The sequence below is a fragment of the Paenibacillus sp. LT-B23 genome, assembly GCF_059417685.1.
The window spans coordinates 115,344-230,686 of the sequence record NZ_JBSQBM010000006.1 but is presented as its reverse complement, the minus strand read 5'-3'; the positions used below and the strand labels follow the sequence as shown (position 1 = coordinate 230,686).

Annotated in this window: 98 protein-coding genes and 1 pseudogene (2 of these 99 cut by a window edge); 73 read left to right on the top strand and 26 right to left on the bottom strand. The window is 47.2% G+C overall.

The features are described from left to right. Positions 1-221: the final stretch of a carbohydrate ABC transporter permease gene (locus tag ACWXW9_RS10370; RefSeq protein ID WP_025723176.1), read on the top strand. The gene continues 607 nt to the left of window position 1, outside the view; only the last 221 of its 828 coding nucleotides appear in the window; its start codon lies beyond the left edge, outside the window; it ends in the stop codon at positions 219-221. 83 nt (positions 222-304) lie between these two features. Then, complete coding sequence (locus ACWXW9_RS10365) at positions 305-1,720, top strand: glycoside hydrolase family 32 protein (RefSeq protein WP_494929335.1); 1,416 nt, start codon at positions 305-307, stop codon at positions 1,718-1,720. Positions 1,721-1,795: 75 nt separating this feature from the next. Here the strand turns inward: ACWXW9_RS10365 and ACWXW9_RS10360 are convergent, their stop codons facing one another. After that, the gene (locus ACWXW9_RS10360) at positions 1,796-2,983 is read right to left on the bottom strand and encodes a macrolide family glycosyltransferase (RefSeq protein WP_075154800.1); all 1,188 of its coding nucleotides are present in this window, start codon (positions 2,981-2,983) and stop codon (positions 1,796-1,798) included. A 199-nt stretch (positions 2,984-3,182) separates the two neighbouring features. Here ACWXW9_RS10360 and ACWXW9_RS10355 point away from each other — a divergent pair, with 199 nt between their 5' ends. The 13 genes from ACWXW9_RS10355 to ACWXW9_RS10295 all read left to right on the top strand — a co-directional run bounded on the left by ACWXW9_RS10355 (position 3,183) and on the right by ACWXW9_RS10295 (position 15,540). Next, positions 3,183-3,377, top strand: coding sequence for an H-type small acid-soluble spore protein (locus ACWXW9_RS10355; protein ID WP_279835103.1), 195 nt, complete (start codon positions 3,183-3,185; stop codon positions 3,375-3,377). 19 nt (positions 3,378-3,396) lie between these two features. Then, complete coding sequence (locus ACWXW9_RS10350; RefSeq protein WP_007432293.1) at positions 3,397-3,567, top strand: hypothetical protein; 171 nt, start codon at positions 3,397-3,399, stop codon at positions 3,565-3,567. A gap of 244 nt (positions 3,568-3,811) precedes the next feature. Continuing rightward, positions 3,812-4,537: a FadR/GntR family transcriptional regulator gene (locus ACWXW9_RS10345; RefSeq protein ID WP_494929334.1), complete on the top strand. Its 726-nt coding sequence runs from the start codon at positions 3,812-3,814 to the stop codon at positions 4,535-4,537. A gap of 50 nt (positions 4,538-4,587) precedes the next feature. Next, on the top strand, positions 4,588-5,772 hold the full coding sequence (locus tag ACWXW9_RS10340) for a M20 metallopeptidase family protein (protein WP_494929333.1): 1,185 nt from the start codon (positions 4,588-4,590) through the stop codon (positions 5,770-5,772). A gap of 70 nt (positions 5,773-5,842) precedes the next feature. Beyond that, positions 5,843-7,396: an ABC transporter substrate-binding protein gene (locus ACWXW9_RS10335; protein WP_494929332.1), complete on the top strand. Its 1,554-nt coding sequence runs from the start codon at positions 5,843-5,845 to the stop codon at positions 7,394-7,396. A gap of 85 nt (positions 7,397-7,481) precedes the next feature. Beyond that, complete coding sequence (locus ACWXW9_RS10330; RefSeq protein WP_494929331.1) at positions 7,482-8,399, top strand: ABC transporter permease; 918 nt, start codon at positions 7,482-7,484, stop codon at positions 8,397-8,399. Positions 8,400-8,416: 17 nt separating this feature from the next. After that, a complete protein-coding gene (locus ACWXW9_RS10325; RefSeq protein ID WP_494929330.1) occupies positions 8,417-9,349 on the top strand; it encodes an ABC transporter permease in 933 nt (310 codons plus the stop codon). 22 nt (positions 9,350-9,371) lie between these two features. Beyond that, entirely contained in the window at positions 9,372-10,349 is a 978-nt protein-coding gene (locus tag ACWXW9_RS10320; protein WP_494929329.1) for an ABC transporter ATP-binding protein, read from the top strand. Continuing rightward, a complete protein-coding gene (locus ACWXW9_RS10315; RefSeq protein WP_494929328.1) occupies positions 10,346-11,350 on the top strand; it encodes an ABC transporter ATP-binding protein in 1,005 nt (334 codons plus the stop codon). The genes ACWXW9_RS10320 and ACWXW9_RS10315 overlap by 4 nt, the downstream gene beginning before the upstream one ends. Before the next feature lie 45 nt (positions 11,351-11,395). Then, complete coding sequence (locus tag ACWXW9_RS10310; RefSeq protein ID WP_494929327.1) at positions 11,396-13,420, top strand: S9 family peptidase; 2,025 nt, start codon at positions 11,396-11,398, stop codon at positions 13,418-13,420. Further along, positions 13,413-13,880 carry a hypothetical protein gene (locus tag ACWXW9_RS10305; protein ID WP_494929326.1) on the top strand — a complete coding sequence of 156 codons (468 nt, stop codon included), beginning with the start codon at positions 13,413-13,415 and terminating at the stop codon, positions 13,878-13,880. The genes ACWXW9_RS10310 and ACWXW9_RS10305 overlap by 8 nt, the downstream gene beginning before the upstream one ends. Before the next feature lie 207 nt (positions 13,881-14,087). Continuing rightward, positions 14,088-14,516, top strand: a complete 429-nt coding sequence (locus ACWXW9_RS10300) for a MarR family winged helix-turn-helix transcriptional regulator (protein ID WP_494929325.1) — start codon at positions 14,088-14,090, stop codon at positions 14,514-14,516. Next, complete coding sequence (locus ACWXW9_RS10295) at positions 14,503-15,540, top strand: threonine aldolase family protein (RefSeq protein ID WP_494929324.1); 1,038 nt, start codon at positions 14,503-14,505, stop codon at positions 15,538-15,540. Before ACWXW9_RS10300 ends, ACWXW9_RS10295 begins: the two co-directional genes overlap by 14 nt. A 232-nt stretch (positions 15,541-15,772) precedes the next feature. Here ACWXW9_RS10295 and ACWXW9_RS10290 read toward each other — a convergent pair whose 3' ends face one another. Further along, complete coding sequence (locus ACWXW9_RS10290) at positions 15,773-16,612, bottom strand: helix-turn-helix transcriptional regulator (protein WP_494929323.1); 840 nt, start codon at positions 16,610-16,612, stop codon at positions 15,773-15,775. 233 nt (positions 16,613-16,845) lie between these two features. Between ACWXW9_RS10290 and ACWXW9_RS10285 the strand changes: the two genes are divergently transcribed. Together ACWXW9_RS10285 and ACWXW9_RS10280 are read left to right on the top strand one after the other, a co-directional pair. Then, on the top strand, positions 16,846-20,172 hold the full coding sequence (locus ACWXW9_RS10285; protein ID WP_494929322.1) for a pectinesterase family protein: 3,327 nt from the start codon (positions 16,846-16,848) through the stop codon (positions 20,170-20,172). 222 nt (positions 20,173-20,394) lie between these two features. Next, positions 20,395-21,612 (top strand): macrolide family glycosyltransferase, encoded by a 1,218-nt coding sequence (locus tag ACWXW9_RS10280; RefSeq protein ID WP_494929321.1) that lies wholly within the window; start codon positions 20,395-20,397, stop codon positions 21,610-21,612. 9 nt (positions 21,613-21,621) lie between these two features. Here the strand turns inward: ACWXW9_RS10280 and ACWXW9_RS10275 are convergent, their stop codons facing one another. The 3 genes from ACWXW9_RS10275 to ACWXW9_RS10265 form a co-directional block, all read right to left on the bottom strand. Then, entirely contained in the window at positions 21,622-22,848 is a 1,227-nt protein-coding gene (locus ACWXW9_RS10275) for a sugar efflux transporter (RefSeq protein WP_494929320.1), read from the bottom strand. A 96-nt stretch (positions 22,849-22,944) separates the two neighbouring features. Then, positions 22,945-23,715 carry an alpha/beta fold hydrolase gene (locus ACWXW9_RS10270; protein ID WP_494929319.1) on the bottom strand — a complete coding sequence of 257 codons (771 nt, stop codon included), beginning with the start codon at positions 23,713-23,715 and terminating at the stop codon, positions 22,945-22,947. Between the two features lie 445 nt (positions 23,716-24,160). After that, the gene (locus tag ACWXW9_RS10265) at positions 24,161-24,715 is read right to left on the bottom strand and encodes a helix-turn-helix domain-containing protein (RefSeq protein WP_494929318.1); all 555 of its coding nucleotides are present in this window, start codon (positions 24,713-24,715) and stop codon (positions 24,161-24,163) included. Between the two features lie 112 nt (positions 24,716-24,827). Between ACWXW9_RS10265 and ACWXW9_RS10260 the strand changes: the two genes are divergently transcribed. Further along, positions 24,828-25,412 (top strand): LysE family transporter, encoded by a 585-nt coding sequence (locus tag ACWXW9_RS10260; RefSeq protein ID WP_494929317.1) that lies wholly within the window; start codon positions 24,828-24,830, stop codon positions 25,410-25,412. 111 nt (positions 25,413-25,523) lie between these two features. On the opposite strand, the gene ACWXW9_RS10255 is transcribed toward ACWXW9_RS10260, so the two are convergent. Then, positions 25,524-28,271, bottom strand: a complete 2,748-nt coding sequence (locus ACWXW9_RS10255) for an endo-beta-N-acetylglucosaminidase (protein ID WP_494929316.1) — start codon at positions 28,269-28,271, stop codon at positions 25,524-25,526. A gap of 190 nt (positions 28,272-28,461) precedes the next feature. Here ACWXW9_RS10255 and ACWXW9_RS10250 point away from each other — a divergent pair, with 190 nt between their 5' ends. The 10 genes from ACWXW9_RS10250 (at position 28,462) to ACWXW9_RS10205 (ending at position 48,326) form a co-directional block, all read left to right on the top strand. Further along, on the top strand, positions 28,462-30,306 hold the full coding sequence (locus ACWXW9_RS10250) for a sensor histidine kinase (RefSeq protein WP_494929315.1): 1,845 nt from the start codon (positions 28,462-28,464) through the stop codon (positions 30,304-30,306). Next, positions 30,299-31,822 carry a response regulator gene (locus ACWXW9_RS10245; RefSeq protein ID WP_494929314.1) on the top strand — a complete coding sequence of 508 codons (1,524 nt, stop codon included), beginning with the start codon at positions 30,299-30,301 and terminating at the stop codon, positions 31,820-31,822. The genes ACWXW9_RS10250 and ACWXW9_RS10245 overlap by 8 nt, the downstream gene beginning before the upstream one ends. Before the next feature lie 285 nt (positions 31,823-32,107). Continuing rightward, the gene (locus tag ACWXW9_RS10240) at positions 32,108-33,586 is read left to right on the top strand and encodes an ABC transporter substrate-binding protein (protein WP_494929313.1); all 1,479 of its coding nucleotides are present in this window, start codon (positions 32,108-32,110) and stop codon (positions 33,584-33,586) included. 103 nt (positions 33,587-33,689) lie between these two features. Continuing rightward, complete coding sequence (locus ACWXW9_RS10235; protein ID WP_014278236.1) at positions 33,690-34,619, top strand: ABC transporter permease; 930 nt, start codon at positions 33,690-33,692, stop codon at positions 34,617-34,619. Positions 34,620-34,643: 24 nt separating this feature from the next. Next, a complete protein-coding gene (locus ACWXW9_RS10230) occupies positions 34,644-35,564 on the top strand; it encodes a carbohydrate ABC transporter permease (RefSeq protein ID WP_494929312.1) in 921 nt (306 codons plus the stop codon). Positions 35,565-35,586: 22 nt separating this feature from the next. Next, positions 35,587-37,890 carry a glycoside hydrolase family 3 N-terminal domain-containing protein gene (locus ACWXW9_RS10225; protein WP_494929311.1) on the top strand — a complete coding sequence of 768 codons (2,304 nt, stop codon included), beginning with the start codon at positions 35,587-35,589 and terminating at the stop codon, positions 37,888-37,890. Continuing rightward, positions 37,890-41,060 carry an alpha-mannosidase gene (locus ACWXW9_RS10220; RefSeq protein WP_494929359.1) on the top strand — a complete coding sequence of 1,057 codons (3,171 nt, stop codon included), beginning with the start codon at positions 37,890-37,892 and terminating at the stop codon, positions 41,058-41,060. The genes ACWXW9_RS10225 and ACWXW9_RS10220 overlap by 1 nt, the downstream gene beginning before the upstream one ends. After that, complete coding sequence (locus tag ACWXW9_RS10215; RefSeq protein ID WP_494929310.1) at positions 41,017-42,336, top strand: glycoside hydrolase family 125 protein; 1,320 nt, start codon at positions 41,017-41,019, stop codon at positions 42,334-42,336. The genes ACWXW9_RS10220 and ACWXW9_RS10215 overlap by 44 nt, the downstream gene beginning before the upstream one ends. Further along, positions 42,333-45,488: a beta-galactosidase gene (locus ACWXW9_RS10210; protein WP_494929309.1), complete on the top strand. Its 3,156-nt coding sequence runs from the start codon at positions 42,333-42,335 to the stop codon at positions 45,486-45,488. Before ACWXW9_RS10215 ends, ACWXW9_RS10210 begins: the two co-directional genes overlap by 4 nt. A gap of 39 nt (positions 45,489-45,527) precedes the next feature. Further along, entirely contained in the window at positions 45,528-48,326 is a 2,799-nt protein-coding gene (locus tag ACWXW9_RS10205) for an alpha-mannosidase (protein WP_494929308.1), read from the top strand. A gap of 19 nt (positions 48,327-48,345) precedes the next feature. Here ACWXW9_RS10205 and ACWXW9_RS10200 read toward each other — a convergent pair whose 3' ends face one another. Continuing rightward, entirely contained in the window at positions 48,346-48,777 is a 432-nt protein-coding gene (locus tag ACWXW9_RS10200; RefSeq protein ID WP_494929307.1) for a winged helix-turn-helix transcriptional regulator, read from the bottom strand. Positions 48,778-48,940: 163 nt separating this feature from the next. Here ACWXW9_RS10200 and ACWXW9_RS10195 point away from each other — a divergent pair, with 163 nt between their 5' ends. Next, positions 48,941-49,501: an NAD(P)H oxidoreductase gene (locus tag ACWXW9_RS10195; protein ID WP_430043860.1), complete on the top strand. Its 561-nt coding sequence runs from the start codon at positions 48,941-48,943 to the stop codon at positions 49,499-49,501. A gap of 89 nt (positions 49,502-49,590) precedes the next feature. Here the strand turns inward: ACWXW9_RS10195 and ACWXW9_RS10190 are convergent, their stop codons facing one another. From ACWXW9_RS10190 to ACWXW9_RS10180, 3 genes are all read right to left on the bottom strand, one after another. Further along, positions 49,591-50,838 carry an ABC transporter permease gene (locus tag ACWXW9_RS10190; RefSeq protein ID WP_494929306.1) on the bottom strand — a complete coding sequence of 416 codons (1,248 nt, stop codon included), beginning with the start codon at positions 50,836-50,838 and terminating at the stop codon, positions 49,591-49,593. Beyond that, positions 50,822-52,141 (bottom strand): HlyD family secretion protein, encoded by a 1,320-nt coding sequence (locus ACWXW9_RS10185; protein ID WP_494929305.1) that lies wholly within the window; start codon positions 52,139-52,141, stop codon positions 50,822-50,824. The genes ACWXW9_RS10190 and ACWXW9_RS10185 overlap by 17 nt, the downstream gene beginning before the upstream one ends. Positions 52,142-52,381: 240 nt before the next feature. Next, entirely contained in the window at positions 52,382-52,927 is a 546-nt protein-coding gene (locus ACWXW9_RS10180) for a MarR family winged helix-turn-helix transcriptional regulator (protein WP_494929304.1), read from the bottom strand. Positions 52,928-53,223: 296 nt separating this feature from the next. Between ACWXW9_RS10180 and ACWXW9_RS10175 the strand changes: the two genes are divergently transcribed. From ACWXW9_RS10175 to ACWXW9_RS10165, 3 genes and pseudogenes are all read left to right on the top strand, one after another. Then, positions 53,224-53,346 (top strand): helix-turn-helix domain-containing protein, encoded by a 123-nt coding sequence (locus ACWXW9_RS10175; RefSeq protein WP_494929358.1) that lies wholly within the window; start codon positions 53,224-53,226, stop codon positions 53,344-53,346. A gap of 20 nt (positions 53,347-53,366) precedes the next feature. Beyond that, positions 53,367-53,887, top strand: a pseudogene (locus ACWXW9_RS10170) (LysR family transcriptional regulator substrate-binding protein). 23 nt (positions 53,888-53,910) lie between these two features. Further along, positions 53,911-55,086: an alanyl-tRNA editing protein gene (locus ACWXW9_RS10165; protein WP_494929303.1), complete on the top strand. Its 1,176-nt coding sequence runs from the start codon at positions 53,911-53,913 to the stop codon at positions 55,084-55,086. A 7-nt stretch (positions 55,087-55,093) separates the two neighbouring features. Here the strand turns inward: ACWXW9_RS10165 and ACWXW9_RS10160 are convergent, their stop codons facing one another. Beyond that, positions 55,094-55,798: a YoaK family protein gene (locus ACWXW9_RS10160; RefSeq protein ID WP_404581192.1), complete on the bottom strand. Its 705-nt coding sequence runs from the start codon at positions 55,796-55,798 to the stop codon at positions 55,094-55,096. A gap of 115 nt (positions 55,799-55,913) precedes the next feature. Between ACWXW9_RS10160 and ACWXW9_RS10155 the strand changes: the two genes are divergently transcribed. After that, positions 55,914-56,972 (top strand): DUF1835 domain-containing protein, encoded by a 1,059-nt coding sequence (locus tag ACWXW9_RS10155; protein ID WP_494929302.1) that lies wholly within the window; start codon positions 55,914-55,916, stop codon positions 56,970-56,972. A 34-nt stretch (positions 56,973-57,006) separates the two neighbouring features. Here ACWXW9_RS10155 and ACWXW9_RS10150 read toward each other — a convergent pair whose 3' ends face one another. Continuing rightward, on the bottom strand, positions 57,007-57,525 hold the full coding sequence (locus ACWXW9_RS10150; RefSeq protein WP_494929301.1) for a DJ-1/PfpI family protein: 519 nt from the start codon (positions 57,523-57,525) through the stop codon (positions 57,007-57,009). A gap of 160 nt (positions 57,526-57,685) precedes the next feature. On the opposite strand from ACWXW9_RS10150, the gene ACWXW9_RS10145 reads away from it, so the two are divergent. Next, positions 57,686-58,030 (top strand): winged helix-turn-helix transcriptional regulator, encoded by a 345-nt coding sequence (locus ACWXW9_RS10145; protein WP_494929300.1) that lies wholly within the window; start codon positions 57,686-57,688, stop codon positions 58,028-58,030. Positions 58,031-58,123: 93 nt separating this feature from the next. Here ACWXW9_RS10145 and ACWXW9_RS10140 read toward each other — a convergent pair whose 3' ends face one another. Next, entirely contained in the window at positions 58,124-58,456 is a 333-nt protein-coding gene (locus tag ACWXW9_RS10140) for a winged helix-turn-helix transcriptional regulator (protein WP_044644569.1), read from the bottom strand. A 350-nt stretch (positions 58,457-58,806) separates the two neighbouring features. Here ACWXW9_RS10140 and ACWXW9_RS10135 point away from each other — a divergent pair, with 350 nt between their 5' ends. The 4 genes from ACWXW9_RS10135 (at position 58,807) to ACWXW9_RS10120 (ending at position 64,115) form a co-directional block, all read left to right on the top strand. Beyond that, positions 58,807-59,910 (top strand): FAD-dependent monooxygenase, encoded by a 1,104-nt coding sequence (locus ACWXW9_RS10135; protein WP_494929299.1) that lies wholly within the window; start codon positions 58,807-58,809, stop codon positions 59,908-59,910. A 32-nt stretch (positions 59,911-59,942) separates the two neighbouring features. Then, positions 59,943-60,707 (top strand): GTP cyclohydrolase II, encoded by a 765-nt coding sequence (locus tag ACWXW9_RS10130; protein WP_494929298.1) that lies wholly within the window; start codon positions 59,943-59,945, stop codon positions 60,705-60,707. Further along, positions 60,704-61,804 (top strand): bifunctional diaminohydroxyphosphoribosylaminopyrimidine deaminase/5-amino-6-(5-phosphoribosylamino)uracil reductase RibD, encoded by a 1,101-nt coding sequence (gene ribD, locus ACWXW9_RS10125; protein WP_494929297.1) that lies wholly within the window; start codon positions 60,704-60,706, stop codon positions 61,802-61,804. Before ACWXW9_RS10130 ends, ribD begins: the two co-directional genes overlap by 4 nt. Positions 61,805-62,996: 1,192 nt before the next feature. Next, positions 62,997-64,115, top strand: a complete 1,119-nt coding sequence (locus tag ACWXW9_RS10120) for a slipin family protein (RefSeq protein WP_494929296.1) — start codon at positions 62,997-62,999, stop codon at positions 64,113-64,115. A 99-nt stretch (positions 64,116-64,214) separates the two neighbouring features. Here ACWXW9_RS10120 and ACWXW9_RS10115 read toward each other — a convergent pair whose 3' ends face one another. Further along, positions 64,215-64,628 (bottom strand): chemotaxis protein CheW, encoded by a 414-nt coding sequence (locus ACWXW9_RS10115; RefSeq protein WP_494929295.1) that lies wholly within the window; start codon positions 64,626-64,628, stop codon positions 64,215-64,217. A gap of 266 nt (positions 64,629-64,894) precedes the next feature. On the opposite strand from ACWXW9_RS10115, the gene deoR reads away from it, so the two are divergent. The 14 genes from deoR to ACWXW9_RS10045 all read left to right on the top strand — a co-directional run bounded on the left by deoR (position 64,895) and on the right by ACWXW9_RS10045 (position 78,202). Then, positions 64,895-65,830, top strand: coding sequence for a DNA-binding transcriptional repressor DeoR (gene deoR / locus ACWXW9_RS10110; RefSeq protein WP_494929294.1), 936 nt, complete (start codon positions 64,895-64,897; stop codon positions 65,828-65,830). A 210-nt stretch (positions 65,831-66,040) separates the two neighbouring features. After that, the gene (gene deoC, locus ACWXW9_RS10105) at positions 66,041-66,703 is read left to right on the top strand and encodes a deoxyribose-phosphate aldolase (protein ID WP_494929293.1); all 663 of its coding nucleotides are present in this window, start codon (positions 66,041-66,043) and stop codon (positions 66,701-66,703) included. A gap of 30 nt (positions 66,704-66,733) precedes the next feature. Beyond that, a complete protein-coding gene (locus tag ACWXW9_RS10100; RefSeq protein ID WP_044644559.1) occupies positions 66,734-67,129 on the top strand; it encodes a cytidine deaminase in 396 nt (131 codons plus the stop codon). Between the two features lie 76 nt (positions 67,130-67,205). Continuing rightward, positions 67,206-68,384 carry a NupC/NupG family nucleoside CNT transporter gene (locus tag ACWXW9_RS10095; protein ID WP_494929292.1) on the top strand — a complete coding sequence of 393 codons (1,179 nt, stop codon included), beginning with the start codon at positions 67,206-67,208 and terminating at the stop codon, positions 68,382-68,384. 32 nt (positions 68,385-68,416) lie between these two features. Beyond that, positions 68,417-69,598, top strand: a complete 1,182-nt coding sequence (deoB, locus tag ACWXW9_RS10090; RefSeq protein WP_494929291.1) for a phosphopentomutase — start codon at positions 68,417-68,419, stop codon at positions 69,596-69,598. Between the two features lie 65 nt (positions 69,599-69,663). Continuing rightward, a complete protein-coding gene (gene deoD, locus ACWXW9_RS10085; RefSeq protein WP_494929290.1) occupies positions 69,664-70,371 on the top strand; it encodes a purine-nucleoside phosphorylase in 708 nt (235 codons plus the stop codon). Between the two features lie 32 nt (positions 70,372-70,403). After that, entirely contained in the window at positions 70,404-71,705 is a 1,302-nt protein-coding gene (locus ACWXW9_RS10080) for a pyrimidine-nucleoside phosphorylase (RefSeq protein ID WP_494929289.1), read from the top strand. A gap of 206 nt (positions 71,706-71,911) precedes the next feature. Beyond that, positions 71,912-72,298, top strand: a complete 387-nt coding sequence (locus ACWXW9_RS10075; RefSeq protein WP_494929288.1) for a leucine-rich repeat domain-containing protein — start codon at positions 71,912-71,914, stop codon at positions 72,296-72,298. A gap of 63 nt (positions 72,299-72,361) precedes the next feature. Continuing rightward, entirely contained in the window at positions 72,362-72,856 is a 495-nt protein-coding gene (locus ACWXW9_RS10070) for a hypothetical protein (protein WP_494929287.1), read from the top strand. A 121-nt stretch (positions 72,857-72,977) separates the two neighbouring features. Further along, entirely contained in the window at positions 72,978-73,661 is a 684-nt protein-coding gene (locus tag ACWXW9_RS10065; RefSeq protein ID WP_494929286.1) for a hypothetical protein, read from the top strand. A 374-nt stretch (positions 73,662-74,035) separates the two neighbouring features. Beyond that, positions 74,036-75,097, top strand: a complete 1,062-nt coding sequence (locus ACWXW9_RS10060; protein ID WP_494929285.1) for a sulfate ABC transporter substrate-binding protein — start codon at positions 74,036-74,038, stop codon at positions 75,095-75,097. Positions 75,098-75,124: 27 nt separating this feature from the next. After that, positions 75,125-75,958 carry a sulfate ABC transporter permease subunit CysT gene (cysT, locus tag ACWXW9_RS10055; RefSeq protein WP_494929284.1) on the top strand — a complete coding sequence of 278 codons (834 nt, stop codon included), beginning with the start codon at positions 75,125-75,127 and terminating at the stop codon, positions 75,956-75,958. A 75-nt stretch (positions 75,959-76,033) separates the two neighbouring features. Continuing rightward, positions 76,034-76,909, top strand: coding sequence for a sulfate ABC transporter permease subunit CysW (gene cysW, locus ACWXW9_RS10050; protein ID WP_494929283.1), 876 nt, complete (start codon positions 76,034-76,036; stop codon positions 76,907-76,909). A gap of 165 nt (positions 76,910-77,074) precedes the next feature. After that, positions 77,075-78,202, top strand: coding sequence for an aminotransferase class V-fold PLP-dependent enzyme (locus ACWXW9_RS10045; RefSeq protein WP_494929282.1), 1,128 nt, complete (start codon positions 77,075-77,077; stop codon positions 78,200-78,202). Between the two features lie 90 nt (positions 78,203-78,292). On the opposite strand, the gene phnE (ACWXW9_RS10040) is transcribed toward ACWXW9_RS10045, so the two are convergent. The 4 genes from phnE (ACWXW9_RS10040) to ACWXW9_RS10025 all read right to left on the bottom strand — a co-directional run bounded on the left by phnE (ACWXW9_RS10040) (position 78,293) and on the right by ACWXW9_RS10025 (position 81,817). Then, positions 78,293-79,090, bottom strand: coding sequence for a phosphonate ABC transporter, permease protein PhnE (phnE, locus tag ACWXW9_RS10040; RefSeq protein WP_025686134.1), 798 nt, complete (start codon positions 79,088-79,090; stop codon positions 78,293-78,295). Continuing rightward, complete coding sequence (gene phnE / locus ACWXW9_RS10035; protein WP_494929281.1) at positions 79,087-79,947, bottom strand: phosphonate ABC transporter, permease protein PhnE; 861 nt, start codon at positions 79,945-79,947, stop codon at positions 79,087-79,089. The genes phnE (ACWXW9_RS10040) and phnE (ACWXW9_RS10035) overlap by 4 nt, the downstream gene beginning before the upstream one ends. Beyond that, entirely contained in the window at positions 79,944-80,714 is a 771-nt protein-coding gene (gene phnC / locus ACWXW9_RS10030; RefSeq protein ID WP_044644544.1) for a phosphonate ABC transporter ATP-binding protein, read from the bottom strand. The genes phnE (ACWXW9_RS10035) and phnC overlap by 4 nt, the downstream gene beginning before the upstream one ends. Positions 80,715-80,848: 134 nt before the next feature. Next, a complete protein-coding gene (locus tag ACWXW9_RS10025; protein ID WP_044644543.1) occupies positions 80,849-81,817 on the bottom strand; it encodes a phosphate/phosphite/phosphonate ABC transporter substrate-binding protein in 969 nt (322 codons plus the stop codon). 236 nt (positions 81,818-82,053) lie between these two features. On the opposite strand from ACWXW9_RS10025, the gene ACWXW9_RS10020 reads away from it, so the two are divergent. Beyond that, positions 82,054-84,015 (top strand): bifunctional 2',3'-cyclic-nucleotide 2'-phosphodiesterase/3'-nucleotidase, encoded by a 1,962-nt coding sequence (locus ACWXW9_RS10020; RefSeq protein ID WP_494929280.1) that lies wholly within the window; start codon positions 82,054-82,056, stop codon positions 84,013-84,015. A gap of 264 nt (positions 84,016-84,279) precedes the next feature. On the opposite strand, the gene ACWXW9_RS10015 is transcribed toward ACWXW9_RS10020, so the two are convergent. Beyond that, positions 84,280-84,591, bottom strand: coding sequence for a hypothetical protein (locus ACWXW9_RS10015; protein WP_494929279.1), 312 nt, complete (start codon positions 84,589-84,591; stop codon positions 84,280-84,282). Positions 84,592-84,604: 13 nt separating this feature from the next. Between ACWXW9_RS10015 and ACWXW9_RS10010 the strand changes: the two genes are divergently transcribed. The 4 genes from ACWXW9_RS10010 to ACWXW9_RS09995 all read left to right on the top strand — a co-directional run bounded on the left by ACWXW9_RS10010 (position 84,605) and on the right by ACWXW9_RS09995 (position 89,626). After that, positions 84,605-84,937, top strand: a complete 333-nt coding sequence (locus tag ACWXW9_RS10010) for a copper amine oxidase N-terminal domain-containing protein (protein WP_494929278.1) — start codon at positions 84,605-84,607, stop codon at positions 84,935-84,937. 267 nt (positions 84,938-85,204) lie between these two features. Beyond that, the gene (locus ACWXW9_RS10005) at positions 85,205-86,611 is read left to right on the top strand and encodes a DNA-binding protein (protein ID WP_494929277.1); all 1,407 of its coding nucleotides are present in this window, start codon (positions 85,205-85,207) and stop codon (positions 86,609-86,611) included. Between the two features lie 187 nt (positions 86,612-86,798). Beyond that, on the top strand, positions 86,799-87,608 hold the full coding sequence (gene thiD / locus ACWXW9_RS10000; protein ID WP_494929276.1) for a bifunctional hydroxymethylpyrimidine kinase/phosphomethylpyrimidine kinase: 810 nt from the start codon (positions 86,799-86,801) through the stop codon (positions 87,606-87,608). A gap of 320 nt (positions 87,609-87,928) precedes the next feature. After that, positions 87,929-89,626: a M3 family oligoendopeptidase gene (locus tag ACWXW9_RS09995; protein ID WP_494929275.1), complete on the top strand. Its 1,698-nt coding sequence runs from the start codon at positions 87,929-87,931 to the stop codon at positions 89,624-89,626. A 160-nt stretch (positions 89,627-89,786) separates the two neighbouring features. Here the strand turns inward: ACWXW9_RS09995 and ACWXW9_RS09990 are convergent, their stop codons facing one another. Next, on the bottom strand, positions 89,787-90,758 hold the full coding sequence (locus ACWXW9_RS09990; RefSeq protein WP_494929274.1) for a ring-cleaving dioxygenase: 972 nt from the start codon (positions 90,756-90,758) through the stop codon (positions 89,787-89,789). 238 nt (positions 90,759-90,996) lie between these two features. Between ACWXW9_RS09990 and ACWXW9_RS09985 the strand changes: the two genes are divergently transcribed. Continuing rightward, positions 90,997-91,527, top strand: a complete 531-nt coding sequence (locus ACWXW9_RS09985; RefSeq protein WP_494929273.1) for a GNAT family N-acetyltransferase — start codon at positions 90,997-90,999, stop codon at positions 91,525-91,527. A gap of 104 nt (positions 91,528-91,631) precedes the next feature. On the opposite strand, the gene ACWXW9_RS09980 is transcribed toward ACWXW9_RS09985, so the two are convergent. The 4 genes from ACWXW9_RS09980 to ACWXW9_RS09965 all read right to left on the bottom strand — a co-directional run bounded on the left by ACWXW9_RS09980 (position 91,632) and on the right by ACWXW9_RS09965 (position 96,553). After that, positions 91,632-94,175: an ABC transporter permease gene (locus ACWXW9_RS09980; protein WP_494929272.1), complete on the bottom strand. Its 2,544-nt coding sequence runs from the start codon at positions 94,173-94,175 to the stop codon at positions 91,632-91,634. Then, positions 94,172-94,849 carry an ABC transporter ATP-binding protein gene (locus tag ACWXW9_RS09975; protein WP_494929271.1) on the bottom strand — a complete coding sequence of 226 codons (678 nt, stop codon included), beginning with the start codon at positions 94,847-94,849 and terminating at the stop codon, positions 94,172-94,174. The genes ACWXW9_RS09980 and ACWXW9_RS09975 overlap by 4 nt, the downstream gene beginning before the upstream one ends. A 107-nt stretch (positions 94,850-94,956) precedes the next feature. After that, entirely contained in the window at positions 94,957-95,874 is a 918-nt protein-coding gene (locus tag ACWXW9_RS09970; protein ID WP_494929270.1) for a sensor histidine kinase, read from the bottom strand. Position 95,875: 1 nt separating this feature from the next. After that, positions 95,876-96,553 carry a response regulator transcription factor gene (locus tag ACWXW9_RS09965; RefSeq protein ID WP_494929357.1) on the bottom strand — a complete coding sequence of 226 codons (678 nt, stop codon included), beginning with the start codon at positions 96,551-96,553 and terminating at the stop codon, positions 95,876-95,878. 325 nt (positions 96,554-96,878) lie between these two features. On the opposite strand from ACWXW9_RS09965, the gene ACWXW9_RS09960 reads away from it, so the two are divergent. The 7 genes from ACWXW9_RS09960 (at position 96,879) to ACWXW9_RS09930 (ending at position 102,890) form a co-directional block, all read left to right on the top strand. Next, positions 96,879-97,832 carry an ABC transporter permease gene (locus tag ACWXW9_RS09960; protein ID WP_014278186.1) on the top strand — a complete coding sequence of 318 codons (954 nt, stop codon included), beginning with the start codon at positions 96,879-96,881 and terminating at the stop codon, positions 97,830-97,832. Beyond that, positions 97,822-98,772, top strand: coding sequence for an iron chelate uptake ABC transporter family permease subunit (locus ACWXW9_RS09955; RefSeq protein WP_494929269.1), 951 nt, complete (start codon positions 97,822-97,824; stop codon positions 98,770-98,772). The genes ACWXW9_RS09960 and ACWXW9_RS09955 overlap by 11 nt, the downstream gene beginning before the upstream one ends. After that, positions 98,766-99,524: an iron ABC transporter ATP-binding protein gene (locus ACWXW9_RS09950; RefSeq protein ID WP_494929268.1), complete on the top strand. Its 759-nt coding sequence runs from the start codon at positions 98,766-98,768 to the stop codon at positions 99,522-99,524. The genes ACWXW9_RS09955 and ACWXW9_RS09950 overlap by 7 nt, the downstream gene beginning before the upstream one ends. A gap of 12 nt (positions 99,525-99,536) precedes the next feature. Next, positions 99,537-100,520 carry a siderophore ABC transporter substrate-binding protein gene (locus ACWXW9_RS09945; RefSeq protein ID WP_494929267.1) on the top strand — a complete coding sequence of 328 codons (984 nt, stop codon included), beginning with the start codon at positions 99,537-99,539 and terminating at the stop codon, positions 100,518-100,520. Positions 100,521-100,554: 34 nt separating this feature from the next. Continuing rightward, complete coding sequence (locus ACWXW9_RS09940; protein WP_494929266.1) at positions 100,555-101,298, top strand: alpha/beta hydrolase; 744 nt, start codon at positions 100,555-100,557, stop codon at positions 101,296-101,298. Positions 101,299-101,444: 146 nt separating this feature from the next. Continuing rightward, positions 101,445-102,356, top strand: coding sequence for an aldo/keto reductase (locus tag ACWXW9_RS09935; RefSeq protein ID WP_494929265.1), 912 nt, complete (start codon positions 101,445-101,447; stop codon positions 102,354-102,356). A gap of 207 nt (positions 102,357-102,563) precedes the next feature. Next, on the top strand, positions 102,564-102,890 hold the full coding sequence (locus tag ACWXW9_RS09930; RefSeq protein WP_044644532.1) for a thioredoxin family protein: 327 nt from the start codon (positions 102,564-102,566) through the stop codon (positions 102,888-102,890). A gap of 140 nt (positions 102,891-103,030) precedes the next feature. Here the strand turns inward: ACWXW9_RS09930 and bacA are convergent, their stop codons facing one another. Together bacA and ACWXW9_RS09920 are read right to left on the bottom strand one after the other, a co-directional pair. After that, positions 103,031-103,828 (bottom strand): undecaprenyl-diphosphate phosphatase, encoded by a 798-nt coding sequence (gene bacA / locus ACWXW9_RS09925; protein ID WP_082067091.1) that lies wholly within the window; start codon positions 103,826-103,828, stop codon positions 103,031-103,033. Between the two features lie 128 nt (positions 103,829-103,956). Next, entirely contained in the window at positions 103,957-105,327 is a 1,371-nt protein-coding gene (locus tag ACWXW9_RS09920) for a hemolysin family protein (protein WP_494929264.1), read from the bottom strand. A gap of 223 nt (positions 105,328-105,550) precedes the next feature. Between ACWXW9_RS09920 and ACWXW9_RS09915 the strand changes: the two genes are divergently transcribed. The 8 genes from ACWXW9_RS09915 to ACWXW9_RS09880 all read left to right on the top strand — a co-directional run. After that, positions 105,551-106,351 carry a DUF1836 domain-containing protein gene (locus ACWXW9_RS09915; RefSeq protein WP_494929263.1) on the top strand — a complete coding sequence of 267 codons (801 nt, stop codon included), beginning with the start codon at positions 105,551-105,553 and terminating at the stop codon, positions 106,349-106,351. 204 nt (positions 106,352-106,555) lie between these two features. Then, the gene (locus ACWXW9_RS09910) at positions 106,556-107,497 is read left to right on the top strand and encodes a glycosyltransferase family 2 protein (protein WP_494929262.1); all 942 of its coding nucleotides are present in this window, start codon (positions 106,556-106,558) and stop codon (positions 107,495-107,497) included. A gap of 83 nt (positions 107,498-107,580) precedes the next feature. Beyond that, positions 107,581-108,534, top strand: a complete 954-nt coding sequence (locus ACWXW9_RS09905) for a glycosyltransferase family 2 protein (protein ID WP_494929356.1) — start codon at positions 107,581-107,583, stop codon at positions 108,532-108,534. Between the two features lie 72 nt (positions 108,535-108,606). Next, the gene (locus tag ACWXW9_RS09900) at positions 108,607-109,986 is read left to right on the top strand and encodes a lipopolysaccharide biosynthesis protein (RefSeq protein ID WP_494929261.1); all 1,380 of its coding nucleotides are present in this window, start codon (positions 108,607-108,609) and stop codon (positions 109,984-109,986) included. After that, complete coding sequence (locus tag ACWXW9_RS09895) at positions 109,961-110,935, top strand: polysaccharide pyruvyl transferase family protein (RefSeq protein ID WP_044644526.1); 975 nt, start codon at positions 109,961-109,963, stop codon at positions 110,933-110,935. The genes ACWXW9_RS09900 and ACWXW9_RS09895 overlap by 26 nt, the downstream gene beginning before the upstream one ends. A 567-nt stretch (positions 110,936-111,502) precedes the next feature. Next, positions 111,503-112,084: a peptide deformylase gene (def, locus tag ACWXW9_RS09890; RefSeq protein WP_494929260.1), complete on the top strand. Its 582-nt coding sequence runs from the start codon at positions 111,503-111,505 to the stop codon at positions 112,082-112,084. A gap of 164 nt (positions 112,085-112,248) precedes the next feature. After that, entirely contained in the window at positions 112,249-114,039 is a 1,791-nt protein-coding gene (locus ACWXW9_RS09885) for a sensor histidine kinase (protein WP_494929259.1), read from the top strand. Further along, positions 114,032-115,343, top strand: the 5' portion of a protein-coding gene (locus ACWXW9_RS09880; RefSeq protein ID WP_494929258.1) for a response regulator. 257 nt of this gene lie beyond the right edge of the window; the window shows 1,312 of its 1,569 coding nt (coding positions 1-1,312); the start codon lies at positions 114,032-114,034; its stop codon lies off the right edge, out of view. Before ACWXW9_RS09885 ends, ACWXW9_RS09880 begins: the two co-directional genes overlap by 8 nt.

Sequence of the window (115,343 nt, the reverse complement as noted above, 5' to 3'; positions counted from 1 at the left end):
TGCTGTGGATCTGGAATGATTTTCTGCTGCCTTCCCTCATTCTGGTCGATCCGGAGCAAAGGACACTTCCATTGTCCACGTACAACTTTTATGGAACCTATACAGTGGATTATGGTCCATTGATGGCAAGTTTGGTACTGACGATATTTCCGATCATTATCATCTATCTGTTCGCCCAGAAGTATATTATTCAGGGTGTTATGCAAGGTTCGATTAAATAACTGCAGGGGAAGGATGCTTTATCAAACAGACTAAAGCGTATACGAGAGAGCGTGCAGATCAATTTATTTCCCAATCGAAGCATATGCTTCGGCCGGATTATCGCCTGAACTACCACTTAATGGCTGAATTCGGCTGGATGAACGATCCGAACGGCTTCATTCAATATAACGGGCAGTATCACTTGTTCTATCAGCATTACCCGTATAAATCAGTATGGGGACCGATGCACTGGGGACATGCAGTCAGCCGCGATCTTATGAAGTGGGATTATCTGCCGATTGCTTTGGCACCGGACGGTGAGTTCGACCAGGATGGCTGCTTCTCCGGCAGTGCGATTGAGCAGGACGGGAAGCTTGTCCTGATGTATACCGGACATGTTGTAACCGGGCCTGACAAAGATCAGGATTACAAGCAGTCGCAGGGAATCGCAGTATCAGAAGACGGAGTAACGTTCGAAAAGTGGGAGGGCAACCCGGTCATCGGTTATGACGCCATACCGGACACGATCAGCCGTAAAGACTTCCGTGACCCTAAGGTGTTCAGACACGAAGGTCAATATTACGCCGTTCTCGGTTCTAATGATGCGAAAGGGAACGGACTTGTACTGCTTTACCGTTCTGAAGACCTGAAAAGCTGGACGTATGTCAATGTACTAGCCGTGAGTGACGGACGCTTTGGCGATAATTGGGAATGCCCGGATCTGTTCCCGCTCGGTGGTCGGCACGTATTTATGCTGTCCCCGCAGCGCATGCCTGCACAGGGGGAGGCTTACCGCAATCTGCATTCCACCATGTACGGTATAGGTGATTTCAATTCCGTTGAAGGAACATTTACGGCAGAGCGGTATGCTCAGGTGGATCACGGATTCGATTTCTATGCCCCACAGTCAACCTTGGATGATAAAGGGCGGCGTATCGTCATCGGATGGATGGATATGTGGGAGTCGGAGATGCCGACCCAGCAGGGGCACCATTGGGCTGGTGCGATGAGTCTTCCGCGGGAAGTGGTTATCGACGGCGCCAGGCTGCTGTTCCGTCCACTTGAAGAGGTAAAGAATTACCGATGCAATCTGTTCGAGCAGCGGAATATCTTACTGACAGGTGAGCAGATTATGGACACGCGCGGAGATAGCTACGAACTGAAGGTCGTATTTGAGTTTGAGGCCAGTAACACCGATGAATTCGGTTTGAAACTGCGGGTGGGTAGTGAAGAGGAGACTGTACTGTCGTACCGTCCCGATGACGGTCTGTTCCGTTTCAACCGAGAACGTGCCGGTATAGGCCCAGGCGGGGAGAGAAGAGTGCCTGTGGGCTTAAACGAGGGCCGTCTGGAGCTTCGGGTTTTTGTCGATAAAAGCTCGGTGGAAATATTCATCGGCGATGGTGAATACGTCCTCACAGGAAGAGTGTATCCGGGAGTGGAATCTACGGGCATTCGAGCGTTCGCGAGCGGAAAGTGTACGATTGCTTCGTTTCAGAAGTGGGATATATCCACATAGGAAATGCATGACAAACAGGAACCCGACCATTGATGGTCAGGGCTCCTGTTTTTTGTAGAATTGTAATCGTGTGATTTACACAAGCTTATTTTGAAGATAGGCATCAATTTTTGCGAGGGCTTCTTCTGTACCGCCAGATTGCTGGAAGCTATCATTTATTTTTTGTACGCCCTCTTTATACGCCGCGTTCGACATTACCTCATCTACGGCACCTCTTAACGATTGGACATTGATTTGGTCTTTGGTTATTCGATAGCCAGCCTGAAGTTCTGTTAACCGCTGCGCGACCATGGGCTGATCCTTGTCCTGAGGCAGTACAACCAAGGGTACATTAAAGTGAATCCCTTCATTCACACTGTTCATTCCACCATGAGTAATAAATACATCTGAATGACGTAGTACCTCCAATTGGGGAACATAGGGCGAGATGATAAAGTGCTCTGGGGCTGGATTGATTTTCGTAAAGTCAGCTTTCTCGCCAGCTGCAATCACGACGATACCTTCAAAATCGGAAAAAGCTTCAATACAGGTGTTGAAAAAGTCCTCAACATGATCCAAAACCGTTCCCATCGAAATATACAGAACTTTTTTATCTTGTAGTGCGTCCAAAGGAAATGAATTTTCCCCTTTGCGTTCTGGGAAGCTGGGACCAATAAAGAGATTCTCTTCACCAAAGCTGTCAGCGTCTGGTTGAAAATATCGGCTGGTGTATACAACGTTTAGAGCCCCTGTATTGTTCATAAATTGAACCATATCTTTGGGAGCAACACCGAATCTTTCTTTCATGAGATGTAGTGAGGTCGTGGCCTGTTCATCAAGTTGAAATGGCTCTTTTCCATTAGAGCGAAAGAGATTGGTAGCCATCCGATTCTTTGAAATCAGAAAAGATGGGGATGAAGCAATACCAGGGATTTTCAAATAGTCTCTAACTAACTCGCCAGCTCCGAATCTATCATAGAATACAAAGTCAAAATCAGTGCTTTCAGACAGTTGCTTAGTGATTGCTAATATGTCCATCGAAGTCTGAATATGAATATTCATAAATGCACTCAACCCAGCCGGAGTACTGGAATCAATAGAAGCAGTCCTGATCAGATCGGTATGCAGGTGAACCGTTGCTCCAACGGCTTCGAGTCTGTCCTTGTATTTCTCAGTTGTAATGTAATGTACTTGGTCCCCTCGTGCTGCAAAGGCTTGCGTCATCCCGATCGTAGGGTTTACATGTCCTTCTGCCGGAAAGTTAACCATTAATATGTTTAACATTCATCATTACTCCTTTTCTCTACAATTAAGATCGCAGTTTTCACTGAATCTCTCAATCAATAATAACAATAATATTTATTTTTTCAAATGATATCCTTTCATGATCATAAAACACATGTTGGCATGAAATGTGTATAACAAATATTTACCTCGTGCATAGTAAGGGGGAGCTCTACTTAGCAAGGGAGGTTTTTTCTAAATGAATGTTCAAAGAGCGCAAGAAATAGCGTCCTCTTCCATAATGGCGAATGTGTTGTGTGATGGGTTACCCATTTATATTCAGCATGTGAACGAGCAGAGTGAGACGGCACGCATTTATGCGCTGAGCAATCCAGAAGAGGAACGGGAAGTACCTTTGTACACGTTAACAGAACGAGATCAGGTACTGGAATAAGAAAGGAGCGATATGAAAAATGAAACCAAATCAACAGAAAGTAGTCGAGGCAGACCGTTTGAATTTTCGTGACCAGACGGATGATGTGGTTAGAGAAGTGCCGGCCACGACGGATGCCAGCGAAGCAGTTGCAGCAATGACCTCACATATCAATAAATACGATGTACCGGATGAGTTGGAGGAGAAATAGAGAATGACCGAGCGCGCACAGGATAACCTGTTGCGTGCTTTTTATATGATGCATAAGGATAACCAAAGATTTAGCAGCTCTGTAAGGGGCTGCTTCTTTTTATTGTTTCGAAAGCATCATAAATATTTTTAAAAAAGTATTGCATATAGGTTTACTAGGTATTATGATAATAACAGATTATTTTTTTGTTCTTGAAAAAGGTATAAGGTTTAGACCTTAAAGATTTATGGATCGGAGTGTTGATATGTTAATTCCATCTCCTCTGCGCTTTGAAAAAGTATCAGCTAAAAAAGTGAGTGATTTTATAAGAGAGCAGTTGGAAGAGGCTATTATTCTAAAAGAGTTGCTTAGCGAGGAGCAACTACCGACAGAGCGGGAACTCGCAGAAATATTTAATGCCAGCAGAATTACAGTCCGTGAGGCGTTATCTCAATTGGAGTCCAAGGGGCTCATTGAGAAGAGGGTAGGTGCCAAGGGAGGGACCTTTGTTCTTCCCGTGACAGCAAACTCTCATAAACGTACTCGGGTAGAAATCGCAAAAGATTGGGAGCATATGCTGAAGGTCTTTGAATATCGGATGATTGTGGAACCAGAGGGGGCTTTTTTAGCGGCTACGCGGATCACTACAGATGAACTGGATTTGCTTCAGCATTATCTGGATCAGAGTATTGAAGCGGACTGCACCCGAGAATGGTTTCGGGCCTTGGATGTCAAGTTTCATTTGGCCATTGCCAAGGCATCGGGCAACCCATTTTGTGAAGCTGCTGTTAGACAGATTCGAACCAAAATTAATCCAGCACTTGATCTCATGCCCTATGATGATCAGATTCGGACGGTGAACTACGACGTCCATACAGAAATTCTGAGTACACTTCGGGCACGGGATGCTGAGAAGTCGCGGGAAGTGATGAAGCACCATATCGGACATTCTGCAGATGCCATTTATGCAAGATTGGTTGCAAAAGGCTAGACGGTGTCCTACAGGAAAAAGAACACGATTTGAGCAGGGATGGTGAAAACATGAATATACATGAGCTTTTGGCTTTATCTAGACCGCTTCAGGAGCAATTGATCACTTGGCGTAGGGATTTTCATCTCCATCCTGAAACGGGTTATGAAGAGATTCGTACGTCGGGCATTGTAGCTGAGCACTTACGTAGCCTTGGATTGGAGGTAACAACCCAGGTAGGGAAAACCGGGGTTGTGGGTCTGTTACGAGGAAAAAGCCCGGGTCCTACCATCGGTCTAAGGGCAGATATGGATGCTTTGCCGATTCAGGATGAAAAAGCGGTTCCCTATCGGTCACAGACTCCGGGAAAGGCACATTTATGTGGGCATGATGCCCATACCGCAATACTTATGGGAGCCGCGCAGTTACTTACAGAGCTGGAACGGCCTGAAAGAGGAAATATCAAATTTGTCTTTCAACCGGCTGAAGAAGGTTTGGCCGGGGCCAAGGCTATGATCGATGACGGTGTGTTGGAAAATCCAAAAGTAGATGCGATGGCAGGACTACATATGTTCCCGGGTTTGAAGACAGGAACACTTGGGGTCAGCAAAGGGGTGGCTTTTGCATCCGCAGATGGCTTAACGATTAAAATTATAGGCAAAGGTGGCCATGCTGCTCGTCCACATGAGGGGATAGACGCAATTGTCGTGTCCGCGCAGGTTATTTCTGCTCTGCAAAATATTCCAAGCCGTCTGGTTGATCCACTTGAGCCCATTGTCATTACGATTGGTAAAATTAGTGGCGGTTATATGGGAGCTGCCATTGCACCTGAAGTAGAGATGATCGGTACCGTTCGAACTTTATCTGCGGAACTGCGCAGTCGAATGCCTGAGCTAATTGAACAGGTGGTTCGTGGGGTATGTGAGTCATTCGGGGCCGGGTATGAATTAAATTATCAGCATGGCTACCCGGTTGTGCAGAACGATTCGGATATGGTCGATTTGATGACCGAAACGAGTGAGCAACTGTTTGGCTCCAAGGAGTGGAACTACATCAAACCATCAACAGGCGGGGAAGATTTCGCTTTTTATTGTGAGCAGGTACCCGGTGTTTTCTTCCGGTTGGGCTCGGGGAGAGGAGATGAAGATACAAGCTATCCATTGCATCATCCCAAGTTTGATTTGGATGAATCGGTACTGCCTTATGGAGTAGCCATGATGTCGGCCATAGCGCTGAATTTTTTGAAGACAAAATAAAAATCGGGTTTGAGACGCTCAGAAGCAGCTGTGTGGCAATATACAACCTCAATGGACTGGAGTGGACAAGATGAATAGACATAAGTGGTTTACAAGCGGGATTACGTTACTGATTGCTGTGATGATCCTGGCAGGCTGCGGTGCCCCATCCACAGGCGGTAGTAAAGACACCGCAACATCGACATCGACCGGCAGTAAAGTACTGACGATAGCGAATGCTACGGATATTGAGAGCTTTGATCCTCATAACAATAACAATACGGCGAGTGAAGCCGTTCTGGTTAACGTATTTGACTACTTGTTGAAAAATGATAGTCAGCAGAAGAAAGTTCCTGGACTCGCAACTTCTTGGGAAAAGGTAAATGATACGACTTGGCGTTTTCACTTGCGCGAAGGGGTTACCTTCCATAACGGTGATCCATTCACGGCGGAAGATGTGAAGTATACGATAGAAAGAGTTGCAAAGGATAACACGCTCAAACAAAATTCCTACTTTAAAAATATTAAAGAAGTGAAAGTGGTGGATGAACATACAGCAGACATCATAACCGACGGGCCAGATCCGCTGCTGCTGAATCGTTTATCCAAAATGGGAGCAGGGATCTTACCTTCCAAGTATATTGAGAAAAATGGGATAGAGGCATTCCTTAAAAATCCAATCGGTACAGGCCCTTATAAATTTAGCCAATGGATTAAGGATGATCGTGTAGTACTCGTTAAAAACGATAAGTATTATGAAGGTCAGCCGAAATGGGATCAAGTTGTTTTTCGTTCCATCCCGGAAGCCTCTACGCGTGTATCTGAGCTGCTCGCAGGCTCGATTGACATTGCTTCTGGAATCCCATCCACCGATATAGAACGTATTCAAGGCGAAGAGGGCAAAAAAATCGTCAAGGCTCCGATACAGCGAGTCTTGCAATTGATTTTACGTCAAAGCCAAGGCAGTGTTACGGCTGACTCCAAAGTGAGAGAAGCGATAGATCTCGCGATTGATAAAAAGGGAATCGTGGATAGCATCGCAGGCGGTGCCGGGATTGTAACCCGTACTTCCGTTACACCAGGCAACTTTGGTGCTGATCCTTCCCTGTATGAGAAAACATTATATGATCCGACTAAAGCCAAAGAACTGTTGAAGCAGGCCGGATACACTGGTAAAGGTCCAGCATTAACTCTTTCAGTATCCTCAATATACAAGGAGTATGCTGAAGTCGTAGCTGCCATGTTAAATAAAGAAGGATTCAACATTAAATTGGACGTGCTGGAGCCAAGTGCTTTCAGTGAGCGTTACAGTTCCAAATCCTTCAAAGAAATGTTTATGATCGGGATTGGAAATTCCCTGTTTGACGCTTCCAACAACTATAACCGCTATCTGTTAGAAGAGGCTAAAGGAGAAACGGATTATAACAATCCGAAGGTAGAGAAGCTGTTGCAGCATGCACTGACGAATCTGGATACAGCTTCGCGTGAAAAAGAGTATCAGCAAGTGCAACAGATATTGGCGGAAGATCGTCCAGCCGTATATCTGTTCCAAATGGAAGGGATTTATGGCACTGGTAACGGCGTGAATTTCCAACCGAGAAGCGATGAGATGTTCTACGCAGAGGATATTACACCTGCAAAATAAAGAAGAGAAGTGAACGGGCGGGGACCTCAATGAAGGTTCCTGCCCGTCCTTTTAAAAAAAGCCTGCTGGTTATGGAGGTGACGGATTGAAAACTTATATCGCCAAATCACTGCTGCAGGTTATTCCTGTACTGCTGATTGTCTCCCTTATTGTATTCATCCTGGTGAGGGTAACCGGAGACCCGGTAGCTCTTATGCTGCCGGAGACCGCTACAGCTGAGGATCGTGCGATATTGACACAAGCGCTCGGGCTAGATCAGCCCTTATATACGCAATACATTAAATTTATGGGCAGTGCCTTACAAGGAGATTTTGGCACCTCGTTTCGCTATGGTGAATCGGCTTTGCCATTAGTGTTGGAACGGCTGCCTGCTAGTTTTGAATTGGCAGTAGCTGCCATGATTTTTGCGGTCATCATTGCAGTGCCGTTGGGCGTCATCTCAGCAGTCAAACGTAATACCTTTACCGATTTAATCATTTCCAGTTTATCCGTAGTCGGAAAGGCCATGCCTAACTTTTGGATGGGGATTATGCTCATTTTATTATTCTCCGTCATGTTGGGAGTGCTTCCGGTGTCCGGCCGGGGCGGAATGGATCATTTAATGCTTCCGGCCTTTACACTGGGTGTCGGCCTTTCTGCACAGATGACCCGACTCATTCGCTCCAGTATGCTGGACATTTTGAATCAGGACTATATTCGAACAGCCCGAAGTAAAGGGATTCTCGAAATCGTAGTGATCGGAAAACACGCTTTTCGCAATGGATTGATTCCGGTCGTCACGATTATGAGCTTGCAATTTACGAGCTTGATCGGCGGCACTCTGATTACAGAGACGGTATTTGCATGGCCGGGTTTGGGGCAGCTACTTGTCGTCGCTGTGAATACGCACGACATGGCTATCGTCCAGGCCGCTGTATTTGTGATTGCCTTTATTGTGGTCATCAGCAATATTTTAACCGATGTCGTTTACCGACTGCTTGATCCAAGAATTAAATACAACTAGAGAGGAGAGGAGGAAGTGTGGCAGGCATTCATGATGTACAAGCCCTTGGCCCAGACCTAGACCTGGATGGCAAAAAGAAAACACAACCGTCCGGTATCGGGCGCGTATGGAAGCAACTGTTTCGAAGTAAAACTGGGATGGTCGGTGCAGTAATCATACTGCTCGTTAGCTTAACGGCACTATGTGCCCCTCTGCTGGCCAGTCATAATCCTGCGGATATTGACCCGCTTAACCGTTTGAAGCCGCCCATGTGGCTGGCGGGCGGGTTGCGGGAACATTGGCTTGGTACAGATAACCTGGGACGGGATATGTGGAGCCGTATCGTATACGGAGCGAGAGTTTCGCTTATCGTCGGTGTCGGTGCAGTTCTGGTCTCAGGCACCATTGGCGCAATTCTCGGACTCCTCGCCGGGTTTTATGGTAAATGGGTGGATGCCGTCATTATGAGAGTTGCCGATGCGTTTTTGGCCATTCCCGCCATTCTGCTGATGCTGGTCGTATTGGCTGTGGTGGGTCCTGGAATGACTACGCTCATTTTTGTCATTGGCGTTACGAATTGGGTTTCTTATACGAGGGTTGTCCGGGGCGAGGTATTGAGTATCAAGGAACGAGACTTTGTCAAAGCAGCCAAGGCGATCGGCTCTAAAAATAGTAGGATTCTGTTGAAGCACATTTTACCCAATGTCTTGTCTTCGTTTATTGTGATTTCCGGCATGAACGTGGCGACAACGATTATTATGGAAGCTTCTCTTAGTTTTCTCGGATTAGGGATCACACCACCGGCAGTGTCCTGGGGTGGCATGCTGAGCGATGGGAGACAGTATATAGCCACGAGCTGGTGGGTGGCAACGTTTCCCGGTCTGGCGATTACCATCACAGTCCTGGGCGTCATTTTCCTCGGTGACTGGCTTCGCGACGTGTTAGATCCCCACATGAAGGCGAAAGAATAACAGAAACGGGGGATCGGAAAAGATGACCACGAAATTACTTGAAGTGAAGCATTTGAAAACCTACTTTAAAACGGAGGATGGCATTGTTCCTTCGGTCAATGGTGTCAGCTTCACTGTAAACCCAGGCGAAACATTAGCTATTGTTGGAGAGTCCGGTTCCGGTAAAAGTGTAACCTCCTTGTCTATTATGGGTTTAGTGGCTGCACCGGGTAAAGTCGTGGACGGGGAGATTCTGCTTGAAGGCCGAGACTTACTCAAACTGTCCAGGGGGGAAATGCGCAAATATCGGGGAAACGAGGTATCCATGATTTTTCAGGAGCCGATGAGTTCACTGAATCCAGTATTTACAATTGGTAACCAAATCAGTGAGGTCATCCGGCAGCACCAGAAACTGAGCAAATCGGAAGCACGGCAGAAAAGTATAGAGATGCTGGAGAGGGTAGGCATACCTGGTGCGTCGAAAGTGGTGAGTTATTTTCCGCATCAGTTATCTGGAGGAATGCGTCAGCGGGTCATGATCGCCATGGCCTTGGCCTGCCAGCCGAAACTGCTCATCGCCGATGAGCCGACGACGGCACTGGACGTTACGATTCAGGCTCAAATTTTGAATTTGATCCACAAGCTAAGCAAGGAAGAGAACACAGGCATCATTCTCATTACCCACGATTTAGGTGTCGTCGCGGAAATGGCCGATCGGGTGGTTGTGATGTATGCCGGGGAAGTAGTTGAGGAAGCAAACGTATTTGATTTGTTCGAAAAGCCGGGTCATCCCTATACGATCGGGTTATTAGGATCACTCCCTAAGCTTACGGAACAGAGAGAATGGCTGGATTCCATTCCCGGTACCGTTCCTAATATGATGCAGATGCCGAGCGGCTGTCCATTTCATCCCCGCTGTCCTTATGCCCAAGAACAGTGCACAACGGTTCATCCTGAAATACAGGCCAAGGATCAAGGACACTATGTCAGATGTTTGCGGATGGAGGAGGTGTCAGTATGAGCGAGATAGCACAGGAAATACCGCTTCTCGAAGTGAATGGTCTCAAAAAGTACTATCCAGTGAAAAAGGGCTGGTTTTCCAAAAAAAGCAGTTATGTACGGGCGGTTGATGGTTTGAGCTTTAAGGTGATGCCTGGCGAAACCTTAGGTATTGTAGGTGAATCGGGTTGCGGCAAATCAACAACGGGACAAATGATTACGCAGCTGCTGGAACCCACGGCAGGCGAAATCCGTTTTCAGGGGCAAAGCCTGTCTGATTTAACGGACGAAGAAGTCCGCAAAGTCAGACGAGATTTACAATTTGTATTTCAAGATCCGTACTCTTCTTTGAATCCGAGGATGAAGGTCTTTGATATCGTCGCTGAACCGCTGCAGGTACACGGGATTGCTAAAGGGAAAGAGCTTAAAGCTGAAGTTTTTCGACTGTTGCAGACGGTAGGGTTAGGCGCTCATTTAGCGGATCGGCATCCCCATGAGTTCAGTGGTGGACAGCGGCAGAGGATTGGCATTGCCAGAGCGCTTGCCATGAAACCGAAGCTCATCGTTTGTGACGAGCCCGTGTCCGCGCTGGATGTTTCGATTCAGGCTCAGATTTTGAATTTGTTAAAAGAGCTTCAGCAGCAGTTCCAGCTCACCTACATTTTTATCGCTCACGGCCTACCCTCCGTCAAGCATATTAGCGATCGCATCGCGGTGATGTACTTGGGCAAAATCGTGGAGCTTGCAGATCGTGATGAGTTGTTCGCGAGGCCGCAGCATCCGTATACAAAAGCGCTGCTTGAGGCAGTGCCCGTTCCAGATCCGAGGCTGCGTAAAGAACGGATAACACTGACGGGTGAGATCCCCAATCCCGCTAATCCGCCTTCAGGCTGTACTTTTCACACGCGTTGCCCATATGCACAAGAGATATGCCACCAACAGAGTCCACTGCTCGAAGAGCATACTCCAGGGCATAATGCGGCCTGTCATTTTCCCCTGCATAAGCAGATGGCTTATGAATAGATAAACCTTTGGAAGTAGGATTTAACCGAAAAAGGAGGGCTACTCATGAATAAACGACAGATTGTACCGGAGGATTTATACGGATATCAGTGGGTCAGTGATCCGGCAATAAGCCCCGATGGAACGATTGCCTACGTCCACAAAAGCATAGATCGTTCAAAGAATGATTACCATACGCACATCCGTGTCGTATCGCATCTTGGGAACGACGATAAGCTGTTGACTAATGGCAATAAGGATTCAGTTCCTGCTTGGTCACCCGATGGATCGCAGCTAGCTTTTTTACGACTGGCGGATGGAAGCAAACAGCTATGGACGGTTCCGGCTGAAGGTGGAGAGGGACAGCGACTGACGGAGGTGAAGCGGGGAGTGGGTGCATTCGTCTGGTCACCGGACGGGAAGTATATTGTATTCACAAGTATGGTTAGTATAAACGCCGAACGGGAAGTCATGGCGCTTGAGGAATATAGCAAACAATCGGGTGAGCGGGGGCGTATCGTGGATCGTACGACTCCCAAAGCTGAGGGATCGGGCTGGTGGAACGGTCTATTTAGTCATTTATTTGTACTGGAGCTTGAAAACGGCCGGGTAACTCCAGTCACCTCCGGGCCTTGGAATGCATCTTACCCTGTATGGTCCATAGACAGCAAGCGAATTTCATTTTTGTCCAAACGTGTAGAAGATGACAAGCTGGACGCAGATCTGCTTTCGTTTTCGGATGTGTATACGATTGATTTCGACGGCAGTGATCTGGTGAAAGTTACGGATTCCAGCTTGGCGATTAGCCAATTTTCGTACGCCCCGGACGGTAAATCATTGACTCTGATCGCCAGCGATCGCATTTATGGAAGTGGTAGCCAGAATCGACTGTATACCGTGCCTGTTACGGGGGGAGCCCCGGAACTATTGTTTCCTGAATTCGATATGCAAATCGGCAACTTCGCCTTAAGTGATATGAAATCATTTGGTACGTCTTCATCTCCGTTATATGCTCCTGCGAGGTTGAAGCAAGAAATGTATGTGCTTGGGACGCTGAAGGGTGCTGTCCATATATACCGATTCACAATGGACGGCAGTATTCAAGCAGTAACTGACGGAAGCGATAGAGATATCTATCAGTACACGTTATCTGCTGACGGTTGCTATCTGGTCTTTGCTGCACTTGATGCGGATCGGCCTGGAGAGCTGTATCACATGAATCTGGAGACAGGGGAAGAGAAACGGCTTACGCACCATAACGACGATTACATGGCTTCCTTGCAAGTGAGTTCACCAGAGACATTTTGGTTTGAGGCTTCGGATGGCTTCAAGGTACAAGGATGGATCTTCAAGCCAGCGGAACTAGGCTCCGGGGATCAGGTCCCTTTGATTTTACAAATTCACGGGGGACCCCATGCGATGTATACCGGCGCATACAGCCATGAGATGCAGACGCTCCTTGCACAGGGGTATGCCGTGCTCATGACCAATCCACGCGGCAGCTTCGGTTATGGTCAGGATTTCGCACAAGCCTGTCGGGGAGACTTTGGAGGAGGAGATTATCAGGATGTACTGAACGCCTTGGACTTTGCGCTGAACCAGTTTGATTATATAGACGAAACCCGGCTCGGCGTGGCTGGTGGCAGCTATGGAGGCTTGATGACCAACTGGATCATTTCTCATACGAACCGATTCCGCGCCGCCGTTACGGAGCGCTGCATCTCCAACTGGCTATCCTTCTATGGTTTGAGCGATATCGGTATTTCCTACACGGAGGGAATTGTTGGAGCTAACCCGTGGGAAGACCCTGAGTTGCTCTGGTCCAAGTCCCCACTGGCACATGTAAATAACATCGAAACTCCGCTGCTGATTTTACACGGCGAGGAAGACCTGCGCTGCCCGGTTGGGCAAGGGGATGAGTTGTATACAGCCCTGAAGCGGCTGGGTAAAACAACACGCCTTATTCGCTATCCCGGTTCCAATCATTCTTTGCTGAAGAGCGGTAAACCGTCCCTTCGTGTAGATAACTTTGAGCAAGTGGTGTCCTGGTTTAATTCCTACTTGAGTAAAGGAGTTGACTCTGATGAGTAAAGTGCAATTGTCGATGCCAGTGGCCTTTCTGATCGAGAACTTACTTACAAGTGGTGAGCAGAAAGACGTCATCATTGAGTGTCTTAAAAAACAGGACTTTTCTCCTTTACTCGGCAAAGTTAAAGAAAAAACAATGGATTTCAAAGAACGTTGTCAAACTGCAGAAGATATAGGGGACGAGTGGGAAGAAGCGATCCACAGCGGTTATGAATTTAAGTTTTTACACATCAATGGACTGAAAAGACTGCTTCATTTTCGTTTTGATCGAATCATAGATCGAGATTATGAGCAGGACGGAATCACGTTGAAGGGGCTGTACCTTGATCCTATCGAAATTGATACTTTGCAAGGGCTGATTGGCAGACAGTGGCAGGTGATTGGGGAGGACAATGGAGAAGTAGGCAGCGTGCAGAGCATCGTAAGTATTAAGCTTTTATATCGAAATGATGACAGTTTTTAAAGGGAAGATCAGTTACCATAGCTACGCCCAACAGTCCTGATGAGCATTTTTGATCGGGACTGTTTTTTTCTTTTATGTGCTAATTGATAAATTGAATTGCATCATATTTCGTTGACACAGTCCACAAATAACATTAATATAATTGTTGCATAAATCCACTAAATAGGGGGAGTTATAATCAATATAGATGCTAAGATCATAGCAGATATGAGACGTTTCAATCGATTTTATACCAATATACTGGGTTTATTAGATAGACATGTGCTGGATAGCGGATATTCCTTTACCGAGGCACGTGTCATTGTAGAAATCGGTATGATCGAGCCATGTATAGCTAATACTTTAGTCGATTCTCTTAAAATTGACCGCAGTTATATGAGTAGAATCATAGCTAAACTTTGCAAAGAGGGCTTCCTTGTTAAGGAAAATTCTACGGTGGATAATAGAACAAATCTGATTCGTTTGACACCTAAAGGAAAAGCGTTCTATCACCAACTGAATGAAAGGTCTGATGAACAAATTCTAAAATTAGTTCAAGGACTCTCAGAAGAAGAGATTAAAGAATTACATGCTTCTATGTTGTTGATTCAGAAGAAACTGGATAATTTGGAGAGGATACAGAATGATTCGATTTGAATGCGACTATACCGAAGGTGCCCATGAGCGCATATTAAAGCGACTATTGGAGACTAATGATGAACAAACCCCAGGCTATGGTGTGGACGAGCATTGTGAAAAAGCCAGAGCTTATATTAAAAAAGCATGTGACTCCGAAAATGCAGAGGTACACTTTTTAGTTGGGGGTACACAAACCAATACAACGGTTATCTCTTCTATTGTGCGTCCGCATCAAGGTGTTGTTGCTGCAGTTTCTGGACATATTGCCGTACATGAGACTGGGGCGATTGAAGCTACTGGACATAAAATACTTACTTTGCCAAGTGATGATGGGAAAATCCGGGCCGAACAGGTAAAGGGTCTGTATGATGCTCATTGGAATGATGCCGCTCCCGAGCATAGCGTACAGCCCGGTATGGTCTATATTTCTCACCCTACCGAGAATGGGACGATCTATACTAAATTCGAGTTGGAAGCGTTAAGTCGAGTCTGTCGGGAATGTAGTTTACCGCTTTTTATTGATGGAGCCCGATTGGGTTATGGCTTGGTTGCAGAGGATAGCGATGTAACTTTAGCAGATATAGCAAAACTATGCGATGTATTTTATATTGGCGGGACAAAAGTTGGAGCATTGATGGGAGAAGCAGTAGTCATTATAAATGATACATTGAAAAAAGATTTCCGATACATGATCAAGCAAAAGGGAGGACTGCTGGCTAAGGGGCGAATGCTGGGCATTCAGTTTGAAACTTTGTTTGAAGACGGTTTATATTTTGAAATTTCCAAACACGCTATAGATATGGCAATGTTGCTTCAAAACGGATTATCTGAGCAAGGCTTTTCTTTTCAGTACCACTCTACAACCAATCAGCAGTTTCCGATTTTACCAGATCGTATATTAAAGGCATTGAGCGAAAATTATACTTACTCCTTTTGGGAAAAGGTTGATGATACACATAGTGCTGTTCGATTCTGTACCAGTTGGGCTACGAAGGAAGAAAATGTTGAAATGCTGATTCAGGATATTAAAGCATTACGATAAAGGTAATGGATGGAAAAGGCGATTTATACAATCTTAAAAATGTAGAACGACTATGTAAGAGGCTATACTTCGTTGCATGTATTGCAGCGAAGTATGGTTTTTTTGTTGTGTATTTTACTTAATCCAAAGCGGCTTGTCTTTAGTTCCATGAAAGAGCAAGTGGATATAAAAATGGAAAAACAAGACAAGAGCGGATGTATAAAATCGGCGTCTGATTCTTTACACTGAATATCTACCGAACCTGCTTGCGGTACTGAAGAGGGGAGAGCCCAGTTATTTTTTTAAAGATTTTATTAAAGTGGGAAGCATGACCGAACCCGACATCCTCTGCAATATGCTGGATTTTATCTTTGGTGGTTCGCAGTCTTGTTTGGGCCGCCCTGACCCTCACTATGCGGATGTATTCGCTGAAATGGAAGCCAGTCAATTTTAAAAATATGCGGCTTAGGTAAGCTGGACTAATGAAGAAGCAGGCGGCCACTTGTTCGAGGGTTAACGGTTCATTGTAATGTTCCTGAATAAAAGAAGAAATTTCTGTGATTTTCTGATGCATGGGATGAGAGGAAACAGGTTCACTACGCTCGACTGCTTCCGATCTGTGCACCAAAATAAGCATTTCCAGCAGCAAATGCTGTACGCAACGGTCATGCAGAGGCTGCTTATTCCTGCATTCGGTATTCATCTGCAGGAATAAACGTTCAACCTCCACTTGCTCTCTCGCCGGTAGGCGAAGCAACGCGGATTGCTGATACGGCGGCAGATCAAGAATGTCATGATCCTGTAGTGGGAGAAATGTCGGGGAAAAATGAATCAAAATGCGCTCTGTTTCCTCCAATTGCGTACAGGCGGTAGAGTGCAAGTCATGAGGGAGGATGAATATCAGATCACCCTTGCGAGCGATGTATACCTTGCCGTTCATAAAATAGATGCGTTCGCCCCGCAGCAAAAAATACAGCTCGTAGCTCTCGTGAACATGAGGTCTTGGCATAACTGTGAAACCGGTACGGTAAATGTGATGAATGGAGAATTGCTGTTCTCCAATGACATATTTGTCGTCTTTCGTTTCATTCATGTGCTTCTTCCTTTGCAAGTTAAGATAAGTAAGCGCATTCATATATCAACAGTATATATGACGCCTGCCAACGGCGAAAGCAGAAAAGATTGATGAGCCAAACAGCTATCGTTGCGCTGTGAATACAGCTTGTTACAACATGGAAATCGGTGGATTTGTCTGTTTGGCAAGGAAAGGAGGTGAAAAGCACTGCCGGCTGGTGTGAAAGGGAATCTGAGGGGAGGAAATAGGATATGAGCAAGCATCGTATATGGAAAAAGGTGTTATGTAATGTGGTTGTGGGTTCATTGTTATTGACCTTATGCCCGCCACTGATCCAAGCGGAGGCTGGTGTCGGGAGTCAGGCGGCAGTTGGGACAGAGATGGCACAGGTGGCAAAAGTGGCTATGGATATTCCGGCGTTTCCCGGTGCTGAGGGTGGCGGTAAATATGTTACTGGAGGGCGTGGAGGGGAAGTATACGAGGTTACCACGCTGGCGGACTACGGCAAAGGTGAACAGACCATACCCGGTTCGCTTCGTGCAGCGGTCAGTTCCGGTAACCGGACGGTAGTTTTTCGGGTTGGTGGAACTATTCATCTTAAGGAGCCACTTAAAATCAAGGGGAACAACCTGACGATTGCTGGTCAGACAGCCCCTGGCGATGGAATTACTGTAAGCGATTACACGACCGGAATTGATACGGATAATGTTATTCTCCGTTACCTGCGTTTCCGATTGACCGACCGTTACCCCAGTGAGGATGACGCGTTGGGGGCCAGATACCATAAAAATATCATGATTGATCACTGTTCCTTTAGCTGGTCGGTGGATGAGGTACTTAGCCTGTATGACAACGTAAATACGACTGTACAGTGGTCCATTGCGTCCGAAAGTATGCTAATGACCACACACCAGAAAGGTCGCCATGGCTATGGCGGCATATGGGGCGGGCGGAATTCCACCTATCATCATAACTTGTTAGCCCACAATGCAAGCCGTAACCCGCGTTTTCCAACGGATAAAAAAGAAATTGACACTGTGGAAATGACCAATAATGTAATTTATAACTGGGGATTTTTCTCTTCATACGGTGGCGGTGAAGGATCGTATAATGTGCTGAATAACTATTACAAGTATGGTCCCAACACATATCGGGACGTTCGCAGTCAAATCTTTGTGGACGTGGGTAGTGAAAAATATAAAACACGTATGTTTATTGGTGGTAATTACATGTACGGCAACGAATCGGTTACTAAAGACAACTGGCAGCTTGGAACATCCATTGGGTCGATTATTGACCCTTCCACCCGCCTGGCGGAGCCGATTGAAGTCAGAGGGGAATACGACAACGGAATTTCACCGGATACGTATGGTCCATACCAAGCGACAGATGCACAGACTGCATATGCTGAGGTGCTTGCCAGGTCGGGAGCCACGCTGCCAAGAAGAGATGCGGTGGACGCCCGAATTATGAATGATGTGAAGAATGGAACGGGTGCATTTATCAACTCCCCGCGTGAAGCAGGGTGGATTTACGATGATTATAACGTAACCACGAAGGAGCTTTCTGACAGCGATCAAGATGGAATGCCGGATGAATGGGAACGTGCCAACGGGCTAGACCCCTATAATGCAGATGACCGTAACGGTCAGGAGCTGGCTGGTACAGGGGCGTATGCTCATTTTGCCAAGGGATACACCAATCTGGAGGTCTATTTAAATGATCTAATCGAGAAGCTGTCGGATGGAAATGAGGTAGATAACCCGGAGGCCGCTGTTCAGGTGTCGGATGCAAGCGGGCGTTCACTAAAGCATAACGATATTTTGGAAGCAGGACGTGATGCCAGATTAACAGCAACGGCCAAAGACAAAGATGGTATTGCTTACGTTGAATTTATCATTGACGGCGAACTTGCTGGTAAAGTAGAGACTGCGCCTTATCATCTCGATTGGAACCGTGTCACGGACGGTACGCATTATATTATTGCACGGGTGACAGACCGCAAGGGGACGGCTGCATTTTCCAATCCTGTTACCGTTCACGTCAACACGACTGCACCATCGGGAAGCTGGCTGAGTGAAGACATTGGCTCTGAGGGCCTCAGCGGGTATATCAAAGGACATACTCAAGTATTAAAGGATGACGAGAGCGGCAGCAGCATACGACTGAAATCGGCAGGAGACGTTGACGGCAAGGCTGATTTTTTCCATTATGCTTATCAGAAATGGGAGGGAGACGCCGAGATTACAGCCCGCGTGGAGCAGATTACACCTGTGGATGATCATGCCGAAGCGGGTGTAATGATTCGTGAATCGCTGAAGCCTGGATCAAAAATGGCTTTTATGTCTTTAGCATTTGTTAAATATGGTAAACAGGGTATTCTTATCAGTCGTGGTCAAACGGATGGTAACACCAATCGTGCGTCCATGAAGACTTTTATTACAGCGCCATATTCGGTTCGTCTTGTACGACAAGGACAAAAGGTTACCGGCTGGGTATCCTCGGATGGTGTGACGAACTGGGAGAAGGTTGGTGAAACTGTTATAGATGTGCCGAATAATCAGCCGCTATTGTTCGGGTTAGCTACTGATGCATCCAAACAACAAAACGATGTATGGAATTACAATACGTCGGAATTCAGCAATGTAGCCATCCGCAACCTGACAGACTCAGGAGGAACTCATCCCACTAGTGTGGTTGTATCGACCTATGGCCCTGCTGACTTTACATCTCTCCAGGCGGCTATTGACGCAGTCGCTGACGACAGCAATACAAGGACAGTTATCCATCTCAAAAACGGTACGTATCGTGAAAAAATAAAGGTGAATTCCTCCAAAAAAAATCTGAGCATTATCGGAGAAGATCGGGACAAAACGATCATTTCTTTTGATGATACGGCCAAAACCGTGGTGGACGGAAAAGAATTAGGAACAAGCAACAGCTACACGATGCGTGTGCAAAGTCCCGATTTTGTGTTGGAGAATGTGACGGTTGCCAATACAGAAGGAACCGGGCAGGTGCAGGCTGTAGCGTTATATGCCGAAGGTGATCGTGGTAAGTATCACAATGTCAAAATTACCGGCCTACAGGATACGTTGTTGGTGAACCGTGGCAGACAGTATTTTAAGGACAGCTACATCAGTGGCAGTGTAGATTTTATATTTGGCAATGCACCTGCCGTGTTTGATAATTCGATCATACACAGCCTGCGTGCCGGATATGTGACAGCAGCTTCAACAGAAGAGAACAAGCCGGGCTTGGTATTTATTCAATGTCGTCTGACAACAGAAAATGGCTTGACAGGCAAGGTGGATCTCGGACGGCCATGGCGCCCTTACGCTCATGTTACTTTTTTGAAGACCTATATGGATGACCATATCAAGCCGGGCGGCTGGAACAATTGGGGCAAGGAATCCAATGAGCAGACCGCAAGATTTGGAGAGTTTGACAACTTTGGGCCAGGTGCAGGAAGTAGCGGGCGTGTACCTTGGGCCAAACAGCTTACTGCCGATGAAGCAAGCCAGTACACCGTTGAAGCTGTTCTGAGCGGGACAGATCATTGGGATTGGCGTCTTTAAATTTGATGTTCAATGTTTAAGCGGGACACACGCTTCTAGCGTTCTGCCTCGCTTATTTGTGTGTTTTGCAATTATGCTGTTGATCGCTCTATTTCTCTCGATATTTAAAATATTTGTTTTTATGGTAAACACTAGCTATATTAAGTGAGAGATGTATTTTTATCTTTCTAGCCTTACATTTATTGCGAATTAAAATCTATTATTATGTTGGAGGTGTAAGGTATGGCACGTGTGTTGGTAGTGATCACACCTGCTGAAGGCCATGTTAATCCGTCATTAGGATTAGTTAAGCAGTTGGTCGACAGTGGGGAGGAAGTGGATTATGTGTGTACGGAGGAATACCGTACGAGAATTCAACAGACAGGAGCACAGATGATAACTTACCCTTTTGTGGATGATGCTTTTTCCAAAGACTCTGATTTAAAGCCAGCAGAATACAAACATCATTATCAATTTGTGTACATGATGGTTAAAGGTATGATTCTTCCGATTATTCCAGAGGTTTTGAGAGTTATAGAAAACAGGACTTATGATTATTTAATTTTTGACTCTTTGATGGGCTGGGGAGGCACGATTATTGCTGAGAAGCTGGGGATTCCTGCTATATGCTCTATCGCTTCTTTTGCTTTCGTAGAGCCTCTGGGGTCGGGGCAAGGCATGGATGAGAATGATCCGGAGGTGAAAAAGTTGTACACGGCTACGATGCAAATAACGCATCAATTGGCTAATGAGCTTCAGGTAGCCGCCCCGGCTATGGACGAGATCGCTCCTCATGCCGGAAGTTTAAAAATAGTTTACACAAGCCGCTACTTTCAACCGCAAGCCGAAAATCTGGATCACAGTTTTATTTTTACAGGTCCTTCTATTGTACCACGTAAAGACGCTCCATCTTTCCCGTTCGAACAACTTCATGTTCTGCATCCACAGGCGGTTTACATTTCGATGGGCACTATTTTGAATAAAGACTTGGAGTTTTATAAGCTTTGTTTTGCAGCATTTCACGATTTACCTGTGCAGTTTGTGCTGTCTTCAGGAAATTATACAGATATGGAGCCATTGGCAAAATGTATCCCTGACAATTTTATGATCAAGCCCTATATTCCGCAACTGGAAATGCTGCAGCATGTAGACGCTTTTATTACACATGCGGGGATGAACAGTACAAGTGAAGCCCTGTATTACAATGTGCCGCAGGTCATGATTCCTTTAACATCAGATCAGCCCATCGTCGCTAATCGGGTGCAGGAGCTGGGAGCGGGTGTTGTTGTGGATAAAAAAGAGCTTACACCCGCTACTTTGAGAGCTGCCTTATTAGAGGTTTTGAATCATTCAACCTATAAACAGCAGGCCTATGTGATTGGCGAATCATTACGTCAGGCTGGCGGGTACAGACATGCGGCAGATACCATTATGAGTCATTTCTCCACAATAGAAAAATAAGGTGCCAGACTATAGACTGTGATTCCTTTCTTGTAGAGCAGCCGATTTTTCAAACTCTAATTTTTTTGAAATCGCCAGAAGACCAAGGGAGCAGAGGATTAGGGCCAAACACACCCAATAGGTGTTTCGGTAACCCATCCATTGAGCGGTTAATCCGCCCATCAAGCTGCCCACCAGTCTCCCGATGGTTGTCGCATTGGAATACAGCGTCGAGGCGTACCCAGGAAGAGATGGCAACAAATCCTGCATGTAGCTGATGCCAATGGCCGAAATCACTGCAACAAAGAAGGCTAGAAGAAGCTGCCCCACTAATAACTGCCACATCTCCGTAGACATAAGGACGAGGAGATAATAGACGACCCCTGTTAAAGCCCCCCAAAATACAAGCAGACGGTTGGAGTATTTAGCAGCAAGTACGCCCAACATGATCATTAAAGGTATTTCTATAACTGCACAAATACTGGATACTAGAGCAACGTCATTCGTGTCCCCTTTTAAATTATGAATGATAAACAAGGAAATATTTAAACTGTTCATCCAGTGAGACACATAGAGCAGAGTAAGAACTGAAAACGGTATTAGAATTTCAATATTTTTATGTAATGTAATGTGATGAAGTGAAAGCTGGTCCTTACTTTTGAGCTGAGATGGAGGTTGCTTAATAAAACAGAATAGAAGAACAGCTATAAGTATAAAAATAGAAGTCGTCCCTACAAAAATACCTTTAAAACCGGTATGTGCAATCAGGAAAGACCCAAAGAGTGGCCCCGTGATAAAACCAAGGGAAAACATAGAACGAAGTGTTGAATTGGCAAAGGAATGATCTGCTGCTTCACTGCGATCAACCGCTTCACGTGCACTAGCAAATAACTGCGGCATTCCAGGTGCTCCCATGGCTGTGAAGACAGTCATATATACAAAAAGTACATAAAAATTTTGTATGACAAGATATCCTGCAAATGCTATCGCATTAAATAACGTACAAATCACTAAAATTTGTTTACGATCTAATCCAGTATCAGAACGTTTGGCAATAAGAGAGCTTAACCATATACCACAAATCAAAGTCACAGCTGTAAAAACACCAAAGGTTCCAACAGATACGCCAAGTGTAGTTGTAAAATATACAGCCAAAAAAGGTGCGCTTATTGATATGGCCATACCTTGCAATAGCATACAGATCATGAATAGCGGGTAGTTAGGGATAAAGAAAAGATTTTTAATACGCTTCATCATTTCATTTTTACACCCTTTCAGATTTAGAAGCAGAACCATAGTATCTAAACTATATATGACTTTAGTATAATATGTATATTTACATTGTATAAAACATTATTTGAAGCGGTAAACGAACTGCTTGATCAGTTCGTTTAATGGTCCGGCGGCCTTCGTAGGAAGGCGGTGATCGACTTTTTTAATAAAAACAAGTTCACTATTTGGTAATTGTCGGTGTAATATGTTGGCATATGGATGAAAGAGCTTATCATCTTCCCCATAAACGAGCAGGACAGGAAGATGGATTTCCCCAAGCCGCGAGGTACAGTTGTACTTCAAGCTGTATCGGTAATATTGTTCGACATTTCTGGAATTTCCCTGTTTCGCATCGTTGAATAATTCACGGAACAAAGAGAACTGTTTCGTTTGCGACCAAGCATTAGAAAGCGCAATCGTGCCGACTGCTCCGAGTTTGGAGAGTGCAATGCCCAAAGCAATTTTGTTTCTTAGCCGCCATTCGTTTACTTCCGACATTCCACTGATCACGATCCCTCCCCATGCCCGCTCCGGATAAGTCAGGAGAAATTCAAGCACGATCGAGCCTCCGGTAGAATATCCACACAAAAAAACTTTATCAATGCTCAACCGGTCCATCAACTGTTTAATATCCTGGGCGATTAGAGGGTAAGTAATCGTTTGTTCGGAAGGCTGACTCTTACCGTGTCCTCTGATGTCAAAAGCAATAGTTCGAAAATGAGGCGATAGCCCTTGGATTTGGCATGTGAAATTTAAGCTTGTGAGCACCGGGGGATGAATGAAGAGGATGGCGATTCCTTTTCCAGAATCAATATAATGCATCGAGTATCCGTTAATGTTTGTAGTAGTCATCGTTATACTCCCCGTCCTTTTAATGATTTTGGTCTTACTGTAAAAATAACTCATGATATAAAAACATTAGAGATAATTTGGCCTATTAGATCAAAAAAATTCATGAAATTATAACTTGATTTTCATGGGATCACCTTTTTTGTTTTTAACGCATATGGTTCGTCATGGGTAACAGTGAGCAAAGTGCGGTTTATGATGATCAACAGGAAGCAACTGTTGAGATAAGATAAATAACGGATTAAGTATGGAATATATCCTGATGTTTTGGCGAGGTTATACGGGGCAATGTATTTCTTGTCTCATTAATTATTTTCGGAACGAATACACGGCCAAAAACACTGCGAATTGTTGATATCAAAGACTGGATTCTGCAATTGGTGAATTTAAACTGAACAGGCACTAATAAATACCGAAGCAAAGCCCCGTTCTTATAGAACGAGGCTTTTTACATTGGATAGTATATGACCAAACTTAATCGAGTTAATGTTTCACCTGAATTATGATAGGTATGGGGTCTGTCCGCTTTGAAACGGATGGAATCACCACTTTTTATTGTATATTCAAGGTTATTTACACGGACGGTTAATTCTCCATCAAAGACAGTTAAGAACTCCTCTGTTCCCTCTCCGTGCGAATCAGAACTTAGGAAGCCGTTTTGTTCTATCTCGATTGAATAAACTTCAAAGCGTCTATCATCTTCAAAGGGGAAGTGGGGATAGACTCGATATTTTCCGTTGTCTTCCGTTAATATTTGAATTTCACTTCCTAAAATCACTTTTGTATCTGGCTGTGGATTATTTATTAATGAAGTAAAAGAAATCTTTAATCCATGGGCTATTTTCCAAATCGTTGTAATCGTAGGACTGGATTCGCCTCTTTCAATTTGACCGATCATCGTTTTACTTACTCCAGTGAGTTCTGCGACCCTTTCCAGACTTAATTTCTTATTCTCTCTAAAGGCTTTTAAGTTTTTGGCAATGATCAGATTGATCGTCTCCATAAATACCTCCTGTACCCGTGTACAATATAACGTCTGTATTGTACAATAAAACGTAAAACGTTATATTGTTCTTTTTGGACATTATAGCATACATCAAAGAGGGGGTTCCAAAGTGCCTTTATTATCGTTTTTGTTATATGTGTTTGTTACCAGCTTTACGCCAGGCCCCAATAACATTATGGCCATGCTCTTTGCTAATAAATACGGGTTTAAAAAGACAATTCGATTTTGTTCAGGAGTAGGTGCAGGTTTCTTTGTAATCATGTTATTGTGTAGTTATTTTAATCTTTTACTTGAAAATTTCATTCCCAAAATTCAATTTGTGATGACGATTCTGGGTGCAGCCTATATGTTATATCTGGCTGTAAAAATAATTACGAGTAAAAATAATGATAAAGACAATGATGGGGGCAAGAATAACAGTTTTCTAACAGGTATGCTTTTGCAATTTATCAATCCGAAAGGGATTTTATATGGTATCACTGCTATATCAACCTTCATCCTTCCATATCACCATTCAAATTTCAGCTTGATGATGTATTCGTTATTTCTAGCTTTTGTTGGTTTTATGAGTACATTCTGTTGGAGTGTGTTTGGCTCCGTTTTTCAAAAGTTCTTATCTAAGTATAGAAGTCAGTTTAATATATTAATGGCTTTGTTATTAGTGTATAGTGCAGTTTCGATCCTTGTAGAATGAGGGCATGCAAGTAATACAAACAGCCCCATTGAAGGAACTCTTCATTGGGACTGTTTTGTATTTAGGCAGATAGCCAATAAACAATGAGAACCCTGGAAATCCTGCACAAAGCTATCTTACATATGTTGTGGCCTGATTGCCGGCATAATCTTCAATCACGATCTTTAGCGAACTGGTACGTGAAGTGGGGGTAAAGGTTAGTTCACTTAATTTCGTTCTTCCCCGGACAATGTAAGGGAACTTTTTCGACACATAAGTCACGCCAAATTGCTTGGGCACATCGTTTTCGTATACATATAAATAATGCCAATCCTTCAAGGTTGGTAGAGCAAGCGTATACGTTGATCCGGTGACCGTTACATTCTCTTTTGCGTAAGGCTCTATCGTCGTGTCTGCGAGATGCCCGGTGTATGCTACAGGTGTATGATTGCCAATGGCGATACGTAGTGTGTAGCTATCACCGTTTGTGGGCAGATCGGTAAACGTAGCCGTTTCAGCGCCATTGTCCGCCGTAATGGTTTTATGAAATGCGGTGTCCGTATAATCGGTGGTCAAGGTTAATTGGACCGTTCCGTCCGCTTCAGAAGAGTTTTCCCACGTTACCGTAGCTTCACCGTTTTCTTTGGTTTCCACCTTAATCTGACTGACGGCGGCATTCAGATCATAGCTTAATCGAGCCGGTTCGCTTTCTGTTCCATCTGCCCCGACTGCGGTGAGCGTTAATTCACCAGATTGATCATTAAGGGACTTAATATAATAGGTTGAGTCGTAAATTCCCCCGATGTAGGAGCCGTTCTCATACAGATTGTATTGTTTGACTTTGGAGTAGTCCTCCAGTTTCCAGGCTACGATCATTTCGTTCGTATTGGTCAGTGCCTTGCTGATTTTGAATCCTGTCGGTGCGGCTGGTTTTCGGGCAGAACTGTCTGTTATTTTGATTTGGCCGATATTCATCTGATAGTTTTTGATTGTTGTATTCGCGTTATCAAAAGATAAACCGAAAGCTGCAATCGTTTTTCCTTTATAGGCGCTCAAATCCAAATTGCGGCTAACCCAGCCCATGGTTTGTTTACCAGAGTTAGGGATGCTGACTTTTACGACTTGGCCGGGGTTATCCTTGAATATAAGTCCGATACTCAGCACCGAGCTGTCATCGGAGGAAGGCTTATTGTACGTGATGGACAAGTTTGAATTCTTGTTTACCGACAGATCCGTTTTATACAGGCGTAAAAAGTTATCTGAATCCAGCTCTCCGTTAACGACGAGGGAACTGCCGCCCTGATAAGCGCCCACAGGCTGATAGGTAAACCGAGTGCCTTTGGTATAATTCGGGCCATAGTCATAGTCAACCGAGAGCGGTTTACCTTTGGTATCGAGCCACCATTGCCAAGTCACCGGGATATCTTGAATATTGATGTTGGACCATTCCTTGGGATTGGAGACGGCTCCATTCACCACATACTGCAAGCCATGTCCGGTATTGAAGCTGGTGTTAAAATGGGAACCACGGATGACAGAACGTTCGGCGATATATGCCGCGATACCGTCCCAGTTTGCGCCCGAAGCTTTTACATCAGACAAATCTACACTTGGGTTTCTTTGTGCACGGACGGGATTCTGATTCGGACCGGACCACCAGACACGGTCGCGGATAAAGGTCATCCATTGATACGCATTGTCAGCTCTGCGATTGGTGTCCTGTCCGCCAAACTCTTCATCCAGCGCATTATGTGTGAAATCTGCTCCCAACGTTGCGATACTGTTCATCGGCTGCCCGTTATCACCGATATTCAGACGAAGATCGTATTTTTGCTTCCATCTGCCGAAGTCACCGTTCCCGCCCTCAATACCGGCAAAAACGGTTTTAAGAGGGTTCAGGACCAATTGCTTGGCATGGTCGCGGGAGCTTTTCAGCTTCGCCTTGTCCCACCAATAATTCAGAAAAATAGAATCGGACACCTGTCCGTATTGCTTGTCTTTGACAAACGGGCTGTTCACGGCATTAAACTCATTTTGATAAGCAATTTTCCCGGTTTCGTTTACGGTGGAGTCGTACCATTGCATATACATGCCCTGATCCCGCAAGTATTTCATAAACTGTTTGTAACGGGGGATGTCCTCCGTAGCTACGCCTTTTGAAGCTTCCTCCTGGTTGATGAAGTAGCCGTCATAACCATAATATTTCGCCATTTCGATCAATTTTTTGGCTACTGGAAATCCACCCTGAGCATCCTGCACGAGCATTTGCTTATACGTTTGCGGTCCACGGTCATTATCCGAGAAAAAAATGCAGGCAATGGAGAGAACGCCGTTCTTGTGCGCCGCATTCGTATAGCCTGGATTGGGAATGTTCAGAATGCCGAACTCGAACCATTTTTCCGTCCAATCTTTTTGGGGATCGTATAGCTCTTCGGGTACATGGGCGGTAGGCATGCCATGCCAGTAGCCGTAATAGTCGGTATACTGCCAATAGTTAAACAAGTATTGACTGAATTTATTGGTATAGGAATAGCTATCAAAAAAAGCGTTTCCATAATCGCCGCTGAGTGTAAACATTTGCGTGTCAGGGCTTAAAGCAGGGTGAGCCTGTGTGGCTGCAAAAGAGCTGTTTCGTTGTTGCAGTGGGACACGGGCGCGAAGCATATCTCCATAGACATCATTGGTAGGAGTCCAGTCCAAAATATGTGAGCTGGCGTATCCATGCTGATAAGGCTGATTCGGCCCTTTGGCGCTTTCTCCTTCATACGGGAGGGTATCGCCTGCATAAACGGATGGAGAGAGTGTTTGGCTTAACAGGACGGAAGTCAAAACCAGAGCAGTCCATTTTAAAGCGAACTTGTACACCTTGTTGCGTTTCATAGCTCATCCCCCTAACGAGTATTTATCCCCCTAAAGATAATCAATAAAATTGTTTTTAAATAGAGGCTAAATTAAAGATATGACGTTTAAATTAAAGAAAATCATGCTTTTTATGAATGCGCTTACTTATTGCCTGCGAAGGACATGGTATACTCTATTTACGCATGAACGATTCTGGAGGGTTTATAGCATGAAAAGGGGCAAGAGATACATAGCTTATTTTAAAAATAACATGTTCCTGAGGATACTACTTTTGTTCTCCTGCATTGCCATTTTGTCGATTATTACGATTGCATATGTCACGTATGTATCCATTTCGCAATCCATTGTTCGACGGGAACTGGATACCCAGAAAGCAGCGATGGAAAGCGTTGATCGCTATATCCATCTCCGGCATGAATCCGTCCAGAACATGGTGCGAGACATGTACCGGAATGAGGCGCTCTCGATGAATGTTTCCTTTTTTATGGATCACGCGTATTCCGAATATGTACAGCACCGCATGGACGAAACGTACATGGAGAATCATGATTATTCAACAGATGTACTCACCTATTTTAAAAATTGGCTGGATGAAAATAGCGATATCAGCAATTTGATATTGTACAGTGCCGACCAGCAATATTTGTCCACCTTCAATGAGAACAAGCAATTCAAGCAATTCCCGGTGCATGCGGCGCGTTCCTTTGTACCGGATGTGATGGCTGCCGAAAGCAAAAGCGTTTCTGCTCCGAATTACTGGATTCGGAAGGCGGTCGATCAGTGGAGCCCCTCGTTATATTCGTTACAAGTCCCCATTAACAATAAGCAAACACTCAAAAATACCGGTCAGCTTCAGGTGTTTCTAAATTCCAAAAGTATCTCCAATGCACTTGCCAGCTACGGGAACAACCTGAAGGGGGAAATTATCGTTCTGTCCACCCATGGAACGGTTCTGTTCGATTCAAGGAATAACTATTACGGGAAAACGTATCCTTATGTCGAAGTGACCCGATCATTATATGACGATGTGGATTCCGATGCCGGGATCATTCAGGCGAAGCAAAATATGTACATCAACAAGCTGATTTCTCCGGACGAAGGATATGTCGTGATTGGGGCAGTCCCCAATGAGGAAATGGCTCAATCGTACCGGGGTATCCGTAATACGATTTTGACAATCAGTGCCATTTGTATTCTGTTTGCTGTGCTGTTCCCTGCCTTTTTCGTCATTAACTTTGCTAAACGAACGAATCGGATTATTAAATTCACCCGTCAGGTGAAAAATGGTGACCTCACAGCTCGTATCCAAGACCCCCAAGAGGATGAGCTGGGACAAATCTCTCGAAGCTTCAACGATATGCTGGACGAACTTAATCTATATATTGAACGGGTGTATAAAGCAGAGATCAAGCAAAAGCAAACGGAGCTTGTTGCCTTGCAGGCACGTATTCATCCACATTTTTTGTATAACACGCTTGAAGTGATACGTATGAGGGCGATTTCCCAGGGAGCCAAGGATGTAGGAGAAATGATTTATAGCTTATCGGTGTTGTTCAAAAGCCTGGTTCAGCAGAAAAAAATATACACGCTTAAAGATGAATTGGAGGCTTGCAGATTATATCTTGAGTTGTTCAGAATACGCTACAAGGAAAGGTTCAATTACACGATTACGGTCGACCCCGAGTTGTATACCCGTTCTGTCATGAAGCTGATGCTTCAACCCATCATTGAGAATTATATTGTTCACGGTATCCAAAGCGACCGGAATGATAATGTGCTGACCATTGATGTGCGGGAAACGGGGGAGGTTCTGCTGGTTGAGATCCGTGACAATGGGAAGGGCATTGAAGGGGAGCGTTTGAAAGAGATTCTGGAGGAACTGGAACGCCAGGAGGAAAACGGACAAATGTTTGGACTACGCAGTGTGCACACCCGACTTCGGTTTTTACATGGAGCCGATTACGGGATTGAACTGGAGAGCCGCAGCGGTGAGGGAACGACGATTCGGGTACGATGCCCCAACAGGGAAGGGATGGATGCCATATATGTATAAAGTATTTATTGTAGACGATGAGCCTTTTATCATTGAGGGATTATACGATATTGTGGATTGGACCTCTTTTGGGCTAGAAATTGTCGGACATGCGGAAAATGGATCTTTGGCGCTGGAAGCGCTGGCCTCCAGACCCGTGGACGTACTGATTACGGACATTTCCATGCCAACGATGAATGGTCTCAGGCTGATTCATGAGGCGAGAAAGCTGCATCCTGACTTGAAGGCGATTGTTTTGAGCGGATTTAATGAATTTGATTACTTGAAGGAAGGCATGAAGCTGGGCATCGAAAATTATCTTCTGAAGCCGATTAATGTGGAGGAACTGGAATCCACTTTATGCAATACAACGGAGAAGCTGGACAGGTCCCGGTTGGATCAACGATATGAGACGTTCGGGGTGCAGGTTCTCAAGGAAAATACGTTGTATCGTTGGCTGACAGGACAGATTGCGCCTACAGAATTTCAGGAACGTGCTGAATTGATAGGTTTTTCGTTAAATATCCCTTTCATGGAGGTAGCCGTGTTACGGACGGAGGGGGATTCGGCAGGAATGCATCAACTGTTAAGGCAGTACATTCAACACCAGCCCGATTTAACATTGTTTCGCGATGTTGATGCGGATAGTGTAATCATTGCCGCACTACCGAATTATGATGAGGACAGACAGGACTTGATAACGCTGCTGGAGGATTTTTCTGTTCAGTGGTCGACGGACGGGGAAGAAACAGTGTATATCGGGATAGGCAGCGCCGGTTCGCTTGCTGCAGCTCCACGCAGCTATAATGAAGCTAAAAAATCTCTGGAATATTTTATGATATATGATGACCGCCGGATCATTGACTATACGATGCTGGAGGAGGGCGAGGGCAACGCTGGCGAGACTTGTTCCATCGACTGGAAGGATTATGCGAAGCTGATTATAGCAAGAGACCTAGATGCGCTTACCGCACGGATTCAGAGTGATTTTGAGCAAATCCAGCATCTTGAAAGTGTTACCCCGGATGAATTGCGGAATATGGCGCTGGAGCTGGTGATCCGGTTCAAGATGGAACTGGAGAGCATCAAGCATTCCAATGAGTCGGAACGGTTTCAGCAGGGGCTTCACCAGATAAAATGCTGTACGACATTGGCAGAGCTGGTGAGTGCGCTTCAGCATGTGGCGACAGAGACGGTGAATTCACTGCTGCAAGATATGAAAAACCCTATCGTAAGTCAGGTGCTGTCCTATATCCATGTTCATTATGCCAAGGAGCTATCCTTAAAAATATTAGGATTCCAGTACCACCTTCATCCCGTTTATCTCGGTCAGTTGTTTCATAAGGAAACGGGCGAAACCTTTGCTGAATATATCAATCAATACCGGATTAAAAAAGCCAAGGAGCAGCTTAAAAACACCAATCTCAAGGTACACGAAATTGCGCGGAACGTGGGGTATTGGGAGACGGGATATTTTTATAAGCAGTTCAGAAAATATGTGGGCATTTCCCCGACAGACTATAAAGGATTGGGATAATAAATACCAGGTGTACATGGATTTCTTTAATTTGTACCTTGGTTTATTAAGTTTATCTTCTTTATGAAAGTGCTTACATTAGTTAAGGTTAACGTAGTTGCTTCATAAATGAGGATTTTGCAAAAATCCCATAAGCGACTTCCAATGAACAAGATATAGATCGAAATGGTTTAGTTCGTCTATATCTTGCACTTCGGAGCGACTGGAATCGAATTTTGCAAAATCCTGAAACAGAAATGAATGAAACGACAAGGTCAAATTCCATTTCATAAGGGAGGATCATACATGGGTAAAAGCAAAAGGAGCTACTCGTTTGTTCTGGTGATGTGTATGGTGTTGACGCTCATTCTCAGTGCTTGTGGAGGAAGCAGCGGTGGCGGTGAAACGACGAATGGAGGAGCGGAAAAGCCGGTAGAGCTGATCTGGTACACCATTGGTACACCTCAAAAAGATGTAGATCGGGTGATGGAAGAGGTTAGCAAGTATACCCAAAAGAAAATATACGCCACGATCAAAATGAAAATGGTCGATTGGGGCGACTACCCGCAAAAAATGCAGGTGAATGTGGCTTCGGGAGAGCCAATGGATATTGTATTTACGGCTTCCGGTGGCTTTGATTATGTGCAAAATGCCAGAAAGGGCGCATTCATGGAACTGGACGACTTGCTTGACAAGTACGGTCAGGATCTTAAAAAGACGATTGATCCTGCGTTTCTGGAAGGCTCCAAGGTGGATGGACATCATTATGGTATTCCTGCCAACAAGGAGCTTCCACAGCAAGAGGTATGGCGGTTCAACAAAAAATTGCTGACCCAATACAAGCTGGACCTTCCAAATGTCCGTTCGCTGGATAGTCTGGAGCCTCTGCTCAAAACCATTAAAGAAAACGAGCCCGGCGTAACAGCGTTTGGCATGGACAAAAACTATGTTCCCTACGTTCCATATGACTATATCATTCAAAACCTGCCGATGGCTGTCAAAATGGATAGCACGGATTATAAGATCGTAAACATTTTGGAAACGCCTGAAATGAAGCAGGCGCTGACGACGATGCATAAGTACTACAAGGCCGGGTATGTATCACCGGAAGCGGCAACCACAGGCTCCACCAATGATTTAACAACGTCTGGAAACTGGTTTCTGGATCGTGCGCAAACTCAACCGCTGGCCGATAATCTATGGTCTGCAAGCTACGGCTATCCGGTTATATCCACCCCTGCGAGCGATCCGATGGTGACTAATACGTCTGTACAGGGCTCCATTATGGCGATCTCGGCTAACTCGGCAAACCCCGAAAAGGCGATGCAGTTCCTGAACCTGCTGAATACAGATCCGGTATTACGTAATATGGTTGATTCCGGTATTAAGGGAGTGCATTACAAAAAAACAGATGGCCAGTATATCGAAAATCTGGCTGATTCCAAAAACTATGACATGCCTTCGTATTCGCTAGGCAACAATATGCTACTGTATCTGAATCCGAATGATCCGGCTGACAAATGGGAGCAATTCAAGAAGTTCAACTCGGAGGGGAAAAATTCTCCAATCCTAAGCTTCAACTTTGACAGCAGTAAAGTATCTACGGAGATGGCAGCGATTCAGAACGTCAAAGAGCAATTTTGGGCTTCACTGATGACAGGCACGCTGGACCCGGAAACGAATCTCCCGAAAGTGACTGAGAAATTCAAGCAGGCTGGTCTGGATAAGGTGATGGCGGAAGCGCAGTCCCAGCTTGATGCCTGGAAGGCACAAAACAGCAAATAATGCTTTAGGTCGTGAAATATAAGAGAGGATCGGGCGGGTGTAAGTTACGCCCGGTCTTTTTTCAATAGCTATTTTAGCTATTACAGATTGGGAGGGGATACCTATGGCCGCATTTTTCAGAAATGTGATTAAAAATAAAGTTATGCTGTTCATGGTGCTGCCCGGCGCTATCTGGTTCTTCTTCTTTTCGTATCTGCCGCTGGTCGGTACAGTGACTGCCTTCAAGCAATATCGTTTTAACAGGGAAGGATTCTGGGCCAGTATTTATACGAGCAAGTGGGTGGGCTGGGATAACTTCAAGTTTCTGTTCAATAACAACGATGCCTATGTCATCACGCGAAATACCCTTTTGTATAACCTGGTCTTTATTATTCTCGGACTTGTTTTTTCGGTAGCTATGGCTATTCTGCTCTCCGAGCTGATTAATAAACGATTAGCGAAGCTGTACCAGACAGGCATGTTTCTCCCGTATTTCCTGTCATGGGTCATCGTGGGCTACTTTGCATTCAGCTTTCTGAGCATGGATCGGGGGATGCTGAATCAAATTCTCGCAGGGTTTGGCATCGAGCCGATTCAGTGGTATTCGGAGGCCGCCTATTGGCCGTACATCTTGATTTTAGTCAGTCTATGGAAGGCGATCGGCTATAACAGTGTCGTTTATCTGGCTTCGATTTTGGGCATCGACAAATCCTTGTATGAAGCAGCCATGATAGATGGAGCCAGCAAGTGGCAGCAAATTCGTAATGTGACGCTCCCTTTGCTCTCGCCGATCATTATCATTATGACGCTGCTTGCAGTCGGACGGATTTTTTACGCGGATTTTGGTTTGTTCTATCAGGTTCCGAGAGATTCGGGCACCTTGTATTCGGTAACGAACGTCATCGATACCTATGTATACCGCGGGTTGAAAACGACAGGGGAAATCGGGATGAGCACAGCCGCAGGTTTGTATCAGTCGGTGGTTGGCTTCGTTCTCGTCATTCTATCCAATTATGTTGTGCGAAAAATAGATAAAGACAGCGCTTTGTTCTAAAAAAAGAGGAGAGGGGTGTGGACTGTGGCTTCTGGAAAAGAAAGAAAAAGACGGGATTTCCATCATATTTCACGGGGCTGGAATGCTGTTCTGAATGTGATAGCAGGGGTGTTCGCGTTCCTGTGTGTATTTCCCTTTTTGTTCGTCGTCATTATTTCCCTAACCGATGAGAAAACGCTGGCGCGTGACGGATATCGGCTGCTCCCGGCTCAATGGAGTCTGGAGGCTTATCGCTTCATATTTCGCACCAGTGATACGCTACTGCGCTCTTATGGGGTGACGATTGCCGTAACGGTCATCGGTACGGTGATCAGTCTCATTCTCATTTCGTTATATGCGTACGCCATTTCACGAAAGAGCTTTCGTTACCGGAGATTCTTTTCCATTTTTGCGATTTTAACCATGCTTTTTAATGGTGGAATGATTCCGACCTATATGGTCGTTTCCCAATTGCTCGGGCTCAAGGATACGATTTGGGCTTTGATATTGCCGCTGGCCATGAATGCCTTTTATATTATGATCCTGCGCACATTCTATAGCACCAGCGTGCCAGATGCCATCGTTGAATCAGCCAAAATAGATGGGGCAGGCGAGTTTTACACATTTTTAAAAATCGTGCTTCCGCTCTCTCTGCCCGGACTTGCGACTATTGGTTTATTTAGCACGCTTGGTTACTGGAATGACTGGTTTAATGCCCTGTTGTATATTGACAATCCCAATCTGGTGCCACTTCAGTCCATGCTGATGCGGATTGAATCCAGCATTCAGTTCATCCAGCAAAATTCGCAAAACAGCTCTATGAGTCTGGCTGCGCTTCAATCGATTCCGCAGGATACTTCGCGTATGGCGATGGTGGTACTGGCGACGCTGCCTATTATATTCGCTTATCCCTTCTTCCAGCGTTACTTTGTGCAGGGACTTACGGTTGGGGCTGTGAAGGAATAACAGGGAAGGAGAGGGCATGAACATGTTGATTTATAAGGATAAAAGCAAACCGATCGAAGAACGGGTAAAGCACTTAATCGGTTTGATGACGATAGAGGAAAAGGTGGGTCAGCTTGTGCAGCCCTTCGGATGGCAAGTGTATGAGCACACAGACGGGAAATTGTCCCTGCATCATGCTTTCAAGCAGCAGGTGCAAAATGGGGGAGTCGGCTCCTTATACGGGGTGCTTCGCGCTGATCCGTGGACCGGGGTGACCTTGGAGAATGGCTTGTCTGCCAAGCAGGGGGCGGAGGCCGTGAACCTGATCCAGCGATATGCAGTGGAGCATTCCCGGCTAGGCATCCCGATTCTGATCGGCGAGGAATGCTCTCATGGTCATATGGCGATTGACGGCACTGTATTTCCGGTTCCGCTGTCCATCGGCAGCACGTGGAATGTCGATCTGTACCGTGACATGTGCCGCGCGGTTGCGAGCGAAACCCGCGCTCAGGGCGGGGCGGTCACGTACTCGCCCGTGCTTGATGTGGTGCGTGATCCGCGCTGGGGACGCACGGAGGAATGCTTTGGCGAAGACCCTTATCTCATCGGCGAATTTGCTGTTGCCGCCGTGGAGGGGCTTCAGGGGGAAAGCTTACTCAGCGAACATAGCGTGGCTGCCACATTAAAGCATTTTGCAGGCTATGGCAGCTCGGAGGGCGGACGTAATGCCGGACCTGTGCATATGGGCTGGCGCGAGCTTTTGGAGGTCGATCTGTATCCATTCCAAAAAGCGGTGGAAGCAGGGGTGCAATCTATTATGCCAGCCTATAACGAAATCGACGGGGTCCCGTGTACAGTGAATGCTGAGCTATTGGACGATATTCTTCGTCAGGCGTGGGGATTTGACGGTCTGATCATTACGGATTGTGGCGCGATTGAAATGTTGGCGAGTGGACACGATGTAGCCGAGAATGGATCGGATGCCGCTGTGCAGGCGATTCGCGCAGGGATTGATATGGAAATGTCCGGTGAAATGTTCGGAAGTCATCTGGTCGAGGCGGTTCACGCTGGCAAGCTGGAGACGAGTGTGCTGGATCGGGCGGTTCGCAGGGTGCTCACGCTAAAATTCAGGCTGGGTCTGTTTGACAAACCGTATGTGAATGCGGAACGAGCGGAGCAGGTGATTGGTCGGGCGGAGCATATTCGGTTGGCTCGTCAGCTTGCGACTGAAGGGATTGTGCTGCTCAAAAACGTCGATAGAACGCTTCCCCTGCCGAAAACCTCCAAGCGTATTGCGGTCATCGGCCCGAATGCAGATCAGGTCTACAACCAACTGGGCGATTATACATCACCGCAGCCGAGAGCCCGTGTGGTAACTGTACTTGATGGCATCCGTAGCAAGCTGGGGAAGGATCAGGATAGCGTTCTGTACGCACCTGGCTGCCGGATCAAGGGAGAATCTCGGGAAGGCTTTGAAAATGCACTGGCATGTGCGGCTGAGGCCGATACAGTGGTGATGGTGGTCGGAGGATCCAGTGCCCGCGATTTCGGGGAAGGAACGATTGATCTGAAAACCGGCGCCTCGAAGGTATCGGATCACGATTGGAACGACATGGAATGCGGCGAAGGCATCGACCGGATGACGTTGGGGCTTGCGGGGGTACAGCTTCAACTCATGCAGGAAGTCTACAGGCTGGGAAAGGAACTGGTCGTCGTTTATATTAACGGGCGACCGATTGCTGAGCCGTGGGTGGAGGAGCATGCGCACGCTATTTTGGAAGCATGGTATCCCGGTCAGGAGGGGGGACATGCAATCGCGGATATTTTATTTGGGGATGTAAATCCTTCCGGACGATTAACCCTCTCCATCCCTAAGCATGTCGGGCAGTTGCCGGTATATTACAACGGCAAGCGTTCCCGTGGCAAGAGGTATCTGGAGAACGATGCCGAGCCGCGCTATCCGTTTGGCTATGGTCTCAGCTACACGACGTTTAGCTATGAAAGGCTTACATTAAGCGCCAATTCGATCCGAGCGGGCGAATCCGTTACGGCTACAGTCGATGTAACCAACACAGGCGAACGGGAAGGGGCTGAGGTGGTTCAGTTGTATATCTCGGACACGGTGAGCTCGTTAACCCGGCCAGTCAGGGAACTCAAGGGCTTCTGCAAGGTTGTATTAAAGCCCGGGGAAACACGCACAGTGGAGTTTGTTATAGGCTCCGACAAGCTGCAATATATAGGGCGTGATCTACAGCCAGTCGTTGAGGCAGGGCAGTTTTCTATTCAAGTAGGCAGGCACTCCAAAGATACCCTGTGTGCCGAGTTGATCGTACGGGAGGACGAATGATGGAGCGTATCAGACGCTTGACTCGGGAATTGTCGGAATGCCAATGGCTGGAGAAGCTGGATTTGCGGAGTTGGAACATTACACGCTCCACTTACCAAACACCAGGTCAATACGAAGACACCACACCTTTATCGGAAGGACTGGACCTCAGGCGATTCCCCAGCAGTCAGGGGACAACTTATTTTTTTCGAACGCAGTTGGATGTACCGACAGCGTGGTTGAGAGAGCCTTTTGGATTGGTGTTTGAGTCCGGGGGAGAAGGATTGCTGCGGGTCAATGGTGCTTCCTATCACGGGCTTGACCGCAATCATACCTATGTCACGCTTAATCCGCAGGTCATCGGGCCTTCACCGGAATTGGACATAGAACTATTTGATCCTGTACCCGAACCCGTTGATCCACTTAATCGGCAGGCTGTCATTCAACCTCCGATTTCTTCTATTACAAGCTATCTTGTACGGCCAAACAAGCCCGTGCAGAGCCTGATGTATACCGTTACCGTTATTAGCGAAGCCGCTCTACTGCTGCCTGAGGGCGATATCCGCAGAATACGCCTGCTGAAAGCTCTGTATGGGGTGATGGATTGCTTTGCGAATCTGGAGGAAGACGCCATTCGAGAAGGGGGAGCGATCTCAGCCACAGAAAAGGAACTCATTCGGCAGGTTCAGGAGATCGGTGGAAATGCGCAAGGTTTGGAGCATATGGTAGGACAGTCGCACATTGACATTGCTTGGCTGTGGCCGATGCGCGAGACCGTACGGAAAACAAGCCGAACCTTCTCAACGGTGGATGCGCTGATGGATGAATACCCGGCCTATCAATATGCACAGAGCCAGCCGCTGCTGTTCTCTTTTGTAAAGGAAAATGATCCAGAGCTGTATGAACGGGTCAAAGCGAGAGTCGCCGAAGGACGGTGGGAGCTGGTTGGGGGGATGTGGGTTGAGCCTGATTTGAACCTGCCCAATGGCGAATCACTCATCCGCCAAATGCTGTATGGTCAGCGTTTTTACCAACAGGAATTCGGCAAAACCTCTCATATCGAATGGCTGCCGGATACGTTCGGCTACTGTGCGTCCCTGCCGCAGATTTTAAAGCATGGGAAGATGGACTATTTTATGACGACCAAGCTGGGCTGGAATGATACGAATGTGTTTCCTTACGATTTGTTTCACTGGGTGGGCATTGATGGCACTTCGATGTTGTCCTATCTCAATCATGGCGTGAATGAAAATACACGGCCGCAGGACATTCATGACCATTGGCAGTCCTATCGTGAAAAATCGGCGCATCCTGAGCACATGTTGCTCTACGGACATGGAGACGGCGGCGGTGGGGTTACGCGCGAAATGCTGGAATATATAGAGCGTTCTCCGCTGATGGTGGGACAGCCTGCGAGTCGGTACAGCACGGCGGAACAATTTTTTGCAGGTATAGATCAGGCGCATCCGAAGCTTCCCAAATGGCATGGTGACTTGTACCTTGAGCTGCACCGGGGAACCTACACGACCCACGCCCGCAACAAACGTAATAACCGGAAAGCGGAGGGAGTCTACCGCGAGGCAGAGCTGTGGAGCACACTGGCATTAACGAATCTGGAGCTGGAGCAGGCACAGGACATCCGTTCGGCATTGCATGAGGGCTGGAAGCTGATTTTGTTGAATCAGTTCCACGATATTATTCCCGGCTCGGCGATTACCGAGGTTTACGGCACTTCGGATAAGGAGTATCAGCAAATTTTCGAATGGGGACATGTCGGGCTTCAACAGGGGATTACGACGCTGGCGGCTCAAGTGAACACGGAAGGCTCGAGAACAGGAATGCCGTATCTTGTGTTTAACAGCCTGGGCTGGAGCCGTAGTGCCGTGATCCATATTGCTGCGGAATCGACAAAGGGATTGTATGCCTACCACTACGCTAAAGATGAAGCCGAGCGGCTGGACACCGATGTGGAGGAGGGCGGCATTTCGGTGCGTATTCCAGACATTCCTGCACTGGGCTACAAAACGATTTGGCTGGAGCGAGAACAGGCCGGAACAAGTGGACAGTCCGAAAAAACTGTGAATTCTGGATCGCTGGAGGATCGCTGGGAGACGGCATTGTATAAGGTGCAATTTAATGAGCAGGGCGAAATCATTCGTCTGCTGGATAAAGCGGCAAACCGTGAAATTGTGAAGCCGGGGGAACGGGCAAATCGTTTTCATTTATTCCATGATCGTCCGACGCTGTGGGATGCATGGGATTTGGATGACCGCTATGAGGAACAGGTAGCAGGAGAAGCCGAGTTGCTTGAAAAACGCTTAGTGCTCAAGGGAAAAACGAAGGATGTGCTGCGCTTTCGATGGCGAATCCATCAATCTGAAATGACGCAGGATATGATCTTTTATCATCATGAGCGACGAATTGATTTCAAGACGCATGTGAGCTGGAATGAAGCGCACAAGCTGCTAAAGGTAGGCTTTCCTGTAGATGTGGTTACGGACAAGGCGACCTATGAAATTCCTTTCGGTGCTTTGGAGCGGCCGACCCATCGGAATACAAGCTGGGAGCAGGCGCAGTATGAAGTGTGTGGACACCGATTTGCGGATGTTTCCGAGCACGGCTATGGCGTGAGTCTGCTCAATGATTGCAAATATGGCTACGACATTCAAGACAGCACCATCCGTCTGTCTCTGCTGCGTGCACCCAAATGGCCGGATAAAGATGCCGATCTGGGCGAGCACGATTTTACGTATTCGCTATATCCGCATGTGGCAGACTGGCGCAGCGCCCATACCTTGCGTCATGCGGCTGAGCTGAACCATGATATGCCTGTTGTGCAACAGCAAAAGCACAGCACCGGAGTGCTGCCGAGCAGCGGATCGTTCATTAACTTTGATAGCCGTCACGTTGTGCTGGATACGATCAAGCCGGCCGAAGATGGGCTGGGGACGGTTCTTCGTTTGTACGAATCTTCTGGGGGACGGGAGACGATCAAGCTGACCTGGCCTTACACGTTCAACGCAGCCTACGTGTCGAATGCGCTGGAGGAACCCGTGCAGCCGCTTGAGCTGGAAGGTAGCTGTCTCACGTTGTCTTTTATACCTTATGAAATTAAAACGATACGTTTGCAAAGGAGCGAAAAAGCTATTGGAACAATTCAGGCTTCCCAAAATACCGATGCCCGACCTTGACATGCCGCAGGCTGTTCAGGATGTACTCAAGGAAGCGGAGCAAGCACTGGCTCACAGGCCGAAGCTGCTGAAGCTGTTTAAAAACTGTTTTCCGAATTCGCTGGAGACGACGACCAAACTAATGGATGATGGGACAACGTTTCTCATTACAGGTGATATTCCGGCTCTTTGGTTGCGGGATTCCGTAGAGCAGGTTATTCATTATGTGCCGTTAGCCAGGGAGGATGCTGATTTACAGCGTATCATTGGTGGTCTGATCAAGCGCCATATTCATTATGTCCTCATAGACCCGTATGCGAATGCGTTCAATGAGACGGCGAATGACTGGCACTGGAATGCGGCTGATGAGACGGAAATGTCGCCATGGGTGTGGGAACGAAAATTTGAGATCGACTCGCTTTGCTTTGTCATTCGGCTGGCTTATATGTACTGGAAGGAAACGGAGCTTACCGATATTTTTGATTCAAAATTCAAGACGGCTCTGCGTAAAATGGTGGATGTGTTCAAAACGGAGCAGCGTCACCAAGAGCAATCTGCGTATCGGTTTACGCGTAATAACGGCATTTCCACCGATTCCTTGCGCAATCAGGGACTCGGTATGCCTATAAATTATACGGGGATGATTTGGTCGGGCTTCCGTTCCAGTGATGATGCTTGCGATTTCCACTACAATATACCCGGCAATATGTTTGCGGTGGTTGCTTTGCGGCAGATGCAGGAGTTTGCGGAGTGGGTATTCCGTGATCTGGACTTCCTGAACGAGCTGAAGGAGCTGGAGGCTGAGGTGGAGCACGGTATTCACTTGTACGGCATTTACCGCCACCCGGTATTCGGGCCTATATATGCTTATGAAACGGACGGATTTGGCAACTACTGCCTGATGGATGACGCAGGTACGCCGGGATTAATGTCCATTCCGTATTTGGGCTATACGACGGCGGACGATCCTATCTATCAAAATACGAGACGCTTCGCTTTAAGCCAGGAGAATCCGTTTTACTTTGAAGGCAAGGCGGCCAAAGGCATCGGAAGTCCGCACACCCTACCGGGTTACATCTGGCATATGGCCCTGTCTATGCAAGGATTAACGGCCCAGACCGCAGAAGAGAGGCTGGAAATGATCCGGATGCTGGAAGCGACAGATGGGGACACCGGATATATGCATGAAGGCTTTCATGCCGATGATCCCACGGTTTTTACAAGGAAATGGTTCGCCTGGTCCAACAGTCTGTTTGCCCAGCTTGTGTATAAGGCCATGAAGGATGGCTTGTTATGAATGAATCCATAGTAAACCCATCCATCGTTGTTTTCAGTGAGCAAGGCTTTCCCGCTATAGGGAGCCTGTTGCCAGACGGGGCATTTCAGGGAGTTGCAGACGTGGTGGTCGTACGAGCCGATGAACTGGCTGAAACGCTAAAGCATATGGACAACGGCTGCTTTGTCAATCTGCATGCACCGTACTTCCCCAAGTCCGCCTGGACCGAAATCGTGGCATTTCTCCACAGGGGAGGGGGGCTGCTTAACGTCGGGGGAGCACCCTTTAAGCATCCGATCCGCGATCCTGCTGATGAGTATGGAGACTGGGTAATTGAGACTGAGCAGACTGCGTATCATCAGGAACTGCATATTCATGAGGTGCTGAGAGTGGACGCGTCGAAGGTGGCTTCCCTGGTCGCATCAGAGGATATTCCTGTGCTGTGTGGTCAGGAGTCTCTGTTCCAGGTGGCGGATACGTGGAATCTCGTTCCACATACGACCAAAAGCAGCGATCTGCCGCACCAAATGGGCTCTGCCGGGCCGATAAATACGCGAATTTATCCTTTGCTCAAGGGAGTAAGTAAGGACGGAAGGGACATTGCCGCCCCGGTGGTGCTATGGGAGCATGCCCGAGGTCTATTTGCAGGAGCACGCTGGATGTTTGCTCATTTGCCATTGACGGATACCTTTTGGGAAAAGGATGGTGAACGGTTGCTTGCCCAATGGGCGAATTTCTGCGCCAAGGGGACGACGGAGCTATCTCTCAAGCCGAACTATGCGGCCTATGAGCCTGGAGAACGCGCTATACTGACGCTTCAAACCCAAAGGTTGCAACGAGACAAAGCCACGCACAGGGATCAGGAAGTATGGAGTTTTGACCTGACGGTGGAACAAGTGTTGGATGACGGCGGCCAGCAGGTATGGAGCCAGCGTTTGCAGATTGAGGTTAGCAGGGAGCAAGGCTTTGTACGTATTCCCCTTACCTTTTCCATCCAAAGCGGGTTGTATCGAGTTATTTGCCGGGCCGAATCACCGGATGGAGAAGTGCGCATGTTGAGGCAGGGGTTTTGGGGGCAGGATGCCGGGCTGCTGGCCGAAGGACAGAACATGACGCGCAGCCGGGATTATTTTATAAAGGATGGGCGCCCGTTGCCTGTTGTCGGCATGACCTATATGACCTCAGATGTAGCACGGAAATTTCTGTTTTTGCCCAATGCAGCCGTATGGGACCGGGATATGGCCCAGATGGCCAAAGCGGGTATCAACTGGATTCGTACAGGGGTATGGACGGCTTATCGCAATATGATGCAGATAGACGGGCACGCCTCGGAAGAGGCGCTTCGCGCGATTGATGCTTTTTTGCTGACAGCCAAAAGGCATGGATTGCAGGTGACGTTCACGTTCTTTTCTTTTACACCGGAAACATGGGAAGGGGTTAACCCTTATCTCGATCCGCAAAGCGTGGAAGCACAAAAGCGGTTCATTCGCAGTATTGTCAGCCGGCACACGGCTACAACCCATGTGGATTGGGATCTGATTAACGAGCCTTCCATGTTTGATCCGTCGCGCATTTTCGCGGATGGTCCGCGTTCTGCGAGGGACTCATGGGAACAGGAGGCGTTCAGCACGTGGTTGAAGCAACGGCACGGCAGTATTGAGGCTTTGCAGGAAGCGTGGAACATGACGCCACAGCAGCTTCACCGTTTTGCTTCTGCCACGATTCCTGAGCCGGAGGAGATCAACTTCGGTGTTCAGGATATGCATCAGGCCAAAAAGGGGGCCAAATGGCTGGACTACTGCCTGTTTTCGATGGATATGCACAATCTGTGGGCCGAGCAATTGGCGACTACAATCCGGGAGCTTTGTCCCGGGCATTTGGTAACTGTAGGTCAGGACGAGGCACTGGGCGCGCAGCGGCCATCTCCGTTTTTTTATGAGGCTGTGGTGGATTATACGACGGTGCATTCATGGTGGCTGAATGATCATTTGGTGTGGGACGGTATTTTTGCCAAAACACCAGACAAACCGAATCTCGTGCAGGAAACCGGAATTATGTATGTCGAAACGCCGGATGGTCGAGCCAAGCGTTCAGAGGCGGAGCTGCGTGACATGCTGGAGCGCAAGTATGCGTATGCCTTTTCGACTGGTGGAGCGGGTGCGATTCACTGGATCTGGAATACGAATTTTTACATGGATAATGCCAATGAATCGCACATCGGGGCGCTACGTGCGGATGGGACCGAGAAGCCGGAGGCAGAGGTGTCTTACGATTTTGGGTGTTTTATGAATGATATTCGTGATCTGTTTACGGACCGGGAGCTGGAGGAAACGGTTGTCGTGTTTCCGTATTCCAATGATTTTTCCAACCGATCACTTGCTTTTGGTGCCACAACGCGGCTTACCCGGGTGATGTCCTATGATCTCAAGCAGCCGTTTCGTTCTGTCTCCGAGTATCATCTGGACTCGCTCAAGCGGCAGTTACCGAAACTGATTATGATCCCTAGTGCGCACAATTTCGACAGTACATCGCTGGAACATCTTCTGGAAATGGTGCGATCCTGCGGTGTGACTTTACTAGTCACCGGACCGTTGGGCCTTGATCCTTACTGGAAAGTGAGCGACCGGGTCGATGATATTATTGGGCAGCGTACGCTGGGCAATGTCCAACGGGAGGAAGTGCTGAGTCTGGAGGGTCAAACCTTCCCTGTCTCATTCGGTCAGCGACGAATCGCTGAGGTGGCTAAGGAGGAACAACTGTCACTGGAAGCGGCTGGAGCGATGGGTGATGAAGTCGTGAACCTGCGGCTTGGCAAGGGGCTCTTGATCTGGAGTCCGCTTCCACTGGAGTTGAATGGCAGGGATGAGCCGATTGCTGAGCTATATCGCTACGCCCTCACTGCCGCCGGGGTGGAGCGAGAGCTGGAGTGGATAGACGGTGGCGATCAGCCGGGACTATACGGACGTAAACTCAACTTCGAGAACGGGGGCCTGTATATTTTCGTATCGGAGTTTTCCAGGGATACCCCGGTGCGTATTCGGGATAAGGAGACTGGAATATCCTACGCTTTTCTGCTGCCAAGGAGCCGTTCTGTCCTGTTTGCTGTGGATCGCGAAGGACGGTTGCTTGCGGTATATCGTCCCGAGGACGTGAATATTAAAGTGATGCAGTGAACAAATGTCAGGTCATGACATACGGTGGGGAGATATACGATGAGCGAGCACAGGGATGAACCAATCAACAATCAAGCCGGAAGCAGGGAAGCGGGCACATACACAGACAGCAAGACGACAGCACATATTATTTCTCATACCCACTGGGATCGAGAGTGGTATTTGCCTTATGAGAAGCACCATATGCGCCTGATTAGCCTGATGGATTCTCTGTTGGACAAACTGGAGCAGGACCCGGATTATAGAAGTTTTTACCTGGACGGGCAGACGATCATTCTGGAGGATTATCTACAGGTTCGCCCCGAGCATAAGGAACGGCTGGAGCAGCATATTCGCAATGGTCGTATTTTTATCGGACCCTGGTACATCTTGCAGGATGCTTTTCTGACCAGTGGCGAAGCCAATGTACGGAATATGCAGATCGGACACCGCGATGCCGAACGTTACGGCAATCCGTCCAAGATCGGATACTTCCCCGATACGTTTGGTCTGGTTGGGCAGACTCCGCAGTTAATGCTACAGTCGGGGATTACGAATGTTTTCTTCGGAAGGGGCGTAAAGCCGACAGGGTTTAACAATACAGTGTCGGATAGAGGCTACGAGTCCTCCTTTTCGGAACTGTTATGGACGGGGCCAGACGGATCGGAGGTACTCGGTATTTTATTCGCCAACTGGTATTCCAACGGCAATGAGGTCCCGGTAGATGAGGCGGAAGCCAAGGTTTATTGGAAGCGTAAACTGGATGATGCGCAAAAATATGCTTCAACTGGCGAGCTGCTGTTCATGAACGGATGCGATCATCAGCCTTTACAGCTTGATTTACCGGAAGCGATCCGTACGGCACAGAAGCTTTATCCGGATATCGAGTTTGTTCATTCCAGTTTCAACGATTATCTGACCTCTCTGAAACAGGCTTCCCAAAGGCAACTCTCGTCTGTGAAGGGAGAGTTTCGCAGTCAGCGCACGGACGGCTGGGGAACGCTGGTGAATACGGCTTCTGCCCGGGTGTATTTGAAACAGATGAACCAGTTGGGACAAGTGATGCTGGAAAAAGTGGCTGAGCCGCTTGCGACCTGCGCGCATCTGTTGGGGCAGGCTTATCCTCACCATTTGTTCACCTATGCCTGGAAAACACTGATGCAGAACCATCCGCATGACAGTATTTGCGGCTGTAGTGTGGACGAGGTGCACCGTGAGATGGTGACCCGGTTTGATAAGAGCCGTCATGTAGCCGAGAGCATTGTGGATGAAAGCATAGAGGTCATTGCGCAAGCAGTGGATACGACGGGCTTCAGTTGCTTGGGAGAAGATGCGTTGCCACTCGTGATTTTTAATACGTCAGGCTGGGAACGCAGTGGGATGGTGTCGGCAGAACTGGAAGTGGTGCGTCTGTACTTCCGTGAAGGATACACGCTTGAGGAGGCCGCCCATCGAGCGAAGAAAATGGATCTTTCCGGGCGCGTACTGGTGGACGGTGAAGGGCGTCCGGTGGCATGCAAGATGGAGGATCTCGGGCTACAGTTCGGTTATGATCTGCCGGATGACCGATTCCGCCAGCCTTACATGTCTCGTCGGGTTCGCCTTACCTTTGAGGTTGAACGTGTGCCCCTGCTAGGCTTAAAAACCTATGCTTGGCTGAGAAGCAATGTCGAGACTGACACCTCTTCACTTTTTCATGGCAGTCGAAGTATGGAAAATGATCTGCTTCACGTCGAAATTGCGGATAACGGCTCTTTTATCCTGACGGATAAGCGTACAGGCCGCAGCTACAAAGACCTTGGCGTATATGAAAATGTTGGTGATATCGGCAACGAGTATATGTTCAGGCAGCCCGAGGGAGAGCAGGCGCTGACCACCGAAGATTTGATTGCTGACATTCGCGTGCTTGAAGATACACCTTATCAGGCATCCGTGGAGATTATCCAACATTGGGAAATACCGGCCTCTGCGGATGAAACGCTGGAGCAGGAGCAGCGAGAGCTGGTTTATTATCCGCACCGTCAGGCTCAGCGCCCCCGACAGACCGTTCCGCTGACGATACGGACCGTCATTTCTTTATCTCGGAACAGCAGGGGTGTTTCCATGGAAACCATCTTCAACAACCAGGCCAAGGATCACCGACTTCGCGCTCTGTTTCCGACAGATATAGACTCTGCTGAGCATCGGGTGGACTCCATGTTTGAAATTGCAATCCGGGATAATGAACCCGCACCTGAGTGGGAAAACCCAAGCAACACACAGCATCAGCAGGCGTTTGTGGATGTAAGCGGGGAACAAGCCGGTCTGACCGTAGCCAATCTCGGGTTGAATGAATATGAAATGCTGCGTGATGGACGTAACACGATTGCAGTAACGCTGCTTCGCTCAGTTGGCGAGCTGGGTGATTGGGGATGGTTCCCGACGCCAGAAGCGCAATGCCCAGGTGAGCATATCGCCCGTCTGGAGATCATTCCACATGATGGCGACGGTATTCAGTCCGGCGCATATACAGAAGCCTATCAATACCAAATTCCTTGGATTGTAAAACAAACGGGGATTCATGCGGGTACAGTTGCTCCAGATTATGCGCCGTTTGATTGGAAAAGCGCAGAGCTTTCCTTCTCCTCAATGAAAATGAATGAGCTGTCGGGGGACGTGCTATTACGCTGGTACAATATGAGTCATAGTATAGCCAAATTAACTATCAAGCCCGAGCCGCAGCAGTACGATTTTTATAAAAGTAATATCCTCGAAGAACAGGGAGAAGGCATCGTAATGGATTCTTCTGATGAGTTACATCAGGCTGTAAAGCCGCATGAAATTATCACGCTAGGCTTCAAATTGAAGCCTCAAAAGTAAATGGGAGCAGCATGCACGTTTAGCCTCGATGATGAGTTACTTCATCGGGGCTTTTTACGATATTGCTACTTTTTTCCACACAAGGCTCTTCCATAGAATATTCCTCCAGCACCGTTGTTTTATCACCATAAACCCTGTCTAAGTGTTCTTCTCCCCATAAGCAAAAACGATCGAGCAGATCTTTAAAATCCCATCCGTATTCACTAAGCTCATACTCTACTTTGGGTGGGACCTGGTTATAGATAATGCGGTGGATGATTTCGTCCTTTTCCAGCTCTCTAAGCTGCTGTGTGAGCACTTTTTGGGTGATTTTTGGAATGAGCTGACGGAGCTCATATGTACGTTTTCTGCCGCTGGTTAAATGATACAGGATAATGGCTTTCCATTTCCCGCCGATGACCTCAAAGGTTGCTTCAGTCCCTAGCATATATGTTTTGGTATTATCTTTCATTTGCTTTTCTCCTCTCGGATCTGTAGTGCAAAAAAGCACTAAGGAACCTTAAAGTACCTACGGTACATTGAAGTGCGTACTTCACACTTTCATATATATCAACCATAATAGCATCTGTAGACAGGGTACACCAATCACGAGGAGAAAGAAGGTTACGGATAACATGAAAGTTCTATTGGTCGTTACGCATCCTAGAGAAGATTCACTTACCCTTGCAGCTATGAATCGTTTTGTAGAGGGATTGAAGGAGAATAAGCACGAGGTAGATATTTTGGACTTGTATCGGGATGGGTTTAATCCGGTATATAGCGCGGCAGATGAGCTGGATTGGAATACGCCTCATAAACAATATGCTCCTGAAACACGGAGAGAGATGGACAGAATTGCTGCTGCGGATGCTCTGGTCTTTGTATTTCCTCTATGGTGGTACAGTGTTCCTTCCATGCTAAAAGGGTACCTGGATAAAGTGTGGAACATAGGTTTACTTGAGGAGTTCAAGACAAAACAGGTCTTGTGGCTGTGCTTGGCGGGAGGAACGAAAGAACACTTGATCAAGTATGAATACCACGATATAGTTACTAATTATTTGAACAAAGTGATTGCTGTCTACGCGAGAGTAAGAGAGTCCAGGGTTGAGTTCTTCTACGATACCTTGTCCGAATCGAAAGAATACATTGAAGGTTTGCTGGAGCACGCTTATCAATTAGGTCTGGCATATAAGTAAACCTGAGGTAGCTATCCCAAAGCACCTGAAAAACCACTTTTATAGTGATTTCAAAGGTGCTTTTTATTTTAAGTATGAACTGGGGATAGCTATCCTTTTATTGGCTCGTGTATAGGCGCTGGCGGTCCTCCTTGTACAGATATCCCGCCAGGCGTGCTAGTTGGACCAACGGAATGAGCTACCCCCATTCCAGGAGCATCGCCTGTAGCATTTTTGGCCAGCTTTTGCTTTTCCCACAGTGCTCTGGCTATAACCAGCATGGAGAGTACACCGACATATAGTAACAGTGATCCAAGCTCGGGAAGCATTTCTTGTAAAGGCGCACCACGCAGTCCCATCGAGCGCACAAATTTGTACAGCCATGCAAATGGGAAGAAATCACCGATTTGGATTGCTAAAGGCGGAAATAACGATCTTGAGAGAACAGCTCCCGAGAGAACAAAAGCAGGCATGAGTACAATAACCATTCTGCCGATGGCTACTCCCGGATGTGCGGCTCCCCATGCTACCAGAATATTGAGACAAACCGTACCGAATACGTACAGAACAACCGGAATGATAAAGAGAACCGGATTGGCCTCGAAACGGCTGCCCCCAAACATTTTAAGTACTCCGAGAGAGAAGATTAAACCTGCCGTCGAAAACAGCGTGTAAGGAAGAATACGCAGCAATATATTGAACGGATTCTGAAGTTCTGCAGCCAGCCTTCGGGAAACCCTTAGTCTGGCGATCAGAGGCAAGCTGTTAATATTAAGCATCATAAAAGAGAACATACAGGTAAATGCAAGCACTGATGTATTCTGATAATCATTGGTTGGATTAAAGAGAGAACGTACTTCCAGAGCAATACCATTAAGGGCTCCCTGGGCCTGTTCCGCGTTCATTCCGGTTTTCATGATAGCTGGAACGGACAGTTCCATATTCTCGGATACGCTAATTTCCTGCATGGCCGTGCGAATCAAAGTAATAGATTGCGCATTGGTATTATCCAGAATCAGCCCCACACGACTGGAAAGGGAGCGATTGTGATTGGCCTCCAAACCCTTCGGCAGAGAAATAACAGCCAAAAATTTCTCGTGATAAAAATATTGTTCAGGGTTGTCAGTGTATGAAACAACCTCAGCCACGTTCATATTAGGGGAGGTATCTATTTTCTGGATGAACTCACGGCTATAGGCTGTGTTATCCTGATCCACCACGACTACGTTAGCTTCGTTAATTTGGCTGCTTGGGAGTAGCAGTGAATATCCCAGCACTGCAATCAGCGGGAAAATGATAGCTATGATCGGATACTTGGAATGAACCAGGTACGTCCATTCATCACGAAGAGATTTCATCAGTATTCACCTCAACTGTCATACCCGGTAGCAAAGTAGAATCTTTTGGTACATATACACGTACTTGGAATGTGGCGGTATCCGCCTCACCTTTTTCACGAGACATTTTTACATTGGCGAATTGTGGTGCAGATGTAACATAGCGTACAACACCTTGCAAATCCTTATTTAGAGCCGAGATGTGGGTTTTAACTTCTTTATTGGCTTTAAATTTCCCCACTTGATCCTCGTTCACGTAGAGATCGTAATATAACTCGTTGGTTTCTAAAGTAATAACGGGAACCCCTTGTCCCACATTTTCGCCCACTTTGGTACTGATAGCAGTGATCTTGCCATCCTGCGGTGCTTTCAACACCAGACGTTCTTTTTTGAGTAATAGCGTTTTAAGCTGAACTTCCTGGGTTTCCTTTTGTTGCTGTAGAAGATCAACGGCCAGCTTCTGATCGGCTAGCTGTTGACGACTTTGCTGAATGGTTTCCAGTTGTGTTTTGGAACGATCCACGGACAATTGGGCACCACGAATTTCTTCCGCTGCTTGTTTTACAGCAACAGATGCTTGTGTTGTTTGCTCTTTGGCTTGCATTCGTTCTTCTGTGGTTGCGCCATTGAGCAGCTTTTGCAGAGACTCTTGTTGCTGACTCAACTGATTTTTAGCTAAAGTCAATGATGACTCGGCATCATCCAATGCAGCTTTGGATACACTGCCTGCATCATATAGTGCTTTGTTACGATTATAGTTAGTTTGGGCCGTCTGAACGCTTTTGGTTGCGGAGGCTACTGCAATTCGCTGTTGCTGAATATCCTCATGTCGAGCACCATCATTGACATGCTTTTCCGCTGCTGTGGCTTGACGCTCAGCCGCTTCCGCCCGTTGCAATGCCGCGTGACTCTTACTTTGAGTTACTTGAGATTGCGCAATATCAAGCTGTGCCTGCTTTTCTTGAGTTACAGCTCGTGCATAACCTAAGTCAATTGATTTTTGCTGTTGGCTAATCTGTGTATTGAACTGGGCAATTTGCGTTCGCAGTTGTTCAATTTGCAAATCAACATCTTTGGCGTCCAGCGTCATAAGGATAGTACCTTTTTTTACAGGAGTTTCCTCTTTTACTGGAATGCTAAGGACTTTTCCGCCTACTTGTTCAAAGGATACATGAATGCTGTCCGAATTCAGGGTTGTACCTTTAACAGATCGTGAAGCATTGACTTGGTCTTGTCCGTTGGTTTGACTGAGAAAACCTCCGCCGATCAGACAGGCAATAGAAATTAGAGGAATAATGAGACTGGTGACTTGTGTGCGATTCATTGAGTAATTACGCTCCTTTAAGTTAATCAATTGGCTTAGGCATGGAAATAGAATAAATAATAGGGTATGTAAATATTATTTATTTTAAAATTAAAAAGTAACCCGGCTAACTAAAATGTAAATTTTAGAGTTATTATGGTTGAATCAATTTCATAATACCCTCAGTAGCTTTAATGAAGAGTACATATAGATCAAAATGGTTTAATTTGTCTATATGTAGTATACATTTCGTTGGCTTAATCATTTATGAAATTGATTCGGTTTCGCTTTTTTATATATTTCTTGTGCTTGGGGAATGCCGAGTTCTATTTTTTGCAGTAACGTCAGCAATAACTCTTTTTCATCGGTGGATAGGTGGCTCATCAGCTTGGAGGTGCTTGTAAAATGTACAGGCAGCAGCCACTCCATCAATTCTGTCCCTTGGTCAGTCAGTTTGACGATACTCATACGGCGGTCAGAAGGGTGACTTTGTCTAATGACAAAACCATCGCGCTCTAAGCGGTCAATGAGTCCGGTAACAGTAGGTTTGCTTATTCCCACTTTCTCCGCAAGCTCTGTTGCCATCAGTCCTGTATTCGTGTTTCGGTACAAGAGAATTAATATTGAAAATTTTCCATGAGATATACCGAATTGTTCAAAGCCCTCAAAGCTAACTTTAAAAGTACTGGAGGATACGCGCATAAAGAATAGCATGGCTTCTGTGGCTTTGATATCAATCTCGGGAATACGTTTGGAAAATTCTTGAAGTGTTTCACGAGTGGGCAAATCCCGTAAATCAAAATCCATAGGGTTCTCCTTTCGACTGGAAGTTATTACAATTCTAAATTTTGTTAGCTGGCTAATCATAATACAATAATATTTTAATTACAAGCTAAATTTTAATGAGATTCTTAGTTTACGGAGTTTATAAAATTTTATCGGAAAGCGGAAGTTTAGATTTGTTCCCTATTTTTTTGCCCGCACCACCATCATCATACATATGATCAAAGCCAGTATGAACCCATTTATTCCTGCAGCGAGCAAGAAAAACGTATGATGAACGAACATGCGCAGGAACGTGGCTATGAGGATCAACAGCATAGCTGCATTTTTCCGAGGCCGCCTACAAGCTGGGGATTTCGCAACCCACGCTGAGCCAGCAAATACGGGTATTAGAGGATGAGGTGGGAATCCCTTTGTTTGACCGTATCGGCAATCTGATCTGACCCATCTCCATACCGGTCATTTGCGTGTTGCGGTTCTGCCCTCTGATCTGGATTATCGTCTGATTCCTATACTGATCAGCTTTCACAAGGAGTTTCCTCATACGAAGGTTCAGGTCATTCCCTCGATTGATATTTACAATGAAGTGCTTGATAATAAAGTGGATATTGGAGTAGGCTTGGGGATTCATTCGGATCATCGTTTGCACCGGAAGATTTGGCCAAAGTGCCTTTACTGATGTTTCCCAAAGGATTTGTCGGGCGTGATCTGGTGGATCGTTGGTGTGAAGATCAGGGGATTTTAATCCATCCTTTGATGGAAACAGGCTCAGCAACGTCTCTGTTTCAACTGGTGAAAGAAGGCATAGGAGCTACGATTCAGCCGAGCCAATTGATTGAAAGCTTCGGGTCACTAGGGATTCGCGCGATTCCGATCAAGCATGCACCTACCCGACATTTGGAAATGTTTTATCGCGTAGATAAATATGTAGGTCCAGCCGCAAAAGCCTTTATTCGAAAAATGGAGACATTTTTTAAAAATTGAAATCCAAAGTGAGGAATCTTTGAATGACGACAAAACTATATTACTCTTCTCCGACCCTTACGGAGTGGGAGACTCATATTACACGCAGCATGGAAAGAGAAGGCGGATATTTTGTTATGCTGGAGGAAACGGCTTTTTATCCGCATGGAGGGGGTCAGCCATGTGATACGGGAACGATTCAGGGCGTTCCGGTGGTGGATGTTTTTCTGGAAGAGGGCGATATTTGGCATCAGGTCGAACGTTTGCCGGAGGGTGAAAAGGTAGCTTGTACGTTGGATTGGGAGCGCAGATTTGATCATATGCAGCAGCATAGTGGACAGCATTTGTTGTCGGCGATTTGTCGGGAGCTGCTGGGAGCGCGGACGGAAAGCTTTCATCTGGGACAAGAGTACGCCACAATAGATGTAAACTGTTCTGAACTGACACCTGCGCAGTTATCCGCCATCGAGCAGGAAGTGAATCGGCAAATCTATAGTAACCGCAGCATCCAAAGTTATATAGTGACGAACGAGCAATTGAAGGACATTCCACTTGTAAAAATGCCTAAAGTAACGGAGAATATCCGCATTGTCGAGATTGAAGGTATTGAATACAATGCTTGCGGCGGTACACATGTTGGCCGAACCGGGGAAATTGGAATGATCAAATGTCTGAAATGGGAGAAGCAAAAGGGGCTGGCGAGAATCCATTTTAAATGCGGCCTTCGCGCGCTTCAGGACTTTAACGAAAGTCTTCGGATTTTGGACGTGCTGTCTGCGAGGTTTAATACCGGGCGCAAGGATATTTTGACCCGCTTTGAAAAGTGGGAGCAGGAGCACAAGCAGCTCAAGGCACAAGTGGACATCCTGCAAGAGGAAAATACTTCGTATCAGGCAGCAGAGCTGCTTTCTGCTGTTCAGGGGCAGGTTCTGGCTCATATTTTTGAACAAAAAACCTTTCAGGAAATACAGCAAATGGCTGCCAAGCTGACATCTGAACATGATTTACTTGTATTATTAGCCACAACAGCAGAAAACAAAATCATTCTGACGCATAACGGCACACAGCATGTTGCCTGCGGAGCATACTTTAAAGAGCATCTGGGCGCGTTTCAGGGTAAGGGTGGTGGTGGCAACCAATCGGCTCAGGCAGCATTCTCGTCCCGTGAAGACCTTTTGAGCTTTTTTGAAACCGCCCAGCGACAGTTTATTCAGGGCTAATGCAGGATTAGTGGCTCAGGGGTAGCTTCCACTTATGTTCTTTTTCCGTAAATAAAATAAAAGAAAAAATGAGTGCCACGACAGCGCCCCAGATGGCTTTATCCCCAATAGCTAACGTCAAAAAACCTCCCAGAAAAGCCCCGACCAGAAAGGTGATCAGGATGACACCGTAACGCATGGCGCGAATGGCAGCATTCGTGTCCTTGGTCGTAATGGCGATATACACCGCCTCTGTGGCAGATCTGAGGTTCCCGGTGCTGACGGTGGAAGTGTACGGCGCATCAATGAGCTTGCGGAAGGAAGTCATTTGAACGGAAGCAACGAATGAGACGATCACCGTCACCACCGTATTGGGAACCCCCTGCGGAATCAGACCCACGATGAAAAAAATGAAAATTTCCAGCAGTAGAATGGCACGGGCCCAGTCCGGTGTCAGGCGGTGGGTAGATTTTCTCTTAATCCCCTCAGCTACAAAAACACCCAGCGAAAAGGCGATCAGGGGCGGGATATGGGCTAACGCCTGACCCCAGTTTCCCTGAATGGCTTTGACAGCCAGTAATACGATATTGCCTGTCTGAGCATTGGCGAACACGCCATCTCTTCCGACAAACGTATATGTGTCCAGAAAACCCCCTACTAATGAAAGTAAAGCGCCCAGTCGTAACGATTCGGACGTTACTTGATGTAAATGGATTTTGCCTTTCATATTCACGGCATAAGCCTCCTATGCTACAACGTCGATTCCTCTAACATAGCACGACTATTCTGATTCGACAATTCCATTGGACACTGCGGCACGAAAAACAGGTGTAAAAGGAGAAAAAGTCATGGAGAATAAAGGATTTGTGGAGGCAATTCGCAGCATGACTGCGGGCGAACAAAGATTATGGCTGATAGACATCATACAAGTGACAGAAGCTGTGAAACGGAACAAAGCTTCTAAAGATGATTTGTATGAGCAAGTGTCAGAGTTATATGATTACTTGCTTGAGACTCAAAACAGACGCTCCTGGTGGGAGCCTGACGAGGGTAACACGCAGGTGCATATCGTGATTGGCGATTCTTTTGCAGGGAGTATGAAAATAGCACTCAAACAACTGGGATGGGAAGATACACATCGGGTTATTTCTTTTCGGGATAACTATGCCATCGGCCCATTGTGGCAGCTTCAGCAGGAAATGGGGCGTAGGCAACGGCGGGAATGGTTCAGAGATCATATTTATGATGAGGATGCTGAAAGGGATGATTTTCTGTTGCTGGAGCAGTTTGCTGCTATTCCAGCGCAGGCGGATATTACGATCTGGACGGGGAGTAATACTCCTGAGCAAGTGGGGCTTCGTTTGAGCATGTACCTGCTGAGGAATATGTCTAACGATATTCGGATTAAAAATGCGGCAGATGCTTACAGCCTCGTATTTAAACGTCCGGATGCTACAGGCTTAAGATCAGGCGAGATACCTGCCGACAAACTACAAGCTATTCTAAGTCGAGAGGACAAGGGTATTTCTTTAACACCAGAAGAAAGAGAACGAATGGCGGAAGAATGGTGTGAGCTGGCGATGAAGCCTGAGGTGCTACGTATATGGAAGGATGGAAGCATCGTTAATGTAGAAGAAAACTATTATGATGCCTATATTTTGAGTAAGGTGGATAAGTTGCACAAGCAGCAAGCACAGCCTGATTTTATCAAGTCTGCACGGGTGATTGGAGAGGCTATGGGGCATCTGGATCAACAGATTGGAGATGGATTTTTCGAATATCGCCTCCGAGCCTTGGTTTATAATGGAACGTTGGAAATTAAAGGCGTCCCAGGAGCCATGAGACGGTATAGTATTAGAAAGAAAGCATCTCCAAGTCCAATAAAAAAAGGGCTTGAAAATGCTTGATCGTATTACCTATAATGTTGGGCTCGGCTCGAACCTACTGCAAGGCATAGACGAGGGCTTCGCCAAATTCCTGTGCGCCGTCTGGACCATCACCAGTGATGATGTCGCTATGGGCAACCACATGCTGAGTCACATATTCGACTTGATGTGTCTGGAGCTGATCCTTTTGCACATCCACCGGATAGCATGCTGCCGTTCTGCCGGAGAGCAGCCCGGTTTGAGCCACGGCTACAGAGCCTGCGCAAATGCCGGACAACAGAATTTTTTGCTCATGCGTTTGTTTCAGCAGGGCTTGGAGATCCGCGTTGTTCCACAGATGATCATTCGTGCCTGATCCGCCGATTACAGCGACTACGTCATAATCAGCAGGGACCGCGTCTGTAATAACCAGATTCGCGGTTGCTTTCCCATTGTAGTCACCGGTAATTTCGCCTGTTTGGGTACTGGCCAGCGTCACAGTAACGCCTGCTTGCTCCAGCGCTTCCTTCGGTTTAAACAATTCATCTTCATTAAAGCGTTCCGGGGGTATAATAAAAAGAGCCTTTTTACTCATACTTCATTCCTCCTTGAATGTGAAACGATATCTATTATTGTAGAATGGCTTCGTCAGGCTGTGAAGAATGCACTTTCAAGTGCGGAGGTTACCTGCAGGTTACTATTATGAAGCAAGTACGGTGCAAGATCATGATGGAATAGAAGGAGTTAACCGATATATGTCTGATACGCTGAGAGAAGAAATACGGGAGAAAATCGTCAACGGAGACTATAACTGTGAAAAGGAACTGACCCTGTCGGTGTTAAGCGGCAAGTGGAAGGTTGTTATTTTGTGGCATCTGGGGGTGGAAGGGCCGCACCGGTTCAGTGACTTACAAAGGCTGTTTCCAAAGCTGTCTCATAAAGTGCTGACCAATCAACTGCGAGAATTGATGGAGGATGGTATTGTACACCGGGAAGTGTATCCCGAGGTGCCCCCAAAGGTGGAATATTCAATGACCGAGCTGGGGATGACAATTTTACCGATTGTAGAGATGAAGGACAATCCGTCATATGAAAAATAGAACGCCTTGCGTCATGAGTACGAATTGTGCTCGGGGCAAAGGCGTTCTTTGGCATGTTAGCAGTCTGAGTTCGTGTTGGTTTAACGCAGGTTATTACTGCTCAATTGCTGGCAAAACTTCAACCCAGCGGGTAGCCCAAGTGCCGATATGATCAAACAATGGAGCTAGATCGCGTCCCTTATCCGTAAGGGAGTATTCGATCCGAACAGGCTTTTCGGGATAGACCATACGTAGTATAATGCCTTCTTCCTCAAGCTCTTTCAAGCGATCGGAAAGGACCTTCCCGCTTAAATTGGGAATTGAATTCTCAATAGCGACGAAACGTTGCGGACCGTTAGTTAGCTGAAATACGATTAACACCGTCCAACGCTTGCTCAGTAACTCCATAGCTTTTTCAAACCGTGGGCACATTTGCGGTATGTTCATGTGATCACCTCATGCTCCTATTATTAACGATCCACTGTTAAAAGTAAATGATTTTACTTTACATAAATTTATTACTTGACGAAATAGAATGATATAAATATACTTTGTTACATAAAGTAACTTAATGGATTAGATACGGACGTATATACAGCATTTTGCATCATTCGATTCCCAACGCTCAAAAGTACAATAGATAGACGAACTAAACCGTTTCGATCTATATATTGCTGATTGAAATCGCTCTTGGGATTTATGCAAAATGCTTAAAATTTGATATTATAACGATGCAATTAAATTGGCAGGTACGGACTAATTGTTTAGGTCATGGTTTAGTTGTAGGAGGAAGTCAGATGAAGCTGGAATGTGAAGTGTGCGTAGTTGGAGGGGGACCAGCCGGGGCCTTGTTATCCTGTTTGTTGGCGGAGCAAGGTGTTTCGACGATATTGGTTGAGCGGCAGAGCGTGGTGGGAAAGGCTTTTCGCGGCGAAATTTTAAATGATGAGGGTCTGCAAGTGATCCAAAAGCATAAGCTGCTCGAACAAATTCATGAGGAGTACGTCCTCGCTTCGACGAGAATCGAATATTGGGAGCATCAGCAGCAGGTGAAGACGATTGAGCCAGCGGAAGGTAATGTGGGGATTCACATTCCACAGCCTCGTTTTTTGGAGGCTCTGCTCAAGCAGGCGGCTACGTATGAGTCCTTCCGTTATTTGGCGGGTACGACGGTGACTGCACTGGAAGGCAACAACGAGCATGGCTACACAGGCTTGACCGCCCGCGATAAGAACGGCGATGAGGTTACGATTCGCAGCTCTGTTATTGTCGGGGCAGATGGTCGCTATTCGACCATGCGCAAGCTGGCGCAAATGCCAGTGACGAATATCAGACACGGCTATGATCTGCTGTGGGCCAAAATTAAGGCACCTGCCGGATGGGAGCCTGTCACACGTCTGGCATTGGTCAACGGGCGGCAATTGTCTTTATTTTCGCAGGCTGAGGGCTATATTCAGATTGGCTGGAATGTAGAGGAAGGCAGCTTTCCTACCTTGTTTAAGCAGTCATTTGAACCATTCATTCAGTTGTTGGCGGAGGCATTTCCCGATCTGGAGCATAACGTGCATGATCACATTCGTTCGTGGAAGGACTTCGTACCGTTGGATATTTTCAGCAGCCGCAGTGATACGTGGTCGCAGAACGGACTGGTCCTTATTGGAGATGCTGCGCATACCATGACACCTACCGGAGCTTTTGGCTTGAATGCAGCCTTGAAGGATGCCGATGTACTGGCGAGTGAGCTTCTTCGTTTGCGTCAGGAGGGTGGATATACCGCAGCGGGTCTAAAGGCGTTCGAAGACGGGCGGCGGCAGGCTGTCACCGAGCTTCAGGAACGACAGCTTACGATGGAATCCACGTTTCATGAACATTTTTTACAAGCAGAACATCAAATCATATAGAAGTAAGCTTATATAAAGGATGGTGCAGAGAGATGAACCAAAAAGACGTAGCTACGCTACTTAATGATAAAATTCAAACGATTCGCGGAGAGCAATCTTCGACAATTTTGGTAGGACCGATCAAGCTGCCAGTTAATTTGGAAGGGGAAACAGTTGTTTTCCAATGGTACTGCTGGTTGCCTGTACGGGATGAGGTAGATCGTCAGGACCTACTGAATGCCACCACTGACACGATTGTGAAACGCTTGTCCACGCTGGATTTGGCAGAAGGACAACAATCGAGCGTATTGGTGTATGGCGATCTTCAACAGTCGGAAAATGCGCTTGTTCGTATGCATAGCATTTGCCATACTGGAGACATTTTTGGCAGCAAGCGTTGTGATTGCGGATTTCAGCTTCACCAGTCCATGAAAATGATTGTGGAGCACGGAACGGGTGCGTTGTTCTATCTGGCAAACCATGAGGGACGCGGGATCGGCTTGTTCAGCAAAGCGATGGCTTACATTTTGCAGGAGGAAGGCATGGATACCGTTGAAGCCAACCACCAATTGGGCTTTGAAGATGATACTCGCAATTATGCGGATGCGATTAGTGTGCTCCGTCATCTGAGACAAAAACCGGTAACCTTAATTACAAATAACCCTAAAAAGCTGGAAGCTTTGAAGCAATCCGGTATGAATGTGGCAGGACGTATGCCGCTGTGGGGCGATGTGTCGCAATATAATGAACGGTATTTGAATACGAAGGTGGAACGGTCCGGCCATTTGCGGGATTTCGATTTCAGGGAGGTTCTATGACCACTCACGAGAAATATATGCGTCTGGCGCTGGAAAATGCCAAAAGTGCCAAGGGACAAACAGAACCGAATCCGCTCGTCGGTTCGGTCATTGTGAACAACGGTCGCATCGTAGGGATCGGCGCTCATCTGAAGCCCGGCGAGCCACATGCCGAGATTCATGCTTTGCGTATGGCGGGTGAACATGCTCAGGGAGCGACGATTTATGTGACGCTGGAGCCGTGTTCCCACCATGGACGGACAGGCCCTTGCGCGGAAGCGATTGTGAAGGCTGGCATTCGTCGGGTCGTTATTGCGGCGCTGGATCCGAACCCGCTGGTTTCGGGCAGAGGGGTACAAATCCTGAAGGATGCGGGTATTGAGGTCATCGTCGGGGTATGTGAGCAGGAATCTGTCCGCATGAATGAAGTGTTTAACCAATATATCGTGAGCAAGCGTCCTTTTATCACGATCAAATCAGCGGTGACGCTGGATGGCAAAATCGCCACCCGGACCTCGGAAAGCAAATGGATTACGTCCGAAGTGGCACGGGAAGATGTGCATCGCCTTCGTAACGAGCATGTAGGGATACTGGTCGGTGTACAGACAGTCATTCACGATAATCCGCAGCTTACTACTCGTCTGCCGGAAGGCCGGAATCCGATTCGCATCATTCTGGACAGCACGCTACGTATTCCTTTGGATGCTCGTGTCATAACAGATGGCGAGGCACCTACCTGGATATTTACAGGACGTGCTTATGATGAAGTCAAGCGGGATCAGCTGGAACAGTTGGGTGTAAAGGTATATCCGACACAAGATGAAAACAGTGATCGGGTCAACCTGCCGCAAATGCTGGATATTTTGGGCGCAGCGGAGGTATCTTCGGTGTTCGTGGAGGGCGGAGCCGAGGTGAATGCTTCGTTCGTGCAGCAAGGACTGGCTGACAAGCTCGTACTGTACATTGCGCCGAAGCTGGTTGGAGGGCGTGCAGCACCGGGCTTTCTCGGGGGAGAAGGGGTGTCCGCCATGAGCGATGCGGTGACGTTACAAGATTTGAGCGTAACGCAGGTTGGCGTGGACTGGAGAATAGAAGGGTATTTTGGGCGGGAAAAATGAGTGGGGTTGTGGTGGGAGAAAGCGCTCCGCGAAGGGGTTGATCTTCCGATCGCTGTTGCAGTGGGATTCTTCGGATTGTATAAGACATGTAGAGGTAAGAATCCCACTGCAAAGGCGAACGCTCACGCTTCTCCAGATTCAACCCCTCCGCTCCGCTACTACCCGCCACAAAGTAACTCATTTTTCCGAAATGGTGTGAAGCAATGGGGGAAGGGCAAAAGGACTTAGAGACTTAAAGATTGAGGATCTGAAGGGCTAAAAAACCTGGAAGATTCTTTTTTTTGTATACTTAACGTTTATTAGGGTGAATGGTTAATGGGATGAATAACTCATAGGGTGAACACCTAATGGTGTGAATGGTTTAGGGAATGAAGAAGTTTACATATATTGCAATATGACAAAAGACACGAGGGAAGCGAATGTGCTTCTCAGGTGTCTTTTTTGTTTTATTTAGGGGTCGTAATACTTTCGCCATGTTCGTGAGTGCGGGTGTGCGTGATAATGATAAAGGCTGATACAGAAAGATATTACCGAGGTGAGGATTTCAAATGGTCCCACAGTGCCTGCCTGATCGGGTGAGGTATCCTGTAAATCTGATGTATCCACCAAATTAGGGTTCGAATCCCAATCGCCTTCCACGCGACTCATGGTAGAGTATTTAAAAAATCGAAAAAAACCAATGGAAAGACCCGGATGAGAGTATTCCGTTTCTGGTTCACATGACAGAAGACGGGGAGGTGGCTATGCGGTCAGCGGATACCGGGGAGAGCAAGCGCCGACAGGCTCCGAAGCTTCGGGAGATATGAGTTTACAGTCGAGGGTGGACTGATGGACTCCATCTTTGGAACACGGAAACAGGCGGTAACTTCTTTTCTCCTCAAGCTTGGCCCCGCCCGCCACCCCGAAGGGATGCTCTGCAAGGGTCACTAACCCTGCTACAACGAATAAAAATGAAGAATCCTCATTTTAAAAATGTGTTTTGACTATATTGTGCGAACAGCGGAGCGGTCCATTTGAATCTGAAGAAGCGAAGCGTTCGCCTTTGCAGTGGAATTCCTACCTTTGAATGTTTTATACAATCCTAGGAATTCCACAGCAACAGCGATCGGAAGATCACATGGATCGTGGAGCCGCCACACATAGAAAGAAGCACACTTTTAAGCTGAGGATTTTAACTATTAGGAGTGATACAATGTTTAAGAAAATAACGATTAAATCGGATGAGCGCGGGCTGCTGTTTAAAAAGGGAAGCTATCACAAATTGCTGCTGCCGGGGACTTATGTATTGAAGACATTTCAGCAGGAAACGGTTGAGATTTTGAATGTTGCTGAACCATTTTTTGTACCAGATCACGATATTCGTTTGTTTTTGACGGATTCCGTTCTACTGGAGCAATTGACTGTCGTCGATGTAGAGGATTATGAGTATGTGTTGCATTATGAGGATAATCGGTTCGTGGAGCTGCTGCCCGCTGGTAAATATGCTTTTTGGAACGTGCTCAAGGAGCATCGTTTTGTTCATGCGGATACACGGCAGCCTGCGATTGATAAGGCGCTGGGGCAAGCCTTTTTGGCCAAGACACAGGGCTTCTGGAAGGCGCTTCAGGTGGCAAGCTATGAGCAGGGCTTCCTGTATTATGATAACGTGCTGCAAGGCGAGCTGAAGCCGGGTAAATATTATTTCTGGATGTCGACGGTGAACACGGAGATCAGAACGATAGATTTGCGTCAGCAGCAGATGGATTTGATGGGGCAGGAAATTATGACTGAGGACAAAATCACACTGCGCCTGAACTTCGTCTGTCAGTACCGCATTGTTGACCCGCTGCGGGCGCTGGAATTTCGGGCATTCGAGGAGCAAATGTACATTATGCTACAACTGGTGCTGCGTGAGTATGTCGGAACGATGAAGCTGGATGATTTGCTGAAAATGAAGCAGGAAATTGCGGAATATGTCTTGACCCGTCTGAATGAGCAAAGCGGCGAGTATGGGGTGACTTTTACGTCGGCAGGGGTGAAGGATATCATTTTGCCGGGGGATATCAAGGATATTTTGAACACGGTGCTGCTGGCAGAGAAAAAAGCGCAAGCCAATCTCATCACACGGCGCGAAGAGACAGCATCTACTCGCAGTTTGCTGAATACCGCCAAGCTGATGGACGAAAATGCCACCCTCTACCGTCTCAAAGAACTGGAGTTTCTGGAAAAAATCTGTGAGAAGATTGGTACGATTTCACTGACTGGCGGGAATACGCTGCTGGAACAGTTGAACACGCTGGTTCACATGAAGGACGGACAGGGGACCGTATAGAGGGATAGAGGTAGGTTTCACGCCCCTTAACGCAAAATACCACCCAAAAGATGAGCGCGAGACGGCTCAAGCTTTGGGTGGTATTTTACATCAATACGCTTATTTCGTCTTGGTCGAAGCGAGAAAAGCGTCCATATCGATCACCGGAACGAGAGCACCCTGATGCTCCAGAACAGTAGGAAACAGTTCACGCTGCCACTCTTCCTCATTGCTTTTCAACTGGTTGTCTTCCACGGAAGCGGTATCCTCCACCTGATCGACAAGCAGAGCAATTTTTGCCCGGCTGAGCAAAATCATTTTGTCCTCGGAGGACTCGCTTGAAGCAGGGAGCAGCAGTTTTTTGCGCAAATTCAGGATCGTAAAGACGTCACCTCGAATAGTGACCATTCCTTCATGCCATGACTCGGAAAAAGGAAGTGGTGTTCCTTTCTTGGCATTCATGACTTCTTCCACTTCTACAAAGTTTAAAGCGAACGTTTTGCTCGCCAGTCTGCACACAATAAATTCGGACATAGGCCAATTCTCCTTACATTTCAGATAAGACTACCACAGGTTGTGAAGTGACGGTAAAATGGGGTAACTATTGCGTTTTAACAAATGGAAAGATAAAGTTGAAGGTGCTATGTAGGCAGGTTCTATTCACAGAATATCACAAAATAGCAGTTAAATCTTCCAAATGGTCAAGGCATGGCGCTCAATTTCTCCTAATATGTGATGCTTTAGGAGATTGAGGCTGTGTCCGGTGGCACTACATTTTAAGATAAGCGGGTTGAGGTAGAATGGATCATGAAAAGCAGCGACTAAGTATCGAGGCAGCCAGATTATACTATCTGAACGACTATAGCCAGCAAGAAATTGCAGTCAGACTCGGGGTATCGCGTCCCACGGTATCGCGGTTGCTTCAAGCTGCCAAGGAACAGGGCTATGTGAGAATCAGTATTGTTGATCCGATGGAGGATATGGATGCGCTCGGAGAGCAGGTCAAGAAGAAATACGGGCTGGATACCGCTCTGGTCTGCTATTCGCCGTTAAATGAATATCAGGAGATCAAGAAGCATATTAGCAAAAAAGCTGCCGATTATTTGCATGAAATGGTGCAAGATGCGGATATTATTGGAGTGACGTGGGGAACGACGATGCATGCGGTGGCGCTCCATCTCCAGCAAAAGCAGGTGAAGGGCGTCGAGGTCGTTCAGCTCAAAGGAGGCGTAAGCCATTCACATGTCAACACGTATGCCGTGGAGACGGTGAATTTGTTCGCAGAAGCCTTTCACACGATTGCACGGTATTTGCCGTTGCCTGTGATTTTTGACAGTCAAGCCGTCAAGAAAATGGTCGAGGAGGATCGGCATATCCAGCGTATCATTGAGCTTGGCAAGCAGGCGAACATTGCCGTGTTTACGGTGGGTACGGTCAAGGAGGATGCGCTGCTGTTCAGATTGGGCTATTTTAACCATGAGGAGCAGAAGCTGTTACAAAAAATCGGCAAGGGCGATATTTGCTCACGCTTTTTTGATGATGAGGGCAATATATGCAGTCAGGAAATTAACAGCCGCACCGTTGGCATTGATCTGCCTGATTTGCGTAAGAAGGAGAAGTCCATTCTTGTAGCCGGAGGGCAGCGCAAAGTAGAGGCTATCCGGGCATCGCTCCGTGGTAAGTATGCCAATATTTTGGTGACAGATCAGTTTACGGCACAGGCACTTTTACAGTAGATCATTTTGCATTAATCAGACTAAACATACAGTTTTGGCGTGCGCCTATGGGGTAATTTGAACTGTAGGTGAACGTCTTATGCGGAGGCTTGAACATAATTTCAAAATGTGTTTTACATATGTTCAATGCCGTGCTATGATGGTCTTATCACAGAGAAGTAAAGGACATAAGTCCTCATACTATCTTTCCAATGAAGGAGCGTTTAAAGAATGAACATTGCAGGATTGATCGATCATACATTGTTGCGCGCAGACGCGACGAAGGATGAAATTACGAAATTGACCGCTGAGGCGAAGAAATATCAGTTTGCTTCCGTATGTGTGAACCCGGCCTGGGTAGCTTACTCCGCAGAGCAACTGGCAGGAACAGGCGTGAACATTTGCACCGTTATCGGTTTCCCGCTGGGAGCCAATACGTCGGCAACGAAAGCGTTCGAAACAAAGGATGCTGTTGCTAACGGTGCGACTGAGGTTGATATGGTTATTAATATAGGCGCTTTGAAGGCACGTGATTTACAGCTCGTTGAGCAGGACATCCGTGCAGTCGTGGAAGCAGCCGCGGGTACACTGGTAAAAGTAATTATTGAAGCATGCTTGCTGACAGACGAAGAAAAGGTACTGGCTTGCGAGCTGTCCGTCAAAGCAGGAGCTAATTTCGTGAAAACTTCGACAGGCTTCTCTACAGGCGGAGCTACTGCGGAAGACGTGGCTTTGATGCGCAAAACCGTAGGACCTGAGATTGGTGTTAAGGCTTCCGGCGGCGTACGCAGTCTGGAAGACGTACAGAAATTAGTAGAAGCGGGCGCAAGCCGTATCGGTGCAAGTTCCGGTGTGACAATCATCGAGGGCCAGCAGTCTACATCTTCCTACTAAGTTCATTTTAAAGTCATGGAGGGATTCGCGATGAAGGATCAATTGATTCAGGAAGCGCTTGAGGCGCGTAAACAGGCATATATTCCGTACTCGAATTTTCAGGTCGGTGCTGCGGTTCTCGGAAGCGATGGCACGATTTATCGAGGATGTAATGTGGAAAATGCCTCCTACGGCTTATGCAATTGTGCGGAACGGACAGCGATTTTTAAAATGGTATCCGAAGGCTGCCGTAAAATTGATGCCATTGCGATTGTAGCAGATACGGAAGGGCCTGTGTCTCCATGCGGAGCCTGTCGTCAGGTGATTTCCGAATTTGCTCAACCAGATACCAAAGTCTATCTGACCAACCTTCATGGCAACACGGAAGAGTGGACGGTGGATCAACTGCTGCCGGGTGCTTTCCGACCTGCCGATCTGGGGAAATAAAAAAAGAATGCCTCGTTTGGGGCGCATTCTTTTTATGGGTAATGTAAGCGCTTAATGTAATGAGGGGGAAAATAAAATGAAATATGTAATCGCTCTGGTGGGACTGCTTGTTGTATTTGCCCTTACTTACGTTGCCAGCAGTGACAAACGTAAAATCAGGTATCGTCCGTTGGTGGTAATGGTTGTATTGCAGGCGGCACTTGCTTTTGTATTGCTGAATACAGAGATTGGTGAAATTCTGGTCAAAGGTTTTGCAAAAGGGTTTAACAGTCTGATTGGGTACGCTATGGAAGGGATTAACTTTGTATTCGGCGGGATTGCGAATGAAGGGGCGGCGCCGTTCTTTATCGGTGTATTGCTGCCAATCGTGTTCATATCCGCGCTGATTGGGATTTTGCAATATGTCAAAGTGTTGCCTTTTATTATTAAATATATCGGGCTTGTCTTGAGCAAAGTAAACGGAATGGGTAAACTGGAATCCTACAACGCTGTAGCTTCGGCTATTCTGGGTCAATCCGAGGTGTTTATTTCCGTTAAAAAGCAAATTGGTCTCCTGCCGAAGCATCGACTGTATACGCTGTGTGCGTCTGCGATGTCTACAGTGTCTATGTCGATTGTGGGAGCCTACATGCAAATGTTGAACCCCAAATATGTGGTTACTGCTTTGGTATTGAACCTGTTCGGCGGCTTTATTATCTCTTCGATTATTAATCCGTACAAGATTGAGAAGGAAGATGATTTGCTGGAGGTTCAGGAGGAAGAGAAGCAGTCCTTCTTCGAAATGCTCGGGGAGTATATTATGGACGGTTTCAAAGTCGCCATTACGGTAGCTGCGATGCTGATCGGTTTTGTGGCGCTGATTGCCATGGTTAACGGGATTTTCTCCTGGGCGCTTGGAATAAGTTTCCAATCGTTGCTTGGTTATGTGTTTGCGCCTATCGCTTTTGTCATGGGGATTCCATGGAGCGAAGCGGTTCAGGCGGGCAGCATTATGGCCACCAAGCTCGTGTCTAACGAATTTGTGGCGATGCTGGATCTGACCAAGCAAACGGGCTTGTCGGATCGCACAATCGGGATCGTATCGGTGTTCCTCGTATCTTTTGCAAACTTCTCTTCCATCGGTATCATTTCCGGGGCTGTGAAGGGTCTGCATGAGAAGCAGGGGAATGTGGTGGCCCGCTTTGGTCTGAAGCTGTTGTACGGCGCGACGTTGGTTAGCGTGCTGTCGGCAACGATTGCAGGGTTGTTTTTGTAAAAAAAACAGCGAGTTAGGAAAGGAATTTCATCATGTCTAAATTCAAACGGATTCACTTGGTTGTTATGGACTCTGTGGGGATCGGCGAAGCGCCGGATGCTGCCCAGTTTGATGATTACGATGTAGATACACTGGGTCATATTGCCCGCGAACGTAGCGGTCTAAACATGCCGAATATGGGTAAGCTCGGTCTGTCCAATATTCGTTCTATTGAAGGGGTGCAAGCCGCTGAGAAACCTTTGGCGTATTACACCAAAATGCAGGAAGCGTCCAACGGTAAGGATACCATGACCGGACACTGGGAAATCATGGGCTTGAATATTGCGGTTCCTTTCCGCGTATTCCCCGATGGTTTTCCGGATGAGCTGATTCAGCGCATTGAGGAGCATACGGGCCGCAAAGTCATTGGCAACAAGCCTGCCAGCGGAACGGAAATCATTGACGAGCTGGGCGAGGAACATGTGAAAACAGGAGCGCTCATCATCTATACATCGGCGGATTCGGTGCTGCAAATTGCGGCGCATGAGGAAGTTGTACCTTTGAAGGAGCTTTATGAGATTTGTGAGTTCTGCCGTAAAATCACGCTGGAAGACCCGTACATGCTGGGCCGGATTATTGCTCGTCCGTTCGTAGGTGAGGCAGGGAACTTCTCCCGCACCTCCAATCGCCATGATTATGCGCTCAAGCCGTTTGGTCGTACCACAATGAACGAGCTGAAGGATGCAGGTCTGGATGTGATTGCATTGGGTAAAATCTCCGACATTTATGACGGCGAGGGTGTGACGAAAGCTGTGCGCACCGTGTCCAACATGGACGGTATGGATAAGCTGGTGGCTACGCTGGATGAAGATTTTACCGGATTAAGCTTCTTGAATCTGGTCGATTTTGACGCCGTATACGGTCATCGCCGTGATCCGCAGGGATATGGTCAGGCTTTGGACGATTATGATGCCCGTCTGCCGGAGGTATTCGATAAAATGACGGATGAAGATTTGCTGATTATCACCGCAGACCACGGGAATGACCCGACGTATCGGGGAACGGATCATACACGTGAATATGTGCCTCTGTTGGTGTACTCCCCACGTTTTGCAGCTGGAGGCAAGGAGCTTGCGGTACGTAAAACGTTTGCGGATATCGGAGCGACAGTAGCAGATAACTTTGGTGTGAAGCTGCCTGAACACGGAACAAGCTTTTTGGCAGAACTTCAATAATCGAGACTAAACCTGGATATAAGTTAGAGTGTAAGCACGGACAAATGGAACGGAGGAATAAAAATATGAGTGTACACATTGGAGCCAAGCCTGGAGAGATTGCAGAAACAATTCTGCTGCCAGGAGACCCGCTGCGGGCGAAATTTATAGCTGAAACGTATCTGGAAGACGTGACCTGCTACAACGAGGTGCGCGGAATGCTCGGATTTACGGGAACGTATCAGGGCAAACGCCTGTCTGTACAGGGAACCGGAATGGGACTACCGTCTATCAGTATTTATGTCAATGAGCTGATTAGCGAGTACGGTGTGAAAAACTTGTTCCGTGTAGGTACGTGCGGCGGGATGAAGGAGCATGTGCATGTACGTGACGTTATTTTAGCACAGGCATCCTGTACGGATTCCGGCATGAACCGCCATATCTTTGGCGGCTATGATTTTTCACCGATTGCCAGCTTCCCTTTGTTGAAGGGCGCTTATGATCGCGGTCTTGCCAAGGGCTTAAAAATGCATGTCGGCAACGTGTTCAGCTCGGACAGCTTTTATCGTGATGACAAATCAATTACACAAAAGCTGATGGAATACGGCGTACTGGGTGTCGAGATGGAGACTTCGGCATTGTACACGCTGGCGGCCAAATTTGGCGTAAATGCGTTGACGATTCTGACGGTAAGCGATCATTTGCTGACAGGTGAGGAAACGACAGCAGAAGAACGGCAAACGACCTTTAAAGAAATGATGGAAGTTGCACTGGATACAGCAATATCCCTGTAAGCGACCATACGTACAGTGAGGAGAAATGACATATGAGAATGGTAGACTTGATCGAGAAAAAGCGTGATGGAAAAGAACTGACCACCGAGGAAATTAATTTTATTATCCAGGGCTACACGCAAGGGGAAATTCCTGACTATCAGGTAAGTGCGTTGGCGATGTCCATTTTCTTCAAAGATATGACTGAGCGCGAACGCGCGGATCTGACGATGGCAATGGTTCATTCAGGTGACACAATTGATCTGTCCGCGATTGAAGGCGTGAAGGTCGATAAGCATTCTACTGGCGGTGTGGGTGATACGACAACGCTGGTGCTGGCTCCGCTCGTAGCGGCTTTGGATATTCCGGTAGCGAAAATGTCAGGTCGCGGCCTCGGACATACCGGAGGAACCATTGATAAGCTGGAGGCTATTGCAGGCTTCCACGTAGAAATCAGCAAGGACGAATTCGTAGATCTGGTGAATCGCAGCAAAATTGCGGTCATCGGACAAAGTGGCAACCTGACACCTGCGGACAAAAAACTGTATGCGCTGCGTGATGTTACCGCTACGGTGAACTCGATTCCGCTGATTGCCAGTTCGATTATGAGTAAAAAAATCGCGGCAGGTTCCGATGCCATCGTACTCGATGTGAAGACAGGTGCAGGCGCGTTCATGAAAACCGTAGATGATGCCAAACAACTGGCACATGCGATGGTAAGCATCGGTAACAACGTCGGTCGTAAAACAATGGCGGTGATTTCCGATATGAGCCAGCCGCTGGGTTTTGCCATCGGTAACTCGCTAGAAGTCAAAGAAGCGATTGACACACTGCGCGGTCAAGGACCAAAGGATCTGGAAGAGCTGTGTATGGCCTTGGGCAGTCAGATGGTATTTTTGGCTGGCAAAGCAGATTCCCTCGAAGACGCCGAAGAGAAGCTCCAGGAAGTCATTCGCAACGGCAAAGCGCTGGAGAAATTCAAAGAGTTTATTGCCAATCAGGGCGGCGACGCTTCGGTTGTGGATCATCCAGAACGCTTGCCACAAGCGCAGTATCTCATCGAAGTGCCTGCGAAGCAGGATGGTGTGGTCGCTGAAATCGTAGCTGACGAAATCGGTACGGCTGCGATGCTGCTTGGAGCAGGACGCGCAACCAAAGAATCCGAAATTGATCTGGCTGTCGGCCTGATGCTGAACAAAAAGGTCGGCGATGCTGTAAAAGTGGGCGATTCGCTGGTTACCATTCATGCCAACCGTGAAGATGTGGCCCAAGTGCTGGAGAAAATTTACGCGAACATCCGCATTGCGGATCACGCCGAAGCTCCCGTACTGATCTACGGAACAGTGACAGAGTGAAATACAAGTTTGAAAAATATGACAGCCGGACTCATAATAGATATGAGCTCGGCTTTTTTTTGTATGGTAAGGCTGGAGGGCATCACATAGGGGGAGAGACATGATCAAATTATACTGCGATGTCCGGGGAACGGCCTATGAACGGCTGATTGATTATGCTATGGAACGAGCGGACACTTTCGCCCGCTGTATTTGAGTTAGATTCGTTGGAGTCACTGACGATACAAGTAGCGGATCTGGAAGAGCTACCAGCCAACATTGCCAAGCTAACCCGACTTAAAAGCTTGAGTATCGGTTGTGGAAGCTATGACCGTCCAGCGCCGGATTACAGGGTGATTCCCAAGGAGAAATTGACATTCTGGCATTTGCCACCTGAGATTGGAGAGCTACAGCAGTTGGAGTATCTGGATATTCAATATAGCGGAATTCGTACACTCCCCCCTGAAATACAAAACCTGAAAAATCTTCGCTCCTTAAATGTTGTGAACGGATTGATTGAATCTGCCCCCGATTTTATATTCAAAATGACCTGGCTGGATCGTTTTCTTGTGGAAGATAAGCCATTCCATTTTTGTAATCATGGTGACGACTGAATGGTATGAAAAATGGCTTATATCGTTTAGGATTCAACATATTTCTATGAAGGAGGAAATGAAATGGTAGATAAGTGGGTTTGGATGGGGGTTGCAGGGGCAATTGTGGGATATGCCGCTTTTGCCAACTTATCGACGACTACGCATACTACATCAACGGCGAGTGTGATGCACCCGGCTGCTCCGTTAAGTGTGCAGAATGAGCAAGGGGGCGTAACGAAGCGCATTGTACATGATCAGACCACGCAATTTGAGGGAGAGGCAGGAATGCCCTTTAGGTTAGAAGAGGGACGAAAGTTGTACGTGAGTATCAAAAATATGGGGAAGCAGCCTATACAGTACAAGATTACATCCTCTGCTACCTCTGGCTTGCAAGGTCAAACGGAAGGACCTTCCAGCCGAAGATTGCAGCCGGGAGAACGGCATGATCTGTTGTTTGTGAAGTCGGAGGAGCAGAATGAGGCTGGAAGCAAATCTTCCAATGAGCTGTTTTTACATGTAGTGACTGACGATGGCTCCACAGGAACAATCAAAACCTTCGCTTATATTACGCTGTAAGCCCCTTCCATATGGGCACGACATGCGGTCATTAGTCTACTTATGTTACAATAGAACGGTTGAAGACTTAATGAACAGAATAGGTCAGAGCAGAAAGCAGAAGCAGAAAGGATGACCCGTTGTGCCCAAAAACCAAGAATACGGTAATCAGAAAATGTCACGGAGGCTGTCCTTCACAGCCATTTTACTTACGCTTACATTCGTAGCTCTCGCTGGCTGCGGCCAGGATAAGAATGCTGAAACCGTCGAGACTGGAAGCAGTACAAGTGCGATTGAAAATGGAACTGATACGAATCGTAGCGGTTCAGCCGAAAATGAAAAAGCAGCGAAAGAGAGCCGGAGTGCGGAAAACAACGGAACTGATACGAAAAAATCAAGTCCATCAGCCCCGGCTACTTCATCGGATGTTTCTTCCTCCCCAAAATCCGCCAATCCATCCCACAATCCTTTTGAGGTAGCAGGTATTCAGGACCCCAAGGCATTTTTGAACACGTTCAAAGCTTTGCAGAAGGCTGTTGCCGACAATGACAAGGAAAAGGTGGCCAATTACATTTTCTACCCTCTGCGCGTCAACGACAGCGAAAAGGCATTAACGATTCCCAATAAGAAAGAGTTTATTGCCAATTACGATCAGATTTTTACGGACGCAATTCGTGAGGCTTTGGTGAATCAAAAGACCGACGACTTGTTTGTGAATTATCAGGGAGTCATGGTTGGCTCGGGCGAGCTGTGGTTGAGAAGAGCTACAGACAATCCGAAGCTTTTTGGAGTTTTTTCCGTCAATCTCGAAACGGTCGCCAATTAATCAGTTCCTTGTGTATGAAAATAGCTTGTAAGCAGTCGGGAACATCCTATTGTTCCTGACTTTCATTCCCTCTGATCCCCTCAAGCTAGCGAAGTACAGATCATCCATCCCAAAAAAAGGTTTGACAACGCTCGTAAACTCTCGTATTATATCTACATAACTCATTAAACAGGTAGGAATTAAAGAATTAAAGTATGATCTCGCCATTGTGGCGGAGAACCTCTAGGAACAGCAGGCAGACACTGTCCACGCGACAGGTTTGACCTATCAGGGCTGCATCAGGGAATTCTCCGCTCTTTTTTTTGAATACGTCTGTCAATAACAGGCGTAAATGAATTTGTTTTTATTAATTACATAGAATTAGGAGGGTCTTGATGAAAGGGAAATGGAAAAGTGGACTTATTCTTGGGCTATCTTTGGTTTTGACGTTGACGTTAAGTGCTTGCGGAGCAAGCAAGGGAGAAACACAGGCGAATGGCAGCTCTGCTGCGGGTTCCAAGGATGTGGAGATGCTCAATGTTTCTTATGACCCGACCCGTGAGCTGTATGAGGCGTATAACAAGGCGTTTGCCGCCCACTGGGAGAAGGAGAAAGGGCAGAAGGTTACGATCAAGCAATCTCATGGAGGATCTGGTAAACAAAGTCGTTCTGTGCAGGACGGGCTGGATGCGGACGTAGTTACTCTGGCTCTGGGCTACGATATTGATGCGTTACAGGAAAAAGGGCTGATTAAAGAGGGATGGCAGGATAAATATGAGCATAACAGCTCTCCATACACTTCAACCATTGTGCTGTTGGTGCGTAAAGGTAATCCGAAAGGGATTAAAGACTGGGATGATCTGATCCGCGGCGATGTGCAGGTTATTACCCCGAACCCCAAGACATCTGGTGGAGCCCGCTGGAACTACCTTGCGGCATGGGCCTATGCGCTCAAGAAAAACAATAACGATGAAGCTAAAGCCCAGCAGTTTGTACAGGAGCTGTACAAACATGTGCCGGTACTGGACAGCGGTGCGCGTGGAGCGACAACGACCTTTGTAGAGCGCGGAATTGGTGATGTACTGATCGCTTGGGAAAATGAAGCGCTGCTTTCCGTGAAGGAGCTGGGTACGGATAAATTCGATATCGTATACCCGTCGATCAGCATTTTGGCAGAGCCTCCGGTAGCGGTGGTCGATAAGGTTGTGGATAAAAAAGGTACACGCGAGGTAGCGGATGCGTACCTGAAATATTTGTACAGCGAAGAGGGGCAAACCATTGCTGCCGAGAACTATTATCGTCCAACGCTGGATAGCGTAAAGGCGAAATTCAAGGATCAATTTCCCAAGCTGGAACTGGTGACCTTGAAGGATGTATTCGGAACGTGGAAGGAGACGCAGCAAAAGCATTTTAGCGACAAGGGCATCTTTGACCAAATTTATGTACCTGGAAGTTAATGGATTTCAGAGAGGGATGGACAGAACATGAGTCAAGTGCAAGTCACCCGAAAACGCGTACTTCCCGGGTTCGGGTTAACGATGGGATATAGTGTGCTGTACCTCAGTCTGGTGGTGCTGGTGCCTTTATCGGCGCTGCTTCTGAACTCAACCGGATTGACGTGGGAGAAGTTTTGGGATGTGGCGACTGACGTCAGGGTACTGGCTTCTTACAAGGTAAGCTTTTTGTGCGCTGCCGCTGCGGCGCTGATTGACCTGTTCCTCGGTTTTCTGATCGCCTGGGTGCTGGTGCGTTATGAATTTCCGGGAAAACGGATTTTTGATGCGGTGATTGATCTGCCCTTTGCATTGCCTACAGCGGTTGCGGGTGTTGCTTTGACAGCTCTATATGCGCAAAATGGCTGGATCGGCTCGTTGTTCGAACCGCTTGGCTGGAGGATGGCCTACTCGCAGACGGGTATTACGCTCGCGCTGATGTTTATCGGTATCCCGTTCGTCGTGCGGACGGTCCAGCCCGTGCTGGAGGAGCTGGACAAGGACGAGGAGGAGGTCGCCGCTACGCTGGGAGCGGGCAGATGGCGTACCTTTCGCAGCGTTATTGTGCCCGAGCTGATACCACCGCTGCTGACGGGCTTTGCGCTCGCCTTTGCCCGTGGCATCGGGGAGTATGGCTCAGTCGTCTTCATTTCCGGCAATATGCCGATGAAGACCGAGATCGCGCCGCTGCTCATTATGTCCAAGCTGGAGCAAAATGACTATGCCGGAGCTACGGCGGTAGCATTGATGCTGTTGGTCATTTCATTCCTGCTGCTGCTGGTGATTAACAGCATTCAGCGCTGGTCGCGGCGGCGTACTATCTAATGTTATCACGCAGGACAGTATGCGTTTGGTTCACACGATAGCGGTGCATCCGCTGTTTAAGGAGGAAGAAACATCATGTCACAAGCGATAACCGGACAGGAGCTTACCCATGCACCTGTGCCTTCATCTGCACCGCCCAACAGGGTTACAACCGAAGCCCCTTGGGTGAAGTGGACGCTGATCGGTGCTGCTTTTCTGGCTTTGCTGTGGGTGCTGATACTGCCGCTGATCGTCGTACTTACCGAAGCGCTCAAGCAGGGCTGGAGCGTATATGTTGAAGCGTTACGCGACCCGGACGCCATGTCGGCGCTGCGGCTGACGCTGCTGGTGGCGGCGATAACAGTACCGTTGAATACGGTATTTGGCGTAGCCGCCGCCTGGCTGATTACAAAGTTTCAATTTCGCGGCAAGGGCTTGCTGGTCACCTTGATTGATCTGCCCTTTGCCATCTCTCCTGTTGTCGGCGGATTGATGTATGTGCTGGTATTCGGCGCACAGGGCTGGCTTGGGCCGTGGCTGGATGAGCATGATATCAAAATTATTTTTGCCTTACCGGGGATTATATTGGCGACGCTGTTCATCACGTTTCCTTTTGTAGCGCGGGAGCTGATTCCGCTAATGGAGGATCAGGGACACCAGGAGGAAGAAGCGGCGGTTACGCTGGGCGCACGCGGCTGGCGTATTTTCTGGAAGGTGACGCTGCCGAATATCAAATGGGGTCTGCTGTATGGCATTATTTTGTGTAATGCGAGAGCGATGGGTGAATTCGGGGCGGTGTCGGTCGTTTCGGGACATATCCGTGGAGAGACGAACACATTGCCGCTCCATGTGGAAATTTTGTATAACGAATATCAGTTCTCGGCATCCTTTGCGGTGGCTTCGCTGCTGTTGTTACTGGCTCTAGCCACCTTGGTGCTTAAAAGCTGGTTTGGGCGCAAACGGGTTCATTAATGAAACGCAGGAACGTGCTTGATTCCACAGGGTCTCTCTTCGCGTCTATCGTCGATGTTTGGCGATAAGATGGGAAGGGAGACCCTTGTTCTAAGATGACTTATATGGATAATAAAATGATCATATCAAGGCACGTAGCTGTGCCCAAGAGGAGCGAAGGGAATTATGAAACATCCGTTTCAGTCCTACCGTCAGCTATTTCCAGTGCTGTCCTCACATATTCATCTAGGGAGCTGCTCCCAAGGAGCCATATCAAGGCCAGTGTCTGCCGCAATCGAGGAATACCATCGAAGCTTGCTGCAACACGGGCATAACGGCGACTTGTCTATGGCACGGGTGGAGGAGGCCAGAGGACATTTTGCCAAACTGATCGGGGCGGAGCCTGACGAGATTGCGGTGCTGTCCTCAGCCTCCGAGGCGATTGCCGGGGTGGCAACTGCACTTCCTTATGTATCGGGAAAAGAAGGTATTGTGTACGCAGATACTGACTTTCCGACCGTAGGGCACATCTGGCAAGCGCAGGACCAATTCCGTGAGCACATTCATTGTATCCCCTCCATGCATGGTGAGGTTACTTTGCAGCAGTACGAGGAACACATTACCGAAAACACTGCACTTGTTATGGTGTCCCATGTGAACTACACCAACGGATTCCAGCAGGATCTAAAATCTATGGCGGATGTGGCTCACCGAAATCAGGCGTTGCTGTTTGTAGATGCCTATCAGTCTGCGGGAATCATACCTATGGATGTAAAAGCGATGGGCGTGGATATTCTGGTAGCAGGAGCCCGCAAATATATGCTGGGGATTCCGGGAGTCGCTTTTCTTTATGTAAGCAACGATTGGATAGACTGCTTCAAGCCCAAACTTACCGGATGGCTCGGACAGGAAGCCGCTTCCCGGTTTGATATTACACGCTCGGTTCCGGCGGCAGGAGCCCGACGCTTTGAGACGGGATTGCCTTCATTCATTAGTATCTTTGCCGCCAATGCGACCTTAAAGCTGCTGCTGGAAATCGGGGTCACGGACATTCAGGCGTATATGAGCGAATTGCTGGAATTTTCTATGGAGTATGGCCGCCGCAAAGGGTTAAGCATACGTTTGCCTTCCGGGGAAGGAGCTTTACCTAGCCTCATCGCTGTTGAGGTAGCCGATGCATCGGCGGTTGAGAGGCATTTGAGAAAACAAAATATCATCGTTTCGGCACGGAAGGATGTGATCCGCATGGCTCCGCATTTTTACAATACAGCAGAGGAAATTCGGCGGGTGATGGACGAGGTAGCGGCCATTTGATGAATCTAAAAAGCCTCTTCTGAGTAATGGGAGCGTAATGTTGTCCCTTTTACACAGGAGAGGCTTTTTTGGCATTTTCAATCTTGTTGATTATACAATCCGCTTGCGCAGCCAGCCGGAAATTAAATCCGTTAAGATGATCAGGACCACAATGCCCAGCAAAATGACACCTACACGGTTCCAGTTGCGCATTTGGAGCGCAAACAGCAGCGGCGTACCAATACCGCCTGCCCCGACCAGACCTAGCGTGGTAGCGGAACGGATGTTAATTTCAAAACGGTAGAGCGAATACGAAAGGAACTGTGGAATCACCTGCGGCAGCACGGCGAAGAAAATCACCTGCAAACGGTTGGCACCACAGGCGATCAAGGCTTCTTGCGGTCCGTGATCGACACTTTCGATCGTTTCTGAAAATAGCTTTGCCAGCATGCCGATGGAGTGAATACCGAGGGCAAGCACACCCGCAAATGAGCCGGGGCCTACGGCCTTGATGAACAGGATCGCGACGATCATTTCAGGAAATACCCGAATGACGCTGAGTACAAATTTACCGCTGCCTGACAAGGGGCGCAAACGGGTCATATTGCTGGATGCCCAGAAGGCAAATGGAAGACAGATGAACGCGGATACGAAGGTTCCAAGAACGGAGATAACCAGCGTATCCAGCAGCCCGCGCAGCAAGTCCTCTCCTTCAGGAATGTACACGAATGACCAGTCAGGATGAAGAAAGCCGTCCAGTATAGCGAGAGAGACGTTTTTGGCGGTTCCCTGCAATCCTTCGAACTGCATCCCACGGAAAGCCCAAATATAAATGATGATCAGCAGAATGGCTATCGCCCATAAACGCAGTCTGGAGCGAAGAGGTCTGCGAAGTGTGGAATCATTCATAATAGTTTCCTCCGTAGCATGTTACTGCCGTAATCAATCGCCAAAACGATGACGAGGGTCAGTAGAATGATGATGCTTGCCCGATCATACCGGAACAGGCCAAGCGAACGGTCGAGCAGCAGGCCGATACCGCCCGCGCCGACCAGTCCCAGAACAGATGCTGCGCGCACATTGACCTCAAAGGTGTACAGCAAGTAGGACACAAAATAGGGCAATGCCTGCGGTACGACACCGAAGGCAATCACCTGAATGCGGCTCGCGCCAACGGCGGTCATGGCTTCCAGCGGGCCGGGATCGATGGCTTCAATGGCCTCGAACGTCAGCTTCGCAATGATACCGAAGGAGAAGAAGAGCAGGGCGAGCATCCCTGCGAACGGCCCGATGCCGAACACCGCCACAAAGATGGAGGCGAACAGCAGATCGGGAACCGTCCGCACGAGGTTCAGGATCGTGCGCATCGGCAGCGAGATCAGCTTGCGCGGCATGACATTGTAGGCGCACAGCAGGGCAACGGGAATAGCCAGCAGCGCACCCAGCGTCGTGCCCACAATGGCAATCTGGATGGTTTCCAGCATCGGCTTCCAGATGGTGGGCAGGTAGCTCCAGTCAGGCGGGAACATTTCGCCCAGCAATTTGCCCATCTCCGGCAAGCCGACGATTAGCTGGTAAGGCGTAGCATCTGTATGAATGGAACAGGCCACCAGCACCACGATAAAGATCATCCAGGTGGCGTAACGCTTGTAACGCCCCGGTAGGGGCGGCCCTGCGGACGGCTTGGATTGCTGCGGCTGCGGCGGTCCGGCTTGTGGTGACGGCGGCGTCGAAGAGAGCGTCCGCTCAGTAGAGTCAGGCTTCATGATCCGACTCCCAGCAGCTCATCATGCTTGATGGCCCGGCCGTAGATTTCCGCGAAGGCGTCATCCGTAGCTTCCTCCGGCGTGCCGTCAAAGACGACCTCTCCGGCACGCAATCCAATGATCCGCGTCGCATATTCGCGCGCCAGATCAATGAAATGCAGATTAACGATGGTTGTAATCTGCATTTCACGGTTGATCCGCTGGAGGTCGTCCATGACCTGGCGGGTAGTCAGCGGATCAAGCGATGCGACAGGCTCGTCCGCGAGAATGATCTTGGCCTCCTGCGCCAGAGCACGGGCAATGGATACACGCTGCTGCTGCCCGCCGGACAGCTCATCGGCCCGGCTATAGGCTTTTTCACGAATGTTCACGCGTTCCAGCGCGGTTAGTGCCAGCTCGATATCCTCCTTCGGAAAGAGACCGAGGATGGTCCGAAGCGTCGAATGATAGCCGACCCGACCGGAAAGCACGTTACGGAGTACGGTGGAACGCTTGACCAGATTGAAGCTCTGAAAAATCATGCCGATATCACGGCGAATGCGGCGCAGCTCGCTGCTTCCGGCAGATGTGACAGACCTGCCGCCCACGACAATGTCGCCGGAGGTAATGTCATGCAGTCGATTAATGGAACGCAGCAGAGTGGACTTGCCCGCACCAGACAAGCCGACAATGACGACCATTTCACCCTCTTTAATCGTCAGGTTAATATTGTTCAGCCCTTTGGTGCCGTTCGGGTATGTTTTCGATACATTGCGGAATTCGATCATATGCTCCCAACTTTCTCCCCCCGATGGGGTGGAATGAAAACAACACCGCCATGAATACATGGACGGTGCTGCCCTGTCATTCGTAAAGCCTGTTTCGTAGCTACTGCTTCATTACAATTACGCGTTTGCTCCTATTACTTAACTGCTTGGCCGACGGCTTCGGCATATTCACGAACAGAATCGAAGTTTTTATCGTCGCCCTTTTCATAGCCTACATGCGTATAAATTTCTTTAATGATTTGACCGCCCTCCGGGTCTTTGGCGATATCAATAAAGGCTTGACTGATTTTGTCTCTCCACGCCTGATCCATATCGGAACGAACGCTGACCGTGTCATTCGGAATTTTAGCGGTGTAATGAATGACGCGTGTTTTTTCGAATACATCCGGAATTTCCTTCTTCACCGTATTGCGGGCATCCTGGAAAACAGCTACAGCATCAACCTGACCGTTCAGCAGCGCTAGGATAGCGGCATCATGGCCTTTGATCGTTACGCCCTGCACATCCGTGTCCGGGTCCACACCAGCTTTCTTCAGCTCTGCTGCGGGATACACATAGCCTGCGGAGGAGGTTACATTTTGCCAGCCGACTTTTTTGCCTTTCAGGTCAGCCAGGCTTTGGATCGGAGAATCCTTTTTCACCACGATCATCGATTTATAAAAGTTTACTTTTTCAGTTGTGTCCTTGCCTGTGGCATCATCAATGCCGTAGCGTTGGGCTTGCAGCAGCAAATCGGCTGCTTTACGGTTATCGTGTGCCAGAACATAGGCATTCGGTGGAAGGAAACCTACATCTACCTGTTTGGAAGACATGGCTTCCACAATCGTGTTATAGTCAGGAGAAACGGTTACTTTCACCGGAATTCCGAGCTTGTCGCCCAGCAGCTTTTCGAGTGGCTTGGCTTTAGCTTCGAGCGTATCTGCATTTTGGGAAGGAACGAACTGTACTTTTAACTCTGTAGGAACATAGGCTGTGCTTTCGCTTTTCGTGCCATCTGTGCCTGGAGTGGACGCGCTGTTGTTATTGCTCGCATTGGAGCCGCATGCTGCGAGACCCGCAGCCAGTGTGAAAGTCATGCACAAGGTCAGTGCTTTTTTAAACAAAATAATTTCCCCCTAAAAATAGTAATAACGAAAAATTGAAAAAGTCTGTAAATTCTGTGACAAACAGAATCTTAACAGCTAGTCCGGTCGCTAGGGTAAAAACCATTCCTGACTTTGGTAAAAAGTATGTAAAATATATCTTATACTCTCTCATTTCTATTCATTTAACATTCTCTTAACAGTACCTTGTTAGACTTGTTCAAGCTCTATGACCGAAGCTAAGGGAGAGAACAGGATTGGATATTTCAGATATCAATAAAGAGGTACAACAGCAGACGCTATGTCCTGTGAGGGTGAAATTCCGTGTTATGGTTACGACCGATCTGCATGTCAGCTTGTGGAATTACGATTATTATACGGATCGGGAAACGTTGCAGTACGGTCTTGCGCAAACAGCCAGTCTAATCCAGGTGGCTCGGTCCGAGGTACCCAACCACCTGCTGCTGGATAACGGGGATGTTATTCAAGGCAATCCGATGGGGGATTATGCAGTACAACGTCTCCAACAGGACCCGAACGCCGTGCACCCTGCCTACAAAGCGATGAATCTGCTTGGGTACGAAGCGGGCAATATCGGGAATCACGAATTTAACTATGGATTGGAATATTTGCAGACTTGCCTTCAAGGAGCCAAGTTTCCTTATATCAATGCCAACATCTATATTCAGGCGGATACAGATATAGATACAGAGAAGGATATTTTTACAGATAGCCATACAGTCGTGGAAAAAGAACGAAATTACTTTACACCTTATCTGATACTGGACAAGACGGTGGAGGATGAAGCAGGCTTCGAGCATCTGTTGAAGGTGGGGATTATCGGCTTTGTGCCTCCGCAAATTATGCAATGGGACAAGGCTTGGCTGGAAGGGAAAATCATCGTCAAGGATATGCTGGAGACCGCGAGACGGTTTATTCCACAAATGAAGTCCGAGGGAGCCGACCTGATCATTGCCATGCCTCACGCGGGTTTTGAAGATATTCCTGAAATGCCGTATATGGAAAATGCGGTGCTGCATCTGAGCAGGGTGGAAGGAATTGACGCGATTCTGTTTGGTCATGCACATAAAGTATTCCCCGGCCCTTCGTTCGTTGGTAAAACGGGTGTGGACGCGGAGCGAGGCACCATCCATGATATTCCGGCGGTGGAGCCGGGCTTTTGGGGAGATCATCTGGGTATCATTGATCTGGACCTGACTCTTATGGATGGAACGTGGCAAGTGGCTGCCTCTTCTGCGGAGGTACGTCCGGTGTATGATTCGGTACGTAAGCAAGCGCTGGTGCAGCCGGATGCTGCCATTCAGCAGGCGGTTGCGGAAGAGCATGCCGGAACGCTGGACTATATTCGCGCACCTGTTGGCCAGACGACGTTAGCAGTAAACAGCTTTTTTGCCCAGGTGATGGACGATGCTTCCGTTCAACTCGTGAACGACGCGCAAATTTGGTATGTGAAGCAGCAGATGCAGGGGAGTGAGTACGAAGGTCTGCCCGTTTTGTCGGCAGCGGCTCCCTTTAAAACAGGCGGCAGATACGGCCCCTCGTATTATACCGATATTCCGGCGGGGACTTTGGCGATCAAGCATATCGCCGATCTGTACAATTTTCCAAACACACTGCATGTCGTTCGGCTGACCGGGGGAGAAATTCGGGAATGGCTCGAATGGTCTGCCGGACAATTCCAACAAATTGATCCTTATGCAGAACAGGAGCAAGAGCTGATTGATCCGGATTTTCCGAGCTTTAATTTTGATATTATCGACGGGATCAGGTACCAGATTGATGTGACGCAGCCCGCCAGATATGATGCTGCCGGAATATTGAAGGAGGCGAGTGCGCACAGAATCCTGCATATGACCTTGGATGGAGAACCATTGGATATGCAGCGAAGCTATTTGGTCGTCACGAACAACTATCGCGCGTTTTCCTCTACATTGGTCAATCCGGGCCGGGAACGCATCGTACTCGCTTCACCGGATGAGAATCGGCATGTGTTAACCGAATATGTACGGCATATGAAGACGTTGACGCCCCAAGCAGATGGTCACTGGTCCCTCGCGCCATGGCCGGGTCGCCCGCATGTGACGTTCCTGACCTCACCGCAAGCAACGGATGCCGCCAAAGCCCATTCAGAGTTGCTTTATGAAGGATTAACCGCAGAGGGATACGCCAAATTTGCTCTGGATTTCGGGCGATCCTGAATTTTTTTGAAAAAAATTTAAATTTAAAGTGATCCAAACGGAAAGCTCCCCCGTTATACGGTATGTAAGCAACACATGACAACATATCCAACGAGGGAGTGAATACAATATGAAATTGAAAAAAATGAAAAATGGATCGCTCCGGTCCTCAGCTTGTCTTTGGTGATTCCGGGGAGTAGCAGGTGCTGCTGCCACACCAACCACAGTCAACCTCAGCAAGCCATCCGTTGCGACTCCAGCCATTGAACTGAGAGCGAGTCTGGATCATCTGTTATCCGAGCATTTTGCATTAGCTGTAATCGCGATGACCAAGGTGTACGACGGCTCCAAAGATGCAGACGCAGCCTTTAAGGCACTTGACCAGAATGCTTTGGACATGCAGCCAGCGATTGCTTCATTCAAACCAACCGTGAAGGCTTTAAATTCATGTTTGGCGTAGGAAAGGTATTGAGTAATGCGATTGTGACGCAAAATAGACAAATTTGCAGAAGAAATTGCATCTGCGTCTGTTGAACCAACTACACCATCGGAACCCGTAGCTCCTGCTCCATCCGATAAGATGAATGCCAGCGGCATAACGACTGTCTGGATGAAAGTGGATAGCCATACGCTGAAAATTAACGATAAAACGACACAAATGGACACCACTTCGTTCATATGGAGCGGTAAGACATACATCCCTTTGCGTTACCTCGGTGAAGGTATTGGAGCTCAAGTGAAATGGGATGCAAAAACGCTAATGGTATGGGTGAAAGCCGGGAACGATACACTGAAATTCTGGGTAGGCAAAAACATTGTCGACGTGAACGGAACACAGAAAAAGGCGGACGCTAACATTCTGGTAAACAAAGACGGCAGAACCGTTGTGCCGCTTCGCTTTATTACCGAATTGTCAGGCTGGAATGTAACCTGGGGGCAGTGATAAAGCAACCATAACACTGACCAAAGCGAACTAATTTCCATTCTGTATGAGCCTATGGCATCATATGTTAAGCAAAGACTGTCCCTCCGGGGGCGGTCTTTTTGCACACGGATCATTTGAAATCGTACGAAATTCGTAATTTTATATGTCCTGAGTCGCGTTTAAGTTATTGACCTCCGTTATGATTAGACATATACTTTGATTAAACAAATTTTGGTTTAAAAGGTAATGAAAAAGTCACCATCATTTGATGGAGGGGGTGTCCCTTTGGAAAAAAACACCACGATTCGTGCAGAAATTGAAAAGTATATTCAGCGTGAAGGTATTTCCATGCAATGTTTCGCAGACGCTTCCAAAGTAAATCCGGGTACACTTAGCGGTATACTTAACCGGAATCCCCCACGGCCGATTTCAGTAAATCAGCTTGATCTGATTACCGGGGCTATGGGTTTGGAAGAAGGGGCCTTGTTCGAGATGTATGTGGATGAATGTTTTATTCATTCCTTACCGCACTGGAGGAGGTTGCGTCCGTTTCTGCTCCGTTGTTCGGAGCTGAACAAGCTGGAATGTATTTGCAGTGTGCTTGACTATCTGATGGATGATTTATCGAACATTCCGGCTATTTTTGATACCGCAGAAGCGATGTTTGAGGACGAGAGATATGAAGCGGCCATGCTTCTGTACAATTGTGTCATCGAGAGTGAGAAGTATACCCACTCCGAGCGGTTAGCGATCAGCTATTTCCGTATATTCCAGATTCAGATTAAGGATAACAAGCGGAGCTTGAAGGCTGCTGTGCAATTCCACTTGTACCGTAGTCGGTTGCCGGAAACTTATGCATTGGAAGGCTTACATATGCTATCTCAAGTGTTTGCGTTAAAAATGCAATGGTCCGAGATGGAAATGTATGCGGACGAGCTGCGAGAATTGGCTCATGCGCTATACCGCAATCGGAACCGCTTTGGAGATGAGCATCTGGAGTTGCTCAAACCGCTTGTTTACTATTATGCACAGGGTCATCTGCTCAAGGCCAGCTGCTATGAGTTTCAGGGCAGGTATGAGGAATCCAAGAAATGGATTGATGGGTATGCAGATTTGAGCTGGTTTGAAGGATTGGATGAGGAAGGCCAGAAAGTAGTGGACATGCATCGTGTGTATGCTCAAGGCAATCGGCTTTGTATCGAAATTAAAATGGGCAATACCTCTGCAATTTATGAATATATTACGTATTTGCGCGAGCATCCGGACGAAACGCTGGAAGGCTTGAATACGCTGCTTGAATCAGCGAACAGGTTCGGTTACTTTGTGGATGCCGAGCTGGGACTATTCAGCCAGCAACTCAAGAGCTTCTGGGAGCTTGCACCGGATCAATGGGACACTCACTACCGCAAGCATTTTAATGCATTCCGCTTCGCCTCCTTTTGTAAGGTGTATGCCGAATATCATTTTCGAAAGGGTGATTATGCGGAGGGACTGGGGCAAACACTGCATTGCTTACAGTTGTCTGTGGATAATAGCTATACTGAACATATTATCGGTTGCATGGTTTTGTTTGAGCAGCATCGGAATTTCGCTACCCCGGAACAGCAGCATTCGTATCAGAAGTTTTGCCTGGGCGTGCGTGAAAATGAAAAGAATCATGCCTATGATCACAGCACCGGCGGGTATTTGTAATCTTTGGAATTCATAATATATATCCCACTCTAGCGAGGATGCTCCTGGTCAAAAGGGAACGTTCTCGTTTTTTAATTCTACTCTTTTCTGTGACTTTTAGCATAGGAAGAACGCATTGTGCGTTGACAAGTTTCCCATGCGGGATTAGGATAAATGCAGCACAGTAAGTGAAGGAGAGCATGTGAAAATGACGATTCCCAAAACATTAACGATAGCCGGCTCCGACACCAGCGGCGGCGCGGGTATTCAGGCAGACCTGAAAACCTTTCAGGAGCTTGGCGTATATGGAATGACTGTATTGACAACCGTAGTTGCGATGGAACCCAAAACGTGGGACCATCTTGTATATCCTGTTGCGTTGGATGTGGTAGAAGCACAACTGCGTACGGTATTGGAAGGTATTGGCTTTGACGCGATGAAAACGGGTATGCTCGGTTCCGTTGATATTATTGAACTGGTTGCCAGCCATCTGCGCAAGCATGATCTTAAACGGGTCGTTATTGATCCGGTTATGGTCTGCAAAGGTACGGATGAAGTGCTTCAGCCGGAAAATACAGAAGCGATGCTGGAATTTTTGATTCCGGGCGCTGATCTGGTCACGCCGAATTTATTCGAGGCTTCGCAACTGGCGAAGAACGGACCAATTACGACGCTGGAACAGATGCAGCAAGCAGCGGCGATTATCCATGAGCGCGGGGCGAAGCACGTGCTGATTAAGGACCGTGGCAAAATCCGTGCAGGTAAAGCGATGGATCTGCTTTATGACGGAATTACCTTCGACTGGTTCGAGGCGGATGTTGTGAAAACAAGCTTCACCCATGGTGCAGGCTGTACAACTTCGGCAGCGGTAACGGCTGGCTTGGCCCAAGGGCTGACTGTACGTGAAGCGGTGGATCAGGCCAAAAAATTCATTACACAGGCGATTGAAGGCAGCTTCAAGCTGAACGAATTCGTCGGCCCGACTCTGCATGCGGCACATCGTTTGCAAAATCACTAAAGCTGAATGCACTTATAAAATCAGGATTTTGCAAAATTCGATTCCAGTCGCTCCAAAGTGCAATATATAGACGAACTAGACCATTTCGATCTATACATTATTCATTGGAAGTCGCTTATTGGATTTTTGCAAACTCCTCAAATGGCTGCATTAGGCAGTGCATCTCCGATCGTTAGCGTTTAGGCTAGAGTCTTTAAGCCGCAATACTTGGTATTGCGGTTTTTGACGTTGTATTTTTTTGGAATTATATCTTCCAGTTTGCTCTAGTCGTACTGTATAATAAGCATCAGATTTATTAAATTTAGGGAGGACTCGAAGCAATGACATTATTCAGCCAAATGGCTTATACCCGACCAGAGCAAGCTGAAATTGAACAGCGGTTTAAAACGCTTTTGCAGCAGTTTCGTGAAGCGGACAGCGTAGAGCGTCAAAATGAAGTTATTCATGCCATTAATAAGCTGCGCAGTAACGTGGAAACGCAATTGCAATTAGTAGAGGTTCGGCACTCCATTGATACGGAGGACACATTTTACAAAGCAGAGCAAGAGTATGCTGATGATTTCATGCCAGTCATTCAGGAGTATGTAACCGATTACTATCGTGCATTGGTAGACTCGCCGTTCAGAGCCGAGCTAGAGAGCCAGTGGGGCAGCCAGCTTTTCAGTATTGCCGAGGTATCACTCAAGTCGTTCCACCCGGATATTATTGAGGATTTGCAGCAGGAAAATAAGCTGACCTCCGAATACTCCCAATTGATTGCTTCGGCGAAGATCCCGTTCGAGGGAGAAGAACGTACATTGTCGCAGCTTCTGCCTTTTGAAATGGCTACAAACCGGGAGACACGCAAACAGGCCTCCGAGGCCAAGTATCAATTTATGAGCGAGCATGAGGACGAGCTGGATCGAATTTACGATGAACTGGTTAAGGTACGCACGCGCATGGCGCACAAGCTGGGCTACGATAACTTTGTAGAGCTGGGCTATGCCCGTTTGGGTCGTACCGATTACAACGCCACTATGGTTGCCAATTTTCGCGAACAAGTGCTGAAACATATCGTTCCGCTGGCAACAAAGCTCAAGGAACGCCAACGCGAGCGGATCGGAGTGGATCAGCTTCGCTATTATGATGAAGGCTTTAACTTTTTGTCAGGCAATCCTACACCCAAAGGCGACCCGGAGTGGATCATTCGTAATGGAGCGCGTATGTATGAGGAGCTTTCACCGGAAACACATGGATTTTTCAGCTTTATGATCGAACGTGGGTTGATGGACCTGACTAGCAAAAAAGGCAAGCAAAGCGGAGGCTACTGCACATTTTTGAGCGAGTTTGGCACGCCGTTTATTTTCTCCAATTTCAATGGTACATCCGGTGATATCGATGTGTTGACGCATGAAGCGGGCCATGCCTTTCAGGTGTACGAAAGTCGGCATTTTGAAATCCCCGAATACCACTGGCCAACCATGGAGGCGGCTGAAATTCATTCCATGAGTATGGAGTTTTTTGCATGGCCCTGGATGAAGCTGTTCTTCGAGGACGATACGGATAAATATCACTTTGAACATTTGTCCTCATCGTTGTTGTTTGTCCCTTACGGCGTAGCTGTGGATGAATTTCAGCATGCAGTATATGAACATCCAGACTGGACGCCAGCCGAACGTAAAAGCGCATGGCGCTCCATTGAACGCAAGTATAAACCGCATTTGGACTATGAAGGCAACGAGTATCTGGAGCAGGGCGGGTTCTGGCATAAGCAGGGACATATTTTCCAATCTCCGTTCTACTATATCGACTACACACTCGCACAATTGTGCGCATTCCAATTCTGGAAACGTATGAGCATCGACCGAAAAGCTGCGTGGGAAGATTACTTGAAGCTGTGCCGTGCCGGGGGAAGTCGTTCTTTTACCGGTTTGGTTGAGCTGGCTGGTCTGATCTCGCCGTTCCAGGATGGATGTATCGCCTCTGTAATCGGAGAAATTGAAGAATGGCTGAACAGTGTGGATGATAAAAAGCTGTAAGCATAACTAAAAAGGGCATTTTGCTTACCTGTCAAAGCTGGAAGCTTGCAGATGAGATGCTTTTTTTAAATGAAAGCAGGGCAGTTGCACGAAAAAAGCCGGGAACCTCTACATGATGTAGAAGTCCCGGCTTTGTGTGATTTTAAAGCAAATACCCCTATTAATGTTTGGTGTTGAGCGGTTTGAGATTGGCTTCAATTGATGCACGGCGCGACTCCAAGAATGGAGGCAGTGACAGAGATTCTCCTAGAAACTCCAATTCCTCGTCGGTATCAAAGCCAGGTCCATCGGTAGCCAATTCAAACAGAATGCCGTTTGGCTCGCGGAAGTACAAGGAGCGGAAATAGAAACGATCTACAAAGCCTGAGTTGGAAATTTGCAGCTGACTAATACGTTCTACCCATTGTTTGAGCTCTTCTTCGGTTTCAACACGGAAGGCTACATGATGCACACTGCCGCGTCCTGGTCGCTCTTGTGGGAGGTCGTTGCGTTCTTCCAGATGAATCTCAGTTCCGGTACCACCTGCACCTGTTTCATAGATGACTACATCCGGTTGTCCGGCAACAGGGGAAGGATAGGAACCCTTTTTGCGGAAGCCCATCACCTGTTCCAGAATGAGGATCGTGTTCTCCGCTTTTGGAATGGTCAGATGAACCGGGCCAAGTCCGACGATGCCGTATTCAGCAGGAACAGGGCTTTTCTCCCAAGGCGTGCCGCCTCGCACTCCGTTGTCATGCTCATCCGAAACCAGGAAGAAGCGCTGCCCTTCAAAATCCTCAAACGAAAGCGCCAAACGTCCCGCTTGATCCGTAATTTCACCATGTTTTACATCCAATTGCTCGAAACGGTCTTTCCAGTAATCCAGTGCCTTGTCATTCGGTACCCGCAGGGAAAGCGCCGAAATACTGTTATTCCCCGTACGAGTTTGCCCCGCATGTGGGATTTCAAAGAAAGTGACTTCGGTACCAGCCGTTCCGCGCTCATCTCCATAAAAGAGGTGATAAACGCTCACATCATCCTGATTCACCGTTTTCTTAATGAGTCGAAGACCCATTACCTGAGTATAAAAATCAACATTCTTAGCCGCCGCCGCTGTAATCGCCGAAACGTGATGCAATCCTAACAGTTTCATGTCATTGTCCTCCTTGGTTTTATATGATTAGCATGTAAAAGCGAAATGAACAGTAGTAAACGTTGCTTAATATTTATTGTCTTGATATTAAGATATATGATTTTGGAGCGATTGTCAACTCAAATTACGTATCCTGGCTCCAAGAACTGTTGGGGAAAAGAAATACAAAATAATGCATATTCATGTAAAATAAATACTTAAAAGCAGATTGGGAATTTATTTAGAAGGAGTGTGTTCGTTGTATACGGATAAGGATTTAACCATTAGGCCCGTTACAGAAGAAGACTTACAGGCTCTTTGGACGTTAACTTATAGAGAAGAAGCACCGGAATGGAAGCAATGGGATGCACCTTATTATGAACATAAGACACTTTCTTTTGATGATTATTTAAAAGATAAGGAAAAGCGAATCGGGCAAGATGACTTTTGGCTCATTGAAGTGGAAGGTAAGGTCATTGGATCAGTGAGCTATTATTGGGAGCATAAGCCTTCCCAATGGCTTGAAATGGGAATTGGCATTTATGATTCGCAGTATTGGAGCGGTGGGTTTGGTACCAGAGCATTGCGACTGTGGATCACGCATTTGTTTAATACACTACCTCTAGTAAGAGTAGGCTTTACAACCTGGTCAGGAAACCATCGGATGATGAAGGTTGGGGAGAAGCTGGGGATGACCTTGGAGGCCCGGCTTCGCAAGTGCAGATATTATAATGGAAAGTATTATGATTCGATCCGAATGGGGCTTTTACGGGAAGAGTGGAGGCCGTAACGTTCTGTAAAAAAGACCATTCTAAGCATAAAAGATGACTTCTGAATTGATCAGGAGTCATCTTTTTATTATTCCCACTGGTATTATGGACTTTCTCGGTAAATCTACTCCGATTCTCGAAGCCGCTCCACTATACTTTGTTTGTCGTTCATAGAATAGACCGCTACTGGAATAAGTATCCCAAGCAATAATAGTAAAGGCAATAAGACTAGAAGTGGCCAGATTATAAAGTGATAGCTTAAAAGCCACAGCAAGTTGCAAAACGGTTTCACAATCAAAATAGAAAATAGAACTGCCAATAGAATAGAGGTTAGGCTAGTAGCCCAAACATAATATAACCCTTCATAAATCAGCATTCCCCGCAGTTGCTTTTTGGTCATGCCTATGCTCTGCAGCATAGCAAATTCATTGCGGCGGGTCAGTATGCTGGTTAAAATCGCATTTATAAAGTTCAGGATACCAATCAGGCCAATAATCAAGCTGAGCAGGCCGCCGATCATCTCAACGGTGGTTTGCATACCTGATAAAGCGTCCCGTGATGTGATTTTGGATTCGTAGTTCATCATCGGTTCGATTGTTTCAGTGTAGCGCTTCAAAAAGTTCTGTATGGACGCTTCTTGAGATGAGGATACATTAAAGGCATAACTCATTACAGCGGGCTGTTTTACAAGTGACTTGTATATATCCGCAGGGAGGTAGAGGTTATAGCCAGTATAAAGGCGATTCGAATTGGTAGATTTGATACCCACATGGCCAAGTACTGTAAACTTTTGCGTTATATACTCTCTATCCAGTGGAGCATCTGCTGTTCTCACATAACTTTGCAAAGTAACGTTTTCTCCCACTTTATGATGAATGAATTCCATGTAAGGCTTGTCATTGTCATTCAGTTCGACTCCCTCCAGGATATACCTACCGGAAGCTAGTTTTTTAAAATCAAGTTCACCATCAATCAATTGCAGCCGATGCAGGGGTAAATCTTCCAGCCCATACACTTCTACAAGGAAGTTGCCGCGAGCGTCAGTGTTCTGGGTATCATCCGTAATTCCCTTTGTATTCTCAGCCGTGAAAGCTGTTGGATCACCGTACAATCGGCCGCCTTCTTCAAAGCCTGGTTGTGCCTGTACAGCCTTAATAAAACTTTCAGTGGTCTCATTTTCATGGCCGCTGAAACTGCTGGGAACCTGGAAATATTCAGCATGAGCAATGAGAAAATCGGTATCATTAAATTTGGATAAAAATTTATCCATATCAAAGCTCTGAGATAGTGTGAATACTGTATTCAGAAGAACCAAACTTAAAGAAAGACTCATAACCACTAAAACGGTGCGTTTTTTATTGCGTCCCAAATTGGAACGAGCCATGAGGTGGATTTTTGCGCCTCCGGTTGATTTTTTCAGCTTACCATTGCTCTTGTTTACCCCGCCTGTGTATCTTACTGCTTCTACCGGCGATACGGATGACGCAACTCTGCCGGGTTTGAAAGTGCTGATCATTACGGTAATGAGAGCGAACAGAGCAGATCCGACAAAAATCCATGGGTTAGGGGATACCGCTATCTCGGTACCGTTAAACACACTCATATTTATGATAAAAGGCACGAGCGATTTACCAATAAAAAAACCTGCTATCAATCCGATCGGGATTCCTAGCGCTGATAGAATCAGCGCTTGTCTGCGAATAATCCGGCGGATCTGCTTGCCGCTTGTACCGATCGTCTTTAAGAGACCGTAAAAACGGATATCTCGCATCACTGATATTTGGAAAATATTATATATAATCAAATAACCGGTAAACATGATCAGTAACAGGGCAGAAGTTAACGCTATGATTGTGTCTGTATCCAAACTAAAATTGGTTGAGATGTATGACCAATTTACATTATTCGCGATATAGTTCGGTGCATCTTCGTCAAGCGAATACCCGCTTTCGGTAATCACTTTACTGAGCTTTCCCTGCAAATCAAGGCTGTTGTCGAACATCATATATGCACTAATGGTTCCTGTATAGAAGTGATCCTTTTTATAGTTGCTTTGTAATTCCTGAGCATGAACATCGACATAGGCTTTAGAAGCGAATATTTGTCCTACGTTAACCACAGGATCGCTTTTCCACCAGCCGGATAGGATAAAATTACGCTGTACTTCTTTACCTCGTATGTCAAGCTTTAGCCTCAAAGGTGCTCCCACCTCCAGTGGAACACCCAATAGCTGCAACGTCTTGGAGTCTGCGATTACTTCATTTTCCACCGCAGGCTTACGCCCCTCTTTAAGCTCAATAAAACCAAGCTTCATCCCTACATCATCGTAATACCAGAACTCCGTATGGCGTTTTAGAAATTTATCGTTCATAACTCGATCGCTTAATATACGGTTATAAGCTATTTCCTTGATCAATGGATGATTCTTGACATGATTAAATTCGTCATCCGTTATATACTTAAGTACGGCATGTCCATCTCCACCGACCTGTCGCATGGTCGCCCGTTGTAAGTTTTCAACAGCGCCAATCCCCATAGTGAACAGTGTTGTAAATAGCAATGAGGTTAGTGCTATGGCAACAATGGCAATTATGTTACGGGTTTTGTTCACTTTGAAACTCTTATCAGCCAGACTGCGGATTGCTTTTTTATTTCTAACCTTGATCATTTACCTTCACCGCCGACCATTTTACCGTCTTCAATTCGGATGATCCGGTCTGCCATTTGCGCAATTTCCTCGTTGTGGGTAATCATCACTATCGATTGGCGGAACTGCTGGCTGGATACTTTGATCAATCCCATCACATCCAGACTCGTTTTACTGTCCAGGTTTCCGGTGGGTTCATCTGCCAAGATAATGGCGGGCTTGGCTGCCAGTGCTCTGGCAATGGCTACACGTTGCTGTTGTCCACCGGAAAGATTGTTTGGCAGATTATTCATTTTGTGGTCAAGGCCCAAGGTATGTACAATTTTATCTATGTGGGTTTTGTCTGGCTCTTTACCATCCAGTTCAATAGGAAGCACAATATTTTCGTAGACATTCAAGACAGGCACCAGGTTGTAATTTTGAAACACGAAGCCAATCTTTCGTCTGCGAAAAATGGTCAATTCTTCGTCTTTCAACGTAAAAATATCTTTGCCGTCAATCATAACATTTCCGCTTGTTGGACGATCAAGTCCACCCAGCATATGAAGAAGGGTAGATTTGCCGCTCCCGGACGTACCAACAATGGCGACAAATTCTCCGCTTTCCACCTTCAGGTTCACACCGTCTAAAGCGTGGACAGCAGTATCCCCGTTGCCGTAGTGCTTTTTCAACTCCTGAGTTTTTAATAGAGCCATACACTTTCTCCTCCATATAAAGTCTGTATTTGTGGCGCCCTGCAAATACAAACTGTATCATATCAATCTTTCTACAATCTTTCTGAAATCTAACGGTGTTGAAAGAATTAAGTATCCATAGAAAGAAAAATAGAGAAGGTGGAGCCACTGCCGTAGCGTGACCGTACCTTGATGTAACCACCCTCCGCAGCGATGATTTCTCTAGCTAAAAACAGTCCAATACCTACACCCTCCTGCGAGTTAACAGTAGGGGAGCGATAGAAGCGGGTAAAGATTTTACCTTGTTCTTCTTCTGCAATCCCTATACCACTGTCGGTAATATCGATCCGGCAAAACAAATCATACGCGATCACTTTTATGATGATGCTCCCGCCGGTTTTTGTATATTTCACAGCATTATCCATAATATTGTGGACTGCTTCGGCCGTCCATTTCAGATCAAAGCAAGCATGAATAACTGTGTCCTCCATAACAACTGAAATCCCTTTGGCATCTGCTTTTGGCATAATTTGCTCCAGTGCAGCATCAAGGAGCTTTTGAATAGATTCCCGCCTTGGCGTTACTGTGATAATCCCCGTTTCAAGCCGCGAAGTTTTCACTAATGCATGGATCAGGAAGTTAAGCTTTTCGGCCTGTGCAGATAGAGCTTTCACACAAGTGGAGGTATCCTGCGATAGTTCGTATTCGCTAATTAGTTGGGAATAAAGCAGGATGTTGGCCAATGGTGTTTTCGTTTGATGTGAAATATCGGAAATAAGCTCATTTATTTTGTTTTTTTCCGCAAGTAAATTTTTGGAGGAAACAGTACAAATGGAAAGAAATCGTGCCAGCTTTGTCTCTACTGCAGATAAAACGGATTCGTCGAAAACACGCTCTGAAAAGTTGCCATCTATTGCGGTATCAATCATCACCTGAATGGTTTTCATGGTTTTATGTACATTTTTGCGATATAGAAGAATGACAGTCCCAGCAGCGAATAAAGCAGTAATGGTAATTCCAATACATACGTAATTAAGTGCTGCCAAATTATCTCACCGCCCATGTGTAGCCAATACCATAAACCGTCTTAATGTATCGAGGAGAGGAGGGCGAATCCTCCAATTTATCCCGCAGCCTTTTTACTGTAACAGACAATGCGTTTTCACCTACATACTCAGCTCCATCAGTCCAGATGCTGTCTATCAAATGATCGCGAGATACAGTATTGCCTCGATTATCGATTAGGATGCGCAACAACTTTTGTTCAGTTTTACTTAGTTCAATGGGCGTACCATTCTTAATAAATTCCATTTTGTTAAAAGAAAAAGAAAAACCATCAAGCTGAAAGGAATCGGAAAGTGGATACCCAGCTCTTTTTAGCTGAACGCCGACTCTTGCTCTCAGTACCATGAGACTGAAAGGCTTGGTGATATAGTCGTCAGCACCCAGTTCGAAACCAGTGACAATATCTGTTTCCATATCATTCGCAGTCAGTACGACGACTGGTATAGTTGTTTTTTTTCGTATATGGGTTAAAAGGTCGAGTCCATTCCCATCCGGCAAGTTTACATCAAGAATCACCAGGTCAAAGGCAGTGACGTTCAATTGTTCTCTTGCAGCAGCTATGTCATACGTTTGCACAAATACGTTGTTAGGTTCTTTAAGGGCAAGAACAATACCGTTACTCAAGGCGCTATCGTCCTCGACGATTAATATGTAATTCATCATTCTCCTCCTGTTTTTTGGTTAACCAAGCTATCGAGCCCCGAATTCCAAGAAACGCTCACAATAAAAATGTAAAAGAGGGTCTCCAAATTCTCTATTTCCATTTTACAGGATATTGCTCTTTTTTGCTCATCTGCTCCTAAGCTATTCAGGTGCTTACCCTACTTTTTTCATACTACATTCATTTCAAAAAAATTTGACAGATAAGAGATGACTGATATAATTTATGCTAGTTGATTTTTGATAATGATTATCATTATTGGAGGGGAGGACAGGGCCGAAGCTTGGAACAGGTTGTTGGAGAACAGGCTCCCTTGGTTAGAACATGAAATTGCGTTATTTAATACTGGCTTTTCTGGTACTGGCCTTCGCCTCGGTTTTTATCGGTGTTCATGATGTAACTCCACTTGATTTGTTCCACTTAACCAATGATCAGGCGCAGGTGCTCCTGATTAGCAGACTACCGCGTTTGATCAGCATCATCATCGCAGGAGCGAGTATGAGTATCTGTGGGCTTATTATGCAGCAGCTTACCCGGAACCGATTTGTATCGCCCACCACCGCAGGGACGATGGACGCGGCACGATTAGGTGTGCTGATGGCCATTATGGTGTTTGGAGCGGCTGGATTTTGGACGAAGATGCTGACGGCTTTCGGGTTTGCCCTGGCGGGGACACTGATTTTCATGAAAATACTGGATAAAATCCGTTTCAAGGACCCGGTATTTATCCCGCTGGTCGGTTTAATGTTCGGGGGCATTTTAAATTCGGTGACGACCTTTTTCGCCTATAAATACAATTTGATCCAGAGCATTTCCTCGTGGATGCAGGGTGATTTTTCACTGGTGATGAGTGGTCGCTATGAGATGCTGTATCTTAGTGTTCCTTTGGTTGCATTGGCGTACATATATGCGAATCGTTTCACAATTGCAGGCATGGGCGAGGATTTTGCGGCAAATTTGGGCGTACATTACAAGCGCACCGTCAATGTTGGTCTGGTGATCGTGGCTTTGGTTTCCTCCGTAGTCATATTGACCGTGGGAACGATCCCTTTTCTGGGGCTGGTTGTACCCAATCTGGTCAGCATGTATATGGGCGATAATCTGAAAAAAAGTTTGGCCCATACCGCGACCTTGGGCGCCGTCTTTGTGCTTTTTTGCGATATTTTGGGACGGGTCATCATTTATCCGTATGAAATATCTGTAGGGCTTACGGTTGGTGTGATCGGGAGCGCGTTGTTCTTGTATTTGCTGTTGAGGAGAAGGGCCTATGAATCCTAAATTAAAAATCGGCATATTAGCCGCTGCCGCGCTTCTGTTGATTGCTGCTTTCGTGTTTATAGATCTTCCGCATACCTGGCACTACGCGCTGCCACGAAGATTGAAAAAGATCGCAGCCTTCATCCTGACAGGTGGATCGATTGCTTTTGCAACGGTTATTTTCCAGACGATTACCAATAACAAAATTTTGACCCCGGGCATTATCGGACTGGATTCACTGTATATGCTGGTTCAAACGACCATTGTTTTTGCATTTGGCTCTGTACCGTTCATTTCGACCAGCAGAGAGCTGAATTTCTTATTATCTGTGGGACTGATGGTGCTGTTCGCGGGTTTATTGTACAAATTAATTTTTCGCAAGGACGGACGCGGGATTTATGTACTTCTACTGATTGGTCTGGTGTTCGGCACGCTGTTCAACAGTTTATCTACCTTTATGGAAGTGCTGATTGATCCGAACGAATATGCCAAAATTCAGGACAAAAGCTTTGCCAGCTTTAGCAATGTGAACACCGAGCTGCTGTGGCTGTCCGTCGTGATTCTTGTGCTCGTATTCGCTTATGCGTGGAGGTTCATCAAGTATCTGGATGTGCTGTCGCTCGGACGAGAGCATGCGATTAACTTGGGGCTACCGTACGGTTTTATTATTAAAAGGTTGCTGGTGATCGTGGCGATTCTCATCTCCATTTCCACGGCGCTCGTTGGACCGATTACTTTTCTCGGGTTGATTGTGGCGAATGTGGCTTATCAAGTTATGAAGACCTATCGGCACAGATATATTATTCCGGCCTCCATCTGTGTCAGTGTCATTGCATTGGCAGGATGCCAACTGCTGGCAGAGAGAGTATTCGACTTATCGACAACGGTCAGCGTCATTATTAACTTTATCGGGGGGGTGTACTTCCTGTACCTTTTGCTGCGGGAGAATAAATCATGGTAGAAGTCAAAAACGTATCCAAACGCTACGGGAATAAAAATGTGGTGGACCAGGTATCCGTCACTGTACCGAAAGGCACCATTACCTCCTTTATTGGACCTAACGGCGCGGGAAAAAGCACGTTGTTGTCGATGATCAGTCGTCTGACAGACAGCGATGAGGGTGAAATCCTGATTGATGGGCAATCCGTGAGTCTGACGAAAAGTGAGGAGCTGGCCCGGAAGATATCCATTTTAAAACAGACCAATGATGTCAACATCCGCTTAACCGTGAAGGAGCTGGTCAGCTTCGGCCGTTTTCCGTATTCCCAGGGCAGATTGAACAGCGAGGATCGCAAAATGGTGGAGCAGTCCATGGCCTACATGGGACTGGAGGACATGAAGGACAAGCATATTGATTTGCTTAGCGGTGGACAGCGGCAGCGGGCTTTTATTGCGATGATTCTGGCTCAGGACACGGAATACATACTGCTCGATGAGCCGCTGAACAATCTGGATATGAAGCATTCGGTTCAGATTATGAAGACGCTGCGCGCTTTGGTGGATGATCTCGGCAAAACGATTCTGGTCGTGCTTCACGACATTAACTTTGCCTCCTGCTATTCGGACTATATTGTGGGGATGAAGGACGGCAGGCTACTGAAGCAGGGAACGGCTGACGAGATGATTGATAGTCAGGTATTAAAGGATTTGTACGATATGGATATTCCGATTCAACAGATCGGGGATCATAAAATTTGCGTTTATTTCACATAGGGGGAATGTTAAATGAAGAAAAATATGATGTTTTTAACGCTGGTGCTTGCATTGGTACTGATCGTGTCAGCCTGTGGCAAAGCAGCTCCGGCAACACAGGAAGCGACTGGAAACGGCTCATCTTCTGCTGCAACAACGGAATCGAAAACCATCTCGGTCAAACATGCACTGGATGAAAACCCGGTCCAAGTCAAAGTCAATCCCAAAAATGTCGTTGTTTTTGATTTTGGCTCATTGGATACGTTGGATAAGCTGGGTGTTGACGTTGCGGCGGTAGCACAGCAGGATCTTCCTACGTATTTGAGCAAATATAAAGATTCCAAATATGCAAGTGCAGGCACGCTGTTTGAACCGGATTACGAGAAAATCAGCGACCTGTCTCCTGAATTGATCATCATCGGTGGCAGACAAGCAGATGCGTACAAAGAATTGAGCAAAATTGCACCCACCATTTCGTTGGCTGTAGACACCAAGGATTATATCAATTCCTTTAAGAAAAACGTTGAAACACTGGGTCAAATTTTCGACAAAGAGGATGCTGCCAAACAGGAACTGGCTACGATTGATAGCTCCATCAAGGCCGTACATGACAAGGCTGTAGCGAGCAAAGCCAAAGGACTGATCGTTCTGACGAATGAAGGTAGCTTGAGCGCATATGGCGAGCAATCCCGCTTCGGTATCATTCATGACGCTCTGGGCGTAACACCTGTGGACCCTAGCATTAAAGTATCCACGCATGGACAAAAGGTTTCTTTTGAATATGTACAGCAAAAAAATCCGGATTACATCTTTGTCGTTGACCGTGGAGCAGTCGTGGTAGAGGAAGGCAAGGAACAGGTTACAGGCAAACAAACGATTGAAAACGAGCTGGTGAAGAAAACCAATGCGTTTAAAAACGGTCATATTGTGTATCTTGACCCGAACTACTGGTACTTATCAGGTAATGGTCTGGAATCCGTGTCCGAAATGATCAAGGAAATTGATGCCGCGCTGTAATGGATAACATGTACACGATGGAGATTTGCATACGATGAAAGGTCATCTGGATGAAGTTTCATTAGGCGGGTATCTTGTACACATCTATACACCTCCTGCTTCTGTGAATGATAACGGGCCGTATCCCGTGCTGTATGTGCAGGATGGCAGCTCATTATTTCTAAGCGGATTAAATGAACTGGAGCGGCCCTTTTCTACGGGGGAGTTGCCTGGTGTAGTGCTGGTAGGCATTCAGCCTGTGAATCGGCTGGACGATTATACACCTTGGAAGGCGGCGGCTTTGGTAGAAGGAAGACCTGCTTTTGGTGGTGGCGGGGATGCCTATCTGGCGTTCGTGGTCACAGAAGTGATGCCGTACGTCGAGGCAAGGTATCCGGTGCAAACCGGGTCAGAGCACACGGGAATGATCGGCGCTTCGTTGGGCGGATTGATTTCCATGTATGCTGCCTTCAAGTATAGGGATGTATTCGGACGCATCGGTTCGATCTCCGGCTCCTATTGGTATCCGGGTATGATTGATTACATGCGGTCTGCATCTTTTGCAACTGTATCGGCTGGAACACACCATTTTTACGTATCCGTCGGGACACGTGAAGGTGAAGGGAAAACGAATGTGCAAAAAGATATGGTTTCGTTAACCCTTCAGGCACGTGAAGCGCTACTGGCACAGGGACTTGATGAAAAGGATATTCTTCTCGTGCTGGATCAGGATGCGGTGCATCGAGTGGATTTTTTCCAGCGTCAATTCCCCGAGGCCATCAAGTGGTTGTTCCGATAGCACGAATGTAATATGGACTTTATGCAATAATCCCAAAGGATTGGAGATCGTGGAGTCTCTATGCCCTTTGGGGTTATTTTTTGCGTATAATAGAGTAATATTCAAAATTTAATGTTACACGCTAATGAAAGTGAGGGAACCAATAGATGAAGAAAAATCGTCTGGGGTCTTCGGATTTGCTGGTAGGCGAGATTGGCCTGGGCTGTATGTCGGTCGGTACGGAGGAACAGCAAGGTGTTTACCTGATCCATGAAGCGCTGGATCGGGGCGTGAACCTGCTGGATACAGCGGATTTGTACCATCACGGACGTAATGAGGAAATTGTAGGGGCAGCGATTCGTGGACGGCGTCAAGATGTTGTTTTAGCGACCAAGGTAGGTAATCGGCGTATGCCGGGCCAAGAGGGCTGGGGGTGGGACCCGTCCAAGGAGTATATTCTGTCTGCGGTCAAAGAAAGCCTGCGCCGCCTGGGAACGGACTATATCGACCTGTATCAGCTTCACGGTGGGACGATTGACGATCCCATCGACGAAACGATTGAGGCTTTTGAACAGCTCAAAAGGGAGGGGGTCATCCGTTATTATGGCATTTCCTCGATTCGTCCTCACGTCATCCGTGAATATGTCGAGCGTTCGAATATCGTCAGCGTCATGAATCAATATAGCTTGCTGGACCGTCGGGCAGAGGAAGAGGTACTGTCATTACTTCAGAAGCGGGGAATCAGCGTCATTGCACGCGGGCCTGTCGCCAGCGGCGTATTGACCGACGAAGGAGAAGGCAAGGTAGCCAAGGGCTATCTGGACTACGAAGAGGCAGAGCTGCTGGACTTACGCAAGCAACTAAAGGCATTTACGAATGCAGAGCGCAGCATGGGGCAGACAGCTATCCGTTATAGCCTGTCTCACCCGGCTGTTGCTGCTGTCATCCCGGGTGCAAGCTCACGGGGACAATTGGAGCATAATATCGCAGCAGCCAGTATCCCGCCGTTATCCAAGCAGGAGCGGGAGGCACTACAGCAAATTAGCCGGGCTAACCGCTATGATGCGCAATACCGTTAATATGAGCACAGGTAGGGCAGAGGGGATCTTCGTCACACGGTCGGAAATGCGATTTGCCAGCCGATAAATTGGTTCATACTTTTGAACGTGTACTTGCCATAGTTGCAATATATGAAAGAATCATTACAATATAAGAATAAGCTCAGGTTTATAATCCATATTTGGTTATGGAGACGTTCATAAATATACTTTAGGAGGAACCAACAAATGGAACGCATCGAATCACAGCAGCAGTATCAGGATTTGATTAACGGTGACGGCTTGACGGTCGTAAAATTTGATACAACCTGGTGTCCGGATTGCAAAACACTGGATAAATTCATGGGTGGCATTATCGAGGAAAATGCAGATAAGCGCTTCTTTGCGCTTGATGCTGAGAAATTCCAGCCGATTGCTGAAGAAAACCAGGTACGTGGAATTCCGAGCTTGCTCGTTTTCCGTAACGGCGAAAAAATTGCTCATTTGCACAGCAAATATGCCAAGACGCCAGCACAAATCTCCGAATACCTGACCACGTTGGAATCAAAACAATAATGAATGATGCAAAATGCTGAAATAGAAAAAGGGTTATCCCATGGCTGACAAATCAAGCCCATGGGATAACCCTTTTTTGTCATACGAAACAAGCTGTTATTGCTGAAAAGCATGAAGGCTTTGCGGCAACAAACAACAGTTTACAAAATAATGAAGAAGAACACAGCCGCCAATACGAAGCGGTAGATGGCGAATGAAGTCAGGCTCAAGCGTTTGAGCAGACCGAGGAACGTTTTGATCGCCAGCATTCCGACGATAAAGGCAGTGATAAAGCCTGCCGCGAACACCGGAAAATCGCTCATGGACAGATGGTCCATACTTTTGATCATATCAATACCCGATGCGCCCAGCATGACTGGGACAGAAACTAAAAATGTAAATTCAGCGGCTGCTGTATGGCTTACACGGGCGAATAGGCCCCCGGACATGGTTGAGCCTGAACGGGAGAAGCCCGGCCATAAAGCCAGGACCTGGAACAAGCCAATCGTAAAAGCCTGCTTATACGTAATGTCATCCACCGTATGCGATTTAATGGGCGGATGGAATTTTTCAGCCGCGATCATTAGCAAGCCTCCGATGACCAGACTGTACAGAACAGTTTGAGGGCCAAACAGGTATTGCTTGATTACATCACGGAACAACACGCCAATCACACCCGCAGGGATCATGGCCAAAATAATATGGAGCAGGTTCAGGCGCGGCTGGGTCGAGATTCTGCGTCTGAAATCGAATAAGCTCAGGAACCTGCGCCAGTACAATACGACAACTGCCAGCACAGCACCCAACTGTACAATAACCTCGAACGTTTTGACCGTATCATTCTCCGTGTTTAACCCGAGAAGATCAGCCGTCAGGATCATATGACCCGTCGAAGAGACCGGCAAAAACTCTGTCAGTCCTTCAATAATACCCATAATAATAGATGATAAAATATCCACTTTATTAGTTCCTCCTTACACGCGTGCAGGGCAAACGGCCTAAGCCGTTTGCCCTGGAAGTATGTCATTTCAGTAGGAGTGAACGCAAGTGTCAAGTGCACAGTGCAAGCCGCTCAGGTCACAGCGGTTCACTCCCGGGAAGAAGTGTCAGATTCCGCTTCCAACTCGGATACAGGAGATTCATTGTGCAGAATAATCTCCACCCGTCGAATACGATTTTTACCCATTTCACGAATGATAAATTTCACATCATCTTCTATGAATTCCTTGCCCTGTCTCGGTTCCGGAACCCGACTATACACCCACCCTCCGACAGTATCCACGTCCTCATCGTCCAACGTCAAGCCAGTCAGATCACTCAAATCGGAAAGCATCACCTTGCCATCCATCAAATAACTGTTCTCCGTCAATTTCTCGATTTCCTTCCGTTCATCCTTATCAAATTCGTCACGGATTTCGCCAACAATTTCCTCCAAAATATCCTCAATAGTAATCAGACCGGAGGTTCCGCCGTATTCATCGACGAGAAGGGCGATATGAACCTGCTCCTTCTGCATGCGTTTGAGCAGCGTGTTGACAGGTATAACTTCCGGAACAGTCAGGATCGGTTGAATCAGACTATTGAAATCAAGCTCAGGGTTGCGGTCATACTCAAGGAACAATTGCTTGGTATTAATCATACCGATGATCTGATCCTTGCTTTCTGTCGCTACCGGAAAACGGGTATACTGTTCTTCGTGAATGGTCAGCATGTTTTCTTTCAGCGAGCGATTCGTAAACAAGCATACCATATCTGTACGTGGCACCATAATTTCTTTGGCAACGGTCTCGTCAAAAGCAAAGATACGATTCACGTAGCCATATTCGGTGTTATTGATCTTACCACTTTCCACGCTTTCGGACAAAATGATCTGAATTTCCTCCTGAGAGTGCGCTTCCTCATGCTCGCTTGCCGGTTGAAGACCAAACAAACGAACCAAACGGTTGGCCGAGCCATTCAGGAGCCAGATAAACGGATACATAATCCGGTTAAACCATACGATGACCGGGGAGGTCAACAAGCTTACTGCTTCCGCTTTGCGGATCGCCAGCGTTTTGGGAGCCAGTTCACCGATAACCACGTGCAGGTAAGTTACAATGACAAATGAAATAATAAAGGCCAGGATATGTGAAAATTCCCCATTGATGTTGAGCTGTTGAAAGAGAGGCTCCAGCAATTTGACCACGGTCGGTTCACCGAGCCAGCCGAGTCCCAACGCTGTAATCGTAATACCAAGCTGACAGGCAGACAGGTAGCCGTCCAGATTATTGACGACCTTTTGTAGCGCCAGTGCGTTTTTCCGATTTTCCACGACCAGCTGATCGACCCGGCTGGAACGGATTTTAATAATCGCAAACTCGGTAGCCACGAAGAAAGCACTAAATATAATCAACACCGCGAACAAAAATAGACTGACACCTATACCCATATAATTTTCACTCATCCCTTTTTCGTTCAATTTTTAATGAACTCCATTTTAAGTTCACTTGAACTTATTTTAAGAACTTAAAAGCAAATATACAAGGTTCATATCCAATCATAGCAGGTCACCTGCCTCCAATTTGCACGGAAAATAAGGCAAAACAGAACCCGCACGGATCATTGCTTCACTTTACAAGCCTAGTTTATGGGCGTATGATGAGTTCAAATGAACTTGAAATGGTTTAAAGGGAGGAAAGCAGATGGAGTCTTTTACCCTCACACGCCGTGATATGGCCCATTTGCTGCTGGCGATGGAAGGTCGCCGCGAATTGCAGCCGTTGGCCGTTCTTCAGGATGCCTGGAGACGCACCCATATCCATCCGGACCGTCCCGGCAGCGCGATGCCGACATTTTTGTATACTGAGGTAACGCCTGTGCTGGATAAAATTATCAAAGGCAAACACAGCGCAGCTTTTTCGCTACAGGAGATTGTTTCTCTCGGCCAACTGGTCGAGTATAGCCATGTTTCATTGGCCTCCATGCAGAATTGGGTCAAACGCGACTTCAAGGAATTTCTCGGATCGCCGAAGATCGGTAAAAAATATTCAGTCAACCAGGCCGCACTGCTGCTCATTGTGGAGGATTTGAAATCATGCCTTGATTTTGAATCCATCCGTCAGTTATTTCATATCCTGTTCCAACAGCCGGAGGATGATACGGATGATCTAATCCAGCCGGTCGATTTGTATGCTGCTTATTCAACCTTGTTTGAGGAGCTGGATGCGAATGGAGATCAATTGCTGGATGTGGCAGGAGCCGTGCTTGCCAAAGAAAACGGGAATTCCGCTACAGGGCAGCAGCGTCAGGAAGGTGCGACGGAGGAATTGCTGATTCAGGCGGCAGATCAATACACGAGTCGTTTGCAGCATTTGACCCCTAACCAGTGTCAAGCCGTTCGGAATACATTGCTGGTAGCTGCGGTATCGGTGCAAAATAGTTATTTTTTGTCCATGGCACGCAGGTATGTGAATGCGACGTTGTTTCTGGACTTTCAAGGGTAGATCAGGATTGGCACTAGAAGCCGATCCTATTTTTTTGCCCTTTTTCGAGTATTGTCTACCCTTTTGGAGACTGAAAAAGTATACAAAAGAGGTATATACACTCAAACGCTGTCAAAGATACAATAAACATATATCATCCAGCAATTGGAAAAACTTTGAATATCTCTTCCAAAGCATCTGGATACACACACAGGAGGTAATGGCATGTCCGATGTCTCCATCATCATTTGTACCCGCAATCGGATCGAAGATCTGACACGCTGTATACAATCTATTGCAGGACAGCAGCAGCTGGAGCATACGGCTGTAGAGCTGCTGATTGTGGATGACGGCGATATTTCCGACCAACAAGTCGAGCTGTACCGTGACATGGTATCCGGCTTGCCTCAAAGCGTTTTGAAGTATCATAAAAAAAGTCGTCCCGGCGTTTGGTTGTCCCGCTATGAAGCGTTGTCTCTCGTACGGTATGATATCGTGCTGTATTTTGACGATGATGCCGAACTGGATGATAAACTCTATATCCGGCGCTTGCTCGATACCTATGATCAGGATGAAACGATTGTGGGTGTTGGAGGGATTGCAAAGGGACTACATTCGAGCCGGGCAGGGAAGCTGCTGGGCATTTTGACATTTCAGATGTCTCCGTCTCTCGGCAAGCTTTCGCCCAGTAGCCTGGCAGGTTCATTGCTGCGCTGGGGAGAAGCGTCGGAGGTTTTTGATACGGAATTTTTTCATGGCTGCAATATGTCGTTCCGGCGGAATGCACTTCGGGATATGAAGCCGTATCCGTGGATGACCAGCTATGCCGTGGCTGACGATTTGTACATGTGCCAGTTGGCGAGTCGTTATGGCAAACTGGTTATCAATCCCGACTTGACGATCATTCATCACGAATCCCCAAGCTCGCGCGATAAGGCGGGCAAAGTAGCCAAGGCTACAGCGATCAATCACTATTATTTTCTTGCTCTGAAAAAGGCAGGAGCCATCCAGTACGGAGCGCTTTTATGGACCTTGTCCTACCTGATGTTCAAGGAAATACTACGCCGTAACTTTAATGCCGCAGAAGGATACAAGCAGGGGGTGCTGTTCATTCTGAATCCGCGCAAGCAAAAATATAACGAATATTTAGGCCCGGCGGTTCAGTAATCAGGAATCTGTTGTAAATGTGCAGTCTGCGAAGAGCAGGCAGCTTGTGGCTTCATATATTTTCAGGATAAAGGGGGAGTATGATGTTAAGCTTGTCCATTGCCCTGTGCACCCGAAATCGGGTTGACGATCTGACCCGATGCATCAATTCAATTGCTATTGCTGGGGCACCGGAGGCATGTGAAACCGAGCTGTGGATTATTGATGATGGAGAACTGCCGAGGCATGTGCTGGAACGCTATGAGCGTCAATTGGGTAGAGCGGGGATTACCTACCGATACCATCGCAAGGAGCAGCCGGGCTTATGGCTTTCACGTGTGAAAACGGTTGAGCTGGCGCAGGGCGACATCATTTTGTTTCTTGACGATGATGTTGAGCTGCCAAACAACTACTTGAACGAGCTGATATGCACCTATGAGGCTTATCCGCAGGCCGCTGGTGTCGGTGGCATTGCACAGGGCATGAGCAACAGCTTCATGGGGACCATTCGTTGCCTGCTGTCATTCCAGCAGTCCTTGTCCAAAGGAAAGCTGTCCCTCAGCGGTCAGTCCGGCTCGATGTACAACTGGCACAAGGCGAAAAAGACGTTTCGAACCGAGTTTTTTCACGGCTGTAATATGTCGTTTCGTCGTGAGGCGATTCGCAGTCTGGAGCCTGTGCCTTGGCTGCAAAGCTATAGCGTAGGGGAAGACCTGTTACTTTCGCGAATTGCCATGAAAAGCGGTCCGTTGTACATTAACCCGGCGCTTACGCTGCTTCACCATGAATCGCCGTCCTCGCGCGACAATATGGAGCAGGTGACTTATATGCGGGTGATGAATCATATTCATCTGCTGCGGGATGAGCAATCCGGGCCGATTGGTTATGCTGCGCTGTATTGGACGACACTGTATCAGATTTTGAGAGAGAAGCCCAAGAAAAATCATACTGCCATTCAAGGCTACAGAAAAGCGCTGAAGGCGATCTTTTCAAGTCCGAAGGAGCCTGTTGGCGGAGGTCAGCTACCTGAACGTAATTCCAAAAAAACCGTAGGCTGATGGAGGTGCGGCAGGAGCGCGATGTGAACATAGAGACGAGAGGCTTAATAAGGAACAGGAGTTGGACGTAACATGAGCACATGGACAGCAGCAAGGAAAGTATTCACGGGTGACAGTCTCGCCAAAACGATCATGCGCACGAGCTTTAACAATTTTTTCGTGCTGATCGTCACGACCCTGACTTCCATCCTGACCGCACGTATGCTCGGAGTCGAGGGGAAAGGAGAACTGGCGGCGGTTCTGTTCTGGCCTACGCTGATCGGTAGCGTGCTGAGCTTCGGCTTGCCTACGTCGCTGATTTATAACCTCAAGAAGAAAACAGGCACGACAGAGGAGCTGGTGGCGCTGTCGCTGTGGATTCAGTTGCCTGCCAGCTTGCTGGCGGGAGCTGTAGCGTGGATATGTATGCCGCTATGGCTGAACGGCTATGGTGCGGATATCGTTCACCTGTCACAGCTCTATTGTGCGGCGGCGGTTCCGCTGGCGGTGCTTACGGCACTGACAACGGCATTGTCGCAAGGACTGGATCGGTTTAGCGTATATAACGGTCTGCTGTTTTACTATCCGCTGCTGAACTTCATCGGTCTATTGACATTATGGCTGATGGGGCTGCTCAATGTGCAGTTGGCAGGGGCCGTGAATTTTGCCGCGAGTTTCCTTGCGCTGGTATGGGCGTTCCTCCGTTTGCGCAAGCATATGAATTTGCGTACTTTCCGCCTGTTCACCAGCCGCCAGGTGCTCCGACCCTATTATAGCTATGGAGCGAGAGTCTACGGGATGGAATTGATGGGGACGCTGTCCACCCAAACAGACAAAATCGTCATCGTGGCGCTGCTGTCCCCCAAGGCGTTTGGTCTGTACTCTGTTGTCTATGCTCTGTCGCGTGTCTTCAATGTGGTTCAAAATGCCGTCACTAATGTAACCTTTCCGAAGGTGACTGGAATGGAGCACAGCAAAATTGTCGAAACCGTCGGTCGTGCTTTTCGCATCTCCATGGCTGCTATGCTGATCGTCATCGTGCCGGCTTTGTTCATTGGACGATATATGCTGGGCTTGCTGTATGGCCCCGCTTTTCTGGAAGCATCGTTAACCTTTTATCTGTTGTCGCTGGAGTGCATCATTGGAGGCGGCTCCTGGATTCTGGCTTCAGCCTTCAACGCACTGGGGCGGCCGGGGCTAGTGCTGTTTCGGCAAATTGTGGCATATGCCATTACCGTCGGGCTGTTCTTTATTTGTACCCCGATCTTCGGTCTGGACGGCATTGCCATTGCTTTGCTCGTAGGCGCTTGTGTACGGTTGGCATTCTCGCTGTTTTCATTCCCGATGTTTTTCGATGTTCCGTTATCACGGATTATTTTTGATAAAAGTGATATCACATTTGTCATTCAGACCATACAAAAGAAGCGCAGGAAGGGAGAACTGAAAGATGCCGAATTCGCATCCCATGGCTAAACTGAAAAATAAGCTGAGCGTCATTCTCGACGTAGTCCCCCAAGGCTCGAACATCATTTATGTTGACTACCCCGTGTATAACAACGGTGGGGATGTGCTCATCATGAAAGGCACCGAGGCGTTCTTCAAGGATAACGGTATCCGTGTTCGTGCCCGTTACAGTGCTATGGATATTCCCGATCAGCTTCAAATTCCGGGAGACTGGATTATCGTGTGTCACGGAGGCGGCAATTTCGGTGATTTATATTCAAATCACCAAAATTTGCGGGAACGCATCGTGCGAGATTTTCCGAGCCACCGCATTGTAATCATGCCGCAGACGATCCATTTTCAATCTGAACAGAAGGGGAATGAGGTCGCTGCGCTGTTCAATGCTCACCCGGATCTACATATGTTTGTGCGGGATACACGTTCATATCAGTGGGCTAAGGAGAAGCTGAATCAGTGCAGCATCACGCTATGCCCGGACATGGCGCACCAGCTCTGGCCGTTGAAGCCGACTACGGAAACGGTCAAGGACGTACTGTACTTCCTGCGCACGGATATTGAAACCGTAGGAGGGCAAAAGCAATTCGACGACGAGGCAGATGCCGCCCACCGTCTGGACTGGGATACTCTGTTCACTCCGCTGGAAGTGAAAGGGATCGTCTACTTCCAGAAGTTTTACCGTCTGGACAAGAAAATCGGCGGTCCGCTGCCTACACGTACCTTTTGGTACAAGTACACCGACCACCTCATGAACAAAGCGGTTACGCTGTTCAGCTCTTACCGCGAGGTTCGCACCTCACGGCTGCATGGTCATATCCTGGCCTGCCTGCTCGACATGCCGCATGTCGTGATTGATAATTCGTACGGCAAAAACTCGCAATACTATAACACCTGGACACAGCCTAATCCCAAGGCGAAGCTGTTCAGCGATACACCGGATGCACTGGAACAGCCGTCTTAATGTAGGGAAAAGCTATTGAGTATTGAGAGTAATCTCTAATTGCACCGAAATTTTTCAAGACCTCCTGGCCATTTAATTGGTTTAGGAGGTTTTTTGTTTAGTGCTATATAGAGCAAAGGTATGATTTAATTAGATAAGCAATTAAGGCAATGAATATTTAATGACTTAAACTAACAGAGTGGGGTATCTTCTATGTCGTAATAATAGAAGATACTGGATTATTCAGACTTTCAAAAACAGTTTGTTTAAAAATGACCGTGTAACGAAAACAGCAGCGAAGTGGGCGGAATCGTTCTGAAGAAGCGATAGCGTTCGCCTTTGCCCCCGGATTTCTACCTTTGAAAAAATAATAGGAAATCCGGGGGCAACAGCGATCGTAAGAATGATCCGCCCGCGTAGCGGTCTCTAATACGCAACCTCCCGCTCCATATACCGCTTTATTTTGACAATTCATTTCATTAATAGATATAATTTATGGGATAAAACTTGAAGTAAAACCGAGAATTTTACCCATATTTCGCAGGATTACATGGAAGTATATTTATTAAAATGAATCGAGGCTGATGAATGAGCAATCAACCGATGGAGATGCTTCTCACGAAGGATATCGTACGTGAAGGGGAGCCGATTTTGCGTACGAAGGTTGAACCGGTATGCTTGCCGCTGCGTGAAGAGGATATTCAACAGATGCAGTGGATGATGGATTATCTGAAAAATAGTCAAAATGAAGAGCTGGCAGCTCGTTATGATCTGCGTCCAGGTGTGGGACTATCAGCCAATCAGGTGGGTCTGAACAAAAGAATGTGTGCTGTCTATTATCAGGATGGAGACAAAACGGTAGAGTATGCACTGTTTAATCCCAAGCTGGTCAGCCATTCGACGTCCATGATTTATTTGGAACAGGGCGAGGGCTGTTTGTCAGTGGATCGTTACATACCCGGATATGTCCCGCGTTATGAAAAAATTCGCATTAAGGCCAATTTGCTGGACGGAACGCAGGAGCTACTGACCCTCAAGGGCTACGCGGCGATTGTGGTACAGCATGAGATGGACCATTTGAACGGCATCATGTTCTATGACCGTATTAACCCGGACGATCCTCAAAAGTTGCCGCAGGGTGTGCATATCGAACCTTTTGTGCGTGAATAGTTCATGATCTATAAAGTGTGGTGACTCTGTTCGCCACATTTTTATTTTGCAAAAAAATATAGATATAGATGTTGCGAAGCTTTAAACTGGACTCATGTACATCGTGATGCGGTGAGTTAAGGAATACATAATAATGTAAGCGCTTATCTAACGGGGGGAATGGCATGTATCGTGGAGTTCGGCATCTGATGAATAATATGCGTATGCGAAATAAGCTGCTGTTCTCCTACGTGCTGATTGTCATGATCCCGGTGCTGGTGGTGGGTGGCTGTGTCACCTTTTATTTACGGGAGCAGGCTTTGGACAGTGCAATTGCCCAAACGGTGAACAACGTGGAAAAGATCAAGAGCCAGACTGCGAATTTATTGCGCGTACCCACGGATATTTCAAATGGTCTGATGTTCGATAAAAGGCTGAGGGAGATGGCGAACCGCCGTTATTCGGGCATGGTAGAGCTGATGAATGCGTATCATCAATACAAGGACTTTAATGAGTATGTACAGCAGTATAGAGAGATTGCGACCATCCGTTTTTATTCGTATAATCCGACGCTTGTCAATAATCTGGAATTTATCCCTGTAGATTCTGGTATTGAGCAGCAGAAGTGGTTCCAGACGGCCTTGAAGGGGACGGCGATTAACTGGTTTTATATTCAGGATAAGGAGGATAACCCGGTAAACCGGCTGAGTCTGGTGCGGCAAATTCCCTTTCCCGAATACAACACCAAGGGAGTTCTGATGATTGCGCTGAGTCAGACGGAGCTGAACAATATGCTAAGCAAGGAACCGTTTGAAACGCTGATTGTGGATCGTAACGGAATTGTGGTCGCGGCTACCCATACACAGTCCGTGGGTCAAACATTGGCGGATTTGCATTTGGGCTTTGATGTACAGGGTGCGGGCAAGGGTATATATGAAGCGAAAATAAACGGGAAATCCTCGAACATTATTGTGGATGAGCTGCTGCCAGCCTCCAGTGTGAGCGGATTGACGATTATTTCGGTGTTTTCGACGGAACACATTGTACAGGGAGCGAACCGGATCAGCTTGATTGGCGCATTATGTGTTCTTGCGGTGCTGGTCATGGCATTGGTTCTAATTACGATGATTTCCTGGCTGATCACCAAAAGATTACAGCGGTTGAGCCATGAGCTGGGTAAGGTGGCTGCGGGGGATTTCCATGTCGTGTCCAGCGTGGAGGGGATGGACGAAATTGGGGATTTGTCCCGCCGGTTCAACTATATGGTTGCCAGCATCCGTCAGTTGATGGGGCAGGTTTATGAAGCGAGTGAGAAAAATAACAGGCTCGAAATAGCGCAAAAGGATATCAAACTAAAGATGATGGCCAGCCAGATTAACCCGCACTTCCTGTTTAATGCGCTGGAGTCCATTCGAATGAAGGCACATCTGAACGGGGAAGCGGAGATTGCAACGACGGTACGATTGCTTGGCAGATTGATGCGGCGGAATCTGGAGATTGGCAGCGGTAAAACGACGGTGCGTCAGGAACTGGATATGGTACGATCCTATTTACAAATTCAGCAGTTCCGGTTTGGAAATCGTTTGGTCTATGAAGTGAATTTGGCAGAAAGCGCTGAGGAAATGTCCATTCCTCCATTAATCATACAGCCGCTGGTAGAGAACGCGGTTATTCATGGCCTTGAAAACAAGGAAGAACCCGTTACCGTAAAAGTCGATATTTCGATGGAGCTACGAGAGCTGCAAATAAGAGTGGCTGACGATGGGATTGGCATGGAAGCAGAGCAGTTGTCCCGTCTGCTAGACCGTATAATGGGCAAGGATGAGCCGGAAGGGAGCAGTATCGGGATGCACAATGTTCACCAGCGTCTGACGCTGATGTATGGCGAACGTTATGGTCTGCACATTGAGAGCGTACCGCAGGCAGGAACAACCGTAACCTTTTCAATACCCAGGGAGGAGGAGTCGAATGTATAAAGCGATGATTGTGGATGATGAGCCTGCGATCCGTGAAGGATTGACCTCCATTATTGATTGGAGGGACTGCGGCTTCCATATTATAGATACCGCAGGGAACGGGCGCGAGGCATTGGATAAATTTAAGGAGCACCGGCCTGAGCTGGTCATTGTTGATATTCGTATGCCGGGGATGAGCGGGCTGGAGGTCATACGGAGCATACGTGAAATGAACGGCGAGCCGTTTCATTTTCTCATTTTAAGCGGTTATGCGGACTTTGATTATGCGCGGCAGGCGATGGGCTTTGGTGTGGATGGTTATTTATTGAAACCTGTGGACGAAGAAGAAATGACGACAGAGCTGAAACGGGTACGGCGAAGCATTGAGAGCGAAAAAGAAGACGGCAAGTGGGGGAGCCCGCCTCCCCATGAGCGCGATTGGATCGAAACCCTCCTGTTTCCTGAACATCCTGACCAGCATCCAGCGCCACCCGCTTTGGATTGGGGAAGCTATCAGGTCGTACTGCTGGATCTGCGGATACCTGACTGGGATCGGCAAGCCCGGCAGTCAGCAGCAAAGCTGCAGCTAACGGAAATGTGCCAGGAGCAGGGTAGGGGGATTGTATTCGAGGCCGGAATTTATACAGGCTTGTTACTCCCTGCCACGGTGGAAACAGAAGAAGATGCTGTTCGGCTGCTGGCTTCCTGGCGACAGGCACTAAAGCCGTGGACAACGGAAATATACGTAGCTGCTGGTGATCCGGTGGGCAGACTACATGATATTCCAAGCTCTTTTGAGCAGGCGCTGCGTCTACTGGAGCGTACTTTCCTGTTCCGTGCGGAAAGGGTGATGCTTACCCGTGACCTGCATGATTTGGAAACTTCGGACGAGGAAATGTGCGAAACGACTGATAAAACCTCGGACCCTATGCGTTATGCAGAGAAGCTATACTACGCGCTGGATATGGCGAATCGTGAAGCTGCAATACGTGTATTGAAGGAAATGGAGGTCCAATTTCCTCAGATCTATCGTACAGAAGCTGCAATCAAGGGGGCGTTTGCACAGACATTTACCTTGGCGCTGAACAAGTATGCTGCTGGACAGGAGCAGAGCCGGACGGTACTGGAGGAGCATTCGCGCTTGATTACGGATGTATATGCTTATTCAACCTTGGGTGAGCTGGTGGATCGGTCGCTGGAGCATATGCTGCAATGGATTGGTCAGACCGATTCGGGCGGTAAAGAAACGATCATGAAACAATTGATTGATTTCATTCACAGCCATTATGATGAGAACCTGCGCTTGGAGCTGTTGGCGGATATGT

Excerpts from the sequence above, each read along its gene's own strand:
- ACWXW9_RS10365 (WP_494929335.1), top strand. The coding sequence starts at position 305 with ATGCTTCGGCCGGATTATCGCCTGAACTACCACTTAATGGCTGAATTC.
- ACWXW9_RS10360 (WP_075154800.1), bottom strand. The coding sequence starts at position 2,983 with ATGTTAAACATATTAATGGTTAACTTTCCGGCAGAAGGACATGTAAAC.
- ACWXW9_RS10355 (WP_279835103.1), top strand. The coding sequence starts at position 3,183 with ATGAATGTTCAAAGAGCGCAAGAAATAGCGTCCTCTTCCATAATGGCG.
- ACWXW9_RS10350 (WP_007432293.1), top strand. The coding sequence starts at position 3,397 with ATGAAACCAAATCAACAGAAAGTAGTCGAGGCAGACCGTTTGAATTTT.
- ACWXW9_RS10345 (WP_494929334.1), top strand. The coding sequence starts at position 3,812 with ATGTTAATTCCATCTCCTCTGCGCTTTGAAAAAGTATCAGCTAAAAAA.
- ACWXW9_RS10340 (WP_494929333.1), top strand. The coding sequence starts at position 4,588 with ATGAATATACATGAGCTTTTGGCTTTATCTAGACCGCTTCAGGAGCAA.
- ACWXW9_RS10335 (WP_494929332.1), top strand. The coding sequence starts at position 5,843 with ATGAATAGACATAAGTGGTTTACAAGCGGGATTACGTTACTGATTGCT.
- ACWXW9_RS10320 (WP_494929329.1), top strand. The coding sequence starts at position 9,372 with ATGACCACGAAATTACTTGAAGTGAAGCATTTGAAAACCTACTTTAAA.
- ACWXW9_RS10315 (WP_494929328.1), top strand. The coding sequence starts at position 10,346 with ATGAGCGAGATAGCACAGGAAATACCGCTTCTCGAAGTGAATGGTCTC.
- ACWXW9_RS10310 (WP_494929327.1), top strand. The coding sequence starts at position 11,396 with ATGAATAAACGACAGATTGTACCGGAGGATTTATACGGATATCAGTGG.
- ACWXW9_RS10305 (WP_494929326.1), top strand. The coding sequence starts at position 13,413 with ATGAGTAAAGTGCAATTGTCGATGCCAGTGGCCTTTCTGATCGAGAAC.
- ACWXW9_RS10300 (WP_494929325.1), top strand. The coding sequence starts at position 14,088 with ATGAGACGTTTCAATCGATTTTATACCAATATACTGGGTTTATTAGAT.
- ACWXW9_RS10295 (WP_494929324.1), top strand. The coding sequence starts at position 14,503 with ATGATTCGATTTGAATGCGACTATACCGAAGGTGCCCATGAGCGCATA.
- ACWXW9_RS10290 (WP_494929323.1), bottom strand. The coding sequence starts at position 16,612 with ATGAATGAAACGAAAGACGACAAATATGTCATTGGAGAACAGCAATTC.
- ACWXW9_RS10285 (WP_494929322.1), top strand. The coding sequence starts at position 16,846 with ATGAGCAAGCATCGTATATGGAAAAAGGTGTTATGTAATGTGGTTGTG.
- ACWXW9_RS10280 (WP_494929321.1), top strand. The coding sequence starts at position 20,395 with ATGGCACGTGTGTTGGTAGTGATCACACCTGCTGAAGGCCATGTTAAT.
- ACWXW9_RS10275 (WP_494929320.1), bottom strand. The coding sequence starts at position 22,848 with ATGATGAAGCGTATTAAAAATCTTTTCTTTATCCCTAACTACCCGCTA.
- ACWXW9_RS10270 (WP_494929319.1), bottom strand. The coding sequence starts at position 23,715 with ATGACTACTACAAACATTAACGGATACTCGATGCATTATATTGATTCT.
- ACWXW9_RS10265 (WP_494929318.1), bottom strand. The coding sequence starts at position 24,715 with ATGGAGACGATCAATCTGATCATTGCCAAAAACTTAAAAGCCTTTAGA.
- ACWXW9_RS10255 (WP_494929316.1), bottom strand. The coding sequence starts at position 28,271 with ATGAAACGCAACAAGGTGTACAAGTTCGCTTTAAAATGGACTGCTCTG.
- ACWXW9_RS10250 (WP_494929315.1), top strand. The coding sequence starts at position 28,462 with ATGAAAAGGGGCAAGAGATACATAGCTTATTTTAAAAATAACATGTTC.
- ACWXW9_RS10245 (WP_494929314.1), top strand. The coding sequence starts at position 30,299 with ATGTATAAAGTATTTATTGTAGACGATGAGCCTTTTATCATTGAGGGA.
- ACWXW9_RS10240 (WP_494929313.1), top strand. The coding sequence starts at position 32,108 with ATGGGTAAAAGCAAAAGGAGCTACTCGTTTGTTCTGGTGATGTGTATG.
- ACWXW9_RS10235 (WP_014278236.1), top strand. The coding sequence starts at position 33,690 with ATGGCCGCATTTTTCAGAAATGTGATTAAAAATAAAGTTATGCTGTTC.
- ACWXW9_RS10225 (WP_494929311.1), top strand. The coding sequence starts at position 35,587 with ATGTTGATTTATAAGGATAAAAGCAAACCGATCGAAGAACGGGTAAAG.
- ACWXW9_RS10220 (WP_494929359.1), top strand. The coding sequence starts at position 37,890 with ATGGAGCGTATCAGACGCTTGACTCGGGAATTGTCGGAATGCCAATGG.
- ACWXW9_RS10210 (WP_494929309.1), top strand. The coding sequence starts at position 42,333 with ATGAATGAATCCATAGTAAACCCATCCATCGTTGTTTTCAGTGAGCAA.
- ACWXW9_RS10205 (WP_494929308.1), top strand. The coding sequence starts at position 45,528 with ATGAGCGAGCACAGGGATGAACCAATCAACAATCAAGCCGGAAGCAGG.
- ACWXW9_RS10200 (WP_494929307.1), bottom strand. The coding sequence starts at position 48,777 with ATGAAAGATAATACCAAAACATATATGCTAGGGACTGAAGCAACCTTT.
- ACWXW9_RS10195 (WP_430043860.1), top strand. The coding sequence starts at position 48,941 with ATGAAAGTTCTATTGGTCGTTACGCATCCTAGAGAAGATTCACTTACC.
- ACWXW9_RS10190 (WP_494929306.1), bottom strand. The coding sequence starts at position 50,838 with ATGAAATCTCTTCGTGATGAATGGACGTACCTGGTTCATTCCAAGTAT.
- ACWXW9_RS10185 (WP_494929305.1), bottom strand. The coding sequence starts at position 52,141 with ATGAATCGCACACAAGTCACCAGTCTCATTATTCCTCTAATTTCTATT.
- ACWXW9_RS10180 (WP_494929304.1), bottom strand. The coding sequence starts at position 52,927 with ATGGATTTTGATTTACGGGATTTGCCCACTCGTGAAACACTTCAAGAA.
- ACWXW9_RS10165 (WP_494929303.1), top strand. The coding sequence starts at position 53,911 with ATGACGACAAAACTATATTACTCTTCTCCGACCCTTACGGAGTGGGAG.
- ACWXW9_RS10155 (WP_494929302.1), top strand. The coding sequence starts at position 55,914 with ATGGAGAATAAAGGATTTGTGGAGGCAATTCGCAGCATGACTGCGGGC.
- ACWXW9_RS10150 (WP_494929301.1), bottom strand. The coding sequence starts at position 57,525 with ATGAGTAAAAAGGCTCTTTTTATTATACCCCCGGAACGCTTTAATGAA.
- ACWXW9_RS10145 (WP_494929300.1), top strand. The coding sequence starts at position 57,686 with ATGTCTGATACGCTGAGAGAAGAAATACGGGAGAAAATCGTCAACGGA.
- ACWXW9_RS10140 (WP_044644569.1), bottom strand. The coding sequence starts at position 58,456 with ATGAACATACCGCAAATGTGCCCACGGTTTGAAAAAGCTATGGAGTTA.
- ACWXW9_RS10135 (WP_494929299.1), top strand. The coding sequence starts at position 58,807 with ATGAAGCTGGAATGTGAAGTGTGCGTAGTTGGAGGGGGACCAGCCGGG.
- ACWXW9_RS10130 (WP_494929298.1), top strand. The coding sequence starts at position 59,943 with ATGAACCAAAAAGACGTAGCTACGCTACTTAATGATAAAATTCAAACG.
- ribD (WP_494929297.1), top strand. The coding sequence starts at position 60,704 with ATGACCACTCACGAGAAATATATGCGTCTGGCGCTGGAAAATGCCAAA.
- ACWXW9_RS10120 (WP_494929296.1), top strand. The coding sequence starts at position 62,997 with ATGTTTAAGAAAATAACGATTAAATCGGATGAGCGCGGGCTGCTGTTT.
- ACWXW9_RS10115 (WP_494929295.1), bottom strand. The coding sequence starts at position 64,628 with ATGTCCGAATTTATTGTGTGCAGACTGGCGAGCAAAACGTTCGCTTTA.
- deoR (WP_494929294.1), top strand. The coding sequence starts at position 64,895 with ATGGATCATGAAAAGCAGCGACTAAGTATCGAGGCAGCCAGATTATAC.
- deoC (WP_494929293.1), top strand. The coding sequence starts at position 66,041 with ATGAACATTGCAGGATTGATCGATCATACATTGTTGCGCGCAGACGCG.
- ACWXW9_RS10100 (WP_044644559.1), top strand. The coding sequence starts at position 66,734 with ATGAAGGATCAATTGATTCAGGAAGCGCTTGAGGCGCGTAAACAGGCA.
- ACWXW9_RS10095 (WP_494929292.1), top strand. The coding sequence starts at position 67,206 with ATGAAATATGTAATCGCTCTGGTGGGACTGCTTGTTGTATTTGCCCTT.
- deoB (WP_494929291.1), top strand. The coding sequence starts at position 68,417 with ATGTCTAAATTCAAACGGATTCACTTGGTTGTTATGGACTCTGTGGGG.
- deoD (WP_494929290.1), top strand. The coding sequence starts at position 69,664 with ATGAGTGTACACATTGGAGCCAAGCCTGGAGAGATTGCAGAAACAATT.
- ACWXW9_RS10080 (WP_494929289.1), top strand. The coding sequence starts at position 70,404 with ATGAGAATGGTAGACTTGATCGAGAAAAAGCGTGATGGAAAAGAACTG.
- ACWXW9_RS10070 (WP_494929287.1), top strand. The coding sequence starts at position 72,362 with ATGGTAGATAAGTGGGTTTGGATGGGGGTTGCAGGGGCAATTGTGGGA.
- ACWXW9_RS10060 (WP_494929285.1), top strand. The coding sequence starts at position 74,036 with ATGAAAGGGAAATGGAAAAGTGGACTTATTCTTGGGCTATCTTTGGTT.
- cysT (WP_494929284.1), top strand. The coding sequence starts at position 75,125 with ATGAGTCAAGTGCAAGTCACCCGAAAACGCGTACTTCCCGGGTTCGGG.
- cysW (WP_494929283.1), top strand. The coding sequence starts at position 76,034 with ATGTCACAAGCGATAACCGGACAGGAGCTTACCCATGCACCTGTGCCT.
- ACWXW9_RS10045 (WP_494929282.1), top strand. The coding sequence starts at position 77,075 with ATGAAACATCCGTTTCAGTCCTACCGTCAGCTATTTCCAGTGCTGTCC.
- phnE (WP_025686134.1), bottom strand. The coding sequence starts at position 79,090 with ATGAATGATTCCACACTTCGCAGACCTCTTCGCTCCAGACTGCGTTTA.
- phnE (WP_494929281.1), bottom strand. The coding sequence starts at position 79,947 with ATGAAGCCTGACTCTACTGAGCGGACGCTCTCTTCGACGCCGCCGTCA.
- phnC (WP_044644544.1), bottom strand. The coding sequence starts at position 80,714 with ATGATCGAATTCCGCAATGTATCGAAAACATACCCGAACGGCACCAAA.
- ACWXW9_RS10015 (WP_494929279.1), bottom strand. The coding sequence starts at position 84,591 with ATGCCGCTGGCATTCATCTTATCGGATGGAGCAGGAGCTACGGGTTCC.
- ACWXW9_RS10010 (WP_494929278.1), top strand. The coding sequence starts at position 84,605 with ATGAAAGTGGATAGCCATACGCTGAAAATTAACGATAAAACGACACAA.
- thiD (WP_494929276.1), top strand. The coding sequence starts at position 86,799 with ATGACGATTCCCAAAACATTAACGATAGCCGGCTCCGACACCAGCGGC.
- ACWXW9_RS09995 (WP_494929275.1), top strand. The coding sequence starts at position 87,929 with ATGACATTATTCAGCCAAATGGCTTATACCCGACCAGAGCAAGCTGAA.
- ACWXW9_RS09990 (WP_494929274.1), bottom strand. The coding sequence starts at position 90,758 with ATGAAACTGTTAGGATTGCATCACGTTTCGGCGATTACAGCGGCGGCG.
- ACWXW9_RS09980 (WP_494929272.1), bottom strand. The coding sequence starts at position 94,175 with ATGATCAAGGTTAGAAATAAAAAAGCAATCCGCAGTCTGGCTGATAAG.
- ACWXW9_RS09975 (WP_494929271.1), bottom strand. The coding sequence starts at position 94,849 with ATGGCTCTATTAAAAACTCAGGAGTTGAAAAAGCACTACGGCAACGGG.
- ACWXW9_RS09965 (WP_494929357.1), bottom strand. The coding sequence starts at position 96,553 with ATGAATTACATATTAATCGTCGAGGACGATAGCGCCTTGAGTAACGGT.
- ACWXW9_RS09960 (WP_014278186.1), top strand. The coding sequence starts at position 96,879 with ATGAAATTGCGTTATTTAATACTGGCTTTTCTGGTACTGGCCTTCGCC.
- ACWXW9_RS09955 (WP_494929269.1), top strand. The coding sequence starts at position 97,822 with ATGAATCCTAAATTAAAAATCGGCATATTAGCCGCTGCCGCGCTTCTG.
- ACWXW9_RS09950 (WP_494929268.1), top strand. The coding sequence starts at position 98,766 with ATGGTAGAAGTCAAAAACGTATCCAAACGCTACGGGAATAAAAATGTG.
- ACWXW9_RS09945 (WP_494929267.1), top strand. The coding sequence starts at position 99,537 with ATGAAGAAAAATATGATGTTTTTAACGCTGGTGCTTGCATTGGTACTG.
- ACWXW9_RS09940 (WP_494929266.1), top strand. The coding sequence starts at position 100,555 with ATGAAAGGTCATCTGGATGAAGTTTCATTAGGCGGGTATCTTGTACAC.
- ACWXW9_RS09935 (WP_494929265.1), top strand. The coding sequence starts at position 101,445 with ATGAAGAAAAATCGTCTGGGGTCTTCGGATTTGCTGGTAGGCGAGATT.
- ACWXW9_RS09930 (WP_044644532.1), top strand. The coding sequence starts at position 102,564 with ATGGAACGCATCGAATCACAGCAGCAGTATCAGGATTTGATTAACGGT.
- ACWXW9_RS09915 (WP_494929263.1), top strand. The coding sequence starts at position 105,551 with ATGGAGTCTTTTACCCTCACACGCCGTGATATGGCCCATTTGCTGCTG.
- ACWXW9_RS09910 (WP_494929262.1), top strand. The coding sequence starts at position 106,556 with ATGTCCGATGTCTCCATCATCATTTGTACCCGCAATCGGATCGAAGAT.
- ACWXW9_RS09905 (WP_494929356.1), top strand. The coding sequence starts at position 107,581 with ATGTTAAGCTTGTCCATTGCCCTGTGCACCCGAAATCGGGTTGACGAT.
- ACWXW9_RS09900 (WP_494929261.1), top strand. The coding sequence starts at position 108,607 with ATGAGCACATGGACAGCAGCAAGGAAAGTATTCACGGGTGACAGTCTC.
- ACWXW9_RS09895 (WP_044644526.1), top strand. The coding sequence starts at position 109,961 with ATGCCGAATTCGCATCCCATGGCTAAACTGAAAAATAAGCTGAGCGTC.
- def (WP_494929260.1), top strand. The coding sequence starts at position 111,503 with ATGAGCAATCAACCGATGGAGATGCTTCTCACGAAGGATATCGTACGT.
- ACWXW9_RS09885 (WP_494929259.1), top strand. The coding sequence starts at position 112,249 with ATGTATCGTGGAGTTCGGCATCTGATGAATAATATGCGTATGCGAAAT.